Below are 115,343 nucleotides of genomic sequence, written 5' to 3'. Positions count from 1 at the left end.
AACGCTCGTGAAGTCTGATGATTTCAAAAGTTGGGCAACAGGAGTTTTCCAGCCCGACCAGGTTTATTATTTCAAGAAAAAAGATGATAATGCTTCCTGGGTCACGTTCAAACTTTCGCTTGATACGTCGCTCGTCACCAACTTGCCGACGAATTTAATTTCTCCGGTGCAAATGGATTTTGCGTTGATGGAAAATACTGCCGGGGCATCGGCCGCTGCGAATTATAATTTCGATTCTCTTTTCATTCCGTTCCGTTGCGTGGCTTCCGATGTGGTTTCGAAAAGTTCGGTGGTTTTCAAAGACGGGGATCTCGGTGTTGCAGTGCGCGCTTCCATGTCGTACCCGTTTTATTTAAAACCGATCCGCGTGAATGGAAAACTTTTATTCGACGGCGGACTCTACAATAATTTTCCAGCCGATGTGATGTACCAGGATTTTTTCCCCGATTTCATTATCGGCAGCAATGTGGCTTCTGAATTTCCCGATCCGGATGAGGATAATCTTCTTTCGCAGATACGCGCCATGCTCACGAGTAAAACCGATTTCAATCCGAAATGCGAGAATGGCGTGGTGATACAACCAAGCGCCGACTGGATAGGGCTTTTCAATTTCGATGATCCGCAACGTGTCATTGACAGCGGTTATGCAGCGACGATGCGCAAGATCGATGAAATAAAATTCAATGTAGAAAAACGAAGCGATCCGAAAGATCTGGCGGCACGGCGTGCTGCATTCAAAGCAAAAGAACCGCACATTATTTTTGACCAGATCAACATCGAAGGCCCGGGAATGAAAAAGCGACAGGTGAATTATGTGACGAAATTATTGCTGCATAAAAAAAGTTACGTGGACATTGCCACACTCAAACCCGCTTACTTCCGCCTCGCATCAGACGATAAGATACAATCCATTTTCCCTGTGGCGCATTACAATAAACTCACCGGCTATTATGATCTCGATCTCACCATCAAAAAAGAAAAAAATATTTTTACACAGCTTGGCGGCGATTTTTCCAACCGGCAGATCAGTATGGGATTCGTTGGACTGCAATACAACATTCTGAATAATCCTTCCATCGCACTCAATGGAAATGCATACTTCGGAAAATTGTACCAGTCGGCGCAGGTGCGTGCGCGCATCGATTTTCCAACACGTTTGCCTTTTTACTTCGAACCGATCTTCACCTGGGACCGATTTGATTATTACCGGAGCACTCCTGTTTATTTTGTCGATACGCGTCCGCCTTATCTTATCCAGATCGATCGTTATGAAGAAATGGGAATGGGATTTCCCGTGCGCAACAAAGGAAGAATTGTTTTAAGCAGCGGGGCAATCTTCGTGCGCGATCTTTATTACCAAACCGCGCAATTCACCTCTACGGACACAACAGACCGGACTGATCTCACCGGTTCCTCTTCACATTTACTTTATGAAAGAAATACATTGAACCGAAAACAGTTTGCAACTTCAGGAACTTATTTTTCTTTCAAAGCAAGATACGTTTACGCGGAAGAATTTTTCAAACCAGGAACCACTGCAACAGGACAGGATCCTTACCGGCACATTCACGATTGGTTGCAGTTCCGTCTTACTTACGATACCTATTTCAAAGAGCGTGGAAGATGGCGGCTCGGATTTTACGGCGAAGCAGTTTATTCATCGCAGCCGTTATTTCACAATTACACTTCCACTGCTCTTTATGCACCGGCATTCAATCCTACGCCTGAAAGTCAAACGTATTTCATTCCCGAATTCAGGGCGTATCAATATGCGGGCGCAGGATTGAAAAGTATTTTCGTCATTCAAAAAAATATTGACCTGCGTATCGAAGGTTATGTATTCGCCCCTTACCAGGAGATCCGTGAAAACACAACCGCGCACACGGCATACTTCACTGCGCCACTCGCCATATCTTCCATTCATTACATCGGTTCTTCTGCCCTGGTCTGGAATTCTCCTCTGGGCCCCGTGAGTTTTAACGTGAATTATTACAGCACGAAAGCATACCCGTGGAGTTTCATGTTCAACTTCGGATACATTATTTTCAACAGGAAAGCCATGGACTAGAGTACGAAATCCCGAATTAATTCGGGATTTCGTATTTCGTACTACCCTGATAAATATTTTTGGAATATTAAAAAAATAATCGCAACATTTGCGCCGGTAAAAAAATCTGCGCGGAATAACGCAGGTACTCGTCAAACCCGCCTTCGACCCGCTTCTGCGGGCAGGCAACCAAACACAACAGGTGAAATGAAACACCTTCTCTGCATGGCGATCTCTATGATCACGAAGATGGTTTCTGTGAACCGTCTGCGCTATGTTTCACTGACGAATGTAATTCCTTCCTGCCCGAGGAGGTTCTACCGCTCAAGGATCTGATCCTGCAAGGTCATTTCTATTTACGGCTACGTGCCGTTCCCACTTATCATTCTGTTCACGGTCACTCAGCTGATCATTGTTCAACCCGTTCTGCTAAAAAAATGCGGAACACAATCGTGTAATTCCAATGGAAAATAACACGCAGGTGCATGTACTCGTTGCAAGTGCATTACACATTACACACGCAGAAAAGATCTGCGAAGAAATGGCCGACTCGGCAAAAGCGCGGGGCACCGGCATTGCGCGCCGTTCGCCCGAATACATTGTGAAAAAAATTCTCGAAGGGAAAGCAGTGATCGCGCTCACGGAAAAAAATGAGTGGGCCGGATTCTGTTACATCGAAACGTGGAGCCACGGAACCTACGTTGCAAATTCGGGGCTCATTGTTGCCCCTGCGTTCCGCAAGAGCGGACTTGCGCGGCAGATCAAGAAAAAAATATTTGAACTCTCGCAGGAAAAATATCCCGACTCGAAAATTTTCGGGCTCACTACCGGCCTTGCCGTAATGAAAATAAATTCTGAATTAGGTTACGAACCGGTGACGTATTCTGAACTCACCGGCGATGAACAATTCTGGAAAGGTTGCGAAAGCTGTGTGAATTTTGAAATTCTTAAAAACAAAGAGCGGAAGAATTGTTTGTGCACTGCAATGCTGTATGATCCGGCTGATAAAAAAATAAATACAAAAGAATCGTTCCGGAAAAAATCAAAGCTCTATGAAAGATGGCTGCGCTTCAAGAAAAATGTCCTCCTGCGAAGCAGGATAGTGATAAGTGATAAGTTATGAGCGATTAGCAATTTGTACCGATTCGCAACTCATAACTCGTCGCTCTTAACTCATCACTCCGTTATAGTAAACACCAACAACTAATATCCATCACATGACTACTATCAAAAACAAAGTACTATTAGCCTTCAGCGGCGGACTCGACACGAGTTTCTGCGCGATCTGGTTGCGGGAAGAAAAAAAATATGAGGTACATGCAGTGACGATCAATACCGGCGGATTTACCAATGAAGAATTGACAGCGATCGAAAAACATGCTTATGCACTCGGCGTAAATACATTTACTGTCATCGATGGTGCGCAACGATTCTATGATTCCTGCATTAAGTTTCTTGTTTTCGGAAATGTGCTCAAGAACGGAACTTATCCATTGTCAGTGAGCGCTGAGCGTGTAACACAAGCGATGTTGCTCGCGGAACATGCGCAGCACACGGGCATACACGCAATCTCGCACGGGAGTACAGGCGCGGGAAATGATCAGGTGCGTTTCGATATGCTGCTCGATATTCTTCTCGAAGATGCGGAGATCGTTACGCCGATCCGCGATCTGAAACTTTCACGTCAGCAGGAAATTGATTTTCTGAAAAAACATAATGTGAAAATGAACTTTGAAAAAGCAGAATATTCCGTAAACAAAGGGATCTGGGGAACTTCTGTCGGCGGAAAAGAAACACTCACGTCCGAGTTGCCTCTCCCTGCTGATGCTTTTCCAACCAAGATCACAAAAACAGAACCGCAGAAAACCGAATTGCATTTTAATAAAGGAGAACTCATCGGTGTCGATGGAAAATATTTTGATTCTCCGGTTGACGCGATATTGCATTTGAATTCACTCGCTGCTCCTTTCGGAATTGGGCGCGACATTCACGTGGGCGATACGATCATCGGGATAAAAGGCCGCGTGGGATTCGAAGCCGCCGCGCCGCTTATCATTATTAAAGCACATCACCTGCTGGAGAAACATGTGCTGAGTAAATGGCAGCTCTTTCAGAAAGATCAACTCGCTGCGCTCTACGGAAATTTTCTTCATGAAGGACAGTACTACGAACCGCTCCTGCGCGACATCGAAAATTTCCTCACGAGTACACAGCAATCGGTGAGTGGAAAAGTTTTTGTCACACTCAAGAAAGAACATTTCACACTCGATGGCGTTCGTTCTCCTTTCGATCTCATGGCCGCACAAAAAGGATCTTATGGTGAAATGAATGACGGCTGGACTGGTGAAGATGTGAAAGGATTTTCGAAGATTGCCGCGAACCAGGTGAAATCATGGTACCGGCTTCATAAAATTGCATCGGGGGAATTCGCATGAGCAAAAAAATAAAAGCAGGAATTATCGGGAGCGCCGGATACGCCGGTGGTGAATTGATCCGTTTGTTACTGCACCATCCTTACGCAGAATTGAAATTCGCGCAGAGCCGGAGCAATGCAGGAAATAAAATTTATTCCGTACATACCGATCTTCTTGGCGAAACCGATCTTTCATTTTCAAACGAAACGGATCCGGATTGCGATGTTCTGTTTCTTTGCATGGGGCATGGCGAATCGAAAAAATGGATGAATGAAAATAAAATTGCGGATCACACTCATGTGATCGATCTGAGCCAGGATTTTCGTTCGGGCGGCGCAGATTTTATTTATGGGCTTCCGGAATTGCAGAAAAAAAATATCGGCAAGGCAAAACACATTGCCAATCCCGGCTGTTTCGCCACGGCCATTCAGCTCGCCTTGCTTCCGGCAGTGCAAGCGAAAATCATTGACAGCGATGTGAATGTTTCTGCAACAACAGGATCTACCGGCGCAGGACAGAATCTTTCTGCAACTTCTCACTTCACCTGGCGCCATGGGAATCATTCGGCTTACAAAGTGCTCGAACATCAGCATCTCACCGAAATAGAAAAAACTTTTTTCTCGCTCGATAAAAATTTTCCGCATGCTGTTCATTTTATTCCTCAGCGCGGAGCATTCGCGCGCGGCATACACACGATCGCCCATTTTTCCACATCTGTGAAAAAAGAAGAAGCGAAAGATATTTTTGAAAAATTCTACAACGATCATCCTTTCACTCATATTTCTCCGTGTACAATTGATGTAAAACAGGTTGTGAATACCAACAATTGTTTTCTTCATATTGAGAATTCCAATGGCCGGCTCATCATCACTTCGGTCATCGATAATTTACTCAAGGGCGCATCGGGACAAGCGGTGCAGAATATGAATCTTATTTTCGGATTCGATGAAACTTCCGGTTTAAAATTAAAATCAACAGCCTACTGATATGAAACTCTTCGACGTTTATCCATTGCTCCCCGTTACGCCCGTGCGCGCGTCAGGAACAAAAGTTTTCTGCTCCGATGGAAAAGAATATCTCGATCTCTACGGAGGGCATGCTGTCATTTCCATCGGGCATTCGCATCCGCATTATATTTCGAAACTCACTGCACAACTGAACAACATCGCATTTTATTCCAATGCAGTTCAGAATCCGCTGCAGGAAGAGCTCGCGGAAAATTTCGGGAAGATCAGCGGTTATCCCGATCATTCACTTTTCCTCTGCAATTCCGGTGCAGAAGCGAATGAGAATGCACTAAAACTTTCATCCTTCCACAACGGAAGAAAAAAAATAATTGCATTCACAGGATCTTTTCATGGGCGGACATCGGCAGCAGTTGCAGCAACTCATGATCTTTCCCTCAATTCACCGGTGAATCTCCAGCATGAAATTCAATTTCTTCCATTGAATGATCATGATGCTGCAAAAAATATTGACGAAACAGTTTGCGCTGTTATCATCGAAGGGATACAGGGAGTTGCCGGCGTGAAAGAAGTATCGGCAGAATTTTTTCAATTGCTCAGGAAAAAATGTGATGAGACAGGTGCAGTTCTCATACTTGACGAAGTGCAGAGCGGTTGCGGACGCACCGGAAAATATTTTGCGCACCAGCATTCAGGAATAAAAGCGGATATCATTTCTATGGCGAAAGGGATCGGCAATGGATTTCCCATTGGAGGAATTCTTATTGCGCCGCATTTCAAAGCGAAACACGGATTGCTCGGCACAACTTTCGGTGGAAATTACCTTGCTTGTGTTTCTGCGCTTGCTGTGATCGATGTGATAAAAAATGAATCGCTGATGGAGCATGCAAAAAGTGTGAGTGACTATCTCATTGGAAAAATAGCAACTCTTCCTGCAGTGAAAGAAGTGCGTGGCAAAGGATTGATGATCGGAATTGAACTCGAAAATTCCTGCGCTGAAGTGCGAAAAAAATTATTGAACGAACATCGCATCTTCACCGGCTCATCGTCCTGCAAAAAAACTTTACGCCTTCTTCCACCGCTTACACTGACATACGAAGAAGCGGATCAGTTCATTCACGCTTTTGAAAAAATATTAATTCACGAAACAACAATTGCATAACTCATGAAAAATTTTACCTGCGCTTACGATGTGCCCGATGTGCCGGCATTGATCCGGGAAGCGATACAACTTAAAAAAGATCCGTTCGCCTTTTCTTCATTGGGGAAAAACAAAACGATCGGACTTATTTTCATGAATCCGAGTTTGCGCACACGCATGAGCACGCAGAAAGCAGCACAATTACTCGGCATGAATATTCTTTCGGTGAATACAACGACCGAAGGATGGGCGCTCGAAACGAATGACGGCGTGATGAACGGCACAACAGTGGAACACATTGAAGAAGCGGCCGCAGTGATGGGAGAATATTGCGACATCATCGGCGTTCGTTCTTTCCCTTCGCTCTCTGATAAATTGCAGGACACGAATGAAAAAAATCTTTTGCAATGGATGAAATATTCCGGCAAACCGGTGTTGAGTCTCGAATCCGCAACACGTCATCCGTTGCAGAGTCTTGCAGATATGATGACGATTGCGGAAAATAAAAAAAATAAAAAGATGAAGATCGTGCTCACGTGGGCGCCGCACGTGAAGGCGGTCCCGCACGCGGTGGCGAATTCTTTTTGTGAATGGATGAAATTTTCAGAGGAGGAATTCGTCATCACGCATCCGCACGGGCTTGAACTCGACGAAGAATTTTCTTCTGCAGGGAAAATTGAATACGACCAGGAAAAAGCGCTGGAAGATGCTGATCTTGTTTATGTGAAAAGCTGGTGCTCATTTTCCGATTATGGAAAACTTCAGGAAGGAAATAAAGAGTGGATGATCACACCGGAAAAATTAGCACACACGAATGAAGCGAAAGTGATGCATTGCCTTCCTGTCCGGAGAGATGTTGAATTGGCTTCTTCTATTCTGAAAAGTTCAACTTCTCTCCATTTGCAGCAAGCGGCGAATCGTGTTCCCGCAGCGCAAATCGTTCTGAAAAAAATGATCACGTCAATGAACAAAGAAATAAAACATTCTTCCGATGAATTCATCCACGCAATCTGATCTTATCACCATTGTAAAACTCGGCGGAGCGATCATTGACAATGAATCGCAGCTTTCCGTTTTCCTTGAATCGTTCTGCCGCATCGGCGGGAAAAAAATACTTGTGCACGGCGGAGGAAAACTTGCTTCGGCCCTTTGCAAAAAACTCGGTATAGAAACTAAAATGATGAATGGCCGGCGTATCACCGATGCTGAAACGCTCGATGTGGCAACGATGATCTACGGCGGAAGTGTCAATAAAAATATCGTGGCGCAGTTGCAGAAAAATAATTGCAATGCGATCGGTATGTGTGGCGCCGATGGAAATATTATTCGCGCAGAAAAAAGAAATCCTGTTCCCGTTGATTATGGATTCGTGGGCGATCCGGTTGATGACGGAATCAATGTTACGATGCTGGAACAACTGCTCACACTTGGACTCGTACCTGTAATTTCTCCATTGACGCACGACGGAAAAGGAATGTTGCTCAACACGAACGCGGACACGATCGCGGCATGCGTTGCGGGTGCGCTCGCACGTACACATGACGTGCAGTTGGTTTATTGTTTTGAAAAAAACGGCGTGCTGACCGATCTCTCCAATGAGAATTCGGTGATCCGGGAATTGAAAAAAGAAGAGTTGAAAAATTTTGTGGAGCAACAGATCATTCACAATGGAATGCTGCCGAAGATCGACGCTTGTTTTCGCGCGAAAGAAAAAGGCGTTCAACGTGTGGTGATTGGTAATGCTTCACAACTTGAAAAGATTGCTGCAGGAAATAATTGTTGTACCCTTTTAACATGATGAAAGAATTAAAACATACAGCAGTCGAATTGCTCAGCGAACTGATCGCTATTCCGTCTTTTTCAAAAGAAGAGCATGGCACGGCATCGCTGCTGGAAAATTTCTTCGCGAAGAAAAATATTCCTGTTCAGCGCATGAAGAACAACATTATCGTACGGAATAAATTTTTCGATGAAAAAAAACCGACGCTGCTTCTGAATTCTCATCATGACACTGTTCGCCCTTCCGCTTCGTGGACGAAAGATCCTTTCACGCCAATGATTTCAGATGGAAAAATTTACGGGCTCGGAAGTAATGATGCGGGAGGAGCGCTCGTTTCACTGATCGCAACATTCCTGCATTTCTATTCCGAAAATATTCCTTTCAATCTTATTCTCGCCGCAACTGCCGAGGAAGAAATATCGGGAGCGAATGGAATAGAAAGTATTCTTCCTTTACTCGGTGAAATTAATCTTGCCCTTGTCGGTGAACCCACGCAGATGAAACTGGCCATTGCAGAAAAGGGATTGCTCGTTATCGACTGCCTTGCAAAAGGAAAAACGGGGCACGCCGCACGTAACGAAGGAGAGAACGCGATCTACAAAGCAATGAAAGATCTGGAATGGTTTAAAACTTTTTCCTTCCCGGAAATTTCGCCCTTGCTCGGAAAAATTCACATGAATGTAACGATGATCAATTCCGGAACGCAGCACAATGTAATTCCCGGCGAATGTAGTTTCACCGTTGACATCCGCCTGACAGAAACTTATTCTGCCGAAGATATCCTGAAGATCATCCGGAAAAATATTTCTTCTGAAGTTAAACCTCGTTCGCTCCGCCTGCGCGCCTCTTCCATTGAGAAAAATCATCCTTTCGTGATCAACGCCCTGAAAAATAGTTTTGAAACCTTCGGTTCCCCAACTCTTTCCGACATGGCGCTGATGCCGTTCCCGTCGGTAAAAATTGGCCCCGGTGATTCCGCGCGCTCCCATACGGCCGATGAATTTATTTTCATTGAAGAAATTGAAGCCGGAATTGAAAAATATATTCAGCTCCTGGAATCCTATTCCATCCTCAAGTTCAATAATGAACATTCGCATATTCGCACACATTCGTAATTCGCTCCCCTATGAAACTCTGGCAAAAAGAAAAAAAACTAAATTCCATCGCTGAACATTTCACGATCGGTAAAGACCGTGAGTTCGATCTGCAACTCGCCACATTCGATGTGATCGGTTCCCTCGCTCATTCGGAAATGCTGTGCTCGTGCCAACTTATTTCCGAAAAAGAAAAAGAAGAACTTCATCGCGAACTGAAAAACATTCTTGCAACAATCCGTTCCGAAAAGTTTACCATTGATGAAAAATGTGAAGACATTCATTCGCAGATCGAATTCCTGCTTACGGAAAAACTCGGTGACACCGGAAAAAAAATTCACACGGCACGTTCGCGCAACGATCAGTCGCTGCTCGATATAAAATTATTCTGCCGGAATAAGATCATGCATCTTGCTGAAAAAATTGAAAAACTTTTTTCATTGTTGCAAACACTTTCTGAAAAAAATAAAAATATTCTGCTGCCCGGCTATACGCATCTGCAACTTGCCATGCCTTCTTCTTTCGGATTGTGGTTCGGCGCGTTTGCAGAAAGTCTTTGCGATGATCTTGAATTGCTGCTTGCTGCTTACAAGATCACCGATAAAAATCCGCTCGGTTCTGCAGCAGGATTCGGTTCTTCTTTCCCGATTGACCGTGATCTCACTACATCACTTCTCGGTTTTAGTGAAATGAATATAAATTCTGTTTACGCGCAGATGACGCGGGGCAAAACAGAAAAAACAATTTCCATTGCCATTGCATCCGTTGCATCCACACTTTCGAAACTCGCTATGGACTGCACACTTTATATGAGCAGCGGATTCGGATTCATTTCATTTCCCGACGAACTCACAACGGGAAGCAGCATTATGCCGCACAAAAAAAACCCTGATGTGTGGGAACTCATTCGCGGAAAATGTAATCGCCTGCAATCGGTGCCGAATGAATTTTCTTTGCTGCTGAATAATCTTCCTTCGGGCTATCACCGTGAATTGCAATTGACGAAAGAAATATTATTCCCCGCGTTCGAAGAAATTAATTCCTGCATTGATGCGGCGCGGCTGATGCTTGAAAATATAAAAGTGAAAACGGATATTCCCGCTGATGAAAAATATGATCTGCTTTTTACAGTGGACGCCGTGAACGAACTGGTGAAAAAAAATATTCCATTCCGCGAAGCGTACCGCCAGGTAGCGATTGCTGTAGAAACAGGAAATTTCATTCCCGACCGCACACTCCCGTACACGCACGCAGGAAGCATTGGCGATCCCGGCAACGAACGCATCCGGAAAATTTTCATTGGTAAAATGGCGGATTTTAAATTTGAAAAAGCGATTTCTGCAATGAGAAAACTGGCAGATTGAAAGAAGCCGGGCGTTAATTTTATCCCGGAATTCATTGCAAATTAATGCCCGTGTTAATCCGGTTCCTCCGCGAAAAGATAGTTTCTGCAATGAAAAGGTTATAATTTGAGCATAAATTTCTGGTATCCGCACAGCGAATTTCATAACTTTAGTTCCGCAAAATCCACCAGGCATTCATCTTCGCTCAACACCAACCATGAAAACAAAATTTTTACTCGCTGCACTTACTTCCATTTTATTTTTCAGTTTCACTTTCGCGCAGCAAACACTCACTCCTGCGCAATGGGACAACGCGAAAAAAAACGGACAGATAGATGGCAAGGCGGTCATTTCGCTTAGAGCGGCGGACGACACCACCACTTCTCACTATCGCATGGCATCCAATTATCCTCTTCCGCAACCCGCGTCGAATACGTGCGCCTGCTGGCAGCAACGTGATGCAACATGGAATACGGGCGACTTCGACGGAAGCGGCGGAAGTGGCGGCCCCGGAATTTTTCCGGATTACAGAAATGATGACTGGACAACTCCCATTATCAATCTTCCTTTTAACTTTTGCCTTTACGGAACAACGTGGACGCAATGCTACATCAACAACAATGGAAATGTTTCTTTCGGTGCGCCCTACTCTACTTTTACCGCAACCGGATTTCCGAATGCTTCTTTCGTAATGGTTGCTCCGTTCTGGGGCGATGTGGATACGAGAAATCTTTTAAGCGGACTTGTGTATTACAAAATTACACCAACCTATATGGTTGTACAGTGGGACAGCGTTGGTTATTATGGAATGCATGCTGATAAACGGAATACTTTTCAAATGATCATGACCAATGGAACAGATCCAATTGTTCCGGGAGGAAATGTTTCTTTCTGTTACAAAGACATGCAATGGACAACCGGTGATGCTTCGGGTGGCGTGAATGGATTCGGTGGCTCCGATGCAGTTGTCGGTGCAAACAAAGGCGATGGTGTAAATTATATTCAGTTCGGAGAATTCAATCAGCCCGGTTCTACTTACAACGGGCCTGCAAATCCGGGAAGTGGAATTGACTGGCTCGATAACCAGAGTTTTATTTTTGACGCATGCGCAAATAACAACAACGTTCCTCCAACTGCTTCCGGAATCCAGGTTTGTGATACACTTCATCTTTGTGTTGGTGATTCACTTCCACTCAACGTTACATTTTTCTCACCTGAAGTCGGGCAGATCACCGTGATTACGATCGACACAACAGGAACCACAGGTTATAATATTATTTCGAATAGCAGCGGTAATACAGCAACACTTATTTCTTATTTCCTCGGAAGTTCAAGTAATCTCGGCTACCACACCATCACCATTACTGCAACAGATAACGGAACGCCTGCGGGTGTCACGAATATTCCAATTGTTATTGATGTAGGTTTTCCTCCGGTTACAACTATTACTCCCGATACAACAGTTTGCAACGGCCCCGTTCAACTCAACGTAACCGGTGGAGGAACTTATCAATGGACACCAACCACAGGATTGAGTTGCGGTACGTGTTCCAATCCAACTGCAAATCCTGCAGTTACTACCACCTACATTGTAACAGTAACGAACGGCTGTCCTGTTGATGATACGGTAACAGTTTTTGCTCCGCCGGTCATTACCTTGTCGCCCGACACGAGCATGTGTTCCGGAATTTCTTACCAGATGAATGTGAGCGGGGGAACTTCGTACACGTGGGCGCCTGCGGGAACACTGAACAATGCAAACATTGCAAACCCGATTGCGACACCAACTGTAACGACGACTTACACGGTGACTGTTGTCAATGGAAATTTTGCTTCGTGCACGCGCGTGGATAGTGTAACCGTAACTGTAATTCCAACACCGGTTGCAGTGGCGAGCAACGATACTACAATTTGCAATGGAAGTTTTGCATCACTTGTTTCGAGCGGGGGAACAACTTACAGTTGGACACCGGCAGGAACTTTGAGTAATCCGAATATTGCTTCACCATTTGCGACGCCAACTGTTACCACTACGTACACCGTCATTGTGTCGAATGGAACTTGTACTGATACCGAACCGGTGACCGTGAATGTACAAACTCCGAATGCGAATGCGGGACCCGATGCAACAATTTGTATTGGAGAAACCACGCCGTTGAATGCGAGCGGTGGAGTTGCGTACTCGTGGTCGCCCGCGGCAGGATTGAGTTGTACCAATTGTGCGAATCCGGTTGCATCACCAACGGTGACGACAAATTACACGGTGACGATCACCGACGGACTCGGATGTATTGATACCGATGTGATGACGGTGACTGTGAATCCGCAACCAACTGCAGCTTTCCTTGTGAATCCATCTGTAACTTTCATTGACAGTGTTTTCACTTTCACTGATCAGTCCACAGGCGGAGTGAATTCCTGGTCATGGAGTTTCGGTGACGGAAATACTTCAACGCTGCAGGATCCGCAACATTCTTATACTGTAGCGGGAACTTATAATATTTGTCTCGTGACGACGGATAATAGCGGATGTTCGGATACAACCTGCTGGAGTGTGGAAGTAAAACCGCACGACATAGAAGTGCCGAATGTATTCACACCGAATGGCGACAACACGAATGATCTTTTAGTTTTCAAAAATCTCGAATACTTTCCGAACAGTATGTTACAGATCTATAATCGCTGGGGTGAACTCGTTTATGAAAACGGAAATTATCTCAACGACTGGAACGGAAAGAAAAAAGGCAACGGCGGAGAATGTGTTGACGGAACGTATTACTACATACTGAGCGGGCCGAATATTAAAACGCCGCTGACTGGATTTGTACAGTTGATCAGGGGGAAATAAATTTTATTGATTTGAAATGGGAAAGGAGATCGTGAGGTTTCCTTTTTTGTTAGGAAAATTTTTATACTCCTCTTTGATCCTGAATTTTATACCGGGATGATAACAAAAGAAAAGAATGAGTGCTGCACCGAACATGCCTACCCAAGCAGGGAATCAATTTCTATTTTTTCATTCGCTAATTTTCCATAATTTCATTTGCAATTTACAACTAATCGACGTATTCCCTGAAAGTAAACCTGCGATTGATCTTATATCGTGGCAATAAAAATTTAATTCACCAATGCATGAATAATCAGAAAGACAAGAATAAATAATAATGATCCCTTCTTCCAGTTCACCCTCCCCGCTCATCAGCCAATATAATTTTTCCGGCACGAGTACCATTCCGGTAGTAATGGGTTTTACTTCCGACGATCAGCTTTTCGCGAGGACGTTACGGGAAAGATTTGTTCCTCTGAAAAATATCAGCAGCATTACACTGAGAAAATGCCGGATGACGAGCCGACTGGAAACAGATAAATTGCGGCTCGATATAAAAACATTAAATGGTGCTGGTGAAAATAAATTTCAATCGCTGCGATTTGATATCACGGATGAAGAAGCAAAATTATTTTTGCGCGAACTGAAAAAGAAAATTCCATCGACGTGCATCATCGACAACCAGATGCAGGCAAGAGAAATTGATCTTGCAGATATAACGGCGAGGCGGAGTTATCCGTTGCAATCGTGGTGGTTCATGACGAAAGCAGTTCTTGTGGGCCATTCGCGCACCTCGCAGATCTTATTCAACAACATGACGATTCTTATTTTTTTATTGGTCTTCGCCAGCGTATTCGCAGGAAATTTTTTCATCGGGCTTGGTGTCACTGCGCTTTTCGCAACTTATTTATTGCTCACGTATCACAAGATCACCACCGATGAAAATTTCATCCGCATAAAAAAAAACCTGTTGAGAAAATCTTATCGATGGGAAGATGTGGCAAAAATTGACATTCACCGTTACACGATCACGGTCACGCGATATGGTTCTGCAGTTCGCAAATCGCATTTACTCGACTGCACACTTATCGCCACAAACGGAAAGAAAAAGAATTTTCTCATGCGCACGCTCGAGGGAAAACAATTCGTTCGTGAAATGGTGATGCGGAAAAAAACTCCGGCGTTTGTGGAAGATCTATTTATCTGAGAGGAACAATTCCTGAAAAATATCCCGCTGACAAAAATCATCAACGCGGTTGACCGGTGTCATCGCTAATGTTTCAGCTGTGAAATAATTTTGACTCCGTTAAATCACACTGATCAATTCACCTAAAAAAACAAAACTCATGACACTCATTAAACGCACCAATGGTAATCATCCGGCAGTACGCACATTCTTGTCCGATTTTTTTGACACCGACCGGTTCTTCGGCAATTCTCTTTTTCCAACCTTCGAAGCAGAATGGATTCCTGCCGTGAATGTAATTGAAAATGAAAAAGATTTCAGCATCGAAGTAGCCGCACCCGGCTTCAGAAAAAATGATTTCGAAATCGTAGTGGAAAACGGCATTCTCAACATCTCGGCAGAACACAAAGAAGAGACGGAAGAAAAAGAAAAGAATTACACGCGGCGTGAATTCAGTTACAATCAATTCAGCCGTTCTTTTTCGCTTCCGGAAAACAGCAGTGACGAAAACGTAACGGCGAAGTACGACGAAGGTGTATTAAAACTCACCCTCTCGAAAAAAACGATCGAACCGGCGAAGCGGAAAAAAGAAGTCCAGGTTGCGTGAGCGACTGAACTTTGAAGAGAGGAGATCGCGAGGTTTCCTTTCTGCTTACTGCCACTGACTCCTGCTGCTCCTACGCCTGCCCTTGTGGCCCGCCGAAATTCATGGGGAAAACATTCGGTGGTAATTCCACATCGGCGATCACACCATTCGACTGTTCGAACCGCGCAACATTTTCTTTCATGGCTTTCAATAATCTTTTCGCATGTTGCGGCGCAAGAATAATTCTCGACTTCACGCGCGCTTTAGGAACGCCGGGCATCACCTGGATAAAATCAAGAACGAATTCCGAACTGGAATGTGTGATGACGGCGAAGTTGGAATAAATTCCTGAAGCGATTTCCTCGTTGAGTTCGATATTGAGTTGCTGTTGGTTCTGTGCTTCTTCTTTCATGATATTTTTTTATTGATTGTTTCTTTTGTCGAGCAGCCATTTCTCTGCAGAACCAGCATCGGTGAAAAACCGGATGCGATACGAAGGTTTATTAAATTGCAAAAAGAAATTGGCGAGCAATCGCTGGGAGAGTGAATAAATGGTAACGGCAACTTTCTCCACTTGCAATAATTTCTGATTGGAAGCGAGTAGGATCCGTGCATCGTGATCTGCAGAAGTGAATTTTCCATTCATCACCAGGATCTTCTTCGGCTTGCCACCGGTAATTTTTGTAAGCGCTCCATTCATTAATTCTGCTTTTCCGGAATCGATCCTGAGATCATCTGTCAACCGAAGCACGATCACGTCATCGCTGCGTTTTTCATACACCGCAAATCCAAGATCGACTTTATTACAGGGCTCCGATAAATTTGTTTTCACAGTAAGCAAGATAATAAATAAGGTGCAGTTGCAAATTGTTTTTGATCGGTAAAAAAAGAAGCTGCCCGTAAATGGACAGCTTCTGAATTTCAATCAAAGAATATTTACACTTCTTCTTCCATCGCCTCTTTCTTCGCCTGGAGAAGACGTTCGTATTCATCTTTCGAACCGACCACAAGTTTCTCGTACGTGCGGTGGCCTGTTCCTGCAGGAATAAGGTGGCCGACAATAACATTTTCCTTGAGTCCGTTGAGTGTATCCACTTTTCCGTTGACCGCAGCTTCGTTGAGCACTTTCGTTGTTTCCTGGAAAGATGCAGCAGAAACCCAGCTGTTCGTTTGAAGCGATGCGCGTGTAATTCCCTGGAGGATTTGCGAAGATGTTGCAGGAACCGCATCGCGGAATTCAACCTGCTTCATGTCTTTGCGTTTCAACATGGAATTTTCATCGCGGAGTTTTCTTGCAGAAACAATTTGTCCTGCTTTCATCGATGCAGAATCGCCGATCTCAACAACAACTTTTTTACTGAAGAGACGATCGTTCTCTTCCATGAAATCCGCTTTGTTCGCGATCTGTGTTTCGAGGAACATGGTATCGCCCGGATCAACGATCTCTACTTTTCTCATCATCTGGCGAACGATCACTTCGAAATGTTTGTCATTGATCTTCACACCCTGCAAGCGATAAACTTCCTGCACTTCATTCACAAGATATTCCTGAACCGCAGTCGGCCCTTTGATCGCGAGAATATCTCCGGGAGAAATGGATCCGTCAGACAATGCTTCACCTGCGCGGATGAAATCGTTTTCCTGCACGAGAATATGTTTCGAAAGCGGAACGAGATAAGTTTTGCGTTCGCCTGTGCGCGATTCAACGATCACTTCACGGTTACCACGTTTTATTTTTCCGAAAGAAACAATTCCGTCGATCTCGGAAACAACTGCCGGATTCGAAGGATTACGTGCCTCGAATAATTCTGTAACACGTGGAAGGCCGCCGGTAATGTCACCTGATTTTCCGAGTGCGCGTGGAATTTTTACAAGGATCTGTCCGGCTTCGATTTTATTTTTGTCTTCAACAATGACGTGAGAAGAAACCGGGATGTTGTACGTTTTCAGAATATCCGTACCGCTGATGATGCGGATGGAAGGATTTTTTGTTTTGTCTTTTGATTCGATGATCACTTTCTCAGTGAAACCTGTTTGTTCATCGGCTTCTTCGCGGAAAGTAATTCCTTCTTCGATGTGATCGAATTCTATCTTACCACCGAATTCAGAAACGATAACAGCGTTGTAAGGATCCCAATCGCAAATCGTAGAACCTTTTTTCACCGTCTCTCCGTTCTTCACATAGAGTTGAGAACCGTAAGGAATATTTCCTGTAGTAAGAACGATCTTCGTGTTGAGGTCGATGATGCGCATTTCTGCAGAACGGCCGATCACCACGTCCACATTTCCATTATCAGTTTTTCTTTTTACAGTACGCAATTCATCAATTTCGATGATGCCATCGTATTTAGCTTCGAGTTTTGAAGCAGCAGCGGCGCCACCTGCAACACCACCAACGTGGAATGTACGGAGTGTGAGCTGTGTTCCCGGCTCACCGATAGATTGTGCAGCGATAACGCCAACGGCTTCTCCCTGCTGCACCATTCTTCCTGAAGCGAGATTTCTTCCGTAACATTTTGCGCACACACCTTGTTTCGATTCGCAGGTGAGTACGGAACGGATCTCGAGAGATTCGATCGCAGTGTTGTCAATGCGCACAGCATAATTTTCCGTGATCTCATTTCCTGATTCAATGATGAGATCTCCTGTTTGTGGATCGAAAACATCATGAACAGTTGTGCGGCCAAGAATACGATCGTGAAGCGGTTCAACAATCTCGTCATTCTTTTTCAACGGAGTTGCAATAAGACCGCGAAGTGTTCCGCAATCTTCTTCAGTGATGATCACATCCTGTGCAACGTCAACTAGACGACGGGTGAGGTAACCGGCATCGGCAGTTTTAAGAGCGGTATCGGCAAGACCTTTACGCGCACCGTGCGTGGAAATAAAATATTCAAGAATGGAAAGGCCTTCTTTGAAATTCGAGATGACAGGATTTTCGATGATCTCTCCTCCTGCTGCACCAGCTTTCGAAGGTTTCGCCATCAATCCGCGCATTCCACCAAGCTGTTTGATCTGTTCTTTCGATCCGCGTGCGCCTGAATCCAGCATCATGTAAACAGGATTGAATCCCTGACGATCGGATGACAACTGATCGAGGACACGTTTAGTAATTCTGTTATTTGTATGTGTCCAGATGTCGATCGTTTGATTGTAACGTTCGTTATTCGTGATGAAGCCCATGTTGTAATTGTTCCTCACCTCTTCCACCTGGTCATTTGCTTCAGCGATCATTTTATCTTTTTCCTGCGGAATGATAATATCTCCGAGGTTGAAAGACAATCCGCCTTTGAACGCCATGCGGAATCCGAGTTCTTTAATATCGTCGAGGAATTTCGAGGTCTTCGCCATTCCTGTTTCTTTCAACACGGTTCCGATAATATCGCGCAATGATTTTTTCGTGAGCAGTTCATTGATGTAACCAACTTCAGCAGGAACTACCTGGTTGAAAAGAATTCTTCCCAATGTAGTTTCGATCACGCCGGGTTTGATCACGCCATTATCATTCATATTATTCACACGCACTTTCACAAATGCATTGAGGTGAACTCGGCCTTCGTTGTAAGCAATGATCGCTTCTTCCGAATTATAGAATTTCAATCCTTCGCCTTTCACTTTTACTTTATCATCTGTCTTCATGCCTTTGGTCATGTAGTAAAGACCAAGCACCATGTCCTGTGAAGGAACTGCGATAGGCGCACCGTTGGCAGGATTCAGAATGTTGTGTGCAGCGAGCATGAGTATCTGCGCTTCGAGAATGGCAGCATTTCCAAGCGGAACGTGCACGGCCATCTGGTCACCGTCGAAGTCGGCGTTGAACGCAGTACACACGAGTGGGTGAAGCTGAATAGCTTTTCCTTCGATGAGTTTTGGCTGGAACGCCTGGATACCGAGGCGGTGAAGAGTAGGAGCACGATTGAGCAGAACAGGATGTCCTTTCAGAACATTCTCAAGAATATCCCACACCACTGCATCTTTACGATCAACAATTTTCTTTGCCGATTTCACGGTCTTCACAATTCCTCTTTCAATAAGTTTGCGAATGATAAATGGCTTGAATAATTCTGCAGCCATATCTTTCGGCAAACCGCATTCGTGCAATTTCAATTCAGGTCCAACGACAATTACTGAACGTGCAGAATAGTCGACACGTTTTCCGAGAAGGTTCTGGCGGAAACGTCCTTGTTTTCCTTTGAGTGAATCAGAAAGAGATTTGAGCGCACGATTCGATTCTGTTTTAACCGCATTTGATTTGCGTGAATTATCGAAGAGTGAATCGACAGCTTCCTGCAACATACGTTTCTCATTTCGCAAAATCACATCAGGAGCTTTGATCTCGATGAGACGCTTCAAACGATTATTGCGGATGATAACGCGGCGATAAAGATCATTGAGGTCAGAAGTTGCAAAACGGCCACCATCAAGCGGAACAAGCGGACGCAATTCAGGCGGAATGACCGGAACAACTTTGATGATCATCCATTCCGGATTGTTCTGCACATTTTTATTTGCCTGGCGGAAAGCTTCCACAACCTGAAGACGTTTCAACGCTTCATTTTTTCTTTGTTGTGAAGTTTCGTTATTCGCTTTGTGACGGAGTTCATAAGAAAGTTCATCGAGCTTTATGCGTTGCAGAAGATCATACAATGCTTCTGCTCCCATTTTCGCAATGAACTTATTCGGATCATGATCATCGAGATAAAGATTTTCTTTCGGAAGTGTTTCAAGAATTTCAAGATACTGTTCTTCAGTGAGAAAATCCATATAGTTGATCCCGTCGGCACCTTTGATCCCGGCATTGATCACTACATAACGTTCGTAGTAAATGATCATGTCGAGTTTCTTCGTTGGCAAACCAAGAAGATAACCGATCTTATTCGGAAGAGAACGGAAATACCAGATGTGCGCAACAGGAACAGTAAGATTGATGTGTCCCATTCTTTCGCGGCGAACTTTTTTCTCCGTTACTTCCACACCGCACCGGTCGCAAACAATCCCTTTGTAGCGGATACGTTTGTATTTACCGCAGTGGCATTCCCAATCTTTAACAGGACCAAAAATCCTTTCGCAGAACAAACCATCGCGTTCAGGTTTGTACGTGCGATAATTAATGGTCTCCGGTTTCAAAACTTCTCCGCTCGAACGTTCGAGAATCGACTCTGGTGAGGCGAGACTGATCGTGATGGTAGAGAAGTTGCTTTTTATTTTTACTTCTTTTCGGAAAGACATATTGCGAGTTATTACGTTCGTTTAATAATGAAAAACTCTTTTTCAGTCAAGACTGACATTCAATGCAAGGCCACGGAGTTCGTGCAGCAACACGTTGAACGATTCCGGAATTCCCGGAGTAGGCATGTTATCGCCTTTCACGATCGCTTCGTATGCTTTTGCACGGCCAACTACGTCGTCTGATTTTATTGTGAGGATTTCCTGCAGGATGTTCGCAGCACCGAATGCTTCGAGCGCCCACACTTCCATCTCACCGAAACGCTGTCCACCGAATTGCGCTTTACCACCGAGCGGTTGCTGGGTGATAAGCGAATAAGGTCCGATGGAACGCGCGTGCATTTTATCGTCAACCATGTGTCCGAGTTTCAACATGTAAATGATACCAACTGTTGCAGGCTGATCGAAACGTTCTCCCGTTCCTCCATCAGTGAGGAAAGTACGTCCGTAACGCGGCAAACTTGCCTGGTCAGTATATCCGTTGATCTCATCAATAGTTGCTCCGTCGAAAATCGGTGTCGAGAATTTCATTCCGAGTTTTTGTCCGGCCCACGCAAGAACAGTTTCATAGATCTGTCCGAGGTTCATCCGTGAAGGAACGCCAAGCGGATTGAGCACAATATCAACCGGTGTTCCGTCATCGAGGAAAGGCATGTCTTCATCGCGCACGATACGCGCAACGATTCCTTTGTTTCCGTGGCGGCCGGCCATTTTATCACCGACTTTCAGTTTACGTTTTTTCGCGATGTAAACTTTTGCAAGCTGAACGATTCCCGCTGGTAATTCATCACCCACCTGGAGTGCAAATTTTTTGCGTTTGTAAATTCCGCCGAGATCATTGAACTTGATATTGAAATTATGAAGAATGGTTTTCACCATTTCATTCGCATCATGATCGTTGGTCCACTTGGAAGAATTCACATTATTGAAATCGATCTTCTCGAGAACTTTTCCGGTGAACTTTATTCCTTTCTCGACAACCTCTTCTTTCAGGTTACTGAAAACTCCGGCGCAGGTTTTTCCGCTGAGCACTGAAGTAAGTTTTTCAATAAGTGTTTCTCGGAGAGCAGAAGCTTCCACAGCTTCTTCCTTGTCGATCTTTTCAACGAGCGATTTCTCGTCGGCTTTTGCTTTTTTGTCTTTGATAGCACGGGAGAAAAGTTTTTTATCAATGATCACTCCGCGGATAGAAGGCGGAACTTTCAATGATGCATCTTTCACATCGCCGGCTTTATCGCCGAAGATCGCACGAAGAAGTTTTTCTTCCGGCGAAGGATCAGTTTCACCTTTTGGTGTGATTTTACCAATGAGAATATCTCCTTCTTTCACTTCAGCACCCACACGGATCAACCCGTTCTCGTCGAGATCTTTTGTCGCTTCTTCAGAAACGTTCGGGATATCTGCTGTGAGTTCTTCAAGTCCGCGTTTTGTATCGCGCACTTCCATCACGTATTCATCAATGTGAATGGAAGTGAAAATATCATCGCGCACAACTTTTTCATTGATGACAATAGCATCCTCGAAGTTGTAACCTTTCCACGGCATGAATGCCACTTTGAGATTTCTTCCGAGTGCGATCTCACCTTCTTTAGTTGCGTATCCTTCGCAGAGAATATGTCCGCGTTTCACCTTGTCACCTTTCTTCACCATCGGTCTGATGTTGATGCAGGTGCTCTGGTTGGTCTTGCGGAATTTGGTGAGCTTATAAGTTTTTACATCATCGTCAAAACTCAGCAGGCGATCTTTATCATTCCGGTTATAACGAATAGTGATCTCTGTTGAGTCTACGTATTCTACAATTCCATCTCCTTCTGCCTGCCAGAGTACGCGCGAGTCGCGGGCAATGAGTCCTTCGAGACCTGTACCAACGATCGGTGCTTCGGGGCGGAGAAGTGGAACGGCCTGGCGTTGCATGTTTGATCCCATCAACGCACGGTTCGCATCATCATGTTCGAGGAACGGAATGAGAGAAGCTGCAATGGATGCGATCTGGTTCGGAGCAACGTCCATCAATGCGATCTGTTCAGGATCGACAACAGGATAATCTGATTCGTAACGTGCCTTGATACGTTTCTCGCGGAAATTTCCTTTGTCATCAATGTCTGCATTCGCTTGTGCAATGATGCGCTGATCTTCTTCTTCTGCGGTGAGATAAACTACGTGCTTATTCACATCTACTTTTCCATTCGTAACAGTACGATAAGGAGTTTCAATGAAACCGAGTTTATTGATCTTCGCGTAAACACAAAGTGAAGAGATCAAACCGATGTTCGGTCCTTCAGGAGTTTCTATTGTGCAGAGACGTCCGTAGTGTGTGTAGTGAACGTCGCGCACTTCGAATCCTGCACGCTCACGTGAAAGACCTCCGGGTCCGAGAGCAGAGAGACGACGCTTGTGCGTGATCTCGGCGAGCGGATTCGTCTGATCCATAAACTGTGAAAGCTGGTTCGTTCCGAAAAATGAATTGATAACGGAAGAAAGTGTTTTCGCATTAATGAGATCTGTTGGTGTGAACACTTCGTTGTCGCGAACATTCATTCGCTCGCGAATGGTACGCGCCATACGTGCGAGGCCAACTCCGAATTGCGAATACAATTGTTCACCTACAGTGCGCACACGACGATTGGAAAGATGGTCAATGTCATCTATATCTGCTTTCGAGTTAATGAGCTCAATGAGATATTTGATGATCTGGATGATATCATCTTTTGTGAGGACGCGGGTTTCTTCTGAAGTATTCTGTTTGAGTTTTTTATTCAGGCGGTAACGGCCCACTTCGCCGAGATCATAACGTTTATCGGAGAAGAAGAGTTTGTCAATGATACCGCGTGCAGTATCTTCATCAGGTGGTTCCGCATTACGGAGCTGACGATAAATATGTTCAACCGCTTCTTTTTCCGAATTGGAAGTATCTTTCTGAAGCGTGTTGTAAATAATGGAATAATCAAGATTAGCAGAATCGACTTTGTGAAGGATGATTGATTTCACATTCGCATCCACAATAAGATCGATATGAGAATTCTCAAGAATTGTTTCGCGGTCAATGATCACTTCATTACGTTCGATAGAAACCACTTCGCCGGTATCTTCATCCACAAAATCTTCAACCCATGTTTTAAGAACACGTGCAGCAAGTTTACGTCCAACCACTGCTTTGAGTGCAGCTTTGCTCACTTTCACTTCATCAGCAAGTCCAAAAAGTTCGAGGATCTGTTTATCTGATTCCCATCCGATAGCGCGAAGAAGGGTGGTAACCGGTAATTTTTTCTTCCGGTCGATGTAGGCATACATCACATTATTAATATCCGTTGCGAATTCGATCCAGGATCCTTTAAACGGAATGACGCGTGCAGAATAAAGTTTTGTTCCGTTAGCGTGACGGCTCTGACCGAAGAAAACTCCGGGCGAGCGATGCAACTGTGAAACGATCACACGTTCCGCTCCATTGATAACGAAAGTTGCGCGAGGAGTCATGTACGGAATAGTTCCGAGATAAACATCCTGGACGATGGTTTCGAAATCTTCGTGTTCCGGATCTGTGCAATACAATTTCAGTTTCGCTTTGAGCGGAACACTGTGAGTGAGACCGCGCTCGATGCACTCATCGATGGAGTAACGTGGCGGGTCAATAAAATAATCGAGGAATTCGAGAACGAAATTATTCCGGGCATCACTGATCGGGAAGTTCTCCGAGAAAACTTTGAAGAGCCCTTCGTTCTGACGATTTTCGCTGGTAGTTTCCAACTGAAAAAAGTCCTGGAATGATTTTAATTGGATCTCCAGAAAATCCGGATAATCAATTTGCGCTTTGCTTTTTGCGAAATTGATGCGTTGCTGTTTTTTAGTCGTTTCCAAGGCCATTAGGAATTAATAAGAGTGAAACAAAAGCTCGTAAGCAACAAAGAGGTTCAGACCTGTATCCCGAGTACTCGGGACAACCAGATCTAAACCGTAATGCGGTGATGAAGTTGATTACTTAATTTCAACTTCAGCTCCCGCTTCTTCGAGTGACTTTTTCAAAGCTTCAGCATCTTCTTTGCTGATAGCTTCTTTAAGAGTTTTTGGGGCTCCGTCTACGAGATCTTTTGCTTCTTTAAGTCCAAGTCCAGTCGCGTCTTTTACGACTTTAACAACCTGAAGTTTTTGTCCGCCGGCAACTTTGAGAATTACGTCAAAAGTCGTTTTCTCAGCAGCAGCAGCAGCACCGCTACCACTGGCAACTACAACTGCAGCAGCTGCAGGTTCGATTCCATATTCGTCTTTCAATACTTTTGCAAGTTCACTTACCTCTTTAACGGTAAGGTTAACTAACGCTTCTGCGATTGCTTTTACGTCTGCCATTTTATTTATTTGGTTTTGTGATAATTAATTTGAGTGAATAGTTTCCTTTCATTATGATCTTTATTGAGAGTGGGAATAAAACCGAAGTTATTATTCTGCATTTGCAGAGGATGTTTCACTATCTCCAGGGAATTTGCGACTGTCGTTCGTAAGACCACCGATCACATTTCTCATTGGAGATTGTAACAATCCGATGATATCGCCGATCAATTCGTTCTTCGATTTAATCGCTGCGAGGGTATCCAATTGCTCGTCGCCGATATAAATGCTTTGTTCAACGAATGCACCTTTCAAGACCGGTTTAGAATTGGATTTACGAAACTCTTTGATCAGTTTCGCTGGGGCTGCGGCTGAATCACACAACATGATTGAAGTAGAACCTTTAAGCGCAACATACAGAGGCTTGAATTCTGCATCGTTCGCTCTTTCCATTGCTTTTTGCAACAAGGTGTTCTTTACCACGATCAGTTTAATCTGCTTATCAAAACACTGTCTCCTCAGTGAGCTGGTCTTTTCAGATGGCAACTCAGAAGTATCGGCGAGGTAGAAATTCTTGCTGGCTGCAAGTTTAGCAGCGAGCTCTGTGATGATCTGTGTTTTATTTTCTTTGTTCATTGTGACGGCTTTTTCAGCTTTTGCTGGAGTGTGAATTAACCCAGTGTTTTTGTTTCGATCTGAACACTCGGGCTCATCGTACTCGAGAGATAAACACTTCTCATGTACGCACCTTTTGCAGAAGCGGGTTTCATCTTGAGAATAGATTGAAGAATTTCGTTGGCATTATCAGCGATCTTTTCGGCTTCAAATGAAACTTTGCCAACAGAAACAGCTATGATCCCTGCTTTGTCGACTTTGAAATCAATTTTTCCACCTTTTGATTCTTTCACTGCTTTACCAACTTCCATAGTGACAGTTCCTGTTTTAGGATTCGGCATGAGCCCGCGTGGACCGAGAACTTTTCCGAGTGCTCCAACTTTCCCCATCATGGAAGGAGTGGTAATAATGACGTCCACATCGGTCCATCCTTCTTTGATCTTCTGAATAAATTCATCCGATCCGACAAAATCAGCACCGGCAGCTTTTGCTTCAGCTTCTTTGTCGGGAGTGCAGATCACAAGTATGCGGACAGTTTTACCGGTTCCGTGAGGAAGAGTCACTGTTCCGCGAACCATTTGATTCGCTTTTTTCGGATCAACACCCAAGCGGATTGAAAGATCAACAGAAGCATCGAACTTCGTTGTGGTGATTTCCTTCACAATTTTAGCAGCGTCATTCAGTCCGTATGCTTTATTCACATCATACTTACTCATCACTGCTTTTCTTTTTTTTGTGAGATTGGCCATTGTATTTTTTTTTCGACGTTCAAACGTTCATCCTGCTTTCGCTTGACAAACTCCGTCTGTTTCAATTATTTTTTGAGCGGATTCTTACCCGTAACATTTATGCCGAGAGAACGGGCCGAGCCTGCCACCATACTCATTGCTGATTCGATGGTAAAACAATTCAGGTCGGGCATTTTCGATTCGGCGATAGTTTTTACCTGGTCCCAGGAGACAGAGCCAACTTTTTTACGGTTGGATTCGCCGGAACCGGACTGGACTTTAGCTGCATCTTTCAATTGCACTGCGACCGGTGGCTGTTTGATAATGAATTCAAATGATTTGTCATTATAAACAGTGATTATCACGGGCAATACTTTGCCTGCTTTGTCCTGTGTACGGGCGTTGAACTGCTTGCAAAACTCCATGATGTTCACTCCTTTCGCACCCAATGCAGGTCCGATAGGAGGAGAAGGATTGGCAGCGCCACCCTTGATCTGAAGTTTAATAAGAGCACTTACTTCTTTCGCCATTTTTCAGGTTTTACTGGTTTGTTTTTCTGTTATATGTTGGAAGCGCGTAACAGCAAATCTTTATACAGGTTACTCTTTTTCAACCTGCATGTAATTCAACTCGAGCGGTGTTTTTCTTCCGAAAATTTTCACCATCACCTTGAGTTTCTTTTTCTCTTCGTTGATCTCTTCGATCACGCCGGAGAAAGTATTAAATGGTCCATCAATCACTTTCACTTGTTCTCCAATGGTGAATTGGTTGAGCATCGTCTCTTCTGCATCAGCAAGCTCGTCCACTTTTCCGAGTATCCTATTGATCTCTGAAGAACGCAAAGGAACCGGATCGCCTGTTTTTGATCCGAGAAATCCGATAACCCCGGTGATATTTTTCAACATGTGCGGAATTTCTCCCACCAAAGAACCTTCAAGCATCAGGTAGCCGGGGAAAATATTCCTTTCCTTCGAAACTTTTTTCCCATTCCGGATCTGGATGACTTTCTCCATTGGAATAAGAACCTGGCTTACGAATTCCTGCATTCCGAGACGCGAAATTTCAGAATCGATGTATTGCTTTATCTTTTTCTCCTTTCCATTGACCACGCGCAATACGTACCATTTCTTGACAGCGGTTTCTTTATGTTTGATTTCAGCCATTGCTGATTTGATTTTATTTTAGTTGAAAACAGATTATCAAAAGATCGTGTAGAGTTTTTCCATTCCCTTGTTGAATGAAAAATCCATCACAAAAACAACGATCGCAAAGATCAGGGTGGCTATCATTACCACAATCGCACTTTCCTGAAGTTCAGACCAGGTTGGCCAGGTAACTTTTGTGAGGAGTTCATCACTCACTTCTTTGAAATATGTTCTGATCTTATTCATATTAATTGTTTTGCACAGGCACCAGGATTCGAACCTAGATCAACGGTTTTGGAGACCGCTATTCTACCATTGAACTATGCCTGTGTGCACTGTTATGATCTTCCGCAAAAGCGGATTATTTTTGGCAGCGAAAGGTGTCCTCCTTTTTATCGGCGAACACCTTTTGATACTGCTTTTTTCTCAATGCTTATTTAGTGATCTCTATCACCTGTCCGGCACCAACGGTACGTCCTCCTTCGCGGATAGCGAAACGAAGACCTTTGTCCATTGCGATCGGAACAATAAGTTTTACTGTGATAGTTACGTTATCACCGGGCATAACCATTTCGCGTCCTGCAGGCAGTTCAATCTCTCCTGTTACGTCAGTTGTACGGAAATAAAACTGCGGACGATATTTGTTATGGAACGGAGTGTGGCGTCCGCCTTCTTCTTTTTTCAAAACATAAACTTCTGCCTTGAAATCAGTGTGAGGAGTGATCGATCCTGGTTTAGCAATTACCATTCCGCGGCGAATATCTTTTTTGTCAATACCACGAAGAAGCAATCCAACGTTATCACCAGCCTCACCTGTATCGAGAAGTTTTCTGAACATCTCAACTCCGGTAACTGTTGATTTGAGTTTTGCTTCCTGCATGCCGATGATCTCTACCTCTTCGCCAACGTTGATAACACCTGTTTCAATTCTTCCTGTTGCAACAGTACCACGACCTGTGATCGAGAATACATCCTCAACCGACATAAGGAAAGGTTTATCCTTATCACGTGCAGGAGTAGGAATGTAGCTGTCAACCGCATCCATAAGTTCCATTATCTTTTCCACCCATTTCGGCTCTTTATTTAGTCCGCCGAGTGCAGATCCACGAATGATCGGAGTTTTTGCACCATCGAATTTGTAGAAGGTGAGAAGATCCCTGATCTCCATCTCAACGAGGTCGAGAAGTTCCGGGTCATCTACCATATCCACTTTATTCATGAACACTACGATCTGCGGAACACCAACCTGGCGCGCAAGAAGGATATGCTCACGGGTTTGTGGCATTGGACCATCTGTTGCTGCAACCACGAGAATTGCTCCGTCCATTTGAGCAGCACCTGTTACCATGTTCTTTACATAGTCAGCGTGACCCGGACAATCTACGTGAGCGTAGTGACGATTCATAGTCTGGTATTCTACGTGGGAAGTATTGATAGTGATTCCGCGCTCTTTTTCTTCCGGAGCATTATCGATTGACGAGAAGTCACGGACTTCAGCGAGACCTTTTTCGGCAAGAACAGTGGTGATTGCCGCTGTAAGTGTTGTCTTGCCATGATCCACGTGACCGATGGTACCAACGTTTACGTGTGGTTTGGAACGGTCAAATTTCTCTTTTGCCATAGCTATGTTTTTGTTTGGTGTTAATTAGTGTTTGTTGTTTCGAAACTTATTACTCTTTATTTTTTTTTGATCCTGAATTAATTTTCATCGCAGTTGAGCGACTCATTTTGGCTTTTTGAGCCGATGGAGGGAATTGAACCCTCGACCTCTTCCTTACCAAGGAAGTGCTCTACCACTGAGCTACAGCGGCCGGATGCAGGAGATTCTGAGAGCTGACCACTGTGAAAACGCACTCACTTTGCAATGCAATTTCCATTATAGAGTTAGCAGTATTGTCAACTCCTGTTCTGGAGCGGAAGACCGGGCTCGAACCGGCCACCTATAGCTTGGAAGGCTATCGCTCTACCAAATGAGCTACTTCCGCTAAACTTTCTTTCAAGCTGGATCACTCATTCGATCTCCAAAAATTCTTGTGGGGAGAACAGGATTCGAACCTGTGAAGACTAGGTCAACAGATTTACAGTCTGTCCTCGTTGGCCACTTGAGTATCTCCCCAAAATTTCATACCGGGAATACATCCAACCACACAGGTGAATGGAGCCGGCGAAGGGATTCGAACCTCCGACCTGCTGATTACAAATCAGCTGCTCTACCAGCTGAGCTACACCGGCTAAAGAATGTTTGGTGCGACAAAGTTAATCTGTTGATCACTGCTCGCCCATCTCCTGATTTCAAAGAACTTAGGGGCTATATTTTATTGTGCCCCTTTGAAAAGGACTGCAAATGTAAGAAAGTTTATTCACCCGACAAATCCTGACGATTTTTTTTGAGTGTTTTTTGGCTCACGTTCAACACCCATGAAAATGACAAAAAAAACCGGCCATAAGGCCGGTTCGTTGAAGGACTTCTTCTCAATACGCTTTTTGCTTTTCCTTATAACGCTTCACTTGTTTCGACAATGCGGCAATTCCGGAATCTACCGCTTCTTCGAACGTTTTACATTGACGCTTAACATAAAGATCATTTCCAGGAACGCTCAACCTGATCTCGGCTATTTTGTTGGCACTCTCACCGGAACGATCCAAGCGAAGAAAAACCTCGGAGCTGATGATCCGGTCATAGTAATGATTGAGTTTGCCGATCTTCTCTTCGATGAAATCAAGAAGCTTCTTGTCGGCTGTGAAATGGATGGATTGAATCTGGATATCCATAAAATTTGTTTTTAAAATGTTTCTATTCAGTTAAGATCTCGGATGGGCTTTGTGATATACTGTTTTAAGTTTCTCGACCGTATTGTGTGTATAAACCTGTGTTGCGCTCAAATTCGCATGTCCCAATAATTCTTTTATCGCATTCAAATCAGCGCCTTTATTCAGCATGTGCGTGGCAAAGGTGTGACGCAAAACATGCGGGCTTTTTTTATCGATCGTAGTTACCAGACTAAGATAATATTTCACCTTCCTATAAACAAATTTCCGGTTCAGTTTTGTTCCGTCTTTTTTTTGGAACAAAAATCAACAGGTTTTGAACTGTTTTCGGCAATCTGGTTCTTTTTCATCTGCCTGAACTCCGAAATGCAATTCACCAGTTCATTATTAAGTGGAATTATCCGCTCTTTATTTCTTTTACCAAGAACTTTTATGGTTCTTTTTTCCATATCCACATTCTTTTCTTCCAGTTCTATCAGTTCTGCCAGCCGGATTCCTGTTCCATAGAACATTTCAATGAGCAGTTTTACCAATGACGATTCAAATTCATCCCCCGGTATTTCCGTTTTGTTTCCATCCAGCAATGAATTCATCCTGCTTTCTTCCACGAAAACCGGTAATTTTTTTCCTGATTTTGGCGCTACAACCCTCAACATCGGATTGATCTTCACTTCACCGGCCCGTAGTAAAAATCTGAAATACGTTCTTAAACACGTGATCTTACGATTCACTGAACGTGGACTTGTTCCGTGATCAAGCTGCGATGCAATAAAAGACCTGATCACCTGGTAACCGGCTCCGGCAGGAAGAATTCCTTCATAATTCTCATTCAGAAAATTCAGGAATTGATTAAGATCAGTTTGATAAGAAATGATAGTGTGCCCAGAAAAACGGCGCTGGTAACGGAGAAAATCAATGAAATTTTTGAAAGGAGATTCGTTCACAAAAGTTCAGAAAAAAGAAATACACATTATTGTACGTTTTCTTCCTGCGGAAGTTCTTACAACAATGTGTATTTATTGATAAAAAAAGCGAACTGGCTGCGAAATTATTTCAGATCTCGGTGTTGATCTGCAACTGCTGCTTGTAAATAGCCTTCAGCTTCGTCTCGCGCTTGCGAACCGACGGTTTGGTGAATTTCTGACGGTCGCGGAGTTCACGCACTGTTCCTGTTTTTTCAAACTTCTTCTTGAACTTCTTGAGCGCTTTTTCCAGCGATTCGCCTTCTTTTACTGCTACTACGATCATTTCGTTGAGTTGTAGATTATTTTTTATAAGGGCTGCAAATGTAGAAAAGTCTTTGATACCAAACAAATATTGATTTTAGATGATTATAAGGCCCCATTTAGAGCCGATCAACCTTTTTGCCTTTGTTTCTTTTTTATGGATAACAGCTCCAACTATAAAATCTATTGAACCGACAACAATCGACAATGCACCAAGCGCTGACCGTCCAAAATCGTGACTATTAAATAGGATCAAAACAATTCCAGATCCAACCATAAGTCCGCCTGCTATCATTATGCGCTTTCCAACTTTGCGTGGATTGTGGCGTTGAAAATAAATCCTATTTACACTTTCTGTTTTCACGGTGTCATTTCCGACAACGAAATAATTGTTTTTTATATCACTAATAATTCCGGTTTTTCTTTTTTCACTAATCAAATCTATAGTCACATAATCACCAATTTTGATTGTATCGCATTCCTTTTCGTTGCGATTTGAATAAACAACAATAGTATGCTCCTGCGAAAAAACATTTCCACAAAAAATAAGCAGTAAAAAAATGAAAATGAGTTTCTTCATTAACATAAATATACATTTTTCAGAATATCTCAAGTAAAATTCATTTCAGCGTTCACCGTACATTTGTTGCCTCAGAATTCAGCCACAGATTTTCGCAAATTAAAAATTGAAAAAAAAAATATTTATCCTCGGCCCAGCGTGGCCCCTGCGCGGAGGACTTGCAACTTTTGATGAACTGCTCTGCAGATCGCTGAATTCTTCGGGTAATGATGCAAGAATAATTTCCTATTCGCTGCAATATCCTTCCTTTCTTTTTCCGGGAACAACGCAATACGATGAAAGCGGAAGAGCACCCGAAGGAATAAAAATTGAAACAAAAATAAATTCCGTCAATCCGTTCAACTGGATCGCTGTTGGCAATTATATCAAAAAAGAAAAACCTGATTTCCTTCTCATCCGCTACTGGCTTCCGTTCATGGGCCCTGCACTCGGTACTATTCTCCGTCGCGCGAAAAAAAATCGCAACACAAAAATTATTGCCATCGTCGATAATGCAATTCCGCATGAAAAAAGGTTTGGCGATAAAATGTTTTCAAATTATTTTCTGAAAAAATGTGACGGCTATCTTACCATGTCGCATAAAGTGCTGGACGATCTCAAACAATTCACCAATTCCGATAAAAAACTTTTTACCGAACATCCGCTCTACACTTCATTCGGAGACGCCGTGGAAAAATCCGCAGCAAGAAAACATTTAGGGCTGAATGAAAATGAAAAATATCTTTTGTTCTTTGGTTTCATCCGCCGGTACAAAGGGCTTGATCTTCTTCTCGAATCCATCGCGGATGAGCGCGTGCGCAAAATGAATCTCAAACTCATTGTTGCCGGAGAATTCTATGAAGACCGGAAATATTACAGCGACATCATAGAAAAACTCGATCTGAAAAATTCCGTCATCCTCAAAACCGATTTCATTCCCAATGAAGAAGTGAAATGGTATTTCTCTGCCTGCGATCTCGTCACACAAACATATCATTCCGCAACACAAAGCGGCGTGACAAAAGTCGCCTTACAATTCGACAAACCTTCGCTCGTTACGAACGTAGGCGGACTCGGCGATATCATTCATCACGAAAAATCGGGATACGTGGTGCAACCGGATAAAAAAATAATTGCCGACTGCATCGTGGATTTTTATGAGAATGAAAGAGAAAAAGATTTTGTGAACGCAACGATCGAAGAGAAAAAAAAATACGGATGGGATGTGATGGTAAACAGCATTGAAAAATTGTATCAGTCCATTCAATAGAAATTGCCACAGATTACACAGATTTGCACAGATTAATTTCAGAGATTTGCATTTACCAATGATGATAAAATCAAAAGCACCACTTCGATTAGGTCTCGCCGGAGGAGGAACAGACGTTTCTCCCTATAGCGATCTTTTCGGTGGCGCAATTCTGAATGCAACCATTTCCAGTTACGCATACGCAACCATCGAACCGCTTGACAACGGGAAAATAGAATTCGTTTCCGGAAGCGCAGAGAATATTTTCATTCATTCTTCTTCTGCAGAATTGCCAATTAATGATCGTGCGACAGAATTACAATGCGGCGTTTACAACCGCATCGTAAAACAATTCACAAAAAAACCATTGTCGTTCCGCATGACCACATGGATCGATGCACCTCAGGGATCCGGGCTCGGAACATCATCCACTCTTGTCGTTGCCATTCTCGGCGCGTTCAAAGAATGGCTCAATCTTCCGCTCGGGCAGTACGACATCGCGCACATTGCGTACGAGATCGAGCGCATAGAAATGAAAATGGCCGGAGGAAAACAGGATCAGTACGCGGCGACTTTCGGCGGAATTAATTTTCTCGAATTTCTTGCGAATGATAAAGTGATCGTGAATCCGCTTGCATTGAAACCGGATGTGCTGAATGAACTCGAGATGAATCTTCTCCTCTACTTCACCGAAACAAAAAGAGATTCAGCGAACATTATTGCGCACCAGGTGGAAAACGTGAAAAAAAATAATACCGAAGCGATCGAAGCGACACATCAGCTAAAAGCGCAGGCGCAACTGATGAAAGAATGTTTGCTTCGCGGAGAAACAAATAAGATCGGTGAAGTTTTGAATATGGGCTGGATGCATAAAAAGAAAATGGCCGCGGCAATTTCAAACGATCTGCTCGATACTATTTATGATGCAGCATTGAAAGCCGGAGCTACGGGTGGAAAAATTTCAGGCGCCGGCGGAGGAGGGTTCATGTTCTTCTATTGCCCGGGAACAACGCGATTGAAAGTTGCGAAAGCGCTCGAACAATTCGGAGGCCGCACCAAATCATTTACATTTACAAATCACGGACTCACCACATGGACGATCTGAATTTCATCAAATCGAAAATAGACGCTTCTGCAAAACTGAAAAGTTCGTTGCTTGCCAATGAAGCGATCCTGTCTTCGATGGTAAAACTCAAGGAACAGGTTGTGTTATGTTACAACCACGGAGGAAAAGTGCTATGGGCCGGTAATGGAGGAAGCGCCGCTGATGCACAACACCTCGCTGCCGAATTATCAGGAAGATTTTATTACGACCGTGCCCCACTCTCTTCTGAAGCGCTCCATGTAAATACTTCTTACCTCACTGCAGTGGCGAATGATTACAGTTACGATGTTGTTTACTCGCGACTCGTTCAGGCGATCGGAAAAAAAGGAGACATTCTCATCGGGCTTTCCACCAGCGGGAATTCAGCGAACGTGGTGAATGCGATGATAAAAGCGAAAGAGATGGGAATACTTACTGTTGGATTCACAGGAGAAAGTGGCGGAAAAATGAAACCGCATTCCGATCTGCTCATCAATATTCCATCAACCGACACACCGCGCATACAGGAGTGCCACATGCTGCTCGGGCATACGCTGTGCGAGATGGTGGAAATGAAATTGTTTCCCGGAAAATAATTTTCGATTTACAATTTTCCTTTACCAGAAATCTTAATTTGTAAATGCTCAGGTAAATTCTCACTTCAAAATCTATACTCATGAAAAAATTCATTATTGCTTTCACCCTCCTGCTCTCCTCCTGCAATTTTTCATCACGGTTCAATGATCAGGATGATATTAATAAAGGAAAGGAACTTGCGGGAAAATATTATGCGCACCAGAAAAACAGATCGTATGGCGAAGTGAGCGCAATGTGCGGCGCCGAACTCAACGGCGATGACGCGGTGCAACTTCTGCAGCAGATAGAGAACAACTGGGGCAAATGCCTCGAAGTGAATTTTGTTTCCGGCCAGAGCAGCATCAAAGAAAAAAACGGCGAAGTGAAAGGAGAGATCGATCTCAATTACAAAGTGAAATATGAAAATTCCACTAATACGGAAAGCATCGTGCTCAAGTATGTGAACAATGAATTGAAAATTGCCGGAATACATTCTACTCCTGAAAAATAGAGAGCGTTCGAAATACGAAAATGCTATTATGATCAAAGAAGCCATTATACTCGCAGGTGGATTAGGAACACGATTGCGTTCTGCAGTGAATGACTTGCCGAAGTCGATGGCCGATGTGAACGGAAAACCTTTCCTGCATTATTTATTTCTTCATTTACAAAAACACGGAATTTCAAAAGCAGTTCTTTCTGTCGGGTACATGGCTGAAAAAATCGAATCGCATTTCGGAAAAAATTATCTCGGAATAGAAATTAATTATGCTTACGAAAATGAACCGATCGGTACCGGCGGCGGAATTCGCCTCGCTATGGAAAAATGTTCTGGCGCGCACGTGCTCGCTATGAACGGCGACAGTTTTCTGAATCTCGATCTGAAAATATTTTCCGAAACACATCTTTCCGGAACTGCCGATGCAACACTCGCATTGCGGAAAGTGAATGACGCTTCACGCTACGGAACCGTTCAACTCGACGGAACAAGAATTATTGCTTTCCGCGAAAAAGATCCGCTCGCGCACGGGAACGCGCTCATCAATGCAGGCGTATATGCGCTGCGCATGAAAACTTTTCTCCGTAATACAGAAAGTGAAAAAAGTTTTTCCATCGAGCTTGATTTCTTCGGAAAACTGGCTGAAAAATTGTGGCTGCAGAGTTTTCCCTGCGACGGTTATTTTATTGATATCGGAATTCCCGAAGATTATGAGCGGGCGAAGAGCGAATTCGGAAATTTGAGATTTGAGATCTGAGATTCGAAGATTGCTTTTCAGGAGCGGCACTTCATCACTTTTTTGTTCCTTCGTTCCCGCTGTACGCGCATCCCGAACGCGTTCGGGAAGGCGCTTCCATCGGGGCTGGTTGTGTTACAGCACTACATTAAAGTTCCTGCATCACTTGCCGCATTGCAGCTGATCTGTTTTCATTCCGAAAAAAATCTCTGATCGGAAACATCCCGAAAATATCCTGGGTGCAAATACCATCTTTCACCAAAATTTATTTCCCGCTTTCCCCTTTGAATAAGTGCTCCGCTGATCATCAGTCCGCCCCCCGCCAGCGATAAAACAAATCCGGCAATAAAACTTTTCTGATAAAGAGGAGAATCCCAATAACTATCAGCCGGAATATATTTATTGAAAGTATAAATCATTGTTACAATTCCTGCGTTATAAGCAAGGCGTAAAGACATCGTTTTCCGACAGCTTTTCGATTGGCAGTTGAGATTTCTGCATTCAAAGACAAAACAAAAAAACGGGTGAAAGTTTCGCGCTTCGTGGACAGGTACGCAGTAAATGGACAACATACTCCATAACTTATAACCGACAAAAAATGAACAGTAACTTATAACCTACAATTTTTTAGAATTAGTATGTATATTATTGCGCGTGCAAAAAGACATACTAAAACAATTCGGACAGAGATTAAAAGAAATCAGGACTGCTAAAGGGCTTTCCCAAGAGCAACTTTCTGACCTCACAGACATTGACAGAAGTTACATCAGTGATGTAGAACGCGGACTTCGCAACATTGCCATTGAAAATGTTACTGCTCTTGCCGAAGCTTTCAAAGTTCCAGTATACCAGTTTTTTTTGAATGCCGACAATCTTCTTGAAAAGTGGAACATTAACTTAAATCAACTTGAAGAACTGATCTTAAAGAATCCAAGTTTAAGGGGGTTCGTAATTGGCTACTTAGCAGAGGCAAAAGTAAGAGAGTTATTTGCAAAGGATAAGAGAATAACTTCACTCAAGAAATTTGACGACCATGACAGAACAAACAAACATGACCTTGTAATCACTTACAAAGGAAAAGAATATTCTTTTGAAATTAAATCGCTCCAGACTGCGACAGTTAAACCATCAAAACATGATAACATAGAACTTGAAGCAAGATTTCAGTGTGACGCTTCAGACAGAAGAAAAATAAAACTCAAAAGCGGGAAAGTGGTTGAAACAACTTGTCTAAAATTTGGTGAGTTTGATATTATAGCTGTAAATCTTTATGCCTTCAAAAATAAATGGAACTTTGCATTTGCATTTAACAAAGACCTGCCAAGTTCAGAGTTTAAGAAATATCCTCCGGCAATAAGAAAACATCTCATCAAATCAATAATTCCTATTTCATTTCCAATTCAATCTCCATTTGTTTCAGACCCTTTTGTTTTGCTTGACCGTTTACATAAGGAACGCGGAAACTCTTGACGCGACTTTTTTGTTTTATAAATATAATAAAGTAAGAATGGTTTTTTCTCGCGTGTTTTTGACCTAGCGTTCTACTTACAACGGGTTTATTATTTCGCACTACAACAAACAAGTCCTTAGTGTAAAAACCCATTTGTTCGTAAGCTGTAATAATCTCAACATGAGTAAGTCGTTGTAAATTCGCACTTACTTCATCCTGACATTTGACAATTAAAACACCGTTGTTCTTTAGTACACGGAATGCTTCTTTGCCCGCCTTCTCATACATTTCAGTTACGGCATCATGCCATTTCGCTTCTGAACTTTCTATTCCATTGACAGAAGAGTACGCCTCTCTAAATGCGAAGTGAGTTCCCATTCCACCAATGTGTTTTTTATTTTCTCTATAAAAACTTTCCATGTACGGTGGGTCAAGAACTAGACAATCGAAAGATAAATCTTCATATGGTAACTTTCTACAATCAACTCCAGACAATGGCTCTAATAATGAATATTTCTTTAAAGTATCTTTCTTTAAACAAAGGTCTGATGGAATCAAACTATATTTTGTCAAATCAACGGCATTCCAAAAGACACCTTTACCAAAAGTTACATCTGCTATTCTACTTCCTTCCTTAACATGCAATTTCAAAATGTCCATAAAGACACCTTCGTTTCCTCCGACAGAAGCAGAACAAATCATATCTGATGTTGCTATACCTCCCTGTACTCTTTTCTTTTTCATTAGACGGTTGTAACTTATATCCGACAAAAATAATAAAAGAAAATCAAATACAAACTGTACATTTTGACAAAATTTTTAACAGCGGACAGCTTATCGGCAGACACTTCACAGACGAAAGGAAGACTAAACGCCCTACTTATACGTCGCCGCCAATTTAAACGCTGCATACAGATCCACCGTTCCCCCGCTCGCACTCAGCGTTCCGAAAACAACTTTTTTCTTTTTCTCACCGGGCTTTATCACTTTCTTTTTTTTCATCGACTGATCAGATGATTTCATGATGATCTCGCGTATCTGCGCGGGCGTGAGATTTGGATAATAAACTTTCAGCAGTGCAGCAACTCCGGCAGTAACCGGTGATGCCATACTTGTTCCGCTTTCATCAATGTAACCGCCATTGCTCTTGCACGATTTGATATCGACACCGGGAGCAAAAACATCCACATGCGTTTGACCGTAATTGGAAAATGGTGCGCAGGAATTTTTTCCTTCTTTCCAGTTGAGTGCGCCCACTTCTATCCAGTTGGACGCCTCTCCGCCGTCGAGATAATATTTCGAAGGAAAATTATTTCCCGAATCGTTGTCTTTGCTGTCGTTTCCGGCAGCGTGCACAAGAAGCACGCCTTTGCTCTCGGCATATTTCACTGCATCATCCACAATTTTTTTATTGAGTGAATACGCTTTCCCGAAACTCATGTTGATCACTTTTGCACCATTGTCCACCGCGTAACGGATTCCGTTTGCCACATCTTTATCGCGTTCATCGCCATTGGGAACAACGCGCACCGCCATAATTTTCACTGCTGTATTCACCCCCATTATGCCGATGTTGTTCATGCGATTCGCTGCTATAATTCCGGCAACGTGCGTTCCGTGCAGCGCATCAGGCCCCTTCACATCATTGTTGCCATAAAAATGTTCTGTCACATCATCATAATTATCACCTACAATATCGCGCGGATCATAATCGAGATTAAGATTGTAATCGAGCCGCGCATTCACTTCGTCTGCCCCTTCGGAAATACTTCCGACGAAATCATTCCACGATTTTTCACTGCGGAGAAAAAGTTTCAGGCGTTTGTGAATTTTTTCAAACATTTCTGATGGCTGGTACGCTTTGAAATCGGCGTAGGTGAGCGAATCGTGTTTCCTTTGCTTTTTCATATCAGCGAGATAAGCGGCAATGTATGCGATCTGTTTTTTAGCATTCTGCATCTGCATCACCTGGCTGTCAAAATCTTTTTTGTAAGCGAGATATTGTGAAAATTCTTTTTTGTCGGCAGCAGGAACTTCGGTCGAATCCATGCCTTTGTATTTTTTATAGAGCGGGCGATAGAGGCGCACGAGTTCAAGATTATCATACTGCACATCTTTCCCGTCTTTTCCTCCAATGAAATTCCAGCCGTACACATCATCCACATAACCATTCTTGTCATCATCGATCCCATTTCCCGGAATTTCTTTCGGGTTGTGCCACATCACATCTTTCAAATCTTCGTGCGTGTAATCCACTCCGCCGTCAATAACCGCGACAATGATCGTGTCTGCTTTTTTTCCGCTGAGTAATTCGGAATAGGTTTTTTCAGTTCCCACTCCGCGCACGTCGTCAACGTTGTAATAAAGATTGAACCAGTTTGGCGGAGCAGCATCACCTTTTTTCTGCGCAGAAAGTGAAATACAAAGGCCGATGAATGCAGGAAGAAATATTTTTTTCATTGGAGAAATTTGTGAATTGACATTTATTTTATAACGATCAAAATTAACGGAAAATTTCTTCGCAAAACAGGTTGCCTTATGAACGGAGGATTTCAGTTGTGGAAGGAAGAACCGGGAGAATTACAGATCCTACAGATCTGTAATCTTTCCTGTGTTAATGCCCGATGCGAACTCCTATATCTTTGAAAAATTGTCTTCTTCTCATGCGTTCGTAATCATTTCCCTTCACATAATGCATCATGGTATTCGAATCTAATTTGTACAAATGAAATTTATGCGCAGCAAGAACAGCGAATAAAATGCAGGAAGGAATGGCGATCACTCCTGCGGCAATAGCGCGGATTGCAGGCGAACCCGGTTTGAAACTCACTTCTCCCACATAAATTTCATGCAAAAGAAATCCAAGCGTGATCATTCCGGTTGAACCGCCAATGACGGCGCCATTGAGAAATTGCCCGCGCAGATCAAAATCTTTTTCATAACCGATGGCACGCACAGAAGTAAAAATAATATTCACCGTGCGGTCGAGCGTGAGTGAAACCGAATCGAGTGAAGTGAGATAGCCGGTCTTTGAACTTTTTTTATTCTGCTGATCGGTGAAAATAACTTTGATGTGATCGCCGATGTTCGTAAAATGAAAAGACATCGTGTCTTTCCCATGCAGGTTATAGAGAATGAGCGCTGAATTCTGCGCGCTGAATTTACCAATGAAAAAAAGCAGGAAGAACGCGGGAAGGATTTTGCGCGCTGATGACTTTTGAAGAATATATTTTTTATTCATTGATCACTTCGCGTGAGATCACGAGTTTCTGGATCTCGGATGTTCCTTCACCGATCGTGCAGAGTTTCGAATCGCGGTAATATTTTTCTGCGGGAAAATCTTTCGTGTAACCGTATCCACCGAAGATCTGCACAGCTTCAGTTGCAACACGAACAGAAACTTCAGAAGCATAATATTTTGCAAAAGCCGATTGCTTCGTTACTTTTTGGCCGCGGTTTTTCAGATCTGCCGCCTGGAAAGTGAGCAGCTCGGCTGCTTCAATTTCTGTTGCCATATCAGCCAGTTTAAAAGCGATGGCCTGGAAATAAGAAATTGGTTTTCCGAATTGCTGGCGCTCTTTGGAATATTTCAGCGCAGCTTCATACGCTCCTTTTGCAATGCCAAGCGCAACTGCTGCAATGGAAATTCTTCCGCCATCGAGCACTTTCATCGCCTGAATAAATCCTTCTCCCACTTTTCCCATCACCTGACTTTTGTGAACGCGGCAATCCTGGAAAATAAGTTCTGCCGTTTCAGAAGCGCGCATGCCGAGTTTGTTTTCTTTTTTTCCGGATGAGAATCCTTTCGTTCCTTTCTCAATAATGAAAGCCGTCATGCCGTGCGAATCTCCTTTTTCTCCTGTGCGTGCGATCACCACCGACACATCGCCCGAGATTGCATGCGTGATAAAATTTTTCGAACCGTTGAGAATAAAATGATCTCCGTCCGGAATTGCAGTGGTGAGCATTCCGCCCGCGTCCGATCCTGTATTCTGTTCGGTGAGTCCCCACGCTCCTATCCATTCCCCGGTAGCGAGCTTCGGTAAATATTTTTTCTTCTGCTCTTCATTTCCGAATTGCATAATGTGCCCGGTGCAAAGCGAATTGTGCGCAGCAACAGAAAGACAGATCGATCCGCAAATTTTTCCGATCTCTGTAAGCGCAGTTACATATTCAAAATAACCGAATCCCGATCCGCCGTATTCCTGCGGAACAAGCACGCCCAGCAATCCAATATCTCCGAGTTTCTTCATTACCTCTACAGGAAATTTCTGCGTTTCATCCCACTCCATCAAATGTGGGCGAATGTGCTCATCTCCGAATTTGCGGATCATTCCAGCAATCATCTGCTGGTTTTCACTGAGGGAAAATTCCATGATAAAGTTTTTTGCGGTTTCGGGTAAGGATTACAAAACTAACGAAATTGAAGGAAGGTAAACAGGGTGCTACTGTACGAATTACGAAATGGGCTACTGTACGAATTACGAAATGGGCGAACTACGAACTACGAATACTGACGAATGCAAAAATTCCCATTCGTGCTTCGTAAATTCGATTCTTTCGTACTTCGTACTTCGTGAATTTCGTAATTCGTACAGTATCCTAATATTTTCAGATGAGATTTCGTTTCTACTGTACGAATTACGAAATGGGCGAACTACTAACTACGAATACTGACAAATGCAAAAATTCCCATTCTTACTTCGTAAATTCGATTCTTTCGTACTTCGTACTACGTGAATTTCGTAGTTCGTACTACGTGAATTTCGCAGTTCGTACAGTAATCGGTACTATCAATAATTCACAAGACTGATAATATTTTCAGAATACGAAATAAGATTTTTTCTTCCCTCGAGAAAATCGAGTTCCACTACAAATGCGAATGCAGAAACTTTTGCTTTTTTCATTCGAACCAATTGTGCGGCTGCGGCTGCGGTTCCTCCGGTAGCAAGAAGATCATCGTGCACAAGCACGTGCATGCCTGCTTCGAGCGCGTCCTCGTGCATCTCCACGCGCGCGGTTCCGTACTCGAGCGCGTAATCGACGCCAATGGTTTTCCACGGAAGTTTTCCTGATTTACGAATAGGAATGAACGGAACATTCATTTCCATGGCGAGCAGGTAACCGAAAAGAAATCCGCGGCTTTCAATTCCTACAATAGCATCAACCGGAATTTTTTCGAGCCGTTCTGCAAATGCGGAAACAATTTCTATTCCGAGTTCAGGATCCTGCAGCAGCGGAGTAATGTCTTTGAAGTTGATCCCCGGCTTAGGAAAATCAGGGACGTTGCGAATGGCTTTGCGAATGGAATCCAATTTTTACAGCGAAAGGTAGGGTGCAATTTTACGGTATAAATCGTCACTCACCAAAGCGCATTTGCGGATATCAGAAATATTTTTAAACGGCCCGTGCTGTTTCCGGTAATTCACGAGTGCAGCCGCTATTGCCGGAGAAAAATAAGGATGCTTTCTCAATTCTGAAATTTCCGCGGTATTGATATTTATTTTCCGGATGTAAGTGGAATCTGTTTTCACCTGGTCCTTGAGCGTGGAATATTTTTCTGCATCTATTCCGTACACTTCCATCAGTTGTTCATTCGAATGAAATCCGCCCAGCCGATTGCGGTATTCGAGAATTCTTTTTGCAAATGCGGGGCCAATTCCGTTTACTGAAACAAGATCACTGCTGTCAGCTGTGTTCAGTTCGATGATCCTTTTTTCTTTTTTCGGAGGAGAAACGAAAGGTGTGGAGGAAGAATTCTGCGCGACAGAATTATTTTTTTCTGGAAGTAAAATGTACGATTCGATCTCGTTGTAAAATTTACCGGAGATGACGAACATTTTTTTCAGATCGTCTTTCGTGCGGAAGGTTCCTCCCTTCGACTGATATTTTTTTATGACGCGCGCCTGCGCAGGACTCAATCCAAGCCGTACCCAGTCATCTTCTGCAATCGTATTCGGATCGAAATTAAAAAGTTCATGCTGGCGATAGAGTGAATGCGGAGAGGCATCCTGCACGAGTATTTGCTCGCGATCATCTTTTTCATCCGGCAAATTATTTTTTGCAATCGTGGAATCTGTTGCCGGTATCCATTTTTCGCTGATGGCAATTTCTTTACCGGCAGGATCGCTGAATTTATTTTTCGCGAATGAATAGATGACGAGTACTAAAACAAGCAGCAACAGTACGACCGTTCCTTTGCGTTCGCTGTCGGTAAAAGAAAAATAATCGCGCAGCCGGTTTCTCATTGGTAAAATGAATCCAAAGATGCGCTATTGAAACAAGAAAAAGGAGGAGAGGCGTTTGTAAATGGAATTCTAACTGAAAATAATTTTCATTAGGGAATCAGCTCTTCTTTATAGCCGCGAAATGCGGGCTTATGGTTACCGTTAAATTCACTTTTTCTTTTTATGATTAACATACCCGATTAGTTTTCGCGGTTTCCGGTTATCTTTTTTCTGTATCAATTCATCAAGGTATTGAAAAACAACTTCGATGTTTTTTGTATTGTTATCCGTTTTCTTTCTTATTTCCCCAATGAGCAATCGTAGTTCTGAATTATCGGCGAGTACCTGGCGAAGTTTAACAAAGACGTCGATGATTTTGAAACTCATTTGAATGGCGCGCCTACCGCTTAATACATTTGATAACTGCAGAATCCCATGCTCTGTAAATACCATTGGCAAATACCGTGTTCCTCCGCGTCTCGTCTTTGTGGTCGCAAATTGCGACCTCAAAATTTCGTCTTCGGTTTTCGTTACTTGGACACCACTGTTTCTCCAAAAAAATAATCTCAGGTTTTCAAATCTCAAATCCTCTTCTTCACCGCCTTATTCACAAAATAAACGGGCAACCCGATCAGTACAATAATGAGCCCGGCGATACTATTGTGTGGTTTGAAAAAAATAAGATCGATGCAAATTCCTCCCGCCGCAAGAATGTAAAGTGCGGGCAGCAGCGGATAGCCGAGCGCTTTGTACGGGCGCGGAACATCGGGCTCGCGTTTTCGCAGAATGAAAATTCCTCCGATGGTGATGATGTAAAAAATAAGTGACGCGAAAGTAGCATACGTGAGCAGGTCGTTATACGTTCCGGAAAAACATAACGCGCATGCCCACGCGCATTGCGTCCACAGGCCGAATGCAGGAACGGAATTTGAATTGAGCGATGATGCACGTTTAAAAAATAATCCGTCTTTGGCCATCGCGTAATACAGGCGCGCACCCGCGAGAACAATTCCATTGTTGCAACCGAACGTGGAAACCATAATGAGAACCGCCATCATTACCGTTGCGGTTTTTCCGAAGATCATGGTGGCTGCCGCTGTTCCCACTCTTCCCATTTCTGCAAACTGCATTCCGCGTGAAGCGACATCAGCTCCATGCGGATCTCCTTTTAAATTCAATAATGCGAGATACGCCACGTTTGCAAGAATATAAAGCGCCGTAACAATTCCTGTTCCGAGAATAAGTGAACGCGGAATATTTTTTTTTGGATCGCGGATTTCTCCTGCAATGAATGTGACATTATTCCACGCATCGCTCGAAAAAAGTGAATTAATCATGGTGGTTCCAAGTACAAACAGCAATGCAAATCCGCTGAGTGAATGCGTAACCCACGGGCCGTCTTTCACTTCCTGCGAAACAGAAGAAGCATTCCACGCATTGGAAAAATTAGTTCCGAAAACATGCGTTTTCAATCCTACGATAAGCCCGAGAAGAATCAACCCGAACAGTGCAAGTAATTTTGCCGACGTAAATATTTTCTGCACGAGCGCTCCGCCCTGCACACCAAGTGTATTTAAGAAGGTGAGAAAAACAATTAACCCTACAGCAAGCAACTGCCCGGTAGAAACATGAAAATTACCAATGTGAAAAACAAAATGTTTCAACGAAAAGAAAGGAATAAGTTCCGAAGAATAATTTGCAAATGCGGTGGCCACCGCTGCGATCACGCCGGTTTGTATTACGGTAAAAACAGTCCATCCATAAAGGAATGCAGGAAGTTTTCCCCACGCGCGCCGTATGTACACGTATTGCCCGCCCGCGTCAGGCATCATGCCCGCGAGTTCGCCGTACGAGAGTGCAGCCGCGAGCGTGATCGCGCCCGTGATGAGCCACGCAACAATGAGCCATCCCGCACTGCCGAGATCGCGCGCCATATCACTGCTCACCAAAAAAATTCCGGAACCGATCATTGATCCTGCAACGAGTGATGTTGCATCGATCAGGCCTAAACTTCTTTTGAATTCACGTTGTTCAGGCATAGAGGGAAGATTACAGATTTTTACGGAGAATACAGATTACAAATCTAAACTGATTTACAAATATTGATTCGCATCTGTACATAAGCGCCATCAGTAATCAGTAGTCTCCGTAGTTATCTGTAATCTTCCCGCCGTTACTTCAGTACATTCAATTTACTATTCTTCCGTCCGTGCAGGAAATAAATGATCAGTCCGAAGATCATCCACGCAAATGCACTGAGCTGCGTAACATGATCGAGGCCGATGATCATGAAGGAGCACACTGCAATTCCGAGAATGGGAACGAGTGGAACCAATGGAGTTCTGAACGGACGCGGGATGTTTGGATTTTTCACGCGCATGATCCAGATGCCCACGCATACGAGTACGAACGCGAGTAATGTTCCGATGCTGGTAAGATCGCCGGTGATGTCACTCGGAATAAATGCGGCAAACAATCCAACAAAAACCAAAAGCATCATGTTGCTCTTGTAAGGTGTGCGGAATTTGGGATGCAGGTGAGAAAATATTTTCGGAAGCAATCCATCGTGCGACATGGAATAAAATACGCGGCTTTGTCCCATGAGCATCACGAGAATTACAGAGGAGAATCCGGCGAGAATTGCGATGGTAACCGCAGTGGAGAGCCAATGATAACCGGGCATGTACGTATCGATCGCATAAGCTACAGACGCTTCTTTTCCTTTTGTTGCATCAGCAAAATCGGCCCACGGTGCAACACCGGTGAGTACCCACGAAAATAAAATGTAGAGCACAGTACACACAGCAAGCGATCCGAGAATTCCTATTGGCATATCGCGCTTTGGATTTTTGGCTTCCTGCGCGGCAGTAGAAACTGCATCGAAACCGATGAATGCAAAAAATACAATGGCAGCGCCACCGATGATTCCACCCCAGCCGTGTTTGAAAAATCCTTCGTGATCTTTTACGTGATCGGGAATCATGTACGGATGATGATTTGCGCCATTGATGAATCGCCAGCCCACGGCAATGAAAACAAGAACGATGGAAACTTTCAGGAACACGATGATCGCATTTACAAAAGCAGATTCCTGTGTTCCTTTAATGAGAAGAAGTGTGAGTAAAAAAAGAATTCCTATTGCGGGAAGATTAATGAGCCCGTCGTAATTCACAACGTGCGATGCAATATCGGCCGGCATTTTGTGCAACACTTCCGGCGAAACTGCAGCGATACTGTCTTTCGAAAAACTCACTGCCATCTTAAGTGAATCCGATGAAGCAAGATGAAGATCAGGAACGCTCGGAACAAATTTGTGATTGATCGTGTGCAGATGTTCCATTGGAGAATGACAATATTTATAGGGAACACTGGTATGAAAAACGCTGGCTAATAATTTATTCAGATACTCGCTCCACGCAATGGAAACGGTCGCTGCACCGAGAGCATATTCGAGTATCAGCGCCCACCCTATGATCCATGCAATAATTTCTCCCATGGTCGTGTATGCATACGTGTATGCGCTGCCCGCAATCGGGATCATGGCTGCGAATTCTGCGTAACACAATCCGGCGAATGCGCAACCGATCGCTGCAACAATGAATGAAAGTGTAACTGCAGAACCGGCTGCTTCAGCTGCTGCACTCGCGGTGCGCACAAAAAGTCCGGCGCCAATGATAGCGCCTATACCGAGCGCGAGCAATGACCATGAACCGAGTGTTTTTTTCAAACCTCCTTCGGTCTCTGCCGATTGCGCCAATAAAGTTTCGAGCGATTTCTTCCGGAATAAACTCATAGATTTTTTTAGTTATGGTTTTCTGAGGTTGAATTCTGTTTTCGGGGAAGCCAAATATACAATTCATTCTCATACAGGAAGGAGTGTTGCATAACCGGCAATATCTTCTCATTGGTAAATAAAAATCGTGATGGCAATAAAAACTATCTTTGGAAAAAGGCATTTCCTGCATGAGTAAAAGGTATAGTCCAAAAAGAATTGCGTGGAGCGCGGGACTTGCTATCACCTTCTTCCTCTACTTTACTCTTGTCGATTATTACGGAAAAAAATACAGGGAGAATCATTCGGGCGATACCTTACAGTCGGGCGATACACTTCTTAATAAAGATTGGAAATTCCATTCGGGCGATAATCTGCAATGGGCATCTGCCGGTTTCAGCGATGAGCAATGGCAGAAAGTGAATACGGATTCGATGCCGCTTTCTTACCACGGAGAAATTTCCTGGTTCCGCCACAAAGTAAATGCAGGTGAAAATCTTTTTAAGGACCCGCTCGTAATTCATCTGTACCATGCCGGTGCTTCGGAAATATTTTACGATGGAATTAAAGTAGCTTCCTTCGGAAATGTTTCGGGCGAAAAAGAAAAAGAAGTGTGCATGGATCCTTCGCATTTTCCGATCAGCATCAGGTTGGGCGATACTTCTTCTCATCTTATTGCAGTTCGTTATTCCGAACTTCATTACCCTTCTTTCACCGGCGGAAAAGATGCTTATCCATTGGGGTTTGAAATGTCATTGGTAAAAGCGCCTTATTCTTTATCGCGGCAGTTGCAGGGCCATCGATTATTGTCGATCGTTTTTGCCGCAGGAATTTTTCTCCTGACATTATCATTCGTGCATATCCTTCTTTATGTTTTTTACCGCAAAGCGAAAGAAAATCTTTTCTATTCTATTTTCGCTTTCTGTTACGCGATGATCTTTATTCTGCAGTACATCATCAACAGCAGCAGCTCTCCGCAACTGATCTTTTTCTCACAGAAAATATTTCTTCTCTTTCTCAACCCGCTTGTATTTCTTGCTTTGCTTATTTTTATTTCCCGCGTTTACAACGAGCGTTATGGTTTTGCGGCATGGCTTGCCGGTGCAGTAGGTTCCATTGGCGTTTTGTTCGCATTTACCAATTGGCTGAGTCCGAGTTTTTATTTCACCTCGCTCGTGTGGTACGCTTTATTCAACGTGATCATCATGACGCGCGGAACTTACAAGGCGATGAAAGAAAATCGTCCCGGGGCGAAGATCCTCGGAACGGGGATCGGTGTATTTGCACTTTTTCTTTTCGTCGGAATGTCCATTATATTTTTCTTTCACCGGATCGATTTTTTCTTCAACACCTCCGGCACTCCCGTTTTGCTTATCCTTTTTTTCATCCTGATGAGCATTCCCATCTCGACCAGTGTTTACCTCGCGTACAATTTTTCCAATACCAACAAAGTGCTGAGTGTAAAATTAGATGAAGTAGAAAAACTTTCTGCCATTACCATTGAGCAGGAAAAAGAAAAACAGAAAATGCTCGAAGGGCAAAAAGAAGTACTCGAACAGCAGGTGAAGGAACGAACAGCAGAGATCCGCGAGCAGAAAGAACTCATCGAAGAAAAAAATAAAAGCATTACTGATTCTATCCTGTATGCACTGAGAATTCAGCAGGCACTTTTACCGACTGAGAAATACATCAGGAAAAATCTGAAAGACCCTTCCGAAAAAAAAGAATGATGAATTTTTTTTCGTTCATACGCAGAATTATATTCGCCGCTATTTTTGTTGTTGCGTGTGAAAATGTTTCCGCACAATCTGTAAATACCGATTCACTTTCAAAATTATTACGGTCGCTTCCGCGCGATACGCAGCGTGTGAATGTACTGAACAAACTTGCATTTGCATTCCGTACCGATCCGCAAACAGGGCTGGGCTATGCAAAAGAATCCATTGCTATTTCTACAGAAAAAAATTACGCAATGGGAAAAGCCTCTGCATGGAATACGATCGGTATCATTAATTATAACTGGGGAAATTATGATGAAGCAACAGAATATTATCTGCTATCGCTGCACGTGTACGACAGTCTTTCTGAATGGCGGAAAAAAGCAAGTGTAGAAAATAATCTTGCTTTGGTTTATTCGAAGAAAGGCGATTACAAAACGGCGATCGATTATAATTTGCGTTCCATTAAATTGAAAGATCAACTCGGTGACAAAAGCGGCATCGCAAAAAGTTATCTGAATCTCGGCAACAGTTTTTATGAGCAGGATAATCTGCCGCTCGCGCTCGAATATGGAAACAAAGCGCTCACACTTTACCATTCGCTGAAGGATTCTGAAGGAATTGCGAAAAGTCTCAATAACATCGGCTCTGTTTATTACAGCCGCACGCAGGATGACAGTGCGCTTTTGTTTTACAGGCAGGCGCAGGTTATACGCGAGCGCATGGGTGATGCGCAGGAAATAGCCAGCGGGTTGAATAATCTCGGAATGCTCCTGCTCGACCTCGGTGATATGGATAGCGCTTATGCCGATCTCTCGCGCGCACTTTTCCTGCGGACAAAACTCGGTGACAATGAAGAGATGGCTGAGAGCGATCTTAATCTCGCTGAATATTTTATTCGCACAAAGAATTATGATGATGCACTTGGGGTTGGAATATCAGGAGTGCTGATTTCCGAAAAGATAGGTTCGCGTAAATTCAGAAAACGTGGTTATGAATTGCTGGCGAAAATTTATTCATTGAAAAATGATTCGCAGGACGCATTCGCATACCAGAAAAAATACTCCGACCTGAGCGATTCGCTTGCCAATGAAAATAACAACCGTCAGTTGCTGGAGATGCAGGCAAAATATGAAAGTGAAAAAAAAGACAAGGAATTACTCCGGCAACAATCGACGATCAAACAACAGGATCTTGATGCGGCTAACCGATCGGCGCAACAGAAATTTCTTTTCGCGGGAATAGCATTGCTTCTTTTCGCAGTCATCGCGGTATTCATCGGCTACCGGCAGAAGAAAAAAGCAAATGAAGAGATCATTGCGCAGAAAAAAATGATCGAAGAAAAAAACAAAGACATCACCGACAGTATCACGTATGCAAAACGAATTCAGCGTGGATTTCTTCCCGGCGATCATGAAATGCGATCTGCACTTAACGAGCATTTTGTTTTTTATCAGCCGAAAGATATTGTGAGCGGCGATTTTTACTGGCTGGCATCCGTTCATACGACGCCGAAGAATGGGCCTTCGAAAAATGTAGTTGTGCTTTCAGTTGTCGATTGTACAGGGCATGGCGTTCCCGGCGCGCTCATGAGCATCGTGGGATGTACCCTCGTGAATCAAACGATAAAAAATCCGGATGTGAATTCCTGCGGCGATGCGCTGAATTTTCTGAACCGGGAATTACCGAAGAACCTGAAGAAACAAACCAACAATGAAATCATCCGCGACGGAATGGATATGGTGATGTGCGCTATTGATTTTGAAAATCTCACACTTGATTTTGCAGGAGCTAATAATCCGCTTTACCTTATCCGCAACAATGCACTTACAATTTACAAAGGTGATTCGCAGGCGATCAGCGGATCAGACGACCTGGAGAAAAAAGATTTCATTGATCAAACGATTTCACTGGAAAAAGGAGATTGCATTTATCTTTTCACAGACGGTTATGCCGATCAGTTCGGCGGGTCGCGTGGCAAAAAATTTAAATACAAACAGCTGCAGGAAAAACTGGTTGAAATTCATCACCTGCGTATGGAGGAACAGAAAAGTAAACTTGAAAATATTTTCAACAACTGGAAAGGAAAGCTCGAACAGGTGGATGATGTGCTTATTATCGGTATCAGGATATGAAACAATATTTCATCTACTTATTATTCATTCTTCTCCCGCAAATTTCATTTTCGCAGGATCGAAAAGCCGATTTACTGTTGCCTTCAGAAAAATATGTACAACGAAAACTTAATGCATAATGTATAATTAGCGCTCCTTCATTATGCATTATGCATTTGCACATCAAGAATCCCAAGCCCTTCTTCGAATGAATGCGGATCGTAACCAAGAATTTTTTTCGCTTTGTCAATGATGAACCCGGTACGCGGCGGGCGTTTTGCAGGTTGATTGATCGTGGAAGAAGAAACCGGCGTTACCAGATTTTTATCCAGCTTCCAGAAATCGGCAACGCGATGAACCAACTCGAGAATACTCATTGTGTCTTTTCCTGAAATATGAAAAACTCCCTTTGCATTTTTTTCCGCGCACAACACGCATCCTTCTGCAAGATCCTCTGCAAGTGTAGGTGAACGGAACTGATCATTCACCACATTTATTTTCCGTTTTTTCGTCAATGAATCTTTCGCCCATAAAACAATATTCGATCGGCTGAGCCCGTCCACAATTCCGTAAACGATAATCGTGCGCACAATACACCAGTTGATCTTTGAGTTGATCAATAATTTTTCCGCTTCAATTTTTGTCTCAGCATAATAACTCAAAGGATGCGGTTCGTCTTCTTCTTTGTAAGGGCCATTCTCCCCGTCAAAAACAAAATCTGTTGAAAGATGAATCAATTGACAATTTTGAATTTTGAATTTTGAATCCTGGATAGCATGAACCATGTAACCTACTGAATCTGTATTCAAAATCCTTGCCTCCTCTCTCTTCGATTCACACGCATCCACATTGGTCATGGCGGCCGTATTGATGATCACATCGGGTTTGTGTTTTAATACAACCTGCTCCACTTCTTCTTTCTGCGTAATGTCGAGCGGTTGATACGTGTAACCGTTTTTTTCGCGGATGCGGTTCTCTCCCTTAGATGTTGCGATGATATTCCACTCCGCCTGTCTTTTATTCCGCGCAAGAAGATTATAAACGAGTTTCTGCCCGAGGAGTCCGTTACTGCCGGTGATTAAAATTGTTTTCATTGCTGATTTCCAATTGCACTTTACGTAAGCATCTCCCTTAGCTTTCCTATCTGCTCCGGCGTGCCGAGTACAAATAATTTTCCATCCGGCATGAATTGCGTTTCCGGATCGGGATTGATGATGAATTCACCATTTCCTTTTTTGAACCCTACAATATTCGCTCCCGACTTGTTTCTTATTTCCAGTTCGCGGATGGATTTATTGCGCAACGCTTCCGGAATATTTTCGAATGTAATTTCTTCGAGATTGATGTCAGGACCGCCCTGACCGGTAATGTGATCGATGAATTCTATGACATCTGGTTTTAAAACGAGTGAAGCCATGTGCGCACCGCCGATCTTGTCAGGCATGATCACATTATTCGCTCCGGCAGTTTTTAATTTTTTATCGGAATTATCATCGCTCGCACGGCTGATGATCGTGAGTTTCGGATTGAGCGAACGCGCCGAAAGCACAATGAAAAGATTATCGGCATCCGTTGGCAACGTGGTGATGATGGCCGCAGCACGCATAATTCCTGCTTTCTCCAGCGTTTCATCCTGCGTGGCATCTCCATCGAGAACAAGATCGGAATAGCGGTGCGTAATGGAATCGACGATTTCTCTTTTATTCTCGATCACCACAAATCTCCTGTCATGTTTTTTGAGAATGTGCGCCGCCTGCCGCCCGTTGCGTCCGTATCCGCAAATGATCACATGCCCCCAGAGTTTTTCTATTGCGTTCAATTTTCTTATGGTTGAATAATAATTTCTGAATTCCCCGTTTAAAATATAACTCGTGAGTGAAGAAACAGCAAAAGCAAAAGTACCAAAACCAGTTATGATTAGAAAGATAGTGAACATTTCACCTGTTGAATTCAACGGATGCACTTCCCGGAATCCAACTGTGCCGATGGTATTGATGGTCATGTAAAGCGCGTCGAGAAAAGTGAACCTGCTGTCGATGGTCATGTATCCGGCCACACCGATCATGATCACCAGCAAAAGCATGGCGCCGGAAATGTAAAGACGTTTGAAATATTTGTAAGACCTCATTGAGTATGAAATACGAAAAGTTTACTAAGAGTTATTAAATACTAATTGTGCAAATATACGAATGGAGCATAGAAGACGGAGGATGGAATTATTTCATTTATGGAATCATCAATTCATTATTAAATTCTGTGATCAAGTCCATCTTCAATGCTCCGCCTTCCATTCGTATATTCGCACATTCGTCCCGAACATGTTCGGGATAATTCGTTTCCATGGATCAGCTCAAGCGCAATAGTAATATTCTCGCAAAATATATTCCGGCTCCTGCTGTTCCTTTGCTTGCCGAATGGATCTGGCATTTCAATTTCAAACTCAAAATAAAAAAAAGCCGCGCCACGCGTTTCGGCGATTATCATCCTCCGCTCCCGGGAAAAAATCATACCATCACCGTCAACAACGACCTGAATCAATTTGCATTCCTGCTCACACTCGTGCACGAGATCGCACACCTGCTTTGCTTCGAACGTTTTGGCAACCGCGTAAAACCACATGGCGAAGAATGGAAAGAATGTTTCAAGGAACTGATGCGCCCCTTTATGCGTCTTGATATTTTTCCTGATGATGTGCGTGCGGCCGTGATCGCGTACATGCGCGACCCGCGCGCGTCGAGTTGCACGGATGCACATTTGCTGCGCACGCTAAGAAAATTCGACAAGCCATCTGATTTTATTCACCTCGAAACATTACCCGCAGGAAGCGAATTCATTTACGGCGAAAAAGTTTTTTTGAAAGGAAAAAAAATCCGGACGCGTTACCGCTGTTCACTCAAGAACACTTCACATATTTATTTTTTTTCGGCGCTGGCGGAAGTGAAGAGAGGAATAAATTACGAATGAAACCGAATATGCGAATTGGTTTTTCGTTCGCAATTTATTTCTGATGAAAAACAATCCGTGAATCTGTTTGGATCTGTAATCCAACCTCACAGCATAATTCAATCACTTTTTCGTCATCGAAAGAATATATTTCTCCAGCGACTTCGCTTTATCTTCCGAACCTTTTTCTTTTTTACTCAGCTTCGGCCGGAAAATACGGTGCGGAGCATAATCACTATGTCCGCCGCGAAAACGATTCGAACAACGATCTGATCTTTCGCGTAAACAACCGGTCACTTCCGGATCGGTATCTTTCTCAAAAGTAAATCCTCCGCGCGGGCCTGTGTACGCCTGCCACATTTCGTGTGAACCGGGAATGTACCAGGTGAGATAACCGTTTTTCAGAAGTGTGCGCGGCTGCATGATAGCGCCGGTAAAACTATAGCGTCCTCCACTCGTTCCTTCCGGATCGAAATATTGTGGCGTAATAAAATCAGAAACGGGAACGCCGTTGCATTTGTAAGAATAATCATCGTCTTCGCACGGATCACAAACTTCCACGAGATAACTCACACGCGAATATTCTTTTTTGTCGGGATGTTTTTCAGTCCATTGCTTCAGGCAATTTCCCGGAACAAGACGATTCCCGAATGGATCGACGAGCATCTCCAGAATTTCATGGCTCACCGTGATCGGCCAGTCGCCTGCGTATTCCACGAGTGCGAAGGGTTGTCCCTGTTTGTCGAGATGATATCCTGCAGCATCGGCCACATGATTGCGGATGATGACCGGCCAATAACCAACCGGAATATCTTTTGATTTTTCAAATGCATCAACCGTTGCAACAACTTTCCACAATGGAGAAAAATCACGAATGACCTGTTTCTGCAATGCAGCGGCGACAATATTGAGTTCACTGAGTTTTATTTTTCCGGTGTGGTCCACCAGCGCGATGTGACTTGGTATCATAGCGTTTTTATTTTTTTACGGGGGATTACGAATATACGAAGTGTGTGTGCATAACTTCCACAGGCAAACCAAACAGGGCTGAAAGCCAATGGTGGTATAGGTTTGGGCGATTTTGGTAGCTTTTGGTAGGGTTTTGTTTACTCCTGATTCCCTTTAAATTCGTTAGGTAATCGTAAGGGAAAACCCTTCGCAAAACTACCTAAAAATGCTTCGATTTAAGCCTCGTCTGGCTCCGATTTTCAACCAGCTAGCGAACCGCTCCAAAAGGGCGGTTCGTGGCGTTTTAAGCCTTCCCATTCGCAACCCTCCTTGAGCAAGGCTACACTAAAACAAGCAAGCCAATTGCATGAGCAATTTGCAATTCATTAAATGTCGAACATTCAAAACTAAATGATATGTCAGTAGTATTAAGAAAATCGAAACTCAAAAAGGGATACTCCTTTTATTTCGATATCAGTTATAAAAGTAAACGCTGGACGGAGTGGACGAAAATCCGCATAAGGAATAGCGATACATCGGAAGAGAAAAACGAAAAAATAATTCTTGCCAAGAAAATGAAATCGGAACGTGAGCGCGAATTGATCGTGTTGGGAAAAGGTTTGCCAGGTGAAATTAAATTAAAGGAAATGGATTTCTTTGATGTGTACGATGAACTTTGTTTACCTCGTTTACGTTCTCAACACATCTACCAAAACATTCGGAAGAAAATCAAAAAGTTCAATGGCGAAAAAAATCCACTTCCGATTTTGGCGATTGATAAACCTTGGTTAGCATCTTTCCTCGTATTTCTCAAAAAGGAAGGAATGGTAAGCAATACCGTACATCAGTATTTCGCTTTCATGGGAACGATTTTGCGAGAAGCGATGTGTCTCGGATACATTGTGCAAAATCCGTACAATCTATTCAACAGACATGAACGTCCTAAACTGAAACGACCTAAAGCGGATCATCTTTCGGAAAAGGAACTCAACGCCTTTATTCAGAAAGAAACCACTAAAGTTGATGAACAATTAAGGCAAATGTTTCTTTTCAGTTGTTTCACGGGATTGAGATGGAGCGACTGTCAAAGAGTATCTTGGAATCACATCCGTAACATCCAAAACAACGGCAAGACGGAACAGGTAATAATTCTTACGCAAAAGAAAACGAACGAGGAAGTAATTATACCGCTGACTTCTTCGGCACTTGCACTTATCGAATCACGTAAGCGGGAAAAAAATGGAAACGTTGAGCCAGCTTCTCCATTTATTTTTCCTCGCTGGTCGATTGAAGTGGAAAAGAAAAAAGGTTGGTCGCTACGAGGCATGTTATCAATTCAAATGAGGAAATGGAAAGAGGCAGTTGGTTTTGAAAGACAATTCAAATTTCATCTTGCGCGACATACCTACGCTACATGGCTTATTCAAAACGGAGTTGACCTTTACACGGTTTCAAAACTACTCGGTCACGCGGACATGTCGGCAACAACAATTTACGCGAGAGTCTCCGATCAGGTTAAACTGCAAGCAATAACAAAACTACCTTATATAGAAATTTCAAAACAGGCAAAACATAAATCATTGACGAGAGTAGCATAGGCAATAATAATCTGTTCTATTACGAGGAGCGCGATTTTGCATTCCTCGTAATATGTGTTCTATTTCCGTGTTAATTTCTCAGAGAGGAAATAGAAAATGTATCAGGAGTCACGCTGATGGATTGAATGGGTTTGATTAAAGTATTGAAACGTACCATAACAAATACTATCAGAATTGCGATTACTTAGTTGGACTTTCTGCCTTAAATTTTTCCTCTTGATCAATCAATGGTTTAAACCAATTCCACATTTCTTGTAGTGTTTTAAATTCTTTTGGAATTGGGTGAGAACCAATAAATGCATCTTCAGTTGTAATAGGCAGATAATGGCAAAACCAACTTTCGCTAGTTCTTCTTGGAAAATGTGCAATTACAGAATCAAAAAAATTAGTTCCATAATCATAGTGTCCCGGATGTATGAATTTATCCCATTGTTTTCTCACTTCTTCTTCTGGTCTTATATCAATGATTTCAACTTGCTCCATATTTCTCTTACTAGGATCGCCCCATGCTTCGCTCATAAGACGAATCGCTTCAACATCTGAAGACGGAGCACCATATCCAAAAATTGTAAGTCTCTTAGTAGTTGAAGAGTGCATAAAATCTTTTGTTAACTCCCATTGCCCTATAGTGAAGTCATCTTGATTATAATTTTTATTTGTGACCGGAAATAAAAGTTGAGTGGGTTCAAAATAAACCCCTGAGTCCTTTGGATGTTTTCCCGGGTAACCAGCCTCTCTTAATTCTTTTGAATATCCTATTGCAACGTTGCCATGCAAAAAAGCAATTTGTGGGCTATCCCCACAATTATAGTTTCTACACCATGCATGATATAAAAACGGATCCCAGTTAAAAGTTGCAATCAAATCTTTAGAACGCAGACTCAAAACCAAAAGGTCATAGATTGTGGGCACTGCTGGAAGTTTCATGCTTTTGAAATAATCGCTTACCCTAAATTCAATTTCTTGAATTTCTTTAGATTTTGGATTTGCAGCATGTAACTTGCTGTAAAGATTCTCGAAGTTAGAATCTCTTAAATCTGGCGGAAGTTTTTCAACGATATCTTTTAGCCCTACAACTTCAATAAAATTGTCCATTGATGGAAGTTGTTTTCCACTAGGTTCGGGGTTTTTTATTGTGGATGCAATACTTGCTCCAGCACCAAGAATTACTACATGTCCACCACCTGAAATTACTGTATCAACAATATTTTTTTTTGCCATTGTTAAACTTATTTAAATGAAAAACTCCAACCCCAAGCAAATTTTTTTTCCAATTTTCTACTCTTCTAATATATCAAATCAAAATGCCTTAAAAAAGTCTAAGTCTTAATGGTCTGTTTTTGAATAATTAATACACTTTGATGTTTCGGGAGTGTCGCAAAGTGTCATACTTTTAACCGTATTCTCTTCTTCTAAACTATCTTTTAGTCGAGCCCGTAATTTTTGCAAAAAATTGATTTTTTCTTTTGGTTGCATTTGATCTTCAAAGGGACTTCAAAGAGGGTTGGATTACACTTGGATTTTACTTCGCGGGTACTTCACAGAGGCTTCGCCAGACTTCATGCCTAGTTCGCGAGACTTCGCGGGTACTTCAGCAGCACAAGCACATGCAAACAGAAGAAAAGAAAAGTTTTGAAACGAAACTAAAAGCAAACAAAAGCAGAAAACAGAATATTTTTACCACACTTGACCTTGAGAATCCCAATAATATTATTATTAACACTTGAGAAATACTCGAAAATAGAATATTTTGACAGGGACTTTTCTCGCATTATATAATGTTCGATTTTTGTCAAAAGCTAATACCATGACACAGTTTTATCTAAACATTAGAGCCATTCGCGAGCGAATTGGAATGACAAAAAAACAAATGGCAGAAAAATTATGCATAGAACCGTCTACTTATGGCAAGCAAGAACGTGGGGAAACACATATTACTGTCGAGCAATTATTTAAGATTTCTGAGATTCTCTGTGTCACGCCAGATTATATTATCAATTACCAAAAATATATTGAAGGCTCGGCACTGGATGACCAATTGAGAAAAGAAAATGAAAACATGAGCCGGGCAATTAAAGAAGCCGTACACATTACCAATGATTTGCAAACAAGACTCAATAATCATAGTCGGGGAATTACAAACCTTTTATTTTCAGAGTTAAGCAAATATTCCGCAAAATATGAAGAGCCTCTTTCTTACGAAGAACTATTGAAGTATGATCCAGAAATATTGACTGAGGTATATGATATACATTCAAAACAAGAATATGACGAATGTCCTCTTGTTTACGGTGTTAGTCCTGAAGGAAATTTATTGGCGTTTGCGGAAATGATGGGAGATTCAAATATGTTTTTCTTGTTTGAAATAAATCTCGTTGAGGAGGAATATTTTTTGAAATTATGGAAAGAATATTGTGAGAGATGGGAACCAAAATTTGAAATGAAAGAAAAGGATGGTTGTACAGTTATTTCAACAACAAATCCCATTTTCTCCGAGATGTTGAATGAATTGGATTCGTCGAAAAAAAAGAATGCTTAAGTTCTTCTCGGTAATATTTACTAATCTCTACTACGTGATGCAATCATGAAGTCATACTTACTTCACGTTTTTCTTCAGTAGCAATTAATTCTCTTTCAAAAACAATCCTGCAAATAACAGGTTCTGTGTTAGCGGGTTTTCTATCATACTTATTTCCTGAATCGCCTGCACTAACACGCCAAACGTCAATTTCAGGATAACGAGCCGACAACAACAAGCACAATAATGCAAAAGGTTTCGGTCCCAAAGGAGCCAAAATTATTCGATGAGTGCTTTTAAGGCTCAAACATAAAGATGTTAATTGTGCATCTGTCGATTTCAAATCACCTATCGGATGCTTAAAAACATTTTCCTTACCTAAAGACGAGAGCAGTTGGGCATTGTTCTTTTCTACTACGCTAACAAATTTTTTATCAAAAGCTGGATTTGAGTAGAATGCATAAGTTGTTTTAGGGTCAAGATACTCGACTATTCCCTGTGCTCTTTCCATTTCATATCCTAATCCAATAATAAGAGCTGTGGGTTTATTAGAAGTGGATACACAATATATTCCTGGAATCGGTCCCATATATTTGTTCGGCATGGGCGGTTGCGGATCAGAATATTTTGAAGGGGTATAACTAAAGGTGAGGTCAAGATTTCTAATGATGGAATCTTTGTTAATAAAATAATTAATAATCGTGGCATACCAAACCTTAGTCATGCACGAGTAATCAATTAAAACACTAACATCTTGTTTGAATAAAAAATCTTGAAAAACATCATTTAGAATTGTAATAATAGATTCACAGCTACCTTCTTTAGCAGGATAAGGAAGATACCCCAGACTTTTAAAAATGGCATCATTCTTTATTCTTTGTTCATGATCCTGCCATTCTTCAAAAGCAATTACTATACGTTTTGAATTTTGTTCCTCTAATTTTTGAGCAAGACTAGTTGCTCGAGTTTCATACCCTGATGCAACAATAATAACATCATAATTTGAAGCACTTAGTTCATTTAACTTTATTTGATTCGCATATTTAAGTTTCATTATAAATTATTTTTTAAAATTAAATGGTAATTCAGTTTGATTGGTTAGTACAGATTTTCGAGTACCTGTTACGGTTTTTTGAGGGCTCATAATAATTTCTTTCCCTGTCAAACATTTGCTGAGCGGAATTGCAGCATACTTCCTTAAAGGAATTTTAAATAAAGGAGATAATAAATAAGAAAGTCTAAATCGTTTACCACGCATCTCAAAATCAAAACTGTTTTCAGCAGGGTCGATCAAGATAATTGCACCTTGATAAGCTCCTTTTTCCAAAATTTTTATGATACTAGGATTTAAACCCTTGTCGATAGTAAAAGTGCTATGCGGATCACGTTGAAATTTGTCGATGACAATTTCATTAAAAAATGTATCTCCAACTTCTTTTAATATTCCTGACAGAGTATACATTTTATGTTTTGTTTGAAAAACTGCGCCTGGAATAGTTTTTATAACATTATAAAATTGATCAGCTATATTTTTTAGAACCATTGCTTGTGAAGCGTCACTAATTTTTTGAATTCTATTATTGTTGCATTTTGTAAGTATAGCCTCTACTATCCCAATCAACCATCTCGGATTACCGTCGCATATCCTATAAATTACTTCCTTGCCGTAAAATAAAGTTGAAGCTTTGCGAGAGCGAGCTTTTCTATTTTTAGATTTTATGTCATAAGTGCTATAATAATTCCTGAAATAAACAATGGGTTTTATTTTACGTAAAACAGTGTCTAGTTTCCTCCTATTTTCAACTCCGACTTGGGGGTTTTTAGGATTAATATGATGTCCTTGGAGAAGTTTTCTCAAATCAGGATCATCCTTAGCAAGGTCAATAATTTGCTTCCATGTTTCTCCTCCTTCTTCATAATCTTTTTTTTCATGATCTTTTCTAAACAATGGATTGGAGCCGAAAATCAATTCAGGTTCAATATCTCTATTGAATTTTTTGAACAAAAGCGATTTCAGAATAGCTTCACTAAATTCTTGATATTTATCTCTCTTGCCATGTGGCCACATTTTTACCAATTTCAAATCGTTATTCGGAGACGCAGAGATATTGTCAGAAATAGACAAGATGGGACTAGCACTTAATTTGTATAAAATCTTTTGAGTTCGGCTCCTTAATGAATTAAATAATCGATCCTGTAACCAAATTGGGGCTAATTCTAATTCATCAAAACACAGGGCCCACCTAGGATTATTAGTTATTTTATATATTCTTTCAAAAGCTGAAATAGCATTTATAATAACAGGGTCATAATCAATAAAGAAAAAATCATTTTCTAATTTTACTTCACTATCATCGACACAATTAAATATTGTCTTTTGTATATGTCTATTTAATAAATCTGCCCGCCTTAATAAAGACTCTTTAACCATTGCAATGTTTGGTATTGTAGGAGGCAATGACCAGCCTTCAATCAAAGTTTTTGACAACTCAATTTCTTGTGATATATCATTGTTTTCAATTTTATATTTTAAAATATTTTCAAATGTTTCACATAAGGCATATAATACGTTGGTAGTTACCGCAACTTTCGAAACAGCCAAAGCATATTTAGGCATGCTTTTCAATTGTTCATTGTAAGAATCTTTTTGCGCATTCCAATAAATGTCTGTAGAAATATAAACAGCATAGAAACTAATTTTTTGCCTGAATTCTTCTGCTAATTCGTCCTTCCATGAGTATAATGCTGGCAACGTTAACATTTTCATTAAGGTTGTTTTCCCACAACCGCGCGCTCCTAATAATACTGTATGATTATCCTGAACCAACTCTTTATAATCAGAATTTGAAATAAAAGTTTGTGCAACATCTTCTGGTTTAAGATGTCGTGCATTATATGAAATATGAAAACTTTCAATATTTGTCACGGCTGCGATGGATTATATGGTTTACCAATAATTTTTGGTCGATTAGGTAACGGAGGATGAGTAATTATATTAAATCGAATCTCAAGACTATTTCGAAATTCAATACACTCGTCTGGCGTCAAGAACTCAACTTCTGGTACTTCTTTAATGAATTTTTCCCAATCCATAAAATCCTTTGTAATTACCCTATCCGTATCATTTATCAAATCGACTATTTTACCCTTAAATCCAAATCCGGAGTGTACGGGGAAACCATCATCACCTGAATCAGCAAGTTTCCAACCTATGTTTGGTAAGTATTCCCACGTTTTTATTTTTCCGTAAGACGCATTTTCTGTCTTTGTAAGGGTGACCAGATGAAAAGTATTTCGTTTACCATTTAATATTTGGTTTGTTGTTGCTGAAAAGCTTCCTGCCGAAAAAATCGGAACAGAACTTCCACTGCCAGGAGCATACCTTAACCAAGGATCATGCTTATGTCCGTGTATAAGTAAATCAAATTTATACTTGTTCAGTAAATCGATTAACTCATTCCCGCCAACTATCACGTCGCCTGAACCCAATTTGAATCTTTCATGTGGCAGTGGGTGATGATGACAAAGTGCTAATTTCAATTTATCATCATTTAGGTTTGACAAATATTTTTCAATTGCCTCTAGTTGTGTGGGATCAACTTTGCCTTTATCTATTTCACTTTGAGTGTGATGAAAAAATACGGAATTGATAACAAGAATACGTACATTCTCTTTTTCCACAAAAGTGAAACCATTAGCCCAAAATTCATTGCATAGACTAACTTCATTAATCGGAAATCCCTTTTTTATTCCTTTTGCTATTGTATATATATCAGTAGAGCCAATATGTCTGGAGTCAACATCATGATTACCTAACGTGGAAATTATTTCATCAACTTTTAGTGCTTGCCCAATTTCTAAAACGAACCCCCAGCCATCAATAAAACCTTGCTGATCGGCTCTGTTTGCAACATCTCCCGGACATAACAAATAATCAATTTTCGAATCTACTATCGATGGAAGTATTTCAAGTAATGCTTGAATCGGATGATCTTTCGATGGGGATCTTAATTTATTTGAAGTCAAATATGAATCAATAGGCCACTTGTCATCTTTAGGATGGTAGCAATGCAAATCACTCATGACTGCAATATTAATTACCGATATTTTTTCCTGAGTTTCCAAAGCTACTTCTTAACGTTAGTAATAATTAATTCATTAAAAACACCTCTTGTTTTATTTCTTCCACCAACTTTACTATAGCGACTCACAGACTTTATCTTACCAACTCCTTGATATAATTTTCTAATTGAAAAGTGTGCTGCATTTGATAAAATGAAATAGGCTCCTCTACGATCAATTTCTTTTATCATATTGGCAAGCTTCTCTTGATCTTTCCATGAAAATAATTTGCTGTTATATTCTATGAACCCATTATTTTCATGAGCAACAGTATACGGAGGATCTAAATAAACTAAATCATTAGCTCGAATATTATTCAAAGCCTTACTAAATTCTCCTTGCTTAATATTTACACCTTGCAAAATTGAATTGACCCGATGCAAATTTTCCTCCGTTACAATATCCACATTAGTCCTTTTGCCATAAGGAACATTGTAATTCCCTTGTGGGTTAACACGATAAATGCCGTTGAAAGAAGTTCGATTTAAATAAATAAATCGCGCGGCTCTTGCGTGATCTGCACGACATTTCATACTTCGAATTCTATAGTATTCGTCCTTCGTATTTGCAAATGTTCTCAGATGTTTGATTACATTTTCTATGTTATCTCTTAATTGAGAATATACATTGATCAATTCGTCATTTAAATCGTATAGATATACTTCCTTAGAAGGATTTAAATGGAAAAACATGGCTCCTCCACCGAGAAAAGGTTCATGATAATTATTGTAATTCACGGGTAAAAAATCATCTATACAGCTTGATACAAGCCATTTTTTTGATCCTGTCCATCTCAGGAATGGGATAGCTTTTGTTTGAAGTATATCTTCTATGACTTGGGGTTCTGACATAAATCGAGCTATATAGCTATAGGGGCTTTAATTGATGGGTGAGCGTTATATCCTTCTAGTTGCAAATCTTCATATTTGAAATCAAAAACCGATTTTATTTCAGGATTTAGTTTCAATGTTGGATATGGACGAGGCTCGCGAGCCAACTGCTCTTTTACCTGATCGAGGTGATTAAGATAAATATGAGTATCCGCCAAAGCGTGAACAAATTCACCGGGCTTGTATCCTGTCACATGAGCAACCATCATAGTCAACAATGCATAAGAAGCAATATTGAATGGAACACCTAAGAACATATCCGCACTTCGTTGATACATCATGCAAGAAAGTCGTCCATCAGCTACATAAAACTGAAACAGTACATGACATGGAGGTAAGGCCATCTTTTCGATATCAGCAACATTCCATGCACTTATGAGTAATCGGCGGGAGTCTGGATTTTTTTTAATGCTTTCGATAACACCACTAAGTTGGTCAATGTGTCTTCCGTCGGGTGCAGGCCAAGAGCGCCATTGGTAACCATATACAGGACCAAGTTCTCCTCCCGGTTGCATCCACTCGTCCCAAATACTTATGCTATTATCATGCAAGAATTTGATATTGGTATCTCCCCGAAGAAACCAAAGGAGTTCATATGCAATAGATTTGAAATGAAGTTTTTTCGTAGTAATTAAAGGAAACCCCTCCTCGAGATCAAACCGTATTTGATTTCCGAAAGTACTTAAGGTACCCGTGCCCGTTCTATCAGCTTTTTTAACCCCGTTTTCAAGGACATTTCGGAGCAGGGTTTCGTATTGGTTCATATAATCGGCAATATAACCAACGAATATAAGGTATAGAACCCCTTTTGTGATATTCTTGTAAAGAAAAACATATACTGTATATAAATTAAAAATTTAAATTACCATCAATCATTTGGTAAAACAGCTAATTTGCACTTGCGTTATTTAACCCAATTAACTACCTTCTTCCTTTCCATGGAGCATGTGTTCAAAATGACTAACAGGGGTATTTTCCTGAATAAGGAAATTATGATTCCATATTCTAAAACCAATCTTCCCAAACGGGTATTTGCTTTTCGTGAAAACCGAACAATAATGTGGCTTGTAAATTTATTAGGTGTAGACGGTCCGTTTTATGTTGAAGTGAAAAGTTATTCCTTTGAAGATCATACGCGGTTCGAAAGCCAGCAAAATGAATTAAATATTGATCGGCTCATATTTGAGGGACTAGATTGGAATTTATTGGAACCTTTACTAACAAGCTATCAAACGATAGCTTTTGCGAGCATCGCCAAAAATACTGCGCCCAAATCCAAAGGCAAAGTCGAACCAGGATTTGGAACAGCTTTTGGGAAACAAATAAATCCGCATCAACATCTTTTCCCGGTTAGTCATGAATCGAAAAACGTTTTTGGTACAGTGGATATTAACCATCCTGCGATTATATCCGAATCCCCTTTTCAACAAAACATTAATGTAAATTTTTCCGTTCCATTTTCTCATGTCATTTTTCATGACGGGTATGTTTCGTTTCAACATAGAATAAAAGAAGTTTATTCTGTTGTTGAATTTCGAATTGATAACGAATACATCAGAAAAGAATATGATACCGTTAAAAACTGGTTTTCTCGCAAACTTGGCGTGAAACGAATAGAGGTTCAAGCAATTATAAAAGTGGAAAGTGGTGATGTTATTTCAGTTGAAGCAACTTCTCCCGAAATTCAAGCAATCAATCCTGCTTTGATCGAAAAGATAAAAGAATATCGCACTTTGGAACTTGTTAAAGCCGCCCCACAATTAGTTGATAAGTCATTATATACGGCAGATGATGTATTCTCAGCATTGTCTTTCGAAGAAAAAGGAAATGTTTTCGCGCAAACGGACGCTCAACTTCTTAATATCCTGATGCAAAAAACCGCCGTGCGAAGCCGTGAACAATTGCAATTGCTTTCTAATTATCATTCCGAAGAAATCAAACTTCGATTTACGCTCAAACCGAGTTTTGGTTTTGTTTTCCTGATTAGTTGCGGAGGTTACAATCATTTTATTTGGGAACTTTTGGAAACGCACGCGACTTATGTTTGGAGTATTCCCGAATATTTGGGTGAGGCTGACGAACACTATAATCAAATCGAAGAAATTATAACTGGAATTAATAAAGGTGGCAGGCAATCATACCGTCGGAAATACAAAAATGGTGAAACGGATAAGAATGCTATCTTTCGCTTTATTGAGCGATAACTAAATATTATCTGAGATGAGGATAGCCATACCGCTTATGTTTACGCTGACAACAGCGTTAATAACCTTCTGGTATTCCCTTTATACACAGAAATATCAAAGTCTGTTTGTTACCTCGGCACTGAATCTGATTTGCTATGTAATAATAACCGCTATTGCTTACTTCTGGGAAGGTTCAATTTCCGCAACGTCAAAATTCAAATCTGCTTGTTTCGAATCATACGTTATTCCATATCTCGTTCTGAATGTTGTATACGTATGTATATGGTATTTTTTAACAGTGAAAAAAGGAGTTGCGTACGCAGGAGTATATGAATCTTCTTACTTAATAGTTCTTGTGCTTCTAGGCATATTCTTCAATCATGAGAAGTTTGACCTGAGATTTTTTATTGGTGTACTGTTAGTTTGCGGCGGAATAATCTTAATCGAATCAAAATGAAAAAGGGGCTTACTAAAGAATGGAAAAATCTCGTGGAATATCCTAATGGAGTAACACTGAACTTTACAGAAATTCCCGGAGTGATGTTTAATGCGAAAAATGTATCCAACTGTTCGATTACAGGTAACATGTCGCGTAAGCATCGCTTAAATCACACCAACCTTATATCATCCCGTATTGAAAACCTTAATGCCAAGTCTGTAAGTTTTTATAATGTCGACTTAAAGGATTGTCACATTAATCGATCAACGTTTCAAAATTGCAATCTGAATCATGCCTCACACAACAACAACCTTTTAAGCAATAGCCACTTCTCAAAATGTACTTTTAATCAGACTGCAATAACCCTGTCAGATTTTAGAGACTGCACATTTCAGGAATGTGATTTCACGAACGTGATCATTTCCGATTGCAGATTTTTCAACTGTTCGTTTGCGAAATGTACAACCTCAAATAAAATGATAGAGTCAAGCATTCTACTTGACTGTAGCTTTAGCTATTCCAGATTAGAATATGAAACTATTACAGGAAATTTTGGTATTGAAGCTTCAAGGTGCGACAACTGCACTTTCGTGTTCAGGCAGAGAGGCGACAAAAAAATCAATTTGACCGAGTTCACAAGCGAGTTATCCAAATTCCAAAATACGTCAAACAGAATTGAAGAATTCAGGTTGGCTTACTTTCTCAAACCTTCGATAATCTCGGAACCCAGTGATGAAGTGGAAAGCCTATTCGTTGTAAATGATTGGATTGGTTTGAGTAAAAACCCCAACCGATTTAGACTACACATCGAAAGGCTTCACGAATTTCTTCTTTATCAATTTGATCAGGACAAGGTTCGACTGAGAACCTTAGCTCAATTGTTTGAGGTGAGCGCAAAATTATCGGATGCCTTTGCAAGCAAACCCGAATTTATCGACTTGCAAAGAACATCAGATGGGGTTTTTCTTTCGCTTGAGCGAATTCTGGAAAAGTATTTGGATGCCGCTGAGGATTTGCTTCTGGATTATGAGGAAGCAGGTTATTGCCGGATTCTTGTCGAGGGACCACTTGAAAAAGAGTATTACTATGAAAAACTCAGACCATTACTTGACATAGCGCCCGTAACTTTTGGAAAGATTGTAAAACACAATTCACCAAATGAACTGTATTTACACTGGGAAAAAATAAAGGATGCATGGCCTTATATCTTGTTCATTTTTACAACGAAATTCAAAGTGGAGCTTAATAAATTAGATGTGCAAACGAGAAAAATCAGAAGTAAGGAAAATAATATTCTTAGAGATAATCAGATGTTTAAGATCGAAAATACTGGCTTAAATAAGTCAGAAGCTCTTAGTTTTCGCCTTAAAACTTTATTGCCTGGCCATCACGAATTGTCTTTAGTCGTACAATTCAGTTTACCCCGCTATAAGCAACTAATGAAAACACTCAAAGGCTGGATAAATTTTGAACCAAAGTCTTAGGAAATTCAGAGACTTTCGAATGAACTCATTATTTCAAGCCCCTTTAACAGATGATGTTCCCGGTTAAAATAATTGAGACGAACAAATTCAAATCCTTTATGTCTCGCAAACCCCATACTTGATCCAACAATTACTGGCATTCTGGATCGGGCACAATATTCTAAAAATTCACCTCTCTGTAATTCCGAGCGCAACTTAATTACTGCAGATCCAATATACCCGTTGACGATCGGAGATACAGAACAGCTTGTTCCTTTCAGCTGCAAGTCTACTTTACTGCGAAGTTTCAAAACCTGATTATTTGCTGCACGAAGAAGCGCCGAAAATCTGTTTACGTCTTTGCCCATTTCCGCCGCTAACATTAGACTATAATAATCCAAAGCCCCTTGCATGACCTCCATTTCTTCAGCGATCTGATCTCTATATTTTTCGTGGTGTATAAGACATGCCAAACGCACTCCATTAATTCCAAGACCCTTAAAAATGCTCCTTATTTTTATCACGTTAGGATATTCGGCAAAATTGAAATCACTTAATGTGCTAGGAAAGAATTGTTCGGTCGCTTCATCAATAATCAAATAGTTTTGTTCCCCCAATACGTGTGACAAAGCAAGAAGATCTTTGACTTCTTGATTAATCCCTAGTGCAGTTCGGGGTTGGGTAAGAAAAACAGCACACGGAGAATTTTTCTTGATTAAATCCGGATCTATAAATAGTTTGAATTGCTGATCAAGGAACGATGGCACCCGAATGATCTTAAAGCCAAACGTTTCAGCCTGATAGAAAGTGGCAAAATAGAAGGGGGCCTCTAGAATAATAGTTTTTATTCCTTTAGCTATCAAAAATGCAAGTGCAATAGCTGATCCGACTGTAGCGGAGTGGCAAAGGGTTAAATTTTCAGGTTGTAATTCTCTTTTTTCCCAAGAAGAAAGCAGAGGTATAATATCTCTTTTAATGTGATGCAGTTGACTGTAAAAATCAGAGTAGTACTTCTGAATTTCTTGTGGAAAAGATTTATCCTCACTTACACAGGAATATGTGTCAAGCCATCCAGATGGATCAGCAGACATTTCTCCACTTTCTCTTAGTGGCAAGAATAAACGTTGATTTAATTCCGAATAATCATCTTTCTCAAAGAGATAATATTTAGTTATCCTGCATTAACCATTCACAATGCAATTAATAATCTCGGGTGCTTAACGCTTAATATTTCTTTCTGTTTATTTGCATTTACGTGAGTGTATATCTGCGTTGTATTAATAGAACTATGCCCCAGAAATTGTTGAATGTATTTAATGTCAACATCTTGTTCAAGAAGTAGCGTTGCGAATGAATGTCGAAATGTGTGAGGCGTGATATGTTTTTCTACGCCAGCTTTCTTCGAATATTTAGAAATCATAATCCTAATCGATTGCTCTGAGAGTTTTGATTTTCGTCGATTGAGAAAAAAACATCCCTTTTTTCTGGCTTGTTTGAAAAACATAGTTTCATATTTGCTTAAAGAATGAAGCACGGCTTCATGACAAATCTGAATGATACGTTGACGACTACCTTTTCCCATGATTCTTATCTGTCCAGATTTCAAATCAACATCTTCAGGTCGAAGACAACACACTTCTGAAACACGCATGCCAGTAGCAAACATTAATTCAAGAATTGCCTGATTGCGGGCTCGCTCTTTATAACGGACAGAACGAATGTTATACTCTTCACTCCCAACTTCGCTTTGTGCGTGACTAAGAATTTTTTTTACTTCTACTAAAGTCATTACTTTAGGAAGCATTTTTGGTTCCTTTATTTGAATTCTCATCTTTCTGAATGGATTAATCAAGATCTCGTCTTCGAATTCCAGAAAGTTGAACATTGTTTTCAGCGTTGCAACTTTTCGGCGAAGAGTCTTTGGCTTCACATCTTTCAAATGATGTAAATACGATTTAATAGAGTGCTTGTCAATTAAGGTTAATTCTTTCGCAAGTTTTTCTTGATTGAGAAAGTTCAAAAATTGTTTGCAGTCAAGCTCGTATGCTTTCATAGTTTTAGAGCTAAGTTTTTTTTCGTAATGGCAATGGAATAAAAATGCTTTAATTGCTTCGTGGATTGTTTTCATAGTTTTTATATGTTGGTAAGGACAAAAGTGTACATCAGGCGACTTGAAAAGGTGGGGTATCAATCAATTTTTGGGAAGATTCACTGCTTTGTGATAACATTTCTATCTGCGTTTTGTTATCTTGTTGAACAAGCGTTAACTAATGACGAGAAAAGAAGAATCTATCATTCAGGAAAATCTATCCAAACTCTATTTGAGATTGAATGGATATTTTACTTCGGGGTTTGTGCTTCATTCAAATCAAGACGGTAAGGAAATTGGAGAAGTAGACATACTCGCTGTCCGATTTCCCCTTCATTCTCAAGATGAAACCGAACACAACTCTTCGCCTTATCTTGAAGTACCAAATAATATTGATATTGTGGTTTCTGAAGTTAAGAGTAAAGGGCAGCAACTTCATTTCAATGACAGTTTATTAATTCCAGAGTCTTGGGAAAAAATTCTAAACTGGATTGGTTTATTTGAAAAGAATTCAATAAAACAGATTTCAGAAGAGATGGTTAAGCTTCTCAAACCAAATAAAAAGGAGAATAATTTTAAAAGTTGTCCAATCAAAGTTTCTTTTGGGATAGTTACTATTAGACCAATTATTTTTTCCGTTGAAAGAAATACATCGCATAATGAATCTAAATTTATTTCTTGGGAAGAATTAAACGGATTTATTTGGAATTGTTTTTGCCCTGTTCCCAAATCGAGAACAGATTGTGGAACTCGGTACGGTTTTGATTTATGGGGTTCGGAATTTTCCGAAATAGTAGTAGCATATAAAGGGCGACAAAAAGAACAGGAAAAATTTGAATCTATAAAGGAATTATACGAACAATTGTCTAATCAAAGGAAACTAAAGGAAAAATCAGAAAAGTCCTAATGCACTATTCCCATATAGGCGTTAGGGATTCGTTAGGAAGGGAAAGTTACCAACGGCACACAGCATTGGTCACCAAGTAGATGTACTCGAATACATACGAATATACGAATTGGGAAGATTACAGGATGTGAGGATATACAGATTGTGCGTTGGTCATCGCGAGTGAAGCGATCTTGCGTGTGGGCTCTTTAGTAATCTGTATTATCTGTAATCCTCCCTCAGATCAATCCTCTCGCTTTCAACTCAAGATATTTATTGATCGTGTTCACCGTTAAATTCTGCGGAGCCGTGTACACTGCGTGAATTCCGTACTTCTCTAATTCTTTTACAATTAATTTTTTCTCGTACGCAAATTTTTCCGCGATGGTCTGGTAATAAATTTCCAGGATGGTTCGTGGTTTTTCCGGGAAGGGGTGAAAGGGCTGTTAACAAGAATCAGTGCAATCAAGACAACCTGAAAGCTAAAATCCGGGCCTATATTGAGTAAAATAAAAATATGCAGTAGAATAAGAAGGATTCCCCATATCCTATGCCAGGAAGGGCGGAAAGCAATAAATACGGATACAAGTTCTATGCAATAGGAGCACAGCAGCAAAAATGTAAAAACGGGTGAAATAAAATTTTTTGGCATACTTCCTAAAATGGATTTGTGGTTAGAAATAAATTCGGTAGCTGCAATATCCCGCGCCAGCCCTTCGTTAGACAAAGCTGAAACCTGCCCTTGGTACAATTGATAAAAAATGCCCGCTATTTTAAACAGTCCCGATGCAGAATAACTGGCAAGAATGAAAAGCTGCAGCCCCCATATGATCTTAAGGTAATTTACCTGGTTGATTTCTTTTTTCTTTGATCGCTCAGGCAAAAAAATAAATAAGAAAGAGGCGAGAAGGAATAAATGCAGGTAATGGTCTGTCTTGCCGAAAGAACTAACCAACGCAAGATATAGAAACAGAGACAGGAATACTGCAATGCGGATAAACCGATAACGGGTTCCGGCACAAACAGCCAGAAATGTAGTTAATGGAAAGGCTAACATAATAGAATTTACCGAGGATGACCATTCCGCCAGATTTATCCAGCGCACAGGCCATAATGGAAGGAATAGTTCTTCCGAAGAAAGAAGTGTATGCCACTTCGGAAAGGGAGAGAAGCCGGACAAACAAAGAAGGGATATGGAAAATAAAACACAGTAAAATAATTTTACGATGATCACTGAGCGTTTGAATTTCTTTTCCGTTTCAGTGGAGAAAATAGCATCGCCGCCAGCAATTGACCGGTCCCAAAATAAATGAATTAATCGGTGAATCATTTAATTTTTGAGATCAATTCCGTGTGAATTTTATTTTCGCAGGCCGCAGCCATGTAATCGCCTGTTAATTTGACAAACCAGGCATTCGGGTAATTTTTGACCTTTCGCTGAATGCTTTCAGGAAAAACAATTGGATTGTTTGTGTGATTTTGGCCCAATTCCTTCAGAATATATCTGAAATATTTTCTTTCTGTATCCGATAACGAATCATTTCCGGCTAAAAGAAATACAGAATTGTTTTCGCCCTGATTGAGAAGTATATCATACTCTTCCATCTTATTTGGAATGACCGAGTAAAGTTTAAAAGCAGAAAAAGGGAAAATTTCAGAATAACAATTGGTAATAATGCTGATAAGGAAGTAACCTGAAATAAATAACGGAATAAAATAACGAATTGCTTTTGTTCCCAATTTTATAAAATAATTATCCTATTTCAAACTTACCCAATTATACTATGATAATCCATCTCCTCGAAAATTCTTAACAGCCAGGCATCGAATTCCAGATAATACAGATATACAGATTGTGCGTTGGTCATCGCGAGTGAAGCGATCTTGCGTGTGGGCTCTTTAGTAATCTGTATATCTGTAATCCTCCCTCAGATCAATCCTCTCGCTTTCAACTCAAGATATTTATTGATCGTGTTCACCGTTAAATTCTGCGGAGCCGTGTACACTGCGTGAATTCCGTACTTCTCTAATTCTTTCACAATTAATTTTTTCTCGTAAGCAAATTTTTCCGCGATGGTCTGGTAATAAATTTCCTGGATGGTTCGTGGTTTTTTATTCAGGAAAGAACGTAACTCTGTATTCTCGAAAAATATCACGACGACCAGATGATCTTTCGCAAGCCGCCGGAAATATAAAAGTTGCCGCTGCATACTCGACAGCGTTTCGAAATTTGTGTAGAGCAACAATAAACTCCGCTGCGTTACACGTTGCTTGATGGCTGCATATAATTTTCCGAAATCACTTTCCTGGTAGCCCGTCTTCGCGGCGTAAAGCAGTTCCATGATTTTATACAACTGCAATCCTCTCCGCTCTGCCGGCAATTGCGTGTGAACTTTTTTCGAGAACGTAACGATTCCCGCTTTATCATATTTCAGCATAGCGATGTTGCTGATGACGAGACTTGCATTGATCGCGTAATCGAGCAGTGTCATTTCTTCGAATGGCATTTGCATCACGCGTCCCATGTCTATCACCGAATACACTTGTTGCGATTTTTCATCCTGGTAAGTATTCACCATCAGTCTTCCTCTTCGCGCAGTTGCTTTCCAGTTCACTCTCCGCGGATCATCGCCACTCACATATTCCTTGATCTGGTCGAACTCCATGTTCTGCCCCATGCGGCGGATCTTTTTTATTCCGGCTTCTGTCAACCGATTCGAGATCGCGAGTAATTCATAACGTCGCATCTGGATGAAGGACGGATAAACAGGAACCATCTGCTCATTATCGAAACGGAAACGGCGCATCATGAGGCCGAGCATGGAAGTGGTGATCACATTCACATAACCGAAAGTGTATTCTCCCCTGCGCACGGGCCGCACATGATACGTTAGTTTTTTCGCTGCGAACGGGCCGAGAAATCCTTTGAACGAAAGATCGCGCGCCTGGAACTGCACCGGGAGTTCATCGATCACATTGATAAAAACAGGAAAGGGAAATTTATTTTCTATAGTGATGGAAATTTCATTCTGGTCGCCGTTCGAAAGTTTATCCATCATATCCCTCCTTGCAAAAATTCCTTTCGGCCTGCTCCACAATAAAAGAAAATCAGCGACAACAACTGCGGGTAATGCGTAAGCAGAAATTTTTGCGATCGGGTAAAGTGCATCGCTGAAATAAAATGAAATACCAATGCCGGCGCCAATTAGCAAAGGCAAAGCTACCGTCGCATAATTGAAGCGGACTAATTTTGTAACGCGGAGAACGAACATCAGAATAAAAACTGCGCCGCCGGCAATGGAAGAAATAATACAAATGATAAAGGCATTCTCCTTGTACTCGGGCACGAGATACGCAAGCACGCACAGCAGCGCGAGTAACCCGCACACGAGAAAAAATCTCCCGGAAAAAAATATGGATCTCCAGAATTTCAATTACCTCGGAATTTCCACTTGCTGAATAATTGTTTTTACTACGTCGCGTGATGTTTGTCCTTCCATTTCTTTTTCAGGTGTGAGCATTACGCGGTGCTGCAAAACAGGAATTGCTACTTCGCGAATATCATCGGGCGTTACAAAATCTCTTCCGCGCATGGCCGCGATCGCTTTCGCACTCGTGAGTATTGCGAGCGACGCGCGCGGTGATGCTCCGAGATAAAGTGCGCTGTTGTTTCTCGTCATGTTCACCATTTGCGCGATGTACATCAGAAGATTCGGCTCCACGTGCAAACTGTAAACTTTCTGGCGGTATCCTTTCAGTTGTTCTGCAGTCACCACCGGTTTCACACTGGTGAGATCCATGGAATTTTTCCGCGCATGAAAATCGGCGAGAATTTTTGTTTCATTCGCCAGCGTCGGATAATCCACATCAATCTTGAAAAGAAAACGATCGAGTTGCGCTTCGGGCAAACGATAAGTTCCCTCCTGCTCCACCGGGTTCTGCGTGGCCACCACCATGAATGGCGCATCAAGCAATCTTGTTTTTCCGTCAACAGTCACCTGCCGTTCTTCCATCGATTCGAACAATGCAGATTGTGTTTTTGCAGGAGCGCGGTTGATCTCGTCAATGAGAACGATATTCGCAAAGATGGGCCCTTCGCGATATTCAAATTCATTGCTCTTTGCGCTGAACACACTCGTGCCGATCACATCCGAAGGCATGAGGTCGGGCGTGAATTGTATGCGCGAAAATTTTACCGACACCGTTCGTGCGAGCAATTTTGCCGTGAGTGTTTTTGCAACACCGGGAACACCTTCAATGAGAACATGCCCGTCGGAAAGTAAAGCGGCGATGAGCAGATCGACGGTGCGTTCCTGTCCTACTATTATTTTTCCGATCTCGGTGCGAATATCGAGTACGGCTTTTTTCAGATCCTCGAGTGGGATCCTGTTCGTGAATACTTGTGGCTGGTCTGACATGGTATTTGTTTTCTTGTTATTGAATTTATTTATGGCGGGTGGATTACGGATTTTTACGGAGAATACAAATTACAGAAAAAACGAATTTACAGATGAAGTAAATCAAACAGGTCTGTACATCTGTTGAATCCGTAATCTGCATTCTCCGTAAAAATCTGTAATCTTCCCTCATATCACCGTTTACTTTTTGTATTGAAATTCCTGATCTGTTCTTCGAGTCGTTTCAGTTCATTGGCAGAAACACCCGGCGCTTTACGCAGGTAATCTATCGTGCTGAATAACTGGCGCACTTCATCGCGCTGCATGCCCGAAAGATTTTCGAGGCGCACTAAAAATTTCTCGTCGAACACATTGGTCTGTACATAAAAACGCGAGCGTACCGATTCGAGAAAATAATTTATTTTTTTGTAAACGATATCGCCGTGGTTTCCGAGATTGTAATACAAAGCGCCCACCTGCTCCACGAATTCAAGTGTGGAATTAGCAGGAGGAGTGACCACGGGAACGGGACGCTGACGCCTTTTGCCACCGAGAAAAAATCCGATGAGCCCGGCAATGATGAGTACCACGTAACCTAACCGCAAAGCTGGTTCGGAAAAAATATAGCGACGTGTATCGTCATTTTCTTTCCGCCCGATCTTGTAATGTGTGTCAATAAAAGTTTCCTGCGATGGAAGATACGAGACTACGTTCAGCAGATAATCCACGGTATTCGCATTCGCTGCATAATAATTTCCAAAAGCGTCGGGCAATGTGTGAATGAAAAAAGATCCTTTTCCCTTCGGGATGCGCAAATAATTCGCATATCCTCTCCCATCCTGCCCGAGAACAATTGAACGCAGTGTATCGAAAGCGGTGAATGCAAGTTCGTAAGTGGTATGATCAAAACTTGCATTTTTTTTCAGGTGCAAAGAAGGATTCACAAGATTGGATTCCACAAAAGCATTTCCCTGGTTCACCATTGAACCGAGCGTAGTGTTGTTCGGTTTTTTACTGATGTCAATGTACAGCGGATCGCCCAATTGAAATTTCAGTGTGTCGGCGAGTAAACCGAAATCGCGAGCAGAGATGAGCACATCATTTCCCGCTTCCACAAATTTCACAAGGTTCACCACATCCTGCATGGAAGGAGAGAAATCACTGTTCACAAAAACATAATTATGATCGGTGAATTTTTTTCCTGCAAGATTCTGGTAGGCGGTGAGATTGATGTGATCTGTTTTTCCGCCCATCATTTCACCGAGGTACTGATCGAAAATATAACAGCCGTAAGGATTCTTCGACGACATCGTGAAATTATCTTTCCAGTCCACGCGTTTCGCTGAAGCTTTTTCCGACATGCGGAACAGCACGAACAGTACGATCGCGAGCAGGAGAAAGTAGGGCCAGTTCTTTTTCAAAATTCTTTAAATAATTTTAGCATGAAATGAAAAACCTGCTTGTCATCCTTATGAGATTTTTCACCTGTGTACCTGCGTGAAATAGTCTTAGGACTTTGCGGTTAAAAAAAATATGGGACAGTAACCGCGAAGGCGCGAAGTTGAACTGCAATAAAGCAAATGGTCCCTTAATCATTATTTTATTTTTCTTTTCAGAATTCATTTTGATGAGTCGATGTGTGAATGAAATATCCTGAATTTATCTTCAGCATCACCATAGGAATTTTCATCGACGGGAAAATCGCCGTACCAGATGTGGTCATACACATAACTCACATCGCCGAATTCATTCTGCAATACATTTCCACTGAGTTCGTAATAATAATCGCTGTTGGTCTTGTCGGTTTTCCACGCCACGAGTTCACGATCGGTGAGTTCTTTCAGCGTGCGCAGGAACCAGAGGCGCACTGCAAGACGGAAATCTTTTTTCGCCCGCGCTTCAGCGATCACCTGTTCATAATTGATCGCGTGAATGTCTACGTCCTCCATGGAAGCATCGGCATGCTCCATGTTCTTTCTTTTTCCTGCGAAAATAGTATTCACTCCCGAGTTGGTGACTTTGAGCACAACGAGAACAATGAGTGTAACGAGAATGAGGATCCACAAAATGCTCCACGGATTCGGCCCGCGCTTCGGATCAACGTCGCGCATGTTGTCGAATAATCTTTCCCAGAAACTATTCCACATGCGGTCGAACACATTCGGTTCTTCACGATCGGCTTTATCTTTCGTATCGTATTTATAAAAATCATCTTTCACATAATCATCTTTAGTGGAAGCAGAGGGCGATCTCGGTTTCACTGCGGATGAATCGAATTTCATTTTATGTTTTTCCGCCTGCGCAAATGAAATTCCCGTTCCTGCGAAAAGGAAGAGCAAAAGAAAAATTATTTTTTTCATCGCGTTCATCATTACCAGGTATATTCCATTTCTTCTTCGTCTTTTTTCTCGCCGATGGTTTCCACCAGCTTCACTGTTCCCTGCCCGTCCGCTTTTTCTTTCAGGTTGAAAAATTGCAACGCGATCGTTACCATGAAAACCGCATCGATCATAGTCTTGGCAAATTCTCCAATGGAAAGTAGAATGGTCTGTATCATTTTCCAGTCGGTGCTGCTCTCGTCAATACTCAGTGAAGAAAGCTCGGCGATCCACGCGGCAATGCGTGCAGGCATGGCGACCGTGATCCCGATCGCATAAAGTATTAGCCACATCAGGAAAAATATTACCCACGTGATCCACCAGTTGCCGGCAAATACTTTTCCGGCGAGCGACATTCCTGCAAACACATTTTTATTTTTTTCTTCAGACGTTCGCGCGAAAAAAACCGAATACACAAAATACCAGAATGGAAAACGAAGCAGTATGTAACCGAGCCATCCCGCAAGAATAAGAAGGATGGCGCCTGCGAGTGAAACTTCCGCCATTCCGTAAATGAGATATCCGAGCACGGTGCAGACAATGCCGACAGAAACAAAAAGCACCACGAAAGAAAGCAGCGTTCCGAAAAAATCTTTGAAGATGGAACGCGACACATCGCCCACATCGAAATTTCCAGCACCTTTGAAACGATACACTTTCACAAAATGACTGACAACAATTGCGGTGATGAATCCGTTGATTGCCCAGCGCAGATTGGAATAAATAGTTGACAGCGCGAGAAAGGAACCGATCTTGTTGAAATCCGGCGTTTCATTCGGGCCGAGCAGATTCACTTTGTAAAATGTTTCGAGCGAACAGGTGAGCAATGCAAATGGCCCAACGAGAAAAAGCATGGTCTTGAAAAACACGATGAAGTTTTCCCGCACGAACGTGCGCGTGTCGCTCATGATCTTCCCGAACCCGCGTACGCGTTCAAACCTTAGTGGCTGTGGCTTCCCGTTCATACTCCTCTTTTACTGATTTTGTTTTTTTCCGGTCTATTTCCAATTGTGATTCTTCTGTTTGTCTCCTGTTCAGGAATGCAAATACAATAAGTGCAATGCCGCCGCACCCGCAGAGCACATAGAAAAATTTCGCAACCGTTTCTGTTTTGTCGCCGGTGATCTCGTGCATCGAGAATGCGAGTGTGGGAAGAACGATGAGCAATATTCCGATCACTAATTTGAAAATAAATTTTGCATTCAGTTCTCTTTTGATTACAGATGTATCGTCATCAGCCACCACTCTCGATAATTTTGTAACATCAGGACGCACGAACATGGGCCAGAAAATAAAATACGATACCATGAGAATGAGCGCCGTGATGATGATGAATTCGCGAACCACATCATTCATCTCCGTATATCTCGTAATGAATCCTTCGAAGAAAGCCGCGAGAAAAAAGAATGGAATTAATCCCACACCTATCTTCAATGCTTCGCGCGCACCGCGCATGAACGACACGCCACGCGGCCACGCACCCGGGAAATACAATCCATTTCCCATTGCCATTCCCGCAGCGCCCGCAACAACAATGCAAAAGATCTCGATCACGCCGTGAATCCAAACGGTGAGCGTTGCTTCGCGCATGTAACCGTGAGCGGCAAGAAAATACATGAACGCACCGAGCATTACTCCATTGCGGAATTGCATCATCGCCACACCTGCCCATCCTGCAAGCCCTGCGAGAATGCAAAGCATCGCCACCATAGAATTATTGAGCGCGATCGCGAAGAACATCACGAAATGATTATCCTGTTTGTACACACCCATCGGATCGCCCTTGCTGATGTTGTCGAGCGTCATATCCACGTAACTGTCGCCGAGTATGAGCCGCACAAAACCTTCATCGTGTTTGGCAGAAACAATTCCCACCCACACCGACACGAAGAAAATTGCAAATACAATGAGGAGATTCATTCTGTGTTTCGCCATCGTGAGCGGTAACTCGTGCGTCCAGAAAGTGAGAATGCGGCTGCGTCTTTCTTTTTTGTTCTTGTAAATTTCCTGGTGAATGCGCGCCGCCATATCGTTGAGATATTTTTCGGTATTCGATCCGGGATAAAAAGTTCGTGCCCAAGAAAGATCGTCGGTCACACGGATAAAAAGATCGGCAAGCGCATCGGGATTTCCTCCCTGCGTGGAATTGAGCAACGCTTCGAACTGCTGCCACTTCTGATGATTCTGTTTGAGGAAAGTTATTTCTTTCAAAGGGAATGAAATGCGAATACGTACGAATATACGAATTGACTTTGGAAGATAGATGATGGATTTATTTCATCTGTTGTAGTCGATTAGTTTTTCTAAAACGATCTCATCAGCTATCTTCCAACATCCATTCTCTCTTCGTACATTCGTGAGATTCGCAATTCGTACTTATGTCAGACTCAGCCCGCATACTCACCACGCAGAACGTAGCGATCAATTACCAGACCGCGAACATCGGTGAGCGATTACTTGCGCGGCTTCTCGATCTTGTTTTTTTTACGGCGTACCTCATGATCGCATTTTTTATTCTCGGTGAAGTGGTACAGTCGATGAAATGGGAAGATCAGCAGCAATATTCGAGCGTGATCGGAATTCTCATTCCTGTTCCTATTCTCACTTATACGTTGTGGTGCGAATCTATTTTCAACGGAAGAACGATCGGGAAAATAATCATGGGATTGAAAGTGGTGAAGACGAACGGAACTCCCGCCGGCATTGGAGATTTTGCTTTCCGCTGGGCAACGCGTTTGTTCGAAGGAGAATTGGGCGCGCTCACGTGTCTCGCATTACCGGTTGCCATCATCAGCAATAAAACGCAGCGTATCGGCGATATGATAGCAGGAACGATCGTGATCAAAACAAAACAAAAATCTTTTTTGCGCAATACTATTCTTGCAAACATAAATCCGAATTACCGTGTTGTATTTCCGCAAGTGGCGAATCTTTCTGATCGCGATCTGAATATTATCCGCGATGTGATGGCGCAATCATTCGAAACAGGAAATCACCGGTTGCTGGAATATCTCGGGCACAAAGTGAAAACGGTAATGGGCGTTTATCCGCCGCCTCAACAATTGCCCACAGCACAATTCCTGAATATTGTTCTCGCGGATTACGCGCATTTTGCTTTCTCGGAAAATTCCTGATCAATCTTATTATTATTTTTCAAAAAATAATCATTAAACACTTATCAAGAAATGGAACCTTGGGCATGGATACTAGTTGGAGTTCTCGGAACAGGAGGCATCATTTATTTGTTATTTGTGCGAACATTTAACTGCCTACAGTGCGGAGCGAAAATGAAAATCATGAACATCGACAAATGCCCGACATGCAAAACCTATCACATAAAAAAGAAAAATCAAATAGCACTAGTTGAAAAGGGAACAATCGAAGAAGGTCACCACTTTGCTGTACGTTATGCTGAGTTAACCCCCGATCCTGCATTATGGATATGGCCCGATGAGTGTTGCATTTGCGGAGCGCTACCTGAAAAATATGAGGAACTGCGACTCAATTTAGGCCAAGCACAAATGGCCGGTTTAATGACAAGAGTGACGTTTTGGAATGTTCCTGTTCCTTATTGCAAATCGCACAAATTCGGGGTACGATGGAATTCCGATCCTAGCATGAATGAACCTGATGATGGAAGGATAAACGGAATAGCACTCTGTTTTAATTCCTTCGATTATATGCTGCATTTCAAGACACTTAATTCCCTGCGCTAATCACAAATGAAATTCTGGTTTTGCCAGATTGTCAAATCAATTCCTGAATATTGTTATATCTGCTTACAACCATTACTCATTTTGTAGAAAATTCCTGATCAATCCTCTTTTTTTATTTCTGCCGGATCTTTTTCCTCCGCATTCACAAATCGGTACGACAAAGTTTTTTTCCTCGTGACGATCACTAATGAATAATTTTTTTCTGTGAACCCGGTAGTATCGATCTCCACTTCATTCGCCATCTGCAATTTTTCACTCTTCACGATCTTGCCGTCTTTATCCACCACGCGAAGCTCTGTCATTTCTTTTTCATTCACGGTTACAAATCCCGCAACCGGGCTCGTGGAAAAATTTATGGGAGAAGGATCATTCACCATTTTCACATCGTCAATAAAATTCCATGCACGGCGTTCTCCTTTATTCTGAATCGTGAGATAAATTCCCGTTGCCGGCGATTTAAAAGAAAATTCCTTTTTCTGCCATTTATCATTCTGTATGGGTTGAATAGAAAAAATTTCCGTGCCCTGCACCTCTTTACTGTCGCTCACGCCGAACACGAGCGAATCCAATCCGTTGCCGAACATAGTACTCGCGAGGGCTTCGAAAGAAATTCTGTAAGTGACGCCGGAAATGAAAGGGGAGCTGAGTTGCAACGCAAATCCGTCGGGGCCGGAAGGTGTGGCGAGCGAGATGAACCATTTTCCTTCGAAGGGAGTTCCATATCCGCACTGGCCATCCTGTATGTCGAGTTCATTTCCCGCTCCGTAAGCGTAACAATTCTTCATGAACGAGGAGAATTCTTCATTCACAAGATTCGTCTTGCATTCGCTTGCAGAATTATCTTCAAAATTTCCGTTGAGAATTTTCTGCGCAAAAACTTCCTGCACAAAAAATGAGAACGCTGCTATGAATAGCATTCGCAAAAAAGAAGAAAAGAAAAAATGGCAATGGAACATCTGCGTTTTATTAAACGATGAAGCAGCAACTTCTATTCCATAACGGGTGCCGGTGAATAAAGTTACAGCGTAATAATGTTACAAATTCCCAATATCCGAAACTCAAATTTCAAATCCCAATGATTCTCTATCTTGCAAAAAAAACAACTATGAAAAACAAATTCCTCCAGATCTGCATCGGAATCACGCTTGTACTGTTCGGCGCCGGATTCCTGATTCGTTCCGTTTCTACCGCTGATGCTGCTCCGCGTCCTGAAAATTTTATTGACGAGGGAAGCAGCCAGATCGGTAAATACACCGTAACGATGAGTGAAGATGCGAACACTATGCATTGCATCATCCTGAACACAGCGGATGGCAGCAGTAAATATTATTATTTCGGTGGTAGCGGAGAATGGATGCTCTCTGAGCACCAGTTGCCGCAATAAGAAGAAATGTTGTGAATCAATTTTTCTCGGCGAGTAGTTTCAACCGGTTTAAATTCCTTTTGGTATGAAATTTCAGATCCCATTTTGCCATAATAACGAAAGGAACAAGAATTTTCGGAGGAACATAATTCGCTTCGAATTCCAGGATAGTTTTTCCGTTTACAGAGGTGAGCCGGTAGGATGCGTCGCTGTTTCCGAAACGGTTGGATGCGGTAAAAGAATATTGTTCGTTTTTTTTGTAGGTAGTTATTTCGCAGTCGAATGAAACCTTGTCGCGCCGGAATCCCGCTCTGTACACCACGTGAAATTTTGTACCAACCGGATTCTGCTGATCAGGTTCATTCTTATAATCGAGACTGATAAATCCTCTCCACCAGTCTTTAAAATTTTCTTTTTGAGTCAGCAGGCGGAAAACTTTTTCGGCCGGGGCGTTGATCTCGGTGGTAATGCGCATTACATTCATGGGTCATTTTTTTTGTTTAAACTAAGAGAAAATAATCGGACCAGCATCTTATTCGAAAATAATTTCTTCAAATCTCAAATTCTGATTTTCAAAATTCAAATGGCCAATGACTATTGACCAATAACCATGTTTCAGAATTCTAACCCGATCTGCCTGTCTTCATCTCGCGGTTCGAATTTTCTCAGCCAATAATAAATTTCATAGCTGCCGTCATTCCTTTCGAATTTTAGGCCGGCAGGTGGGCGATGCTCGAAAAAATACTGCGGGATGTTCCCGGAATATTTTGTAGCGCTATAAGGATAGATGAAACAGTTAATCGCTCTTCCTGTACTGTAATCAATATTATTCCCGATCACTTTGTGATAAATTTCCATTTCAACCACGAGCGAGTCGCTGGAATTGTTGATGAAAACCATCCCTGATTCGCTGTAATAATCCCTGATGTTTATTTCATGCCCGTTGGAAAATTTAAACCCGGGTTCGAAGATTGCATACGATTCATCGATCTTCCCATTCTCAAAAACACAGATCGGCGTTCCGAGACAATGCGGAAAATAACTCAGGCAGGCAGTACTCAGAATTGCGAGTGGGGGAATTATTCCTTTACGTTTTGTAAAGAGTTTATCGAGTAAAGCCAAGGACAAGAAAAAAATCAGGACGCATATAATTCCCAGTAAAACATAAGCAGTGTAATTAGAAACAATCATTTTCTGTTAAACAATAAATTTATTTTCCCCTGACTCCCAATTAATTTCCGTCTTTCAATCCGAGCACATCAGCAATGATCTTCCACGATTCATCTCTTGCCGTGTTGTATTCTTTTTTTGCATCATCAGAATTGTCGGTCACCATATCATGCAATCCTTTCGCTTCATCTTTCAGGTACTGAATTCCGCGCATCATTTCGTGAACGGTTGCAGTGTCAGAAGGATCGGTTAGAAATTTTGAAGCAAGCAACGTGTTGTACTGAGCAGTCATATTGTCGAGCATCGTCACCTGTTCATCCATGATATCGGTCACCGTTTTTGCTTCCCATGCTTTGTTAATGTATCCGTCGTTCATAGCGCCGATGAGCTGGTAAGTCTGATAAAGTACGAGCCCTCCCTGCATGCCGATGGTTTGCAATGCCGCAGTTTTCCCCGTTGAAGTCTGTGCGCCGGAAGAAATTGAAAATGCTGCGAATAAAATCGCAAGCATTGTGGTCAGAAATATTTTTTTTGTTTTCATGTAAAATTATTTTGATTCAAAGCTAATTCATTCTTCACAAATGAAAAATCCCGGGATGAAAACTTCCGGGATCTTTTGCAATTTGTGATTTTATTTTTTCCTTTTCTAAACTTTTATCTCGTCATCATTTTTATTCAGGAAATGGTATTCGAGAAACTGATAGGAAGAAACCGGTTTTATTTTAATTGGTTTTCCGTAACGGCGTTTCCATTTCCACCGCAGCGATGGCCATCCTTTTGTAAGATACGCCTCGAGATAAGGATGAACACAAACGGTAACTGCTTTTTCATTCTGCTCTTTTAAAACGTAACGCAGATTATTTTCGATCTGGTCGATGAGAAGAATGCTCGACTGGATTTCTCCGGTGCCTCCGCAGGTCGGACATTTTTCAGAAGTATCCACGCTCGTTTCCGGACGCACACGTTCGCGCGTGATCTGGATCAATCCGAATTTACTCGGTGGAAGAATGGTATGTTTTGCACGATCACCTTTCATCTCATCGCGCAACTTATTGAAAAGTGTACGGCGGTTATTCGGCGAATGCATGTCAATGAAATCAACGACAATAATTCCACCCATATCGCGCAGGCGCAACTGGCGCGCAACTTCTGTTGCTGCTTCGAGATTCACTTCGAGCGCATTCGTTTCCTGGTCGGCATGCGACTTCGATCGATTGCCGCTGTTCACATCAATAACGTGCAATGCTTCGGTATGTTCGACGATAAGATACGCGCCGGTTTTCATAGTCACCGTTTTTCCGAAGAGCGCTTTGATCTGGCGATCGACACCAAGACTTTCGAAAACAGGTTGCGGGCCTTTGTGAAGTTTCAGAATTTTTTCTTTGTCGGGTGCAATGTTCTGGAGATATTCTTTTATCTCGTCGAACATACGCCCGTCATTCACAGTGATCGCGGCGAATGATGCGTTGAGCAGATCGCGGAGAATTGCAGAAGTGCGATTGAGTTCCCCGAGTACGCGCGCAGGAGGTTTTGATTTTGTAAGTTCCTGGAAACAGGTATTCCATTTGTTCACGAGATCATTCATGTCGGCATCAAGATCGGCAACGCCTTTTCCTTCGGCAACTGTTCGGACGATCACACCAAAATTTTTCGGCTTGATGCTCATGATCAAACGCTTCAACCGGTCTTTCTCTTCGTGACTGCGGATTTTTTGCGAAACAGAAACTTTATCCGCGAACGGAATGAGTACAATATATCTTCCTGCAATGGAAAGTTCGGTAGTAATGCGCGGGCCTTTTGTGGAGATGGGTTCTTTAGCAACCTGCACCATCACCTGCTGATCAGACTGGAGCACGTCAGAAATTTTTCCATCCTTGTGAATGTCATGCTCGGGTTTGAAATAAGCAAGCGCAGCATGTTTCTGTTTTCCGGTGATGGTCATCCGCACATATTTGTTGAGCGAAAGTACCTGCGGGCCGAGATCGAAATAATGAAGGAAAGCATCTTTCTCGTAACCGACATCCACGAATGCAGCGTTGAGTCCGGGCATCACTTTGCGCACACGCCCGAGGTAGATGTCGCCGACGGCAAACTGTGTATTGGTTTTTTCGCGGTTAAGCTCCACCAATCGTTTGTCGTTCATGAGTGCGATCACCACTTCGCTGCCTGTTGCATCGATGATGAGTTCGTTTGACACGTTATTGTTTTTTGAATAAGGTGAAGCACAGAACACATTCTGCCTTTCGGGAGAATGGATTCCGTGCAATTAATTGAATGTTGGAAGGGAACGGGGTCAGCGGCAGTTGCTGAGCTGCAGCGGCCTTGTTGTATTCTAATACAACCTGCCTTCTGCCGCTTGATACTGCTGCTGTTTAGCGGTTCTTCTTCTTGTGACGGTTCTTACGAAGACGTTTTTTACGCTTGTGAGTCGCCATTTTATGACGTTTACGTTTTTTGCCGCTTGGCATAGATCTTAGTTTTTTAGGTTAATACTTTTTTATTTCTTTTTACCGAGGCTCTCGCGGAGTGAACGGATATCGTTCTCCACATCATTTTTCATCACCGGGTCGTTCGAATGCTGAACGTACATTTCCAGGTTGGAAATTGCACTGGCGGTATCGCCGGTTTCTTTGTAAAGATCTGCGAGTCTCACATACAGATCGATCATGGCGGGTTGAATTCTCAATGCATTGCTGTAACGCACGATCGCTTTATCAGGAGCGCCGCGGCGGATGGAAAGATCTCCGAGAGCAAGTTGCGCATTCAGGTTGTTGGAATCTTCCGCGATCACATCGAGGATCATTTTTATTCCCTGTTCCGGGTGTTCCGTGTCGTTCACTGCACACAATCCGAGTCCTACTTTTGCATCGAGGTTTTTTGGATCAAGTGTGAGCGACTTATTGAAACAATTGACTGCCGACTGAAAAATGGCAGGAATTTCTTTTTCATCGGTCACGAATTGCGCCGCATTGGTAAAACGATCTCCTGCTGCTTCCCAGTCTGCAGAACTGCCGGATGTTTTATTTGCTTTCTCTTCGGCATACCAAGCGCTGAGAATATAAGAGCGTGATGTGCTTAGCAGACTGATGAGACTGTCATAAGCCTGTCGGCGTTTATTCGCATCGCGCTCAGAAGAAAGTGAAGCTTCAATGAAGTTGACCGAATTAAGAATTTCCGGTTTCAGTTTTGCTTTTTCGCTATTCACAACAACATCGATGGAAAGTCCCTGCGCCGAATTCATCATTGGCGGAGGCATGGAAATTTTTCCGTGAGAGGGCCACGTATGAACAATACATAAAAGAACGGTACTGACTACAGCGGCGCCGATCACCGCCATTTGTGAAGTGGAAATCCTGCGCATGTGATGTGTGGAATTATTCAACTTTCACATTCTTCTTCACGCGCTCCACGAAAGTTTTTGCCGGTTTGAAAGCCGGAACGTTGTGGGCAGGAATGATGACGGTTGTATTCTTTGAAATGTTGCGGCCTGTTTTTTCAGCACGGCGTTTCACTATGAAACTACCGAAGCCACGGAGGTAAACATTATCACCACGGGTGAGGGCATTCTTCACCACTTTCATTAATGTTTCAACGGAGGCCTGAACGGCAGCTTTTTCAACGCCGGTCTTTTCCGCGATCTCATTTACTATTTCTGCTTTTGTCATTGCTATAAGCTATTTACTTTCAAGAGTTTAAGAATAGGTTTCTCCCCTTTTGAGGGCGCAAAATTACTCTTTTTCGGCGACCTCCCAAATTTCAAACTACTTTTGTTTTCAGAACTTTCGGAATTTCAATGGATTTCGCTCGGATTTTACATCAATGGTACATCAAAAACAAGAGGGAACTGCCCTGGCGCGGCACAAAGGATCCTTATAAAGTATGGCTTTCGGAGATCATTCTCCAGCAAACGAGGGTTGAACAGGGCCTTCCTTATTATAAGGAGTTTGTCCGGAAATTTCCGCATGTATTTGCTCTTGCTGACGCCACTGAGGACCAAGTAATGAAAACCTGGCAGGGGCTCGGCTATTATTCAAGGGCGAGAAATCTTCATCACACGGCGAAAAATATTGCCAAAGAACGGGCGGGAAAATTTCCGCAAAATTCGGAAGAACTAATGCGCCTTAAAGGGATCGGTGAGTACACGGCTGCTGCCGTTTCTTCTATTTGTTTTGGTGAAGCAAAAGCGGTGGTGGATGGAAATGTGTTTCGTTTCCTTTCCCGGCTGTTCGGAATAAAAACGGCTATCGATTCCACGAAAGGAAAAAAAATATTCCGTGAGCTGGCCAATGAATTGCTCGATAAAAAAAATCCCGGCGATCATAACCAGGCAGTAATGGAATTCGGCGCGAGGCAATGTGTTCCGAAAAATCCGGATTGCGGGAATTGTCCGTTTGTGTTGTATTGTGTTGCGCGGAAGAAAAATCTTATTTCAAAACTTCCGGTGAAGTCGAAGAAAACAAAAATTACCGATCGGTTTTTTTATTATTTCATTTTCAGGAACAATAATAAAATCATCATCAGGAAACGCACGGAGAACGACATCTGGAAAAATCTTTACGAATTCCCGCTGATCGAAACGAAAAAAAAGGTTTCGGAAAAAAAATTATTCGCTTCGGAAGACTGGAAAAAACTAGTGGGGAAAAATAAGTTGGACGTAAAAAAAATCTCTCCGCAAATTAAACATGTGCTCAGCCACCAGCGTTTGCTGGTGCGGTTTATCGAGATCAATTCACGGAAAAAATTATCATTGAAAAATTCCATTGCTGTACGGCAGAATGAAATTGATCGTTACGCTTTCCCTGCTGTGATCGCAGTTTACCTGGCCAGTTAGCAATTATCCGCAATTTGTATAGCCGTATTAATTAGTAATTCATAACTCACTTCGTATCTTTGCATGCTATATAAAACCTTATATCAAGGATACATTAACCTATAAAAAAAGAAAAAATGCCAGGTGTAAACAAAGTGATCCTCATCGGGAATCTCGGAAGAGACCCGGAGGTGAAGTACCTCGAAGGAGGAATTGCCGTTGCAAATTTCCCAATGGCAACAACTGAAACATTCAGGGATAAAAACGGAAATAAAAATGAACAAACCGAATGGCACCAGATCGTGCTGTGGAGACGGCTTGCTGAAGTAGCGGAGAAATATCTTCGCAAAGGACAAATGGTTTATCTCGAAGGAAAGATCCGGTCTCGTTCATGGGAAGATAAAGAGACGGGGCAGAAACGTTACACGACAGAAATTTTCGGCGACGTGCTCACGATCCTTAACAGGCGCGAAGATCAGAACGGAACCGGTTATGTTCGCCCGCAATACAACCAGCAGGGAAATACAAATGCAAATGCGAATGCAGACGGACAGGTAACTACTCAGCCCGGGCAACCGAATCCGCAGCAATTGTATTACCAGCAACAACAGACTTCTGTTCCGATTGATCCGAAAGCAGAACCGAATCATCCTGCTGTTTTACCGGATACGCCGGACGATCTTCCGTTTTAATTCACGGATTCAGGGATTCAAAAAAATTTTGGATCCTTTTTTATTTGAAAGAAAACAACATTTCTTTTACAAGCTTCGTTTTTATGGAAGGTAACAGGTACAAAAAAGTGATGGAGAAATTTTCCCAGCCCCGGTATGCCCCGGGTACCCGGGGCGTGACGGGACCGGAGAAACTTAAATGAGCTGAAGATGCGCTCCAAAAAAATATTGAATAGCAATACTCCACAAACAATACTCTGCTGAAAACTGCAAACAGCAAACCGTAAGCGCTACATTTGTATTCATGCGAAAACTACTTCCGAATTTTTTTCTTTTGCTTTTTATTTTTCCGCTCATCCATTCCTGCGACGATGATGATTCCATTGGAACACCGAAGCCACGTGGATATTTCCGGATAAAACTTCCGGAGAAAAAATACGTACAATCGGACGACAGTTGTCCATTCACCTTTGAAATTCCCGTTTACTCCCACCTCTATAAAAGCGCTGCTCCTAATGCTGAAAAATACTGGCGCGATATGTATTTCGCACCGTTCAAAGCAACACTTTATCTCAGCTACAAAGAATTTCACAGCGATTCTATGCTGGAAGAACTGATCAATGAAAGCTGGCAGCTTACCGAAGCGCACAGCCAGGTTGCAGGCGGATTGCGCGATTCGGCAATCATCAATGCGCAGGAACATGTTTTCGGTTCGGTGGAAATGCTCAGTGGAAATGCAGCCACTTCTTTACAATTTTATGTGACCGACAGCACGACTAATTTTCTGCGCGGATCACTTTATTTTTATTCAGCACCAAACAAAGATTCACTCGCCCCTGTTCTCGAATTCATCACGAAAGATATTTATCACATGCTGTGGACCCTGAAGTGGAAAGAGCAAACGATGGAACTGCTGACTATGCCAATTGAAATGAAATCTCTCAACAAGAACGAATGAGTTATGAGTGGAAGTCGTTGAATGTGTATGAAAAAAAAACTTCGAATTTCGAATTCTTAAATTTTCGAATTTTTCCAGGAGCGCATGAAGAGCGCAAACTGAATTCCAAAAAGTAACATTGCTAAAACAAGATGGACCGGTTGCACAAATGCCGGAATGGAAAAATTATGCATGACCACGCCGGCACCATATTCGGCAAGCACGATGAGTAACAAGGAAGAGATCAGTAATTTATTCTGCAGGCCCGGTTTTTTCTTCCACAGCATTATGAAAAGAATAATATTCGTGATCGCCACAACCACCGCCATTATTTTGTGATACGTGTAAATGCCGTTCAACTGCGTGATCCAAGTTTCTCTCGATAGTCCGCTCATATTTCCATTGATCACATCGATTTGCTGGCGCACCTGCGTTCCGAAGATCACCTGGTCGAGTGTCGCGAGCAGCACGAAGACGAGCAGGATCTTTTCTGCTTTCCCCAATGAAATTTTCTGCAATTGCCGTGTATGCATGCACACGCGCGCGCGCGCCGCAATGACGAGCGCGATCATCACGAGCGCGCTGAGCATGTGAAAGGTGATCATCAGCGGAGTGAGATTTGAATTCACCACCACTTTTCCCATCCACCCGATGAAAGCGAGCACCATTATTCCGATGAGCAATAAAAAAATCGAAAGTTTATCTTTTCTCCAGCGGAAAACAGAAACGATGAAAAGTAAAAAAGTAAAGAGTCCGCTGAATGCACCGAGCAAACGATTGATATATTCCGTCCATGTTTGCACTACAAAAAATTTCGTGGAATTATAATCCGGAAATTTTTCCCAGTTACTACTATCGAATTTTTTTCCGGAAGCAAAATCTTTTCTTGCCCTCCACAACGTATCGTCCGCAATGATCATCATTCCTTTTTTATAAGGGACTTCCGCATGAAATTCAACCTGAGAAGGATCTGTAGGTGGAATGTAATATCCGAAACATTTCGGCCAGTCAGGGCAACCCATTCCGCTTCCGGTAGCGCGCACTACCGATCCGGCAATGATAACGAGGTAAAGAAAAATCAGGGTGGTAGTGGCCAGCTTAAGAAAAAGTTTGTCGGTATCCGGCTTTTGCATTCGCCGCTAAGGTACTGAGTTTTGGGTTTTGGGTTTTGAGTAATGAGTAACGAGAAAAAAAATAATTCACGATTTCATTTTCCCAAAACACAAAACTCAGCGCTCATAACTTTTTCAGGAGACCGGCCGCTTTTTCACTATAGAATCCATTGCCGGAAACAATTTCACCGAGGAGAATTTTCGCAGTTTCTTTTTCTCCTAATCCGAGAAGTGCCTGCGCTTTGTACCATTTTGCTTCTTCATGAAAAACATTATTCGGAGAATTGAGCACGGCATCGAAATAAGGAATTGCTTTCGCAAACATTTCGAGTTTCACATAACTCACGCCGGAATAAAAAGCAGCGTTCAGGTCGTTCGGATCATTCTTGCGCAGCACATCCATTTTAGTAATGCAAAGGCCGTAGTGTCCGTCATAAAAAGCGAGTAATCCTTCGTCGAGAAATTTTTCTGCAGAAACTTCGCGGGGCGCCTCCGTCAACTTCAGATCTTCTTTCTGCGCAATCGAATCTTCATACGCAGCAGCAACGCCGGTAAAATTAAGTTCCTTCGCCGGAATTTTTTCGTGATCGTATTTTTCAAATTCTGTTATTTTAAGATCGAAGATGAATCCCACAGATGCATTATAACTCCCTTCCGGGTGAGAGGGAATAACCGGTTTCTGTTCGAGCAACTGCGGAATGTCTTCATCGGAATTATCGATAGTAGCTGCAGAATATTTTCCTGAAGAATCTTTTTTTGCAACAACGGGTTTTATTTCCGGAACTGGTTTGGCATCAGGATTTACAAAATGTTCCGACTGCGGTGTCAATACCGGGGCAACGCCGGGAGAATTTTTTTCAGGAATATTATTCTGCACAACCGTCGACGAAGGTGAGGTAGCAGAAGAAGAATTATTGCGCGGCCAGAAAAAATAAGCAGGAAGGCCAATGATAATAGCAATGGCCGCAATGAAAATTGTATTCATAAAGAATGATGCGCCGCTCATTCCCGATCGCGCAGCAATTTTTTTCTGAAGCGATGGGAGTTCCGCGATCGCACCGGGAACCACCTGGTAACCTTCGATCGCATCGCGCGAAAGTTCACAATCGTCCAGTAATTTTTTCACGTGCGCATCATTTTTTCCACTGAGAACATTTTTCAGTTCTTCTTCGGACAAGTGCTCTTTATGCGGGAATGTGTTCATGTTCTTTTTTCGAGGATGAGTTTTAAATTTCTTTTTCCGTTCTGCAGATAACTTTTCACCTGTTTGTCGGTGAATCCTGTAATGGACGCTATTTCTTCGTAGGATTTCTCTTTGAAATAAAAAAGTTCAATGCATGTTCGCTGTTCATCGCCGAGTTGCAGGACTGCCGCTTCGAGATTCAGGAGCTGATCTTCTCTCGACAAAAGTTTTTCACTCCGTTCACCGGGAAGATCATCGCCGCCGATTTCTTTTTCCTCGTGAAAATATTTCTCCATCCGCTCTTCATTCACTTTCATCTTCCGCAATTCGGAAATGCAATGATTCCTTGCCACGTAAGTGAGCCACACTTTGAAATTCTCCGGCTTATTTTTTTTCAGTACCACAAACATTTTTTCAAAGAGCTGCAGCACCGCATCGCGAGCCAGTTCCTTATCGCGGAAATATTTCAGGCACAATCCGAAAATAAGATGTGCATAACGCGTGTACAGTTCCCCAACGAAAGCTTTATCGCCGGTAGCACGGTAACGCGCGACCAACTCGTCGTCGTGCAGATTGTATTTTCGTTTCCACGGGAAGAACCGCATAACTGCTTTCCTTATTAGGACGCGGGGAATATTTTATTCCATACCGCTTCCAGGGCTAATTTACGTGTAATAGGACGAGGAGTTATTGGTAATTGGTAAGTGGGGATTCAGGAAAAAGTAGGCAGTAGCAGTAGTTTTCAGTGGCAGTCAAATGAATTTCTTAACCTGTAATTCGAATATTCGTCCCGAACTTGTTCGGGATTCGCAATTCGTTCCCTGCGTGCGGTCACGTGGGCAGTAAAATTCAGAATTATAAAATGAACCGTTTCAATTTCATATCAGTCGTCATCGTGCCGTCCGATTCGAAATGCGTTCGTTTTACGCCGACAAAAATAAAATACTTCGATCCGCCCACCATTTTGAAAGCGCTCACGAGAACAATATCGCTGCGGTTCACTCCTTCATCCTGTTTTGCTTCGTACACCGTTTGAAATTTTTCTTCCTGCAGTAGAATTTTTTTCTCTGCGATGAGTGTGTAGAAAAATGTGGAGGCGTAAATTTCCAGCGATGGATCCTGCGGGTTGGGCCCTTTGTCTTCTTTTTCCAATTCCATGGCTTTGAAAGACGAACCTGGAATGGAATCGAAATTCATTTTCACTCCTTTATTGTAGAGATGATATTTTTTTATCGTATCGGCGGGAATATCACTCAGTCCCATCGCGCGCGTATTCGTGAGCCGGATCTTGGCGACATCGATACAGGAATCTGCCCTGGGTGCTTTTTTATAAATGGAAAAAAAAGTATTGATGTTTCCCCCGCCCGCACGTACCACGGTCCCGCGCATGAGTACGGTATCGCCCGTAGTGGAAAATAAAACAGTATCGCTGGTCGTCAGTGTTTGCGAAAATATTTTCCCGCCGGAAATAAAAATGAAAAATAAAAGCAGGGTGTTTTTCATGGGTGATCTTTCTTCGCAAGAAGTCTGCCAAATTTAGGAAAGATGGGCAGAGCACCAAGTGTTTTAGTTAAGATGGCGCTCTTTATTTCCGCTGAGCAAAAGAGAATATTCAAGGCGGTAATAATATTTATCGAAAAAATGTACTCCTGAAACGATGATCTCGTTTTCCTTTCCGTTCTCCGCGGTTGACAATGGCGCGTAGTCTACACCGAGCACATCATCGTCTCCGAAAAACACCGTGAGAATAGAATCATTATTCGTTTCGTAAGCCCGTTTTATTTTCTGCAGGTTCAGGCGCACTATGGGTTCTATCTGTTCCAGGTTTTTATTCCCATCGATTTCCAGCATTACAAAATCAAGCTGTCCATTTGCAAGCAACGCAAAACTGTCGGAAACAAATTCTTTTTTTTCTCCTATAGAATCGAACACCTGGTATTCGGAGATGAGCAATGAAGGAACGGCATTTGTATCGGGACCGAATTCATAAACGAGAAAAACAATTTCATCATTGTGTGTTGCAAAAATGGAAAGATCCTCGGCAAGATTTTCTACAGTGACCGCCACGCTCAATTTCGTTTTTGATCCTGCATTTTTCTGCTGCAATTTTTCATTTCTCTTCTGAAGTTTTGCATTTTTCCAGCCGGCACAGGAACCGGTGAGAAGAAGGGCCGAAAAAAGAAGGATGAAACGCATGCCTCAGTACTTTATTATCTTTTTTCTCGCGATCACTTTTGTTCCCGATGAAAGTACGATGAAATAAATTCCGGGTGAAAGTTCATTGACATAAAAATGGTCTGTTGCTTTTGCGGAATAAATTATTCTTCCCTGTCCATCTGCAAGAAAAATATCGGCACGTTGTGAAAAAAATATTTCATCCTGCACGGGATCCGGAAAAACAGTAATGAGATTTTCGCCGACTGAATTATTTTTTATTCCTGTAATTGAAAATACTTCGAGCGAATCGCACGTAGAACATCCATTCGCATCGGTCACACAACAAATAAGTTTTTCTGCGCACAGTCCCGTTGCCGTAGCAGTCGTTTGATTATCGGACCAGAGATAAGTATAAGGCGGAGTGCCTCCACTTGCTGTTGCTGTTGCCGTTCCATCGCAGCAGGAATCACAACTCACATCTGTAGTGGTGATCGTAATTGTTGGTGGCGGAGTTGAAGTGATCGTGATCGTTCCGGTGGAAGTGCAATTCGCCGAATCAGTAACGGTGCAGATATAATTTCCCGGGCAAAGTGCGGTGATGGAATCGGTTGTTTGTCCGGTTACCCACGCGTACGTAACGGGCCCCTGCGCGCCGGAATTTCCTACCCAGATGGAAGAATTACAATAGCCGCAAGGAGCCGAGTAAGTAGAAAGCACGAGTAAAGTGAGTCCGCAGGGTTGTGCGAAAATTTTTATTGACACAAAAAAAACAGGTAAGAAAAATAATTTTCTCATTTCGGATCAGCGGGATGATTCAAAATTTGTATTTAGTAAATTACTTTTTTCACCACTCTTCCACTTCTTGTTTCCAGCACCACGAAATAAACACCCTTGCGTGGCAGCATCAGTTCACCGGTGAATTCTTTTCCTTCTATAGGAGAAACCACTTCTTTTCCCTGGAGATCATACACACGCACCGATTGAATTCCGGAAGTCTGCCAGTTGGTGAAATGAATTTTTCCGTCTGATGTAGGATTCGGATAAACTTCTATCTGCGGAACTGCATTGCCATGCTGATCAATATTCGTGATCGTGTTATTCATGTCCACTTGTGCAACAAGCATCGGCGTCTGGTCGGCGGTATTGTACATGGTGTTGAACGAACTGATCTCCGGCGATGAATAAGAAAAAAGTTCATTGAGCCATGCACGCGGCACAGAAGAATAATAAACTTTCACCGTTACATTCAATTGCCCGCTGTAACCATTGAGGAAAATATGATAGTGAACATTGTCACCGCCTGTTCCTTCGGTGGGCCCGTTGTAATTGAAATCAGGATCATTTCCGATACCGATGATCTTTGTAGAATCATAAGAAGGATGTGAAGCGGAAAATCCTTTCGGACAAATGCGGTTGTCTTTTAAACACGTGTCCGCTCTTTCCAATACAGTTGTCGGATTATTATTCACATCACCCATTACCATTTCATAGATCTGCACATCATTGCCCGTATAGCAAACATCATGATGCGGTTCGAATCCGGGATCGCGGCCAATTAAATTTCCAACCACATCCTGCAAACCATTTGCATAAAGTGTATCGCCCATCGGATCGGTAACCACCATTTGTATCCATGCAATTCGCGATGGATAACCGGAAGGAAATTTATGCCCGCAACGATTAGTGAGATCCACATCATAATAAACCGTATCCACTGTACGATTCATTTGCGTTACTGCCATGATGAGTGTGCTGTCGCGCAGTTGCCGCGTTGTGCGCGCGATGGTCGTATCGAAATTGCTGGGATTACAAGTAGCTCCTACCTGCGTTATATTATTCTGCATGAGTTTCAGCATGAAAGCATTTCCGCCAACGAGATGGTGCCGCCCGAATGGAGATCGTCCGGGAATGAAAGGATAATTCGTTGCGAGTTTTATCGGATCGTTAATCTGGGGGATATGACAATGCTGGCATTGCAAACTATCTGTCCGATAAACAGAATTTTTCCATTCATGAAAAGTTGCCTGCTCAATGAAAGTTCCTCCTGTATAATTTCCGGAAAGATCTACGGTTTGAGTAAGCAGCGTATGGCAGGAAGCACAGAACTCGGATTTTTTTACATGCGGGCTTCCTGAAGGAGTGAACCCGACAAAAAATTCCATCACTGCACTCACAATAGTATCGTACGGACCATAAACATGTTTCTGCATGTAATGAAGATCACCGGAAAAATTATTTCCCATCAATGTATCCTGCTGTTGATGGCACGCGCTGCAATTCACTCCGTCGAGTCCGAATGTATCGGTCGCGAGCATCGCCATTGTATAATGCGGCTGGCCGAGATACATACTTTCAAATCTTCCCGTAGGCGCGTGACAGCGCGTGCATTTGTCTTGTATTTCGGTTGCTATTCCGGGATTCACTAAAATTTCGTGACTCACTTTCGCTCTCCACAACGGATCTTTTGCCGCATTCGCCATCATAGTTCCCTGCCAGTCATCCATGATATTTACATCTTCTCCCCACGAAGTATAGAGTGAAATTTGTGTGGGATCGTGGCCATGACATCCGCCGCAACGCCCACCGGTTGCGAAATAAGTATTGGTATCAAAAGGTTGCGATTGCAGCATATCATGCAATCGCGCAAGTTCAGCCGGCGTGTGAAAAGTGCGTGCTTCCGCTTTCATGTTGCGGATATTTGCACCCATGATCACTAGACTCACAGCGAGAATGAGAATGATAAATTTCCGGAATCGGAAAAAGTAAGTTTTTGCCAATGCTACTTTTTTGGAACATCTAATGTAAGGACAATGATTTTGCTTACAAAATGATCCTGCCACTTGTTAATGCCACGTATTTTTGATAATATAGCTGATTCAAATCATAACAAGTCCCTTCCTAAATCAACAATAATGAAACAAAATCTACCCAAAATCCTTTTTGCGCTTGGCCTGCTCCCAGTTGCCCTCTCTGCGCAAACCATCACAGCGTTTTCCGATCAGACTTCAACGCTCCTTACTTACACCACTTGTCATAGCGGAAATGCCGTCGGTGTATGCGACATGAATAATGATTTCAAAGATGACATCATTCGTGACAGCGCCAACAAAAAAATGTTCCTCGAATTTCAGAATGCTCCGAATGCCATGTTCACCAACATGCGTTATGTAGGATCATTCGGTTCACCATGGGGACTCTGCGTTGGTGATTACAATAATGACGGATACAATGACGTGTTCCAGGGCAGCAGCACCAACGCGTATCTTCTCACGTCAAACGCATCGACCAATTTCACTTATGAAAATGTGACGCTCACTTATGGTGGCAGTTCTGTTTTCACTCAAGGTTGCAACTTCGCCGATATCAATAACGACGGAAGTCTTGATATGTTCATTTGCCACGATACCGGAATGCCTAAACTTTATAAAGGCAACGGGGCTTTCGGTGGATGGATTTTTGATCAAACTATTATGCCACTCGCAACTTCTCCAGCTTCCGACAACAGCGGAAATTATGCATCCATCTGGACCGACGTGAATAATGATGGTTACATTGATTGCATGATCACACATTGCCGGCAGAGCGTAACCAATCCTCTTGATGCGCGCCGCATTGACCAGATCTTCATCAACAACGGAAACGGAACTTACACACAAGACGTAACCAACTGGACCAATCTTCGCGATGGAGCACAGGGATGGAGCACAGCATGGGGTGATATTGACAATGACGGAGACATGGATGCATTCGTTCTGAATTACGATGTGAATTCAAAACTCATGATCAATAATGGAAACGGTGTTTTCACCGACGTGATGGCTGCTTCCGGAATTCCTACTACTACAACTTACTTCGGAGAAAATGCAACATGGTCTGATTTTGACAATGACGGCTACCTCGATCTTCTCATCACGGGCGACAATCATTATCTCTACAGGAATAATCACAACAATACGTTCACCAATATCTCAACTCCTTTCCCGTATTCCAACAACCAAATTCGCGGACAGGGGATCGGTGATCTGAATGGCGATGGTTTTCTTGATGTGTATGCTACTTATGCAAATCTTTACAACAGTCCATCTGCAAGAAATGATAAAGTCTGGATCAACACGAACAGCACCAATGGAAATCATTGGGTGAAATACAATCTCATAGGCGGTGCAACACCGGGAATGTCGAATAAAAACGGAATTGGTGCAATCGTGAAAATTTATGGATCATGGGGAGAACAAGTTCGCGAAGTTCGTTCCGGCGAAGGTTATGGATTGGAAAATTCACTCTCTGTTTATTTCGGACTCGGATCTGCAACCAACATCGACAGCACCACTATCATCTGGCCGTCGGGTATTGTGGATCACATGCTCGGACTCGGCGCTGATGCCGGCTACACAGTGAATGAAGGACAATCTCCATTGTCAACACATTCCATTGCGCAAAATCCATTGAACATCGGTGTTTATCCGAATCCTTCTGCCGACGGAAATGTTTCCATTCACCTGAATAATTTTGCGCAGTACGGATTGAACAATCTTTCTCTCAACGTTTATGACGTGAATGGAAAAGTGGTTTACTCCGAAGCAGAATTGAAAAATTCAATTATCAATGTGAATACTTCGGAATTTAAAACCGGAATGTATTTCGTGCAGATCAGCAAAGGCGACAAACGCATTGCTGAAGAAAAAATGATCGTTCAATAATCATCCACTCATCGTTGAAAAAAAGTCCTCCTGCATGCAAAGAGGACTTTTTTTTCTCCGAATAAATCCATCACCGCCCATGAAAAAAATCTTTACTACTTCCGCACTCTGCGCACTCGCACTCGCGATGCATTCGCAAACCGCATCTTTCTCCGATCAAACAGCAACAGTACTTCCGACTCCCGCTTTTCATAGCGGCGATGGCGTAGGCGTGTGCGACATGAACGGCGATTTTAAAGACGACATCGTTCGCGCAAGCATGAACACGACGATGTACATCGAATACCAGAATGCACCGAACGCGCTGTTCGGAGAAACATCTTTTTCCAATAACATCGGTGATCCCTGGGGAATGTGTGTAGGCGATGTGAACAACGATGGATTCAATGATGTCTTCTGGGGCGATTACGGAAATACCATTGTACTCACACGTACAGGCGCGAGCACGTACTCAAGCAACAACTGGGCAACCACCACCGGCGCTCCTTTTATTTTTGTGCAGGGATGTAATTTTTTCGACATCAATAATGATTCGAAACTCGATGGATTTGTTTGCAACGACGATGCATCACCAAATATTTATGTGAACAATGGCGCAGGAAACTGGACGTGGGACAATTCGCTCATGCCGCTTGCAACTGTTCCTGCTTCTGACAACAGCGGAAATTATGCTTCTATCTGGACCGATGTGAACAACGACGGATTTGTCGATTGCATGGTCACACATTGCCGCCAGGGCGTAACTAATTCTACAGATCCGCGCCGCATTGACCAGGTGTGGATCAATAACGGAAACGGAACTTTTACGCAGGATGTAACGAACTGGACAGGATTGCGCGATGGTGCGCAGGGATGGAGCACAGCGTGGGGCGATATTGATAATGATGGCGACATGGATGCATTCGTTCTGAATTACGATGTGAATTCAAAACTAATGGTGAATAATGGAAGCGGAGTTTTCACAAATATGATGAGTGGTTCCGGAATTGCAAACACCACGACCATCTTCGGTGAGAATGCAACTTTCCAGGATTTCAACAATGACGGTTATCTCGATCTGATGATCTCCGGAAGCAATCATCTTGTTTACATGAATAATGGTAATCACACGTTCACGGCTCTTGCAAATCCATTTCCATACAGCACGAACCAGATCACTGCACACGGTGTTGGCGACCTGAACAACGACGGATTCCTCGATGTGTATGCGAGCTATTGCGACATTTATCAAACAGCAAATACTTCGCGCAATGATAAAGTGTGGATGAACACCACGAGCAATGGAAACCACTGGATAAAATTCAATCTCGTTGGCGGAGCAACAACAGGCATGTCGAATAAAAACGGCGTTGGTGCAATCGTAAAAATTTATGGCCCGTGGGGAATACAAGTTCGCGAAGTGCGTTCGGGCGAAGGTTATGGAATTCAAAATTCGCTCACACTTCATTTTGGTTTGGGTGCGAATACTTCTATGGATAGCGCAGTAGTTGTTTGGCCTTCCGGAATTGTTGATCATGTTCCATCCATGGCTTCGAACACAGCCTACACGATCAACGAAGGCGCTTACCCGCTCTCGACAAATTATTCCATTTACAAACCACTCGCTATCGGCGTTTATCCGAATCCTGCGATCAATGAAGATGCTTCTATTCACCTGATGAATTTCGGCCAGTATGGATTGAATAATCTTTCGCTGAATGTGTATGACATGAATGGAAAATTAGTTTACTCAGAAGCGGAACTGAAAAATTCCATCATCTACATCAGCCGCGATATGCTGAACAGCGGAATGTATTTCGTGGAAGTGAAACAGGGAGATAAACGATTGGCAACAGACAAACTGATCGTCGAGTAAAAAAGAAAAATACAACTAACAAATTCCAAAAAACTCCTTCGTGAAAGCGGAGGAGTTTTTTTTACGGAACGATTTTTGTATTAGCAACTCAAACGCTTTTCCCGAATGAAATTTATTTTCCCTGGAATATTTTTCTGCATTTTTTCACTGGTACTGAATTTTCATTTGCATGCACAGGAAACGAAAAAAGATTCATCCGGAACAAATATTCCGTTTTCTTATGATGTCGTTTTCAGAATGAAAAGTAAACCGGAAAAATTATATGCCATTTACAATGGAGACGCCGTTTCATTCATCCGCTATAAAGGAGAAGGGGAAGAAGGAATTTTTCTCGGGATGAAAGGAGATTCATTGTGCATCCAGCATCTCAGCAAAAAAGACTATGACTGGTACACCAATCTGGATACTACCGGGTTGAAAATAATTCCGGATACCGTTTATGTTTCTCTCAATGGAATTTATCACATTGTGACCGAACGCCCGGAAGAATATGACGAAGGAAGTTGCGCTCATTCTAATCACAGCAGTCATTCTTCTCCTGGTATTTCCGGGGCAGCAATTGCGGGAGGTGCAATGGTTTTCACAGCATTTGTTTTTATGGATGTAGCCCTACACGAGTGTGCCCGTGTAAAAATTCTCGATATGCGGGATTGGGAATTGGTGGAGTTATATTGATAGAGACGCCCTTCGCATAAAAGGGCCACCCACGGCCGACCCTTTTCAATAATTGTTTCCCGGAATTTTACTGTCCCTTCAATTTCAGATTTTTCTTTCCGTTCTTCTTCTTTTTATTTCCGGCAATATTCGGAACATCTTTTTTCGCCGGAATATCGGCCGTTGTATTTCCATTCGCATCCACGATCACAATTTCGTAACCGAGATTTTCGAGCCCGGGAAGAATTTTATCCTTGTCGCCGATCACCGTGATCACCATGTGATCGGGATCGAGCCATTTTTTTGCGAGCCCGTCTATTTCCGGTTTGGTCAGCGCCATGAGCACTTTGTGCTGCTCTTCCATATAATTATCGGGCAGTCCGTAGAAAATAATATTTTTTAAATAATATAATTTCTGGTACGGATCTTCATACGCCAAAGCTTCACTCTGCGAAACGGATTTTTTCGTGTACTCGAGTTCATCATTGGTAATTCCATTATCAGCATAATCTTTTATCGCTTTCATGAATTCAACAACGGAACTGTCGGATGCATCCCATTTCACCCCCGCATAAGAAGTAAATGTTCCCACATAATTTGTTCCGCCAAAACCCGATCCTGCTCCGTACGTCCATCCTTTTTCTTCGCGCAATTTCAGGTTCAGATGCGAATTGAAATTTCCGCCAAGCTCATAATTCATGATCGTCGATTTATAATATTCCCCGGTTGCATCATACGGCATTGCCAAGCGGCCCACGCGTATTTCCGATTGCGCTGCTTCCGGTTTATTGAAGAGGAAAATCTTTGTTTGCCCTGCCGCATTTTTCGGAAGCAATTCTTCGCGCGTGCGCAAAACAGCATTCGTGGATTTCCAGTCCTGAAGAAATTTCAGTTTACTTCCCATAGCACTCGGAGTAAGATCGCTCACCACGATGCAGTTGCCGATATTCGGAGAAAACATTTTTTGATAGTAGGCTTTCACATCATCGATCGTTAGCCGTGAAACAGTTGAAGCCGTTCCGATGAGCGGGTAACCTTGAATATTATTAGCGCCATAAATTTCTCGCGCGTAAATGAAAGAAGCCATTGCTCCTGCTGAGGTGGACATGTTCGCAATGGATTCCATCTGTTGTTTTTTCACGAGATCAAATTCGGTCGCGGCGAATTTCGGATGAAATATTTTTTCATTCACGAGTGCTAGTGTCGCATCGAGATTTCTGGTGAAGCAGGTAATGTTCACTGTGATCTCTTCATTGGTAACAGAAACACTCACATCGCTTCCGAGCAATTCAAATTGTTTTTCAAGATCCGCCGCCGAATGATTTTCCGTTGATTGATCCATCATGCGCACGAGCATGTACGCAACGCCCGCCTTCGACGTGTCCTCCTGCCGGTGCCCCGCGCTCACGTTGATCTGCATGTACGTGCGCGGAATTTCCGTGGAAGTTGTTCCGATCACTTTCAATCCATTTGCGAAAACATCTCTCCAGATGGCCGGCGCTTTCACTGCGGGAGTTGGCCCTGCAACAGGATGAACACCACGATCGAAATTATCGACGGCACGGTTGTAATGAAGATTTTTGTATTCGGCGCTTTCTTCCGCTCCTGCTTTGTGCGCCGGAGGAATATAATTATCGGGGCGCGCTTTCATTTCAGGATGTCCTTTCGGGCAAACGGTAAGCACTACCGCCGCTTTTCCTTTGATATATTTATTGTAAACGCGCATTACATCTTCTTTCGTTACGCTTTTGTAACGATCAAGATCTTTCTGCACAAGATTCGGATTTCCGTAAAATGTATTGTATTGCGCAAGTACAGATCCTTTTCCCTGCACACTCGTCATATTATCGAGCATGTATCCTTCCACAGTAAGCTGGTAACGTTTCACATCTTCATCTGTCGCGCCGGTTTTTTCAAATTGTGCCAATGCAATTTTTATGAGACTGTCTGCTTCATGCGGCGTATGCCCGGGATATGTTTTCACATTCATCGCAATCTGCCCGGCGAGTTCCATTGTAGCGCTGTACATATTTGCGCTCTGTGCAATTTTTGTTTCCACGAAAGTTTTATAGAAGATGGATCCTTTTCCTTCCGAAATAATATTGCACAGTGCATCCAGCGGCGCTTCATCAGGATCATTCGAAGGAACTCCCGGAAATGCCATTGTCAATTGAGGAAAACGCACATTGTCCTCATAAGAAATGCAGCGGTCAGAAGAAAGTGATGCAGGCATCTTTGGCATGTTGGTCACTTCGGGTCCGCGCGGAATGGGAGAGAAATATTTTTCTGCAAGTTTTAAAACTTCTGCCGTATTCACATCACCGGCAATAGTAAGGGTAGCATTGTTGGGTCCGTACCAGCGCATGAAAAAATTCTTGAGGTCCTGCACATTCACACGATTGAGATCATCAATGTACCCGATCGTTTCCCAGGAATACGGATGCCCTTCGGGATACATGGCTTCACCGATCTTTTCCCACACCAATCCATAAGGAGCATTGTCGTAACGCTGTCCTCTTTCATTTTTCACTGTGGCGCGCTGAATTTCGAATTTCTGCTGAGTAACAGAATCAAGAAGAAATCCCATGCGGTCTGCTTCGAGCCACATAGCGAGTTCAAGATTATTCGATGGCACCGTTTCAAAATAATTCGTGCGGTCGGTATTGGTAGAACCATTCATTTCTCCACCGGCTTCCGTGATGAGTTTGAAATGCTCTTCGTCGGCAACATGCGCTGATCCCTGGAACATCATGTGTTCGAAAAAATGTGCGAAGCCCGAACGTCCTTCCTGCTCGCGTGCGGAACCAACGTGATACGTTACATCCACGTACACGATAGGATCGGAATGATCTTCTGCAATAACGAGGTCGAGCCCATTGGGCAATTCGTATTTCGAATAAGGAATAACGAGATTACCCGGGCCATTCGATTCTACTTTCTCAATGAATTTTGTTTGCTGTTGCGCAACTGCGGAGAAAGAAAAAATAATGGAGAGTGAAAAGAGGATCTTTTTCATGTGCCGATTTTTAGAGGAACAAATATAGTTCATTGGGGGAAAGAAAATCCAAATGCCAAAATTTTCATTCATCCAGCGGGAATATTTTTTCTCCTTTCGCGTAATCTTTCTTCAAATGAAAAGCAACGTAAGTGATCTTCTTCGATTCTTTCAGAAATTTTTTTTCGTAGGTAGTTTGGATCGTCGTGAGCAGGTGGCCTTCTTCTTTTATTTCGCCATACACATCTTTCGAAGAGAATAATTTTTTGTGTTCTTCTTTGTCAATGATCCCGATCGTGAAATTATGCAGCAGTTCGCTGTCTGTTTTGAGATGGATGATTCCGTTTGATTTTAAAAGATGCGCATAGCGTTTCAGGAAAACAGGAGCCGTGAGCCGTTTGTTCGGTTTTTCTTTTTGCGGATCAGCGAATGTGATCCAGATTTCACTCACTTCATTCTCCGAAAAAAAACCATTAATGAAATCGATGCGTGTGCGGATAAATGCGGCATTGTCCAGTTTTTTTTCCTGCGCCATGCTCGCGCCCCTGTGCATGCGTGCGCCCTTGATGTCGATGCCAATGAAATTCTTTCCCGGGAAACGTTCGGCAAGTCCTACTGTGTATTCTCCCTTTCCACAACCCAGTTCCAATACGATTGGATTTTCATTATGAAAAAAATTTTCCTTCCATTTTCCACGCAAAGGGTGTAAACTTTTTTTCAGATCATAAAAACCATATTCCACCACGTGCGGCATGGATTTCATTTCTGCAAAACGGGTGAGTTTGTTCTTGTACATGAGGAATGCAAAAATAATGTACGATTTACAATTTACGATGGACAATTTCTGCGATAATACCTGAAAATAAAAACTCAATAAATCGTACATTGTAAATCGTAAATTGTAAATGCCGGAGGAGAAACAATGCCTTCATCCGTTAAAAAACGAGTTCTTATTGCTCCGCTTGACTGGGGCCTTGGCCATGCTACGCGGTGCGTGCCGGTGATAAAAGAATTTCTCCGGCAGAAGGCGGACGTGATCCTTGCAGCAGGGGGAAAACCTGCAAAATTCCTGAAGAAAGAATTTCCCGATCTGCGTGTGTTGAAATTTCCGGGTTACAATATCACTTATCCGCGCCATCGTTTTCTTGCTTTACATCTTGCCATGCTTTCTCCTTTCATTGCGGCTCGTGTGCGGAACGAAAGAAAAACCATAAGGAAAATAGTTGCAGAAAATGAAATTGACATTATCGTATCCGATAATCGTTTTGGTTGCCGCACACCGGAAACTTACAATGTTTACATCACCCATCAATTGAATGTGCTTACTCCATTCGGAAAAAAAGCAGCGACAAAATTTCACAAAAAATACTATGAACTGTTCGATGAAGTTTGGGTGCCGGATGTAGACGGAAAAATAAATATGTCGGGAGAACTCGGCCATGAAGAGGGGAATCATCCCTTCACACATTACGTGGGGCCGCTCACGCGATTCCTGCCGCAGGATATTCTCGAATCGCGAAAACAGAAATGGTGGCTGACGATCGTACTCTCGGGCCCGGAACCGCAGCGTTCCATTCTCGAAAAAACAGTGATGGATGAATGTGCAAAATTTTCTGAAGAAATTCTTCTCGTGCGCGGATTACCCGAAGGCGGAAAAAAAACGGAGCGTAAGTTTCCGCACGTTACGATCGCTGATCACATGAATGATGATGAACTGAAAGAAAATCTCATGGCATCGATGCATGTGTTGTGCCGGCCGGGATATTCTGCGCTCTGCGATCTTTCTGCATTGAACATCACACCCATTGTCATTCCCACTCCGGGACAAACCGAACAGGAATATCTCGCCGGTTATCACTCGCAGATGCGTCACCTGGTTTCTTTCCCACAAAAAAAATTCAACCTCGGAAAAGCGATACGCGAAAAAGCACAGATGAATTTATTCGGGATCTACGCTGATAAACTTGCGCTGGAAAGAAGAGTGAGAAAAGTGCTGCATAAGTAGTACGAAATACGCTAATTTACTTTCGGTAATGTAAAAGAAAATGTAGATCCGATCCCTTCGCTGCTGCGTACGTTGATGGTTTGTCCGTGTGCTTCGAGAATATGTTTTACGATCGCGAGCCCGAGCCCGGTACCACCCTGCTCTCTCGATCTTCCTTTATCCACGCGATAGAAACGTTCGAACAAACGCGGAAGATGTTCTTTCGAAATTCCGATCCCGTTGTCAGAAATTTCCACGAGGATATGATCATCCATATCGTAAAAACGCGTTTCAGTTTCCCCTCCTTCTTTTCCATACTTGATGGAATTCGTAATAAGATTCGTGAGCACCTGGCGGATCCGGTCTTTATCTGCATTCACATAAACTGCTTTATACGTTTCGCGGAATTTCATGGAAACTTTTCTGCTCTTCGCTTTCATTTCCTGCGAATAATAAACTTCCATCACCAGCGCATAAATGTCGAATGGAGTGCGCTCGATGATCATCTGCCCGGCTTCGAGGCGTGAAATACTTTCTAAATCTTCCACTATATTGATCATGCGTTCCACACCTTTTTCCGCACGCTCGAGATAATTGCGGTTGATGTTCGGATCATTGAGTCCGCCATCGAGTAGTGTTGTAACATAACCCTGTATATTGAAGATGGGTGTTTTCAATTCGTGAGAAACATTGCCGAGAAATTCTCTCCGGTAATTTTCCAGTTTTTTCAGATCTTCTATTTCGTGCGACCGGTTCTGCATCCAGTCGGAAACTTCTTTCTGAATTTCACGAAGCGGATCTTCAAAATCAGGGATTTCTGTTTTCCCGCTGTCGTCCCCTTTCAGATTGTAAATAGCTTTGTAAAGCGCGTTGATCGGGCGATTCACAAAATTCCTCACGTAGTAGAAAAAAACAAAATAGCTGATGAACCCGGTTGAAAGGAAAACGATCAGTGAAATAAACCACGCTACAGAAACATGGTAAGAAAGTGAAATGATAAACGTAGTTCCTCCGGCAACAACACCGGAAAGCAACGCCGTAAGAAATGCAACTTTTCGCAGGGAAGGTTGTTTCATCGGGACAAAGATAGTTTTGAGTTTTGAGTTATGAGTTGAAAATTTATTGATCAGCACTACAGCATCTCACCGCTCAATACTCATTGCTCAAACTATTCAGAAATCAAATTTATAGCCCACGCCTTTCACCGTCTTTATATAATCTTCCCCGATCTTCTCTCTAAGTTTTCGCACATGCACATCTATCGTTCTGTCGCCCACCACCACTTCATCGCCCCACACTTTATTCATAATTTCTTCACGCGCAAAAACTTTTCCCGGCTTGGAAGCGAGCAATGAAAGCAATTCAAATTCTTTTCTCGGAAGTGAAATATCATTCCCGTCTTTGTAAATAAGATAACTGTCGCGGTCAATTTTTATTCCGCCGAGGTCGAGCACTTTTGAATCTTCTGCGGACGGAATTCTTTTCAGCAATGCTTTTATCCGGCTCATGAGCACGCGCGGGCGAATGGGTTTGTTGATGTAATCATCGGCGCCGGCATCGAATCCGGCGATGTGGGAATAATCTTCACTCCGCGCAGTGAGAAATGCGATGATGGTTTTGTCCATTCCTTTCATCTGCCGCATGCGCGCGCAAACTTCCATTCCGTCGAGGCCGGGCATCATCACATCGAGTAAAACGAGATCTGGTTTTTCTTTTGCGGAAATTTCCAGCGCTTCTTTACCACCACTTGCTGTGAAAACAGCGTATCCTTCTTTCTTCAGATTATAAGTAAGGAATTCAAGAATATCCTCTTCATCATCCACCACTAATATCCTGTGCGTTTCATTCATATCAATAAATTCAGAATTCTCTAACAAATGTAGGGGCAAATGCGATAAGGGTATGTTAACAGAAAATTAATTAAACCATTAATTCAAATGCATTACCCCGGAAACTTTACTTGCAATTCAACTGCTATTCCGCTATCTTTCTTCATTCAACCCCGCATGAAAAATCTTTTTCTTGTTTTTATATTTCTTTTTTCAGTTGGATTAAGTGCGCAAACTCCATTTGCGAATGCACTTTCCATTTCCTTCGCAAACAGTTCGAAGATGAAAGATGTTTCGCGCTGCAGCGATGGCGGTTACGTCCTTTGCATGGACATGAACACTTTTCCTCAACAGGGCGCCTACGTGGTGCGCACGGATGTGAACGGCCAAATGCAATGGGCGCGATCGGTAACGCCTCCTTCGAATGCTGACCAGATGAATACATTTCAAGTGGCGGAATCTGTGAATGGCGGCTATTATCTTTTCGGCGAATACATGGATTCCGCTTCGAATATTGTAAATTATTTTATCACTTTTCTTGACGTGAATGGAAATCTTCTTTCCACGAAAAGAATTCCAACCGATGATTATACTTCTTATGATCCGCACATTCAACAGGACAGCGCCGGTGGATTCTGCATTGCTACCTGTCTTTATTATAAAATGGCGATGATCCGTACCGATGCTTCCGGAAACGTTCTCTGGGCGCATGCAGTTTCCAACAATTCTACATTTTTGTGGCCGGTAAATTCTTCCTACGATTGTTTAATAAATGACGATGGAAGTTTGTTGTTATCAGGCACAGCATCTTCTCATCTTGTTCTTCAGAAAACAAATGCAGCCGGACAAACAATATGGATCCACGGATATTCCGACGGTCAATCGGGCTTTCTGCCTTTTATTACCGCGCATGCTACGGGTGGTTACCTGATCGCAGGAGATGCCGGCAACGACAGATTTATAATGAAAACAGATACGTCAGGAAATATTTCCTGGTACGATGCATTTCCTTCCGTTGCCACTTCTGCGAGCGATTTTTCTTTTACTGATATGTATGAACTTTCTTCCGGAGAAATTGAAATTTCAGGAGCTTCATTTTATACATCATTTCTCGATTTCACGATGCGGCTTGATGCTGCAGGGAATGTACTAAGCGCAAATACGATCGGTGATGGAAACTCGCTTGAATTTTATAATTCTGCGATGTGCATTACACCGCTTGATGAAATAGTGCTCAGCGGGTACGCGGTAGATCAGGCCAACAGTCTTTCCGGAGAAAGTATTCTGCGAACAAACACCGGCGGAAATTTTTCCTGTCTTTCGAATCCTTACACAATTTTCCCTGATACGGCAGCGCCCATTCCCACTATACAACCCGATACTTTTTATTTCCTCAATGAAAACTGGTCGGCGGTGACATCGTTGAATTTTCATTCTACCAATCTTCCTTTTACCCAGGCCGACTTCTGCACGCTTTTTTCTGTGAATGAAAATAATCAGGCGGAAGATGTTTTGAAAATTTATCCTTCGCCGGTGGAGCAGGGAGAAAATATTTTTATTGAAACAGATCACTTCTCCGGGGAATACTTTCTGACTTTTTACGACGTGATTGGAAAAACGGTAAAAAAATTCAACCGCACTTTCAGCGGCGTTCAGGAAAAAACAGAATTGGAAACTTCGGGATTGGCAAAAGGAATTTACATGCTGAGGATTACCAATGAGAAAAATGAATTGGTAGGGGCAGGAAAATTTGCGATCGACTGAGAAACTGTTTATCCTGAATATTGGCAAATTCAGCATAAATGTTGTGTTTCATTGAGAAAACGGGGGTTCCCCTCTTCTGGACTGGTAAGAAGTTGCAGAATTTGTGCTTGATTTCTACGGATTTTCGTTTTACTTTAGACTTCGAACTAATACCCCGTTACATGAAAAAGTTATACTCCTTCACTTTGCTTTCTATTTGCGGAGCAATGGCATTCGCACAAAGCAATTTCCAGAAAGCGATCTCTATTCCTTTCACCAACACGCCTTCTCCTAAAAGCATTATTCAGTGCAGCGACGGCGGTTATTTAATTGGTGCTAGTTCCTATAATGCCGGCAACTATCTTATCCGCACGGATGCGAATGGAACGGTTACCTGGACAAAATCAATTTCACTCGCATCGGGCGCTGCGCTCGACGAAGTGGGACAAAATACTTCTCTTGGGTATTATGTTTTGTCGGAAGGATCTGATTCTTCTTTCATGAGTACGAGATATTATCTGACTTTGCTGGATGCGGGCGGAAGTATTCTTTCTACGCACCAGTATTCCACCAACGGTTATACTTATAATTCTGCGAAAGTGCGTCAAACGCTGGATGGAGGATATATGATCTCCGAATCGCTCTATGAAAAAATAGGTGCGCTTAAAACAGATGGCAATGGCGTTGCACAATGGAATTATTCTTTCACTGCCGATACTTCAATTTCAGCAAAAGATCCGAGTTTCGATTGTGTTGTGAATTCTGATGGAAGCATGATCTTCACCGGCAAACGTTCATCTGATATAGCCCTTGTAAAATCTGACGCAAGCGGAAATATGATGTGGACAAAAACACTTTCCAACGGATCATCGTATTATCATACCAATTCCATTGCAGCTCTTCCTGGTGGAGGATACATCATTGCAGGTTATGAAGATTATATTGCATTCCTGATGAAAACGGATGCAAGCGGAAATATTACCTGGTACAAAACGTACACCGATCCTGCGCTTGGTTATTTTTCTTTCTCTCACGTTGCAGTTCTTCCGAATGGAAATCTTTTCCTCGAAGCTTCTGATATGTGGATGATGAATTACCAGACCGAGTACGTGCTCTCTGATCCGAATGGAAATATCATCCGGTCTTTCACCTACGGGGATGGCTCCAACTCTATGCTCACTAATCCTTCCTTCACACTGACCAGCGACGGTGGCGTTGCACTTACGGGTTATTACACCGATAATAGTTCCGGCCTTTCCGGAATTGGCCTGATCAAAATGGATGGAAATTTCAATTCCGGTTGTCAGCAATTCAATGCTACTGCACAAAACACCACAGGTGCAGGCGCTCCTTATTCACAGTCGGTTCCTTTTTTCCGCATTACTGAAAATGCAAATGGAACAGCACTTAGCACCGGAACTGTTTCAATTCTCGCAACCGAAGCTGATTTCTGTACACTCTTCAGTGTGCAGGAACACGGTTCGAATATTGCCGATGTGGCCGTTTACCCCTCACCGGTTGCCAACGGAGAAATGCTTCATGTAAATATTCCGGGAGTTGTTGGGAAAACGGTGATCTCGGTTTACGATGCTACAGGACGCTTGCTTGATGCAAAAGAACAGGAATTAGTCATGAACACTCCTGTTGATCTGCAAACCACGGGTTATAGCAAAGGTGTTTACCTCGTGCGTATTACCGATGTGAATTCAAATCTCATTGGTGAAACAAAATTCATTGTAGAATAATTCACTCACACTTTTTATGGACAGGCGATCTCAGGGTCGCCTGTTTTTTTTTGTTCAGTTGTAAATGAACAATTCTTTATTGAAAACTATTCTTCACTTTCTTCTTGAAATTTCTGCCGATGCTTCGTTAAATTTAACGGAGCAAAATGAAAGGTAAACCCGGATCGGATTTTTTTTACATGGTGTACGAAGTGGTTCGCCTCGTTCCGAAAGGACGCATCACTACGTACGGCGCAATTGCGAAATACCTGGGCATGAAAGGTTCTTCGCGCATGGTGGGCTGGGCCATGAACAGTTCGCATTCGCATCACTCACCTGTGCCCGCGCATCGCGTCGTGAATCGCGAAGGATTGCTTACCGGGAAAAGTCATTTTGCTTCTCCTTCACTCATGCAGGAATTACTCGAGAACGAAGGCATTCATGTACGCAACGACAAAGTGCAGAATTTTAAAAATCATTTCTGGGATCCGGGGACGGAGCTGAAGCTTTAACCGTCGCACTTTCCTGCGCTCCATTCAATAGAGTTTATTCCGAATAAGATACTAAATGCGCAACAGGAAACTTTTTGGCATTCAAATGAATCAGACTGAGCATCGGGAATGCCTTGCAAATGCTCAGTTTTTAATAATGGAGCGCTTGCAATCATTGTTATACAACTCTTAATCGATATAAACTCTAATGATTCAAAAAATCCAGGACTATTAATTCTTCGAATACACTTCCATCCTGAAATACGCGGCAAACTGAACGGGGACTCCGTATTCGCAATTATATTCTTCTTTCGGCGCAGAAGATTTTGCTTTGGCAGAATATGTTTTCAGCGCATAACGATCCACGAAACCAAAGTCGTGAATGAGTTCCCATTTCGCATTATTTTTTTTGAAAAAAGAATAACCGATCTGCGTACGTAAGTGATCACCATCTTTTATTTTCCTTATCACCACGCACATCCCAATCTCTTCTCCACCGCATTTCCCGAGCGAAACAGTATCTGTTTTCCCACTCGTTTCCACCTGAATTCTTTTCCCCCTCGGAAACTTCAGCGAGTCTCCATTCACATAAATTCTGTCGATAGCAATATCTACGTAATAACTTTTTTGCGCACAGAGAACTGTATTTACCAATAGGAAAATGAAGATCATCCCTTGTTTCATAACCGAAATGTAACAAAAGACCTGCCATGAACAGTTGTCAGCGGCGCTGACTCCCGACAACCGGTGCTGACCTCAATTCACTAACTTTGCATTATGAATATCACCACCAATCAGGTTCTTGATGCATTGCGTAATGTGGATGATCCGGATCTTAAAAAAGATATTGTCACACTCGGAATGGTAAAGGAACTTGTCATCAACGACAATAAAGTTTCTTTCACCGTTGTGCTCACGACCCCTGCCTGCCCGCTGAAAGATCTCATACACCGTGCCTGTGTGAATGCTGTGAAATATTATGTGAGTAAGGATGTGGAGGTAGAAGTAAAAATGACATCTAATGTTTCCACGCAGAAAAAGGGGCCTGCGCTTCCCGGTGTAAAAAATATTATTGCTGTTGCTTCCGGAAAAGGCGGCGTGGGAAAATCTACCATTGCTTCCAATCTCGCGTGTGCGCTCGCAATGACAGGTGCAAAAGTGGGATTGATAGATGCCGACATTTATGGCCCGTCTGCTCCGCTCATGTTCGACGTGATGAACGAAAAACCTTTGCTAAAAGAAGTGAACGGAAAAACAATGATGATCCCGGTTGAAAGTTATGGAGTGAAAATAATGTCGATGGGATTTTTTGCACATAGCAATGAAGCAGTGGCATGGCGCGGGCCAATTGCGGTGCGTGCGCTCACGCAAATGATCACCGAAGCCGAATGGGGCGAACTCGATTATATGATCGTGGATCTTCCTCCCGGCACCGGCGATATTCATCTCTCTCTCGTTGCTGCAGTTCCTGTTACCGGCGCTGTCATTGTGAGTACGCCGCAGAATGTGGCGCTCGCTGATGCGCGCAAGTGCGCGGCCATGTTCCGTATGCAGGCGATCAATGTTCCGGTGCTTGGTATCGTGGAAAATATGGCGTGGTTTACACCGGCAGAACTTCCGGAAAATAAATATTTCATTTTCGGAAAAGAAGGAGCTGCACGTTTTGCAGAAGACATCGGCGTTCCTTTGCTCGGACAAATTCCATTAGTGCAGAGTATTTGCGAATCGGGTGATGCCGGCCGCCCTGCTGTTTTGCAGAATGATACCATCCAGGCAAAAGCATTTCTCGAAATGTCAGGAAATGTTGCACGACACATTGCGATAAGAAATTCGAAGGAAATAGAAGTTGCCGCACAATAATATTGAAAAAAGACAAAAAAGAAATCCAAATAACAAAATAACTACTTACCGATTGGAATTTGGTAGTGGCTCAGTTTGCTCTTTTCCGATTCAACTTCGCGCCTTGGCGCCTTCGCGGTTCCTAAACCATTCTTTT

The 115,343-nt window shown here is 42.5% G+C and carries 101 protein-coding genes, 5 tRNA genes and 1 pseudogene (1 of these 107 running past the window's edge); 40 read left to right on the top strand and 67 right to left on the bottom strand.

The window, feature by feature from the left end; translation table 11 throughout:
• The 12 genes from HY064_10035 to HY064_09980 all read left to right on the top strand — a co-directional run.
• Positions 1-2,068, top strand: the 3' portion of a protein-coding gene (locus HY064_10035) for a patatin-like phospholipase family protein (GenBank protein MBI3510991.1). Its footprint begins 284 nt before the window's first position; only the last 2,068 of its 2,352 coding nucleotides appear in the window; the start codon falls outside the window, past its left edge; its stop codon occupies positions 2,066-2,068.
• Between the two features lie 442 nt (positions 2,069-2,510).
• On the top strand, positions 2,511-3,170 hold the full coding sequence (locus HY064_10030) for a GNAT family N-acetyltransferase (protein ID MBI3510990.1): 660 nt from the start codon (positions 2,511-2,513) through the stop codon (positions 3,168-3,170).
• A 94-nt stretch (positions 3,171-3,264) separates the two neighbouring features.
• Positions 3,265-4,482 carry an argininosuccinate synthase gene (locus HY064_10025; protein ID MBI3510989.1) on the top strand — a complete coding sequence of 406 codons (1,218 nt, stop codon included), beginning with the start codon at positions 3,265-3,267 and terminating at the stop codon, positions 4,480-4,482.
• Entirely contained in the window at positions 4,479-5,447 is a 969-nt protein-coding gene (locus HY064_10020) for an N-acetyl-gamma-glutamyl-phosphate reductase (protein ID MBI3510988.1), read from the top strand. Before HY064_10025 ends, HY064_10020 begins: the two co-directional genes overlap by 4 nt.
• A 1-nt stretch (position 5,448) precedes the next feature.
• Complete coding sequence (locus tag HY064_10015) at positions 5,449-6,588, top strand: aspartate aminotransferase family protein (GenBank protein ID MBI3510987.1); 1,140 nt, start codon at positions 5,449-5,451, stop codon at positions 6,586-6,588.
• 3 nt (positions 6,589-6,591) lie between these two features.
• Positions 6,592-7,581, top strand: a complete 990-nt coding sequence (locus HY064_10010; GenBank protein ID MBI3510986.1) for an acetylornithine carbamoyltransferase — start codon at positions 6,592-6,594, stop codon at positions 7,579-7,581.
• Positions 7,559-8,365 carry an acetylglutamate kinase gene (gene argB / locus HY064_10005; protein ID MBI3510985.1) on the top strand — a complete coding sequence of 269 codons (807 nt, stop codon included), beginning with the start codon at positions 7,559-7,561 and terminating at the stop codon, positions 8,363-8,365. Before HY064_10010 ends, argB begins: the two co-directional genes overlap by 23 nt.
• Entirely contained in the window at positions 8,362-9,462 is a 1,101-nt protein-coding gene (locus HY064_10000; GenBank protein MBI3510984.1) for a M20 family metallo-hydrolase, read from the top strand. The genes argB and HY064_10000 overlap by 4 nt, the downstream gene beginning before the upstream one ends.
• An 11-nt stretch (positions 9,463-9,473) precedes the next feature.
• On the top strand, positions 9,474-10,805 hold the full coding sequence (gene argH, locus HY064_09995; protein MBI3510983.1) for an argininosuccinate lyase: 1,332 nt from the start codon (positions 9,474-9,476) through the stop codon (positions 10,803-10,805).
• Between the two features lie 196 nt (positions 10,806-11,001).
• Entirely contained in the window at positions 11,002-13,632 is a 2,631-nt protein-coding gene (locus HY064_09990; protein ID MBI3510982.1) for a gliding motility-associated C-terminal domain-containing protein, read from the top strand.
• A gap of 316 nt (positions 13,633-13,948) precedes the next feature.
• Entirely contained in the window at positions 13,949-14,818 is an 870-nt protein-coding gene (locus HY064_09985; GenBank protein ID MBI3510981.1) for a hypothetical protein, read from the top strand.
• Positions 14,819-14,957: 139 nt separating this feature from the next.
• Complete coding sequence (locus tag HY064_09980; GenBank protein MBI3510980.1) at positions 14,958-15,404, top strand: Hsp20/alpha crystallin family protein; 447 nt, start codon at positions 14,958-14,960, stop codon at positions 15,402-15,404.
• A gap of 70 nt (positions 15,405-15,474) precedes the next feature.
• On the opposite strand, the gene HY064_09975 is transcribed toward HY064_09980, so the two are convergent.
• The 20 genes and pseudogenes from HY064_09975 to HY064_09880 form a co-directional block, all read right to left on the bottom strand.
• A complete protein-coding gene (locus tag HY064_09975) occupies positions 15,475-15,795 on the bottom strand; it encodes a DUF3467 domain-containing protein (protein MBI3510979.1) in 321 nt (106 codons plus the stop codon).
• A gap of 9 nt (positions 15,796-15,804) precedes the next feature.
• Positions 15,805-16,215 (bottom strand): hypothetical protein, encoded by a 411-nt coding sequence (locus HY064_09970; protein ID MBI3510978.1) that lies wholly within the window; start codon positions 16,213-16,215, stop codon positions 15,805-15,807.
• Positions 16,216-16,319: 104 nt separating this feature from the next.
• On the bottom strand, positions 16,320-20,612 hold the full coding sequence (gene rpoC / locus HY064_09965) for a DNA-directed RNA polymerase subunit beta' (protein ID MBI3510977.1): 4,293 nt from the start codon (positions 20,610-20,612) through the stop codon (positions 16,320-16,322).
• A 42-nt stretch (positions 20,613-20,654) separates the two neighbouring features.
• On the bottom strand, positions 20,655-24,470 hold the full coding sequence (gene rpoB, locus HY064_09960) for a DNA-directed RNA polymerase subunit beta (protein MBI3510976.1): 3,816 nt from the start codon (positions 24,468-24,470) through the stop codon (positions 20,655-20,657).
• Between the two features lie 111 nt (positions 24,471-24,581).
• The gene (gene rplL / locus HY064_09955) at positions 24,582-24,950 is read right to left on the bottom strand and encodes a 50S ribosomal protein L7/L12 (protein ID MBI3510975.1); all 369 of its coding nucleotides are present in this window, start codon (positions 24,948-24,950) and stop codon (positions 24,582-24,584) included.
• A 90-nt stretch (positions 24,951-25,040) separates the two neighbouring features.
• Complete coding sequence (locus tag HY064_09950; protein ID MBI3510974.1) at positions 25,041-25,565, bottom strand: 50S ribosomal protein L10; 525 nt, start codon at positions 25,563-25,565, stop codon at positions 25,041-25,043.
• 35 nt (positions 25,566-25,600) lie between these two features.
• Positions 25,601-26,293: a 50S ribosomal protein L1 gene (locus HY064_09945; GenBank protein ID MBI3510973.1), complete on the bottom strand. Its 693-nt coding sequence runs from the start codon at positions 26,291-26,293 to the stop codon at positions 25,601-25,603.
• A gap of 65 nt (positions 26,294-26,358) precedes the next feature.
• Entirely contained in the window at positions 26,359-26,802 is a 444-nt protein-coding gene (rplK, locus tag HY064_09940; GenBank protein ID MBI3510972.1) for a 50S ribosomal protein L11, read from the bottom strand.
• 69 nt (positions 26,803-26,871) lie between these two features.
• Complete coding sequence (nusG, locus tag HY064_09935) at positions 26,872-27,435, bottom strand: transcription termination/antitermination factor NusG (protein ID MBI3510971.1); 564 nt, start codon at positions 27,433-27,435, stop codon at positions 26,872-26,874.
• A 36-nt stretch (positions 27,436-27,471) separates the two neighbouring features.
• On the bottom strand, positions 27,472-27,663 hold the full coding sequence (secE, locus tag HY064_09930) for a preprotein translocase subunit SecE (protein MBI3510970.1): 192 nt from the start codon (positions 27,661-27,663) through the stop codon (positions 27,472-27,474).
• A gap of 13 nt (positions 27,664-27,676) precedes the next feature.
• Positions 27,677-27,747 (bottom strand) — tRNA-Trp (locus HY064_09925).
• Positions 27,748-27,850: 103 nt separating this feature from the next.
• On the bottom strand, positions 27,851-29,038 hold the full coding sequence (gene tuf / locus HY064_09920; GenBank protein ID MBI3510969.1) for an elongation factor Tu: 1,188 nt from the start codon (positions 29,036-29,038) through the stop codon (positions 27,851-27,853).
• 118 nt (positions 29,039-29,156) lie between these two features.
• A tRNA-Thr gene (locus HY064_09915) sits at positions 29,157-29,228 on the bottom strand.
• Positions 29,229-29,326: 98 nt separating this feature from the next.
• Positions 29,327-29,402: transfer RNA gene (locus HY064_09910), tRNA-Gly, on the bottom strand.
• Positions 29,403-29,451: 49 nt separating this feature from the next.
• Positions 29,452-29,533, bottom strand: a tRNA-Tyr gene (locus HY064_09905).
• Positions 29,534-29,573: 40 nt separating this feature from the next.
• Positions 29,574-29,649: transfer RNA gene (locus HY064_09900), tRNA-Thr, on the bottom strand.
• 240 nt (positions 29,650-29,889) lie between these two features.
• A complete protein-coding gene (raiA, locus tag HY064_09895; protein ID MBI3510968.1) occupies positions 29,890-30,189 on the bottom strand; it encodes a ribosome-associated translation inhibitor RaiA in 300 nt (99 codons plus the stop codon).
• A gap of 30 nt (positions 30,190-30,219) precedes the next feature.
• A pseudogene (locus tag HY064_09890) lies at positions 30,220-31,130 on the bottom strand (tyrosine-type recombinase/integrase).
• Positions 31,131-31,239: 109 nt separating this feature from the next.
• Positions 31,240-31,434: a 30S ribosomal protein S21 gene (locus HY064_09885; protein ID MBI3510967.1), complete on the bottom strand. Its 195-nt coding sequence runs from the start codon at positions 31,432-31,434 to the stop codon at positions 31,240-31,242.
• Positions 31,435-31,509: 75 nt separating this feature from the next.
• Positions 31,510-31,992 (bottom strand): hypothetical protein, encoded by a 483-nt coding sequence (locus tag HY064_09880; GenBank protein MBI3510966.1) that lies wholly within the window; start codon positions 31,990-31,992, stop codon positions 31,510-31,512.
• 145 nt (positions 31,993-32,137) lie between these two features.
• Here HY064_09880 and HY064_09875 point away from each other — a divergent pair, with 145 nt between their 5' ends.
• From HY064_09875 to HY064_09855, 5 genes are all read left to right on the top strand, one after another.
• Positions 32,138-33,241 carry a glycosyltransferase gene (locus tag HY064_09875; protein MBI3510965.1) on the top strand — a complete coding sequence of 368 codons (1,104 nt, stop codon included), beginning with the start codon at positions 32,138-32,140 and terminating at the stop codon, positions 33,239-33,241.
• A 58-nt stretch (positions 33,242-33,299) separates the two neighbouring features.
• Positions 33,300-34,325, top strand: a complete 1,026-nt coding sequence (locus tag HY064_09870) for a dehydrogenase (protein ID MBI3510964.1) — start codon at positions 33,300-33,302, stop codon at positions 34,323-34,325.
• Positions 34,313-34,900, top strand: coding sequence for a D-sedoheptulose 7-phosphate isomerase (locus tag HY064_09865; GenBank protein MBI3510963.1), 588 nt, complete (start codon positions 34,313-34,315; stop codon positions 34,898-34,900). The genes HY064_09870 and HY064_09865 overlap by 13 nt, the downstream gene beginning before the upstream one ends.
• An 80-nt stretch (positions 34,901-34,980) precedes the next feature.
• Positions 34,981-35,391: a hypothetical protein gene (locus HY064_09860; GenBank protein ID MBI3510962.1), complete on the top strand. Its 411-nt coding sequence runs from the start codon at positions 34,981-34,983 to the stop codon at positions 35,389-35,391.
• 28 nt (positions 35,392-35,419) lie between these two features.
• On the top strand, positions 35,420-36,136 hold the full coding sequence (locus tag HY064_09855; GenBank protein MBI3510961.1) for a nucleotidyltransferase family protein: 717 nt from the start codon (positions 35,420-35,422) through the stop codon (positions 36,134-36,136).
• Between the two features lie 170 nt (positions 36,137-36,306).
• On the opposite strand, the gene HY064_09850 is transcribed toward HY064_09855, so the two are convergent.
• Positions 36,307-36,534, bottom strand: coding sequence for a hypothetical protein (locus tag HY064_09850; GenBank protein MBI3510960.1), 228 nt, complete (start codon positions 36,532-36,534; stop codon positions 36,307-36,309).
• 235 nt (positions 36,535-36,769) lie between these two features.
• Between HY064_09850 and HY064_09845 the strand changes: the two genes are divergently transcribed.
• Positions 36,770-37,585, top strand: a complete 816-nt coding sequence (locus tag HY064_09845; protein MBI3510959.1) for a helix-turn-helix transcriptional regulator — start codon at positions 36,770-36,772, stop codon at positions 37,583-37,585.
• Here HY064_09845 and HY064_09840 read toward each other — a convergent pair.
• The 9 genes from HY064_09840 to HY064_09800 form a co-directional block, all read right to left on the bottom strand.
• Positions 37,500-38,309 carry a site-specific DNA-methyltransferase gene (locus tag HY064_09840; GenBank protein MBI3510958.1) on the bottom strand — a complete coding sequence of 270 codons (810 nt, stop codon included), beginning with the start codon at positions 38,307-38,309 and terminating at the stop codon, positions 37,500-37,502. The genes HY064_09845 and HY064_09840 overlap by 86 nt on opposite strands.
• A gap of 132 nt (positions 38,310-38,441) precedes the next feature.
• The gene (locus HY064_09835; protein ID MBI3510957.1) at positions 38,442-40,025 is read right to left on the bottom strand and encodes a S8 family peptidase; all 1,584 of its coding nucleotides are present in this window, start codon (positions 40,023-40,025) and stop codon (positions 38,442-38,444) included.
• Between the two features lie 154 nt (positions 40,026-40,179).
• Positions 40,180-40,806, bottom strand: a complete 627-nt coding sequence (locus HY064_09830; protein ID MBI3510956.1) for a hypothetical protein — start codon at positions 40,804-40,806, stop codon at positions 40,180-40,182.
• Positions 40,799-41,941: an acyl-CoA dehydrogenase family protein gene (locus HY064_09825; protein MBI3510955.1), complete on the bottom strand. Its 1,143-nt coding sequence runs from the start codon at positions 41,939-41,941 to the stop codon at positions 40,799-40,801. The genes HY064_09830 and HY064_09825 overlap by 8 nt, the downstream gene beginning before the upstream one ends.
• A 417-nt stretch (positions 41,942-42,358) precedes the next feature.
• The gene (locus tag HY064_09820; GenBank protein MBI3510954.1) at positions 42,359-42,880 is read right to left on the bottom strand and encodes an adenine phosphoribosyltransferase; all 522 of its coding nucleotides are present in this window, start codon (positions 42,878-42,880) and stop codon (positions 42,359-42,361) included.
• Positions 42,881-42,883: 3 nt separating this feature from the next.
• Positions 42,884-43,813, bottom strand: a complete 930-nt coding sequence (locus tag HY064_09815; GenBank protein MBI3510953.1) for a helix-hairpin-helix domain-containing protein — start codon at positions 43,811-43,813, stop codon at positions 42,884-42,886.
• Positions 43,814-43,960: 147 nt separating this feature from the next.
• Positions 43,961-44,377, bottom strand: coding sequence for an ORF6N domain-containing protein (locus tag HY064_09810; protein ID MBI3510952.1), 417 nt, complete (start codon positions 44,375-44,377; stop codon positions 43,961-43,963).
• Positions 44,374-45,831 carry an amino acid permease gene (locus tag HY064_09805; protein MBI3510951.1) on the bottom strand — a complete coding sequence of 486 codons (1,458 nt, stop codon included), beginning with the start codon at positions 45,829-45,831 and terminating at the stop codon, positions 44,374-44,376. Before HY064_09805 ends, HY064_09810 begins: the two co-directional genes overlap by 4 nt.
• A gap of 134 nt (positions 45,832-45,965) precedes the next feature.
• Positions 45,966-47,585, bottom strand: a complete 1,620-nt coding sequence (locus HY064_09800; protein ID MBI3510950.1) for an amino acid permease — start codon at positions 47,583-47,585, stop codon at positions 45,966-45,968.
• A gap of 170 nt (positions 47,586-47,755) precedes the next feature.
• Here HY064_09800 and HY064_09795 point away from each other — a divergent pair, with 170 nt between their 5' ends.
• Both HY064_09795 and HY064_09790 read left to right on the top strand, forming a co-directional pair.
• Positions 47,756-49,294 (top strand): hypothetical protein, encoded by a 1,539-nt coding sequence (locus HY064_09795; protein ID MBI3510949.1) that lies wholly within the window; start codon positions 47,756-47,758, stop codon positions 49,292-49,294.
• Positions 49,291-51,417, top strand: a complete 2,127-nt coding sequence (locus HY064_09790) for a tetratricopeptide repeat protein (GenBank protein MBI3510948.1) — start codon at positions 49,291-49,293, stop codon at positions 51,415-51,417. The genes HY064_09795 and HY064_09790 overlap by 4 nt, the downstream gene beginning before the upstream one ends.
• Before the next feature lie 140 nt (positions 51,418-51,557).
• Here the strand turns inward: HY064_09790 and HY064_09785 are convergent, their stop codons facing one another.
• Complete coding sequence (locus HY064_09785; protein MBI3510947.1) at positions 51,558-52,490, bottom strand: SDR family oxidoreductase; 933 nt, start codon at positions 52,488-52,490, stop codon at positions 51,558-51,560.
• 20 nt (positions 52,491-52,510) lie between these two features.
• Positions 52,511-53,524 carry a potassium channel protein gene (locus HY064_09780; GenBank protein MBI3510946.1) on the bottom strand — a complete coding sequence of 338 codons (1,014 nt, stop codon included), beginning with the start codon at positions 53,522-53,524 and terminating at the stop codon, positions 52,511-52,513.
• A gap of 212 nt (positions 53,525-53,736) precedes the next feature.
• On the opposite strand from HY064_09780, the gene HY064_09775 reads away from it, so the two are divergent.
• On the top strand, positions 53,737-54,360 hold the full coding sequence (locus HY064_09775) for a SprT-like domain-containing protein (GenBank protein MBI3510945.1): 624 nt from the start codon (positions 53,737-53,739) through the stop codon (positions 54,358-54,360).
• A 102-nt stretch (positions 54,361-54,462) separates the two neighbouring features.
• Here HY064_09775 and HY064_09770 read toward each other — a convergent pair whose 3' ends face one another.
• Complete coding sequence (locus HY064_09770; protein ID MBI3510944.1) at positions 54,463-55,308, bottom strand: hypothetical protein; 846 nt, start codon at positions 55,306-55,308, stop codon at positions 54,463-54,465.
• A 395-nt stretch (positions 55,309-55,703) separates the two neighbouring features.
• Between HY064_09770 and HY064_09765 the strand changes: the two genes are divergently transcribed.
• Positions 55,704-56,885 (top strand): site-specific integrase, encoded by a 1,182-nt coding sequence (locus tag HY064_09765; protein ID MBI3510943.1) that lies wholly within the window; start codon positions 55,704-55,706, stop codon positions 56,883-56,885.
• Between the two features lie 180 nt (positions 56,886-57,065).
• Here HY064_09765 and HY064_09760 read toward each other — a convergent pair whose 3' ends face one another.
• Positions 57,066-58,106, bottom strand: coding sequence for a hypothetical protein (locus HY064_09760; GenBank protein MBI3510942.1), 1,041 nt, complete (start codon positions 58,104-58,106; stop codon positions 57,066-57,068).
• Positions 58,107-58,692: 586 nt separating this feature from the next.
• On the opposite strand from HY064_09760, the gene HY064_09755 reads away from it, so the two are divergent.
• Positions 58,693-59,424, top strand: coding sequence for a helix-turn-helix transcriptional regulator (locus tag HY064_09755; protein MBI3510941.1), 732 nt, complete (start codon positions 58,693-58,695; stop codon positions 59,422-59,424).
• A 43-nt stretch (positions 59,425-59,467) separates the two neighbouring features.
• Here HY064_09755 and HY064_09750 read toward each other — a convergent pair whose 3' ends face one another.
• From HY064_09750 to HY064_09730, 5 genes are read right to left on the bottom strand one after another with little or no spacing between them, the layout of a single operon-like run.
• Positions 59,468-60,457 carry a hypothetical protein gene (locus HY064_09750; protein ID MBI3510940.1) on the bottom strand — a complete coding sequence of 330 codons (990 nt, stop codon included), beginning with the start codon at positions 60,455-60,457 and terminating at the stop codon, positions 59,468-59,470.
• A gap of 6 nt (positions 60,458-60,463) precedes the next feature.
• The gene (locus HY064_09745) at positions 60,464-62,329 is read right to left on the bottom strand and encodes a hypothetical protein (GenBank protein ID MBI3510939.1); all 1,866 of its coding nucleotides are present in this window, start codon (positions 62,327-62,329) and stop codon (positions 60,464-60,466) included.
• Complete coding sequence (locus HY064_09740; GenBank protein MBI3510938.1) at positions 62,326-63,528, bottom strand: metallophosphoesterase; 1,203 nt, start codon at positions 63,526-63,528, stop codon at positions 62,326-62,328. The genes HY064_09745 and HY064_09740 overlap by 4 nt, the downstream gene beginning before the upstream one ends.
• Before the next feature lie 2 nt (positions 63,529-63,530).
• Positions 63,531-64,376: a Dam family site-specific DNA-(adenine-N6)-methyltransferase gene (locus tag HY064_09735; GenBank protein MBI3510937.1), complete on the bottom strand. Its 846-nt coding sequence runs from the start codon at positions 64,374-64,376 to the stop codon at positions 63,531-63,533.
• 8 nt (positions 64,377-64,384) lie between these two features.
• Entirely contained in the window at positions 64,385-65,179 is a 795-nt protein-coding gene (locus HY064_09730) for a thymidylate synthase (GenBank protein MBI3510936.1), read from the bottom strand.
• Between the two features lie 135 nt (positions 65,180-65,314).
• Between HY064_09730 and HY064_09725 the strand changes: the two genes are divergently transcribed.
• Both HY064_09725 and HY064_09720 read left to right on the top strand, forming a co-directional pair.
• The gene (locus HY064_09725) at positions 65,315-66,619 is read left to right on the top strand and encodes a hypothetical protein (GenBank protein MBI3510935.1); all 1,305 of its coding nucleotides are present in this window, start codon (positions 65,315-65,317) and stop codon (positions 66,617-66,619) included.
• Positions 66,620-67,054: 435 nt separating this feature from the next.
• Complete coding sequence (locus HY064_09720) at positions 67,055-68,524, top strand: pentapeptide repeat-containing protein (GenBank protein MBI3510934.1); 1,470 nt, start codon at positions 67,055-67,057, stop codon at positions 68,522-68,524.
• A 5-nt stretch (positions 68,525-68,529) separates the two neighbouring features.
• On the opposite strand, the gene HY064_09715 is transcribed toward HY064_09720, so the two are convergent.
• Both HY064_09715 and HY064_09710 read right to left on the bottom strand, forming a co-directional pair.
• Positions 68,530-69,594: an aminotransferase class I/II-fold pyridoxal phosphate-dependent enzyme gene (locus HY064_09715; protein MBI3510933.1), complete on the bottom strand. Its 1,065-nt coding sequence runs from the start codon at positions 69,592-69,594 to the stop codon at positions 68,530-68,532.
• Positions 69,595-69,692: 98 nt separating this feature from the next.
• Positions 69,693-70,631, bottom strand: coding sequence for a tyrosine-type recombinase/integrase (locus tag HY064_09710; protein MBI3510932.1), 939 nt, complete (start codon positions 70,629-70,631; stop codon positions 69,693-69,695).
• Positions 70,632-70,773: 142 nt separating this feature from the next.
• On the opposite strand from HY064_09710, the gene HY064_09705 reads away from it, so the two are divergent.
• On the top strand, positions 70,774-71,499 hold the full coding sequence (locus tag HY064_09705) for a hypothetical protein (protein MBI3510931.1): 726 nt from the start codon (positions 70,774-70,776) through the stop codon (positions 71,497-71,499).
• 331 nt (positions 71,500-71,830) lie between these two features.
• Here HY064_09705 and HY064_09700 read toward each other — a convergent pair whose 3' ends face one another.
• From HY064_09700 to HY064_09670, 7 genes are all read right to left on the bottom strand, one after another.
• Positions 71,831-72,808: a hypothetical protein gene (locus HY064_09700; GenBank protein ID MBI3510930.1), complete on the bottom strand. Its 978-nt coding sequence runs from the start codon at positions 72,806-72,808 to the stop codon at positions 71,831-71,833.
• 598 nt (positions 72,809-73,406) lie between these two features.
• On the bottom strand, positions 73,407-74,750 hold the full coding sequence (locus HY064_09695) for a DUF58 domain-containing protein (protein MBI3510929.1): 1,344 nt from the start codon (positions 74,748-74,750) through the stop codon (positions 73,407-73,409).
• A 162-nt stretch (positions 74,751-74,912) separates the two neighbouring features.
• Positions 74,913-75,896 (bottom strand): MoxR family ATPase, encoded by a 984-nt coding sequence (locus tag HY064_09690; GenBank protein ID MBI3510928.1) that lies wholly within the window; start codon positions 75,894-75,896, stop codon positions 74,913-74,915.
• 173 nt (positions 75,897-76,069) lie between these two features.
• A complete protein-coding gene (locus HY064_09685; GenBank protein MBI3510927.1) occupies positions 76,070-77,296 on the bottom strand; it encodes a DUF4350 domain-containing protein in 1,227 nt (408 codons plus the stop codon).
• A gap of 198 nt (positions 77,297-77,494) precedes the next feature.
• Positions 77,495-78,235 (bottom strand): DUF4129 domain-containing protein, encoded by a 741-nt coding sequence (locus HY064_09680; protein MBI3510926.1) that lies wholly within the window; start codon positions 78,233-78,235, stop codon positions 77,495-77,497.
• Positions 78,236-78,246: 11 nt separating this feature from the next.
• Positions 78,247-79,218 (bottom strand): hypothetical protein, encoded by a 972-nt coding sequence (locus tag HY064_09675; protein MBI3510925.1) that lies wholly within the window; start codon positions 79,216-79,218, stop codon positions 78,247-78,249.
• Complete coding sequence (locus tag HY064_09670; protein ID MBI3510924.1) at positions 79,187-80,464, bottom strand: stage II sporulation protein M; 1,278 nt, start codon at positions 80,462-80,464, stop codon at positions 79,187-79,189. The genes HY064_09675 and HY064_09670 overlap by 32 nt, the downstream gene beginning before the upstream one ends.
• 167 nt (positions 80,465-80,631) lie before the next feature.
• On the opposite strand from HY064_09670, the gene HY064_09665 reads away from it, so the two are divergent.
• Entirely contained in the window at positions 80,632-81,387 is a 756-nt protein-coding gene (locus HY064_09665) for an RDD family protein (GenBank protein MBI3510923.1), read from the top strand.
• A gap of 162 nt (positions 81,388-81,549) precedes the next feature.
• Positions 81,550-81,969, top strand: a complete 420-nt coding sequence (locus HY064_09660) for a hypothetical protein (GenBank protein ID MBI3510922.1) — start codon at positions 81,550-81,552, stop codon at positions 81,967-81,969.
• Positions 81,970-82,067: 98 nt separating this feature from the next.
• Here HY064_09660 and HY064_09655 read toward each other — a convergent pair whose 3' ends face one another.
• On the bottom strand, positions 82,068-82,886 hold the full coding sequence (locus HY064_09655) for a hypothetical protein (protein ID MBI3510921.1): 819 nt from the start codon (positions 82,884-82,886) through the stop codon (positions 82,068-82,070).
• Between the two features lie 188 nt (positions 82,887-83,074).
• Here HY064_09655 and HY064_09650 point away from each other — a divergent pair, with 188 nt between their 5' ends.
• The gene (locus tag HY064_09650) at positions 83,075-83,353 is read left to right on the top strand and encodes a hypothetical protein (protein MBI3510920.1); all 279 of its coding nucleotides are present in this window, start codon (positions 83,075-83,077) and stop codon (positions 83,351-83,353) included.
• Positions 83,354-83,369: 16 nt separating this feature from the next.
• Here HY064_09650 and HY064_09645 read toward each other — a convergent pair whose 3' ends face one another.
• The 6 genes from HY064_09645 to HY064_09620 form a co-directional block, all read right to left on the bottom strand.
• Complete coding sequence (locus tag HY064_09645) at positions 83,370-83,807, bottom strand: SRPBCC family protein (protein ID MBI3510919.1); 438 nt, start codon at positions 83,805-83,807, stop codon at positions 83,370-83,372.
• A 140-nt stretch (positions 83,808-83,947) separates the two neighbouring features.
• On the bottom strand, positions 83,948-84,460 hold the full coding sequence (locus HY064_09640; GenBank protein MBI3510918.1) for a hypothetical protein: 513 nt from the start codon (positions 84,458-84,460) through the stop codon (positions 83,948-83,950).
• A 103-nt stretch (positions 84,461-84,563) separates the two neighbouring features.
• Entirely contained in the window at positions 84,564-85,043 is a 480-nt protein-coding gene (locus tag HY064_09635; GenBank protein ID MBI3510917.1) for a hypothetical protein, read from the bottom strand.
• A gap of 105 nt (positions 85,044-85,148) precedes the next feature.
• Positions 85,149-86,699 carry an Rne/Rng family ribonuclease gene (locus HY064_09630; protein ID MBI3510916.1) on the bottom strand — a complete coding sequence of 517 codons (1,551 nt, stop codon included), beginning with the start codon at positions 86,697-86,699 and terminating at the stop codon, positions 85,149-85,151.
• Between the two features lie 300 nt (positions 86,700-86,999).
• Positions 87,000-87,863: a tetratricopeptide repeat protein gene (locus tag HY064_09625; GenBank protein ID MBI3510915.1), complete on the bottom strand. Its 864-nt coding sequence runs from the start codon at positions 87,861-87,863 to the stop codon at positions 87,000-87,002.
• A 13-nt stretch (positions 87,864-87,876) separates the two neighbouring features.
• Positions 87,877-88,167, bottom strand: a complete 291-nt coding sequence (locus HY064_09620) for an integration host factor subunit beta (protein ID MBI3510914.1) — start codon at positions 88,165-88,167, stop codon at positions 87,877-87,879.
• Positions 88,168-88,295: 128 nt separating this feature from the next.
• Here HY064_09620 and mutY point away from each other — a divergent pair, with 128 nt between their 5' ends.
• From mutY to HY064_09605, 3 genes are all read left to right on the top strand, one after another.
• Positions 88,296-89,333, top strand: coding sequence for an A/G-specific adenine glycosylase (gene mutY / locus HY064_09615; GenBank protein MBI3510913.1), 1,038 nt, complete (start codon positions 88,296-88,298; stop codon positions 89,331-89,333).
• 116 nt (positions 89,334-89,449) lie between these two features.
• On the top strand, positions 89,450-90,004 hold the full coding sequence (locus tag HY064_09610) for a single-stranded DNA-binding protein (protein MBI3510912.1): 555 nt from the start codon (positions 89,450-89,452) through the stop codon (positions 90,002-90,004).
• Positions 90,005-90,287: 283 nt separating this feature from the next.
• Positions 90,288-90,941, top strand: a complete 654-nt coding sequence (locus tag HY064_09605; GenBank protein ID MBI3510911.1) for a gliding motility lipoprotein GldD — start codon at positions 90,288-90,290, stop codon at positions 90,939-90,941.
• A 56-nt stretch (positions 90,942-90,997) separates the two neighbouring features.
• Here HY064_09605 and HY064_09600 read toward each other — a convergent pair whose 3' ends face one another.
• From HY064_09600 to HY064_09570, 7 genes are all read right to left on the bottom strand, one after another.
• Entirely contained in the window at positions 90,998-92,053 is a 1,056-nt protein-coding gene (locus HY064_09600; protein ID MBI3510910.1) for a COX15/CtaA family protein, read from the bottom strand.
• 103 nt (positions 92,054-92,156) lie between these two features.
• Positions 92,157-93,236, bottom strand: a complete 1,080-nt coding sequence (locus tag HY064_09595) for a hypothetical protein (GenBank protein ID MBI3510909.1) — start codon at positions 93,234-93,236, stop codon at positions 92,157-92,159.
• Positions 93,233-93,820 (bottom strand): sigma-70 family RNA polymerase sigma factor, encoded by a 588-nt coding sequence (locus HY064_09590; protein ID MBI3510908.1) that lies wholly within the window; start codon positions 93,818-93,820, stop codon positions 93,233-93,235. Before HY064_09590 ends, HY064_09595 begins: the two co-directional genes overlap by 4 nt.
• Before the next feature lie 250 nt (positions 93,821-94,070).
• Entirely contained in the window at positions 94,071-94,718 is a 648-nt protein-coding gene (locus HY064_09585) for a hypothetical protein (protein ID MBI3510907.1), read from the bottom strand.
• Between the two features lie 63 nt (positions 94,719-94,781).
• On the bottom strand, positions 94,782-95,411 hold the full coding sequence (locus HY064_09580) for a hypothetical protein (protein ID MBI3510906.1): 630 nt from the start codon (positions 95,409-95,411) through the stop codon (positions 94,782-94,784).
• A 3-nt stretch (positions 95,412-95,414) separates the two neighbouring features.
• Positions 95,415-96,167: a T9SS type A sorting domain-containing protein gene (locus tag HY064_09575; protein ID MBI3510905.1), complete on the bottom strand. Its 753-nt coding sequence runs from the start codon at positions 96,165-96,167 to the stop codon at positions 95,415-95,417.
• A gap of 32 nt (positions 96,168-96,199) precedes the next feature.
• Positions 96,200-98,149 carry a T9SS type A sorting domain-containing protein gene (locus HY064_09570; GenBank protein MBI3510904.1) on the bottom strand — a complete coding sequence of 650 codons (1,950 nt, stop codon included), beginning with the start codon at positions 98,147-98,149 and terminating at the stop codon, positions 96,200-96,202.
• A 135-nt stretch (positions 98,150-98,284) separates the two neighbouring features.
• On the opposite strand from HY064_09570, the gene HY064_09565 reads away from it, so the two are divergent.
• From HY064_09565 to HY064_09555, 3 genes are all read left to right on the top strand, one after another.
• On the top strand, positions 98,285-100,072 hold the full coding sequence (locus tag HY064_09565) for a VCBS repeat-containing protein (GenBank protein MBI3510903.1): 1,788 nt from the start codon (positions 98,285-98,287) through the stop codon (positions 100,070-100,072).
• Between the two features lie 79 nt (positions 100,073-100,151).
• Entirely contained in the window at positions 100,152-101,927 is a 1,776-nt protein-coding gene (locus tag HY064_09560; protein ID MBI3510902.1) for a VCBS repeat-containing protein, read from the top strand.
• Between the two features lie 105 nt (positions 101,928-102,032).
• Positions 102,033-102,602 carry a hypothetical protein gene (locus HY064_09555; GenBank protein ID MBI3510901.1) on the top strand — a complete coding sequence of 190 codons (570 nt, stop codon included), beginning with the start codon at positions 102,033-102,035 and terminating at the stop codon, positions 102,600-102,602.
• A 67-nt stretch (positions 102,603-102,669) separates the two neighbouring features.
• Here HY064_09555 and HY064_09550 read toward each other — a convergent pair whose 3' ends face one another.
• Positions 102,670-105,597, bottom strand: a complete 2,928-nt coding sequence (locus tag HY064_09550) for an insulinase family protein (GenBank protein ID MBI3510900.1) — start codon at positions 105,595-105,597, stop codon at positions 102,670-102,672.
• Between the two features lie 64 nt (positions 105,598-105,661).
• On the bottom strand, positions 105,662-106,462 hold the full coding sequence (gene trmB / locus HY064_09545) for a tRNA (guanosine(46)-N7)-methyltransferase TrmB (GenBank protein ID MBI3510899.1): 801 nt from the start codon (positions 106,460-106,462) through the stop codon (positions 105,662-105,664).
• A gap of 36 nt (positions 106,463-106,498) precedes the next feature.
• Between trmB and HY064_09540 the strand changes: the two genes are divergently transcribed.
• Positions 106,499-107,581, top strand: a complete 1,083-nt coding sequence (locus tag HY064_09540) for a glycosyltransferase (protein ID MBI3510898.1) — start codon at positions 106,499-106,501, stop codon at positions 107,579-107,581.
• An 11-nt stretch (positions 107,582-107,592) separates the two neighbouring features.
• On the opposite strand, the gene HY064_09535 is transcribed toward HY064_09540, so the two are convergent.
• Positions 107,593-108,636, bottom strand: a complete 1,044-nt coding sequence (locus HY064_09535; GenBank protein ID MBI3510897.1) for a sensor histidine kinase — start codon at positions 108,634-108,636, stop codon at positions 107,593-107,595.
• A 96-nt stretch (positions 108,637-108,732) separates the two neighbouring features.
• A complete protein-coding gene (locus tag HY064_09530; protein ID MBI3510896.1) occupies positions 108,733-109,410 on the bottom strand; it encodes a response regulator transcription factor in 678 nt (225 codons plus the stop codon).
• 156 nt (positions 109,411-109,566) lie between these two features.
• On the opposite strand from HY064_09530, the gene HY064_09525 reads away from it, so the two are divergent.
• From HY064_09525 to HY064_09515, 3 genes are all read left to right on the top strand, one after another.
• A complete protein-coding gene (locus HY064_09525; GenBank protein ID MBI3510895.1) occupies positions 109,567-111,153 on the top strand; it encodes a T9SS type A sorting domain-containing protein in 1,587 nt (528 codons plus the stop codon).
• A gap of 161 nt (positions 111,154-111,314) precedes the next feature.
• Entirely contained in the window at positions 111,315-112,877 is a 1,563-nt protein-coding gene (locus HY064_09520; protein MBI3510894.1) for a T9SS type A sorting domain-containing protein, read from the top strand.
• Between the two features lie 146 nt (positions 112,878-113,023).
• Positions 113,024-113,368: an MGMT family protein gene (locus tag HY064_09515; GenBank protein ID MBI3510893.1), complete on the top strand. Its 345-nt coding sequence runs from the start codon at positions 113,024-113,026 to the stop codon at positions 113,366-113,368.
• A 210-nt stretch (positions 113,369-113,578) separates the two neighbouring features.
• Here HY064_09515 and HY064_09510 read toward each other — a convergent pair whose 3' ends face one another.
• Complete coding sequence (locus HY064_09510; protein ID MBI3510892.1) at positions 113,579-114,019, bottom strand: hypothetical protein; 441 nt, start codon at positions 114,017-114,019, stop codon at positions 113,579-113,581.
• Between the two features lie 105 nt (positions 114,020-114,124).
• Between HY064_09510 and HY064_09505 the strand changes: the two genes are divergently transcribed.
• Positions 114,125-115,207, top strand: coding sequence for an Mrp/NBP35 family ATP-binding protein (locus tag HY064_09505; protein MBI3510891.1), 1,083 nt, complete (start codon positions 114,125-114,127; stop codon positions 115,205-115,207).
• Positions 115,208-115,343: the final 136 nt, after the last annotated feature.

This window comes from Bacteroidota bacterium (assembly GCA_016194975.1).
Taxonomy (GTDB): domain Bacteria; phylum Bacteroidota; class Bacteroidia; order Palsa-965; family Palsa-965.
This window is presented reverse-complemented; position numbering and strand designations above follow the sequence as displayed.

Coding starts and splice junctions, on each gene's coding strand:
- HY064_09555 (MBI3510901.1), top strand. CDS start 102,033: ATGAAATTTATTTTCCCTGGAATATTTTTCTGCATTTTTTCACTGGTA.
- HY064_09825 (MBI3510955.1), bottom strand. CDS start 41,941: ATGGAATTTTCCCTCAGTGAAAACCAGCAGATGATTGCTGGAATGATC.
- HY064_09780 (MBI3510946.1), bottom strand. CDS start 53,524: ATGAGGTCTTACAAATATTTCAAACGTCTTTACATTTCCGGCGCCATG.
- HY064_09655 (MBI3510921.1), bottom strand. CDS start 82,886: ATGCTATTCATAGCAGCGTTCTCATTTTTTGTGCAGGAAGTTTTTGCG.
- HY064_09865 (MBI3510963.1), top strand. CDS start 34,313: ATGGACGATCTGAATTTCATCAAATCGAAAATAGACGCTTCTGCAAAA.
- HY064_09695 (MBI3510929.1), bottom strand. CDS start 74,750: ATGTTCGTTCTCCGCGTTACAAAATTAGTCCGCTTCAATTATGCGACG.
- tuf (MBI3510969.1), bottom strand. CDS start 29,038: ATGGCAAAAGAGAAATTTGACCGTTCCAAACCACACGTAAACGTTGGT.
- HY064_09860 (MBI3510962.1), top strand. CDS start 34,981: ATGAAAAAATTCATTATTGCTTTCACCCTCCTGCTCTCCTCCTGCAAT.
- HY064_09650 (MBI3510920.1), top strand. CDS start 83,075: ATGAAAAACAAATTCCTCCAGATCTGCATCGGAATCACGCTTGTACTG.
- HY064_09645 (MBI3510919.1), bottom strand. CDS start 83,807: ATGCGCATTACCACCGAGATCAACGCCCCGGCCGAAAAAGTTTTCCGC.
- HY064_09510 (MBI3510892.1), bottom strand. CDS start 114,019: ATGATCTTCATTTTCCTATTGGTAAATACAGTTCTCTGTGCGCAAAAA.
- HY064_09525 (MBI3510895.1), top strand. CDS start 109,567: ATGAAAAATCTTTTTCTTGTTTTTATATTTCTTTTTTCAGTTGGATTA.
- rpoC (MBI3510977.1), bottom strand. CDS start 20,612: ATGTCTTTCCGAAAAGAAGTAAAAATAAAAAGCAACTTCTCTACCATC.
- HY064_09720 (MBI3510934.1), top strand. CDS start 67,055: ATGAAAAAGGGGCTTACTAAAGAATGGAAAAATCTCGTGGAATATCCT.
- HY064_10015 (MBI3510987.1), top strand. CDS start 5,449: ATGAAACTCTTCGACGTTTATCCATTGCTCCCCGTTACGCCCGTGCGC.
- HY064_09795 (MBI3510949.1), top strand. CDS start 47,756: ATGAGTAAAAGGTATAGTCCAAAAAGAATTGCGTGGAGCGCGGGACTT.
- HY064_09885 (MBI3510967.1), bottom strand. CDS start 31,434: ATGATCGTAGTAGCAGTAAAAGAAGGCGAATCGCTGGAAAAAGCGCTC.
- HY064_09835 (MBI3510957.1), bottom strand. CDS start 40,025: ATGAAAAAAATATTTCTTCCTGCATTCATCGGCCTTTGTATTTCACTT.
- HY064_09790 (MBI3510948.1), top strand. CDS start 49,291: ATGATGAATTTTTTTTCGTTCATACGCAGAATTATATTCGCCGCTATT.
- HY064_09520 (MBI3510894.1), top strand. CDS start 111,315: ATGAAAAAGTTATACTCCTTCACTTTGCTTTCTATTTGCGGAGCAATG.
- HY064_09730 (MBI3510936.1), bottom strand. CDS start 65,179: ATGAACCAATACGAAACCCTGCTCCGAAATGTCCTTGAAAACGGGGTT.
- HY064_09805 (MBI3510951.1), bottom strand. CDS start 45,831: ATGCCTGAACAACGTGAATTCAAAAGAAGTTTAGGCCTGATCGATGCA.
- HY064_09550 (MBI3510900.1), bottom strand. CDS start 105,597: ATGAAAAAGATCCTCTTTTCACTCTCCATTATTTTTTCTTTCTCCGCA.
- HY064_09850 (MBI3510960.1), bottom strand. CDS start 36,534: ATGATTTATACTTTCAATAAATATATTCCGGCTGATAGTTATTGGGAT.
- HY064_09800 (MBI3510950.1), bottom strand. CDS start 47,585: ATGAGTTTATTCCGGAAGAAATCGCTCGAAACTTTATTGGCGCAATCG.
- HY064_09560 (MBI3510902.1), top strand. CDS start 100,152: ATGAAAAAAATCTTTACTACTTCCGCACTCTGCGCACTCGCACTCGCG.
- HY064_09580 (MBI3510906.1), bottom strand. CDS start 95,411: ATGCGTTTCATCCTTCTTTTTTCGGCCCTTCTTCTCACCGGTTCCTGT.
- HY064_09680 (MBI3510926.1), bottom strand. CDS start 78,235: ATGAAAAAAATAATTTTTCTTTTGCTCTTCCTTTTCGCAGGAACGGGA.
- argH (MBI3510983.1), top strand. CDS start 9,474: ATGAAACTCTGGCAAAAAGAAAAAAAACTAAATTCCATCGCTGAACAT.
- HY064_09950 (MBI3510974.1), bottom strand. CDS start 25,565: ATGAACAAAGAAAATAAAACACAGATCATCACAGAGCTCGCTGCTAAA.
- secE (MBI3510970.1), bottom strand. CDS start 27,663: ATGAATAAGATCAGAACATATTTCAAAGAAGTGAGTGATGAACTCCTC.
- HY064_09620 (MBI3510914.1), bottom strand. CDS start 88,167: ATGACAAAAGCAGAAATAGTAAATGAGATCGCGGAAAAGACCGGCGTT.
- HY064_09760 (MBI3510942.1), bottom strand. CDS start 58,106: ATGGCAAAAAAAAATATTGTTGATACAGTAATTTCAGGTGGTGGACAT.
- HY064_09985 (MBI3510981.1), top strand. CDS start 13,949: ATGATCCCTTCTTCCAGTTCACCCTCCCCGCTCATCAGCCAATATAAT.
- HY064_10025 (MBI3510989.1), top strand. CDS start 3,265: ATGACTACTATCAAAAACAAAGTACTATTAGCCTTCAGCGGCGGACTC.
- HY064_09535 (MBI3510897.1), bottom strand. CDS start 108,636: ATGAAACAACCTTCCCTGCGAAAAGTTGCATTTCTTACGGCGTTGCTT.
- trmB (MBI3510899.1), bottom strand. CDS start 106,462: ATGTACGATTTATTGAGTTTTTATTTTCAGGTATTATCGCAGAAATTG.
- HY064_09735 (MBI3510937.1), bottom strand. CDS start 64,376: ATGTCAGAACCCCAAGTCATAGAAGATATACTTCAAACAAAAGCTATC.
- HY064_09880 (MBI3510966.1), bottom strand. CDS start 31,992: ATGAAGAAACTCATTTTCATTTTTTTACTGCTTATTTTTTGTGGAAAT.
- HY064_09840 (MBI3510958.1), bottom strand. CDS start 38,309: ATGAAAAAGAAAAGAGTACAGGGAGGTATAGCAACATCAGATATGATT.
- rplK (MBI3510972.1), bottom strand. CDS start 26,802: ATGGCGAAAGAAGTAAGTGCTCTTATTAAACTTCAGATCAAGGGTGGC.
- HY064_09705 (MBI3510931.1), top strand. CDS start 70,774: ATGACGAGAAAAGAAGAATCTATCATTCAGGAAAATCTATCCAAACTC.
- HY064_09710 (MBI3510932.1), bottom strand. CDS start 70,631: ATGAAAACAATCCACGAAGCAATTAAAGCATTTTTATTCCATTGCCAT.
- HY064_09785 (MBI3510947.1), bottom strand. CDS start 52,490: ATGAAAACAATTTTAATCACCGGCAGTAACGGACTCCTCGGGCAGAAA.
- HY064_09975 (MBI3510979.1), bottom strand. CDS start 15,795: ATGAAAGAAGAAGCACAGAACCAACAGCAACTCAATATCGAACTCAAC.
- HY064_09980 (MBI3510980.1), top strand. CDS start 14,958: ATGACACTCATTAAACGCACCAATGGTAATCATCCGGCAGTACGCACA.
- HY064_09770 (MBI3510944.1), bottom strand. CDS start 55,308: ATGATACCAAGTCACATCGCGCTGGTGGACCACACCGGAAAAATAAAA.
- raiA (MBI3510968.1), bottom strand. CDS start 30,189: ATGGATATCCAGATTCAATCCATCCATTTCACAGCCGACAAGAAGCTT.
- HY064_09625 (MBI3510915.1), bottom strand. CDS start 87,863: ATGCGCAGGATTTCCACTTCACAAATGGCGGTGATCGGCGCCGCTGTA.
- HY064_10020 (MBI3510988.1), top strand. CDS start 4,479: ATGAGCAAAAAAATAAAAGCAGGAATTATCGGGAGCGCCGGATACGCC.
- HY064_09585 (MBI3510907.1), bottom strand. CDS start 94,718: ATGAAAAACACCCTGCTTTTATTTTTCATTTTTATTTCCGGCGGGAAA.
- HY064_09665 (MBI3510923.1), top strand. CDS start 80,632: ATGTCAGACTCAGCCCGCATACTCACCACGCAGAACGTAGCGATCAAT.
- HY064_09700 (MBI3510930.1), bottom strand. CDS start 72,808: ATGATTCACCGATTAATTCATTTATTTTGGGACCGGTCAATTGCTGGC.
- HY064_09855 (MBI3510961.1), top strand. CDS start 35,420: ATGATCAAAGAAGCCATTATACTCGCAGGTGGATTAGGAACACGATTG.
- HY064_09990 (MBI3510982.1), top strand. CDS start 11,002: ATGAAAACAAAATTTTTACTCGCTGCACTTACTTCCATTTTATTTTTC.
- HY064_09540 (MBI3510898.1), top strand. CDS start 106,499: ATGCCTTCATCCGTTAAAAAACGAGTTCTTATTGCTCCGCTTGACTGG.
- HY064_09675 (MBI3510925.1), bottom strand. CDS start 79,218: ATGAACGGGAAGCCACAGCCACTAAGGTTTGAACGCGTACGCGGGTTC.
- HY064_09530 (MBI3510896.1), bottom strand. CDS start 109,410: ATGAATGAAACGCACAGGATATTAGTGGTGGATGATGAAGAGGATATT.
- rpoB (MBI3510976.1), bottom strand. CDS start 24,470: ATGGCCTTGGAAACGACTAAAAAACAGCAACGCATCAATTTCGCAAAA.
- HY064_09600 (MBI3510910.1), bottom strand. CDS start 92,053: ATGCAAAAGCCGGATACCGACAAACTTTTTCTTAAGCTGGCCACTACC.
- HY064_09870 (MBI3510964.1), top strand. CDS start 33,300: ATGATGATAAAATCAAAAGCACCACTTCGATTAGGTCTCGCCGGAGGA.
- HY064_10030 (MBI3510990.1), top strand. CDS start 2,511: ATGGAAAATAACACGCAGGTGCATGTACTCGTTGCAAGTGCATTACAC.
- HY064_09605 (MBI3510911.1), top strand. CDS start 90,288: ATGCGAAAACTACTTCCGAATTTTTTTCTTTTGCTTTTTATTTTTCCG.
- HY064_09590 (MBI3510908.1), bottom strand. CDS start 93,820: ATGCGGTTCTTCCCGTGGAAACGAAAATACAATCTGCACGACGACGAG.
- HY064_09775 (MBI3510945.1), top strand. CDS start 53,737: ATGGATCAGCTCAAGCGCAATAGTAATATTCTCGCAAAATATATTCCG.
- HY064_09750 (MBI3510940.1), bottom strand. CDS start 60,457: ATGAAACTTAAATATGCGAATCAAATAAAGTTAAATGAACTAAGTGCT.
- argB (MBI3510985.1), top strand. CDS start 7,559: ATGAATTCATCCACGCAATCTGATCTTATCACCATTGTAAAACTCGGC.
- HY064_10010 (MBI3510986.1), top strand. CDS start 6,592: ATGAAAAATTTTACCTGCGCTTACGATGTGCCCGATGTGCCGGCATTG.
- HY064_09575 (MBI3510905.1), bottom strand. CDS start 96,167: ATGAGAAAATTATTTTTCTTACCTGTTTTTTTTGTGTCAATAAAAATT.
- HY064_09505 (MBI3510891.1), top strand. CDS start 114,125: ATGAATATCACCACCAATCAGGTTCTTGATGCATTGCGTAATGTGGAT.
- HY064_09765 (MBI3510943.1), top strand. CDS start 55,704: ATGTCAGTAGTATTAAGAAAATCGAAACTCAAAAAGGGATACTCCTTT.
- nusG (MBI3510971.1), bottom strand. CDS start 27,435: ATGGCTGAAATCAAACATAAAGAAACCGCTGTCAAGAAATGGTACGTA.
- HY064_09755 (MBI3510941.1), top strand. CDS start 58,693: ATGACACAGTTTTATCTAAACATTAGAGCCATTCGCGAGCGAATTGGA.
- HY064_09690 (MBI3510928.1), bottom strand. CDS start 75,896: ATGTCAGACCAGCCACAAGTATTCACGAACAGGATCCCACTCGAGGAT.
- HY064_09515 (MBI3510893.1), top strand. CDS start 113,024: ATGAAAGGTAAACCCGGATCGGATTTTTTTTACATGGTGTACGAAGTG.
- HY064_09595 (MBI3510909.1), bottom strand. CDS start 93,236: ATGAACACATTCCCGCATAAAGAGCACTTGTCCGAAGAAGAACTGAAA.
- HY064_09815 (MBI3510953.1), bottom strand. CDS start 43,813: ATGAGAAACCGGCTGCGCGATTATTTTTCTTTTACCGACAGCGAACGC.
- HY064_09715 (MBI3510933.1), bottom strand. CDS start 69,594: ATGTCTGCTGATCCATCTGGATGGCTTGACACATATTCCTGTGTAAGT.
- mutY (MBI3510913.1), top strand. CDS start 88,296: ATGGATTTCGCTCGGATTTTACATCAATGGTACATCAAAAACAAGAGG.
- HY064_10000 (MBI3510984.1), top strand. CDS start 8,362: ATGATGAAAGAATTAAAACATACAGCAGTCGAATTGCTCAGCGAACTG.
- rplL (MBI3510975.1), bottom strand. CDS start 24,950: ATGGCAGACGTAAAAGCAATCGCAGAAGCGTTAGTTAACCTTACCGTT.
- HY064_09635 (MBI3510917.1), bottom strand. CDS start 85,043: ATGAAAACAAAAAAAATATTTCTGACCACAATGCTTGCGATTTTATTC.
- HY064_09945 (MBI3510973.1), bottom strand. CDS start 26,293: ATGGCCAATCTCACAAAAAAAAGAAAAGCAGTGATGAGTAAGTATGAT.
- HY064_09610 (MBI3510912.1), top strand. CDS start 89,450: ATGCCAGGTGTAAACAAAGTGATCCTCATCGGGAATCTCGGAAGAGAC.
- HY064_09660 (MBI3510922.1), top strand. CDS start 81,550: ATGAACATCGACAAATGCCCGACATGCAAAACCTATCACATAAAAAAG.
- HY064_09830 (MBI3510956.1), bottom strand. CDS start 40,806: ATGAATAAAAAATATATTCTTCAAAAGTCATCAGCGCGCAAAATCCTT.
- HY064_09565 (MBI3510903.1), top strand. CDS start 98,285: ATGAAACAAAATCTACCCAAAATCCTTTTTGCGCTTGGCCTGCTCCCA.